Origin of the sequence: Paenibacillus glucanolyticus NBRC 15330 (assembly GCF_004000885.1) — a bacterium.
GTDB classification, from domain to species: Bacteria; Bacillota; Bacilli; order Paenibacillales; family Paenibacillaceae; genus Paenibacillus_AQ; species Paenibacillus_AQ glucanolyticus.
The window spans coordinates 749731-859330 of the sequence record NZ_BIMC01000001.1; the positions used below are offsets into that span (position 1 = coordinate 749731).

The 109600-nt window shown below is 48.6% G+C and carries 105 protein-coding genes and 2 pseudogenes (1 of these 107 cut by a window edge); 4 read left to right on the plus strand and 103 right to left on the minus strand.

The window, feature by feature from the left end; genetic code table 11:
• The 21 genes from PGL02S_RS03240 to uxaC all read right to left on the minus strand — a co-directional run.
• Positions 1-268, minus strand: the start of a protein-coding gene (locus PGL02S_RS03240; protein WP_036642119.1) for a dipeptidase. The gene continues 692 nt to the left of window position 1, outside the view; 268 of the gene's 960 nt are visible here — the first part of the coding sequence; its start codon is at positions 266-268; its stop codon lies beyond the left edge, outside the window.
• A gap of 82 nt (positions 269-350) precedes the next feature.
• The gene (locus PGL02S_RS03245) at positions 351-611 is read right to left on the minus strand and encodes a stage V sporulation protein S (protein WP_006211249.1); all 261 of its coding nucleotides are present in this window, start codon (positions 609-611) and stop codon (positions 351-353) included.
• Between the two features lie 129 nt (positions 612-740).
• Entirely contained in the window at positions 741-1544 is an 804-nt protein-coding gene (locus tag PGL02S_RS03250; RefSeq protein WP_036642117.1) for a TIGR00282 family metallophosphoesterase, read from the minus strand.
• 131 nt (positions 1545-1675) lie between these two features.
• Entirely contained in the window at positions 1676-3217 is a 1542-nt protein-coding gene (rny, locus tag PGL02S_RS03255) for a ribonuclease Y (protein ID WP_036642458.1), read from the minus strand.
• A 363-nt stretch (positions 3218-3580) separates the two neighbouring features.
• The gene (locus PGL02S_RS03260; protein WP_006211252.1) at positions 3581-4318 is read right to left on the minus strand and encodes a regulatory protein RecX; all 738 of its coding nucleotides are present in this window, start codon (positions 4316-4318) and stop codon (positions 3581-3583) included.
• Positions 4319-4457: 139 nt separating this feature from the next.
• Positions 4458-5519: a recombinase RecA gene (recA, locus tag PGL02S_RS03265; RefSeq protein ID WP_006211253.1), complete on the minus strand. Its 1062-nt coding sequence runs from the start codon at positions 5517-5519 to the stop codon at positions 4458-4460.
• 290 nt (positions 5520-5809) lie between these two features.
• Positions 5810-7072: a competence/damage-inducible protein A gene (locus PGL02S_RS03270; RefSeq protein WP_036642115.1), complete on the minus strand. Its 1263-nt coding sequence runs from the start codon at positions 7070-7072 to the stop codon at positions 5810-5812.
• Between the two features lie 123 nt (positions 7073-7195).
• On the minus strand, positions 7196-7783 hold the full coding sequence (pgsA, locus tag PGL02S_RS03275) for a CDP-diacylglycerol--glycerol-3-phosphate 3-phosphatidyltransferase (RefSeq protein ID WP_006211255.1): 588 nt from the start codon (positions 7781-7783) through the stop codon (positions 7196-7198).
• 270 nt (positions 7784-8053) lie between these two features.
• The gene (locus PGL02S_RS03280; RefSeq protein WP_006211256.1) at positions 8054-8545 is read right to left on the minus strand and encodes a YajQ family cyclic di-GMP-binding protein; all 492 of its coding nucleotides are present in this window, start codon (positions 8543-8545) and stop codon (positions 8054-8056) included.
• A 151-nt stretch (positions 8546-8696) separates the two neighbouring features.
• The gene (locus tag PGL02S_RS03285; protein WP_138917807.1) at positions 8697-8870 is read right to left on the minus strand and encodes a DUF4175 domain-containing protein; all 174 of its coding nucleotides are present in this window, start codon (positions 8868-8870) and stop codon (positions 8697-8699) included.
• 77 nt (positions 8871-8947) lie between these two features.
• Positions 8948-9907 (minus strand): helix-turn-helix domain-containing protein, encoded by a 960-nt coding sequence (locus tag PGL02S_RS03290; protein ID WP_006211258.1) that lies wholly within the window; start codon positions 9905-9907, stop codon positions 8948-8950.
• A 41-nt stretch (positions 9908-9948) separates the two neighbouring features.
• Complete coding sequence (locus PGL02S_RS03295; protein ID WP_006211259.1) at positions 9949-10716, minus strand: DUF3388 domain-containing protein; 768 nt, start codon at positions 10714-10716, stop codon at positions 9949-9951.
• Between the two features lie 204 nt (positions 10717-10920).
• The gene (locus PGL02S_RS03300; RefSeq protein ID WP_006211260.1) at positions 10921-11175 is read right to left on the minus strand and encodes a DUF3243 domain-containing protein; all 255 of its coding nucleotides are present in this window, start codon (positions 11173-11175) and stop codon (positions 10921-10923) included.
• 107 nt (positions 11176-11282) lie between these two features.
• The gene (ymfI, locus tag PGL02S_RS03305; protein ID WP_036642113.1) at positions 11283-12053 is read right to left on the minus strand and encodes an elongation factor P 5-aminopentanone reductase; all 771 of its coding nucleotides are present in this window, start codon (positions 12051-12053) and stop codon (positions 11283-11285) included.
• The gene (gene yfmH / locus PGL02S_RS03310) at positions 12053-13333 is read right to left on the minus strand and encodes an EF-P 5-aminopentanol modification-associated protein YfmH (RefSeq protein WP_006211262.1); all 1281 of its coding nucleotides are present in this window, start codon (positions 13331-13333) and stop codon (positions 12053-12055) included. Before yfmH ends, ymfI begins: the two co-directional genes overlap by 1 nt.
• Before the next feature lie 3 nt (positions 13334-13336).
• Positions 13337-14617, minus strand: coding sequence for an EF-P 5-aminopentanol modification-associated protein YfmF (gene yfmF / locus PGL02S_RS03315; protein WP_036642112.1), 1281 nt, complete (start codon positions 14615-14617; stop codon positions 13337-13339).
• 125 nt (positions 14618-14742) lie between these two features.
• Complete coding sequence (gene sleB / locus PGL02S_RS03320) at positions 14743-15558, minus strand: spore cortex-lytic enzyme (RefSeq protein ID WP_006211264.1); 816 nt, start codon at positions 15556-15558, stop codon at positions 14743-14745.
• Between the two features lie 180 nt (positions 15559-15738).
• Positions 15739-16851, minus strand: a complete 1113-nt coding sequence (locus PGL02S_RS03325) for a glycoside hydrolase family 88/105 protein (protein WP_036642111.1) — start codon at positions 16849-16851, stop codon at positions 15739-15741.
• Positions 16852-16894: 43 nt separating this feature from the next.
• Positions 16895-18409, minus strand: a complete 1515-nt coding sequence (locus PGL02S_RS03330) for a UxaA family hydrolase (RefSeq protein WP_036642110.1) — start codon at positions 18407-18409, stop codon at positions 16895-16897.
• The gene (locus PGL02S_RS03335; protein ID WP_036642108.1) at positions 18406-19923 is read right to left on the minus strand and encodes a tagaturonate reductase; all 1518 of its coding nucleotides are present in this window, start codon (positions 19921-19923) and stop codon (positions 18406-18408) included. The genes PGL02S_RS03330 and PGL02S_RS03335 overlap by 4 nt, the downstream gene beginning before the upstream one ends.
• A 4-nt stretch (positions 19924-19927) precedes the next feature.
• On the minus strand, positions 19928-21352 hold the full coding sequence (gene uxaC, locus PGL02S_RS03340) for a glucuronate isomerase (protein WP_036642455.1): 1425 nt from the start codon (positions 21350-21352) through the stop codon (positions 19928-19930).
• Between the two features lie 200 nt (positions 21353-21552).
• On the opposite strand from uxaC, the gene PGL02S_RS03345 reads away from it, so the two are divergent.
• Positions 21553-22410, plus strand: a complete 858-nt coding sequence (locus PGL02S_RS03345) for a helix-turn-helix transcriptional regulator (RefSeq protein WP_006211268.1) — start codon at positions 21553-21555, stop codon at positions 22408-22410.
• Between the two features lie 85 nt (positions 22411-22495).
• Here the strand turns inward: PGL02S_RS03345 and PGL02S_RS03350 are convergent, their stop codons facing one another.
• The 79 genes and pseudogenes from PGL02S_RS03350 to PGL02S_RS03740 form a co-directional block, all read right to left on the minus strand.
• Positions 22496-25162 (minus strand): FtsK/SpoIIIE family DNA translocase, encoded by a 2667-nt coding sequence (locus PGL02S_RS03350; protein WP_174806170.1) that lies wholly within the window; start codon positions 25160-25162, stop codon positions 22496-22498.
• 40 nt (positions 25163-25202) lie between these two features.
• The gene (locus PGL02S_RS03355; protein ID WP_006211269.1) at positions 25203-25445 is read right to left on the minus strand and encodes a YlzJ-like family protein; all 243 of its coding nucleotides are present in this window, start codon (positions 25443-25445) and stop codon (positions 25203-25205) included.
• Entirely contained in the window at positions 25442-26218 is a 777-nt protein-coding gene (locus PGL02S_RS03360) for a ClpP family protease (RefSeq protein WP_006211270.1), read from the minus strand. The genes PGL02S_RS03355 and PGL02S_RS03360 overlap by 4 nt, the downstream gene beginning before the upstream one ends.
• A gap of 275 nt (positions 26219-26493) precedes the next feature.
• A complete protein-coding gene (locus PGL02S_RS03365) occupies positions 26494-28173 on the minus strand; it encodes a ribonuclease J (RefSeq protein WP_036642106.1) in 1680 nt (559 codons plus the stop codon).
• 222 nt (positions 28174-28395) lie between these two features.
• Entirely contained in the window at positions 28396-29277 is an 882-nt protein-coding gene (gene dapA, locus PGL02S_RS03370) for a 4-hydroxy-tetrahydrodipicolinate synthase (protein ID WP_036642103.1), read from the minus strand.
• 110 nt (positions 29278-29387) lie between these two features.
• Complete coding sequence (dapG, locus tag PGL02S_RS03375) at positions 29388-30602, minus strand: aspartate kinase (protein ID WP_006211273.1); 1215 nt, start codon at positions 30600-30602, stop codon at positions 29388-29390.
• A gap of 70 nt (positions 30603-30672) precedes the next feature.
• Positions 30673-31195: pseudogene (locus PGL02S_RS03380) on the minus strand (Asd/ArgC dimerization domain-containing protein); the annotation flags it as partial.
• Positions 31196-31298: 103 nt separating this feature from the next.
• Positions 31299-31886, minus strand: a complete 588-nt coding sequence (locus tag PGL02S_RS03385; RefSeq protein ID WP_006211276.1) for a dipicolinate synthase subunit B — start codon at positions 31884-31886, stop codon at positions 31299-31301.
• On the minus strand, positions 31887-32783 hold the full coding sequence (dpsA, locus tag PGL02S_RS03390) for a dipicolinate synthase subunit DpsA (RefSeq protein WP_006211277.1): 897 nt from the start codon (positions 32781-32783) through the stop codon (positions 31887-31889).
• Between the two features lie 250 nt (positions 32784-33033).
• Positions 33034-33480 carry a dUTP diphosphatase gene (gene dut / locus PGL02S_RS03395; RefSeq protein ID WP_172963931.1) on the minus strand — a complete coding sequence of 149 codons (447 nt, stop codon included), beginning with the start codon at positions 33478-33480 and terminating at the stop codon, positions 33034-33036.
• Positions 33455-34723 carry a M16 family metallopeptidase gene (locus tag PGL02S_RS03400; RefSeq protein WP_036642101.1) on the minus strand — a complete coding sequence of 423 codons (1269 nt, stop codon included), beginning with the start codon at positions 34721-34723 and terminating at the stop codon, positions 33455-33457. The genes dut and PGL02S_RS03400 overlap by 26 nt, the downstream gene beginning before the upstream one ends.
• Before the next feature lie 91 nt (positions 34724-34814).
• The gene (locus PGL02S_RS03405) at positions 34815-35801 is read right to left on the minus strand and encodes a polysaccharide deacetylase family protein (protein WP_228030026.1); all 987 of its coding nucleotides are present in this window, start codon (positions 35799-35801) and stop codon (positions 34815-34817) included.
• A 283-nt stretch (positions 35802-36084) separates the two neighbouring features.
• Positions 36085-38190, minus strand: a complete 2106-nt coding sequence (pnp, locus tag PGL02S_RS03410; RefSeq protein ID WP_081742812.1) for a polyribonucleotide nucleotidyltransferase — start codon at positions 38188-38190, stop codon at positions 36085-36087.
• A gap of 405 nt (positions 38191-38595) precedes the next feature.
• Positions 38596-38865, minus strand: a complete 270-nt coding sequence (rpsO, locus tag PGL02S_RS03415; protein WP_006211281.1) for a 30S ribosomal protein S15 — start codon at positions 38863-38865, stop codon at positions 38596-38598.
• 164 nt (positions 38866-39029) lie between these two features.
• The gene (locus PGL02S_RS03420) at positions 39030-39983 is read right to left on the minus strand and encodes a bifunctional riboflavin kinase/FAD synthetase (protein ID WP_006211282.1); all 954 of its coding nucleotides are present in this window, start codon (positions 39981-39983) and stop codon (positions 39030-39032) included.
• 35 nt (positions 39984-40018) lie between these two features.
• On the minus strand, positions 40019-40930 hold the full coding sequence (gene truB, locus PGL02S_RS03425) for a tRNA pseudouridine(55) synthase TruB (protein WP_036642098.1): 912 nt from the start codon (positions 40928-40930) through the stop codon (positions 40019-40021).
• Positions 40927-41904, minus strand: a complete 978-nt coding sequence (locus PGL02S_RS03430) for a DHH family phosphoesterase (protein WP_036642095.1) — start codon at positions 41902-41904, stop codon at positions 40927-40929. Before PGL02S_RS03430 ends, truB begins: the two co-directional genes overlap by 4 nt.
• Before the next feature lie 83 nt (positions 41905-41987).
• Positions 41988-42341, minus strand: a complete 354-nt coding sequence (gene rbfA / locus PGL02S_RS03435; RefSeq protein WP_006211285.1) for a 30S ribosome-binding factor RbfA — start codon at positions 42339-42341, stop codon at positions 41988-41990.
• An 18-nt stretch (positions 42342-42359) separates the two neighbouring features.
• On the minus strand, positions 42360-45026 hold the full coding sequence (infB, locus tag PGL02S_RS03440; protein ID WP_036642094.1) for a translation initiation factor IF-2: 2667 nt from the start codon (positions 45024-45026) through the stop codon (positions 42360-42362).
• The gene (locus PGL02S_RS03445) at positions 45019-45342 is read right to left on the minus strand and encodes a L7Ae/L30e/S12e/Gadd45 family ribosomal protein (RefSeq protein WP_172964039.1); all 324 of its coding nucleotides are present in this window, start codon (positions 45340-45342) and stop codon (positions 45019-45021) included. Before PGL02S_RS03445 ends, infB begins: the two co-directional genes overlap by 8 nt.
• Positions 45335-45646, minus strand: a complete 312-nt coding sequence (gene rnpM / locus PGL02S_RS03450; RefSeq protein ID WP_006211289.1) for an RNase P modulator RnpM — start codon at positions 45644-45646, stop codon at positions 45335-45337. Before rnpM ends, PGL02S_RS03445 begins: the two co-directional genes overlap by 8 nt.
• Positions 45647-45671: 25 nt before the next feature.
• Positions 45672-46769, minus strand: coding sequence for a transcription termination factor NusA (gene nusA, locus PGL02S_RS03455; protein ID WP_006211290.1), 1098 nt, complete (start codon positions 46767-46769; stop codon positions 45672-45674).
• Between the two features lie 32 nt (positions 46770-46801).
• A complete protein-coding gene (gene rimP / locus PGL02S_RS03460) occupies positions 46802-47263 on the minus strand; it encodes a ribosome maturation factor RimP (protein WP_006211291.1) in 462 nt (153 codons plus the stop codon).
• Positions 47264-47442: 179 nt separating this feature from the next.
• Entirely contained in the window at positions 47443-51759 is a 4317-nt protein-coding gene (locus tag PGL02S_RS03465) for a PolC-type DNA polymerase III (RefSeq protein ID WP_036642443.1), read from the minus strand.
• Between the two features lie 231 nt (positions 51760-51990).
• Positions 51991-53448, minus strand: a complete 1458-nt coding sequence (gene proS, locus PGL02S_RS03470; protein ID WP_036642090.1) for a proline--tRNA ligase — start codon at positions 53446-53448, stop codon at positions 51991-51993.
• Positions 53449-53658: 210 nt separating this feature from the next.
• Positions 53659-54927 (minus strand): RIP metalloprotease RseP, encoded by a 1269-nt coding sequence (gene rseP, locus PGL02S_RS03475; RefSeq protein WP_370511098.1) that lies wholly within the window; start codon positions 54925-54927, stop codon positions 53659-53661.
• Between the two features lie 137 nt (positions 54928-55064).
• On the minus strand, positions 55065-56204 hold the full coding sequence (locus tag PGL02S_RS03480) for a 1-deoxy-D-xylulose-5-phosphate reductoisomerase (protein ID WP_036642087.1): 1140 nt from the start codon (positions 56202-56204) through the stop codon (positions 55065-55067).
• 17 nt (positions 56205-56221) lie between these two features.
• Positions 56222-57022, minus strand: coding sequence for a phosphatidate cytidylyltransferase (locus tag PGL02S_RS03485; RefSeq protein WP_036642084.1), 801 nt, complete (start codon positions 57020-57022; stop codon positions 56222-56224).
• A 20-nt stretch (positions 57023-57042) separates the two neighbouring features.
• Positions 57043-57810 (minus strand): isoprenyl transferase, encoded by a 768-nt coding sequence (locus tag PGL02S_RS03490; RefSeq protein WP_036642083.1) that lies wholly within the window; start codon positions 57808-57810, stop codon positions 57043-57045.
• 73 nt (positions 57811-57883) lie between these two features.
• Complete coding sequence (gene frr, locus PGL02S_RS03495; RefSeq protein ID WP_006211296.1) at positions 57884-58438, minus strand: ribosome recycling factor; 555 nt, start codon at positions 58436-58438, stop codon at positions 57884-57886.
• Positions 58438-59166 (minus strand): UMP kinase, encoded by a 729-nt coding sequence (gene pyrH, locus PGL02S_RS03500; protein WP_006211297.1) that lies wholly within the window; start codon positions 59164-59166, stop codon positions 58438-58440. Before pyrH ends, frr begins: the two co-directional genes overlap by 1 nt.
• A gap of 297 nt (positions 59167-59463) precedes the next feature.
• Entirely contained in the window at positions 59464-60114 is a 651-nt protein-coding gene (gene tsf, locus PGL02S_RS03505) for a translation elongation factor Ts (RefSeq protein ID WP_006211298.1), read from the minus strand.
• Positions 60115-60348: 234 nt separating this feature from the next.
• Complete coding sequence (gene rpsB, locus PGL02S_RS03510; protein ID WP_036642081.1) at positions 60349-61047, minus strand: 30S ribosomal protein S2; 699 nt, start codon at positions 61045-61047, stop codon at positions 60349-60351.
• Positions 61048-61285: 238 nt separating this feature from the next.
• Positions 61286-61885: an endolytic transglycosylase MltG gene (locus PGL02S_RS03515; RefSeq protein ID WP_036642080.1), complete on the minus strand. Its 600-nt coding sequence runs from the start codon at positions 61883-61885 to the stop codon at positions 61286-61288.
• Complete coding sequence (locus PGL02S_RS03520) at positions 61882-62418, minus strand: hypothetical protein (RefSeq protein WP_036642079.1); 537 nt, start codon at positions 62416-62418, stop codon at positions 61882-61884. The genes PGL02S_RS03515 and PGL02S_RS03520 overlap by 4 nt, the downstream gene beginning before the upstream one ends.
• A 25-nt stretch (positions 62419-62443) precedes the next feature.
• Entirely contained in the window at positions 62444-62752 is a 309-nt protein-coding gene (locus PGL02S_RS03525; RefSeq protein ID WP_006211301.1) for a hypothetical protein, read from the minus strand.
• 57 nt (positions 62753-62809) lie between these two features.
• Positions 62810-64219 carry a DUF342 domain-containing protein gene (locus PGL02S_RS03530; RefSeq protein WP_063456012.1) on the minus strand — a complete coding sequence of 470 codons (1410 nt, stop codon included), beginning with the start codon at positions 64217-64219 and terminating at the stop codon, positions 62810-62812.
• A gap of 30 nt (positions 64220-64249) precedes the next feature.
• Complete coding sequence (locus PGL02S_RS03535; RefSeq protein WP_006211303.1) at positions 64250-65038, minus strand: FliA/WhiG family RNA polymerase sigma factor; 789 nt, start codon at positions 65036-65038, stop codon at positions 64250-64252.
• 15 nt (positions 65039-65053) lie between these two features.
• Positions 65054-65464 (minus strand): hypothetical protein, encoded by a 411-nt coding sequence (locus tag PGL02S_RS03540; protein WP_036642078.1) that lies wholly within the window; start codon positions 65462-65464, stop codon positions 65054-65056.
• Positions 65465-65466: 2 nt separating this feature from the next.
• Positions 65467-65964, minus strand: a complete 498-nt coding sequence (locus PGL02S_RS03545) for a chemotaxis protein CheD (RefSeq protein ID WP_006211305.1) — start codon at positions 65962-65964, stop codon at positions 65467-65469.
• Entirely contained in the window at positions 65957-66550 is a 594-nt protein-coding gene (locus PGL02S_RS03550; protein WP_152826462.1) for a chemotaxis protein CheC, read from the minus strand. The genes PGL02S_RS03545 and PGL02S_RS03550 overlap by 8 nt, the downstream gene beginning before the upstream one ends.
• Positions 66551-66586: 36 nt before the next feature.
• Entirely contained in the window at positions 66587-67048 is a 462-nt protein-coding gene (locus PGL02S_RS03555; protein WP_006211307.1) for a chemotaxis protein CheW, read from the minus strand.
• A 51-nt stretch (positions 67049-67099) separates the two neighbouring features.
• Positions 67100-69169, minus strand: a complete 2070-nt coding sequence (locus PGL02S_RS03560; RefSeq protein ID WP_036642077.1) for a chemotaxis protein CheA — start codon at positions 69167-69169, stop codon at positions 67100-67102.
• A 23-nt stretch (positions 69170-69192) separates the two neighbouring features.
• Entirely contained in the window at positions 69193-70527 is a 1335-nt protein-coding gene (locus PGL02S_RS03565) for a protein-glutamate methylesterase/protein-glutamine glutaminase (protein WP_036642076.1), read from the minus strand.
• 37 nt (positions 70528-70564) lie between these two features.
• Positions 70565-71455 carry a MinD/ParA family protein gene (locus tag PGL02S_RS03570; RefSeq protein WP_036642074.1) on the minus strand — a complete coding sequence of 297 codons (891 nt, stop codon included), beginning with the start codon at positions 71453-71455 and terminating at the stop codon, positions 70565-70567.
• Positions 71452-72891: a flagellar biosynthesis protein FlhF gene (flhF, locus tag PGL02S_RS03575; RefSeq protein ID WP_036642072.1), complete on the minus strand. Its 1440-nt coding sequence runs from the start codon at positions 72889-72891 to the stop codon at positions 71452-71454. Before flhF ends, PGL02S_RS03570 begins: the two co-directional genes overlap by 4 nt.
• Positions 72888-74921, minus strand: a complete 2034-nt coding sequence (gene flhA / locus PGL02S_RS03580; protein ID WP_036642070.1) for a flagellar biosynthesis protein FlhA — start codon at positions 74919-74921, stop codon at positions 72888-72890. Before flhA ends, flhF begins: the two co-directional genes overlap by 4 nt.
• A 24-nt stretch (positions 74922-74945) precedes the next feature.
• Positions 74946-76034 (minus strand): flagellar biosynthesis protein FlhB, encoded by a 1089-nt coding sequence (gene flhB, locus PGL02S_RS03585; RefSeq protein ID WP_036642441.1) that lies wholly within the window; start codon positions 76032-76034, stop codon positions 74946-74948.
• A gap of 20 nt (positions 76035-76054) precedes the next feature.
• Positions 76055-76843, minus strand: a complete 789-nt coding sequence (fliR, locus tag PGL02S_RS03590; protein ID WP_006211313.1) for a flagellar biosynthetic protein FliR — start codon at positions 76841-76843, stop codon at positions 76055-76057.
• Positions 76844-76854: 11 nt separating this feature from the next.
• Positions 76855-77124: a flagellar biosynthesis protein FliQ gene (gene fliQ / locus PGL02S_RS03595; protein WP_006211314.1), complete on the minus strand. Its 270-nt coding sequence runs from the start codon at positions 77122-77124 to the stop codon at positions 76855-76857.
• A gap of 40 nt (positions 77125-77164) precedes the next feature.
• Positions 77165-77917, minus strand: coding sequence for a flagellar type III secretion system pore protein FliP (fliP, locus tag PGL02S_RS03600; protein WP_036642068.1), 753 nt, complete (start codon positions 77915-77917; stop codon positions 77165-77167).
• The gene (locus PGL02S_RS03605) at positions 77914-78438 is read right to left on the minus strand and encodes a FliO/MopB family protein (protein WP_006211316.1); all 525 of its coding nucleotides are present in this window, start codon (positions 78436-78438) and stop codon (positions 77914-77916) included. Before PGL02S_RS03605 ends, fliP begins: the two co-directional genes overlap by 4 nt.
• 11 nt (positions 78439-78449) lie before the next feature.
• On the minus strand, positions 78450-78815 hold the full coding sequence (locus tag PGL02S_RS03610; protein ID WP_006211317.1) for a response regulator: 366 nt from the start codon (positions 78813-78815) through the stop codon (positions 78450-78452).
• Positions 78816-78844: 29 nt separating this feature from the next.
• Positions 78845-80104: a flagellar motor switch phosphatase FliY gene (gene fliY / locus PGL02S_RS03615; protein WP_036642067.1), complete on the minus strand. Its 1260-nt coding sequence runs from the start codon at positions 80102-80104 to the stop codon at positions 78845-78847.
• Positions 80094-81092, minus strand: a complete 999-nt coding sequence (gene fliM / locus PGL02S_RS03620) for a flagellar motor switch protein FliM (protein ID WP_036642066.1) — start codon at positions 81090-81092, stop codon at positions 80094-80096. The genes fliY and fliM overlap by 11 nt, the downstream gene beginning before the upstream one ends.
• Before the next feature lie 35 nt (positions 81093-81127).
• Positions 81128-81592 (minus strand): flagellar basal body-associated FliL family protein, encoded by a 465-nt coding sequence (locus PGL02S_RS03625; RefSeq protein ID WP_006211319.1) that lies wholly within the window; start codon positions 81590-81592, stop codon positions 81128-81130.
• Complete coding sequence (locus PGL02S_RS03630) at positions 81589-81813, minus strand: flagellar FlbD family protein (RefSeq protein WP_006211320.1); 225 nt, start codon at positions 81811-81813, stop codon at positions 81589-81591. The genes PGL02S_RS03625 and PGL02S_RS03630 overlap by 4 nt, the downstream gene beginning before the upstream one ends.
• A 51-nt stretch (positions 81814-81864) precedes the next feature.
• Entirely contained in the window at positions 81865-82689 is an 825-nt protein-coding gene (locus PGL02S_RS03635; RefSeq protein ID WP_006211321.1) for a flagellar hook-basal body complex protein, read from the minus strand.
• 79 nt (positions 82690-82768) lie between these two features.
• Positions 82769-83158 (minus strand): TIGR02530 family flagellar biosynthesis protein, encoded by a 390-nt coding sequence (locus PGL02S_RS03640; protein ID WP_006211322.1) that lies wholly within the window; start codon positions 83156-83158, stop codon positions 82769-82771.
• On the minus strand, positions 83155-83721 hold the full coding sequence (locus PGL02S_RS03645) for a flagellar hook capping FlgD N-terminal domain-containing protein (protein ID WP_006211323.1): 567 nt from the start codon (positions 83719-83721) through the stop codon (positions 83155-83157). Before PGL02S_RS03645 ends, PGL02S_RS03640 begins: the two co-directional genes overlap by 4 nt.
• A gap of 20 nt (positions 83722-83741) precedes the next feature.
• Positions 83742-85085 carry a flagellar hook-length control protein FliK gene (locus PGL02S_RS03650; protein WP_036642065.1) on the minus strand — a complete coding sequence of 448 codons (1344 nt, stop codon included), beginning with the start codon at positions 85083-85085 and terminating at the stop codon, positions 83742-83744.
• A gap of 47 nt (positions 85086-85132) precedes the next feature.
• Positions 85133-86065: a MotE family protein gene (locus tag PGL02S_RS03655; RefSeq protein WP_036642064.1), complete on the minus strand. Its 933-nt coding sequence runs from the start codon at positions 86063-86065 to the stop codon at positions 85133-85135.
• Between the two features lie 39 nt (positions 86066-86104).
• Positions 86105-86548, minus strand: coding sequence for a flagellar export protein FliJ (gene fliJ, locus PGL02S_RS03660; protein WP_006211326.1), 444 nt, complete (start codon positions 86546-86548; stop codon positions 86105-86107).
• 9 nt (positions 86549-86557) lie between these two features.
• The gene (fliI, locus tag PGL02S_RS03665; RefSeq protein WP_006211327.1) at positions 86558-87877 is read right to left on the minus strand and encodes a flagellar protein export ATPase FliI; all 1320 of its coding nucleotides are present in this window, start codon (positions 87875-87877) and stop codon (positions 86558-86560) included.
• The gene (locus tag PGL02S_RS03670; protein ID WP_036642062.1) at positions 87861-88715 is read right to left on the minus strand and encodes a FliH/SctL family protein; all 855 of its coding nucleotides are present in this window, start codon (positions 88713-88715) and stop codon (positions 87861-87863) included. The genes fliI and PGL02S_RS03670 overlap by 17 nt, the downstream gene beginning before the upstream one ends.
• On the minus strand, positions 88708-89724 hold the full coding sequence (gene fliG, locus PGL02S_RS03675; protein WP_036642439.1) for a flagellar motor switch protein FliG: 1017 nt from the start codon (positions 89722-89724) through the stop codon (positions 88708-88710). The genes PGL02S_RS03670 and fliG overlap by 8 nt, the downstream gene beginning before the upstream one ends.
• 11 nt (positions 89725-89735) lie before the next feature.
• On the minus strand, positions 89736-91316 hold the full coding sequence (fliF, locus tag PGL02S_RS03680) for a flagellar basal-body MS-ring/collar protein FliF (RefSeq protein WP_036642061.1): 1581 nt from the start codon (positions 91314-91316) through the stop codon (positions 89736-89738).
• A gap of 34 nt (positions 91317-91350) precedes the next feature.
• Entirely contained in the window at positions 91351-91659 is a 309-nt protein-coding gene (gene fliE / locus PGL02S_RS03685) for a flagellar hook-basal body complex protein FliE (protein ID WP_006211330.1), read from the minus strand.
• 42 nt (positions 91660-91701) lie between these two features.
• Positions 91702-92151: a flagellar basal body rod protein FlgC gene (gene flgC, locus PGL02S_RS03690; protein ID WP_006211331.1), complete on the minus strand. Its 450-nt coding sequence runs from the start codon at positions 92149-92151 to the stop codon at positions 91702-91704.
• Positions 92152-92156: 5 nt separating this feature from the next.
• Positions 92157-92564 carry a flagellar basal body rod protein FlgB gene (gene flgB, locus PGL02S_RS03695; protein WP_036642060.1) on the minus strand — a complete coding sequence of 136 codons (408 nt, stop codon included), beginning with the start codon at positions 92562-92564 and terminating at the stop codon, positions 92157-92159.
• A 458-nt stretch (positions 92565-93022) separates the two neighbouring features.
• The gene (hslU, locus tag PGL02S_RS03700; RefSeq protein ID WP_036642058.1) at positions 93023-94429 is read right to left on the minus strand and encodes an ATP-dependent protease ATPase subunit HslU; all 1407 of its coding nucleotides are present in this window, start codon (positions 94427-94429) and stop codon (positions 93023-93025) included.
• A 48-nt stretch (positions 94430-94477) separates the two neighbouring features.
• Positions 94478-95020, minus strand: a complete 543-nt coding sequence (gene hslV, locus PGL02S_RS03705) for an ATP-dependent protease subunit HslV (protein ID WP_006211334.1) — start codon at positions 95018-95020, stop codon at positions 94478-94480.
• A gap of 27 nt (positions 95021-95047) precedes the next feature.
• Positions 95048-96382, minus strand: coding sequence for an FADH(2)-oxidizing methylenetetrahydrofolate--tRNA-(uracil(54)-C(5))-methyltransferase TrmFO (gene trmFO / locus PGL02S_RS03710; protein ID WP_376165180.1), 1335 nt, complete (start codon positions 96380-96382; stop codon positions 95048-95050).
• Positions 96383-96397: 15 nt separating this feature from the next.
• A complete protein-coding gene (gene topA / locus PGL02S_RS03715) occupies positions 96398-98497 on the minus strand; it encodes a type I DNA topoisomerase (protein WP_036642054.1) in 2100 nt (699 codons plus the stop codon).
• 36 nt (positions 98498-98533) lie between these two features.
• Positions 98534-99709 (minus strand): DNA-processing protein DprA, encoded by a 1176-nt coding sequence (dprA, locus tag PGL02S_RS03720; RefSeq protein ID WP_036642053.1) that lies wholly within the window; start codon positions 99707-99709, stop codon positions 98534-98536.
• 130 nt (positions 99710-99839) lie between these two features.
• A complete protein-coding gene (sucD, locus tag PGL02S_RS03725; protein ID WP_006211338.1) occupies positions 99840-100769 on the minus strand; it encodes a succinate--CoA ligase subunit alpha in 930 nt (309 codons plus the stop codon).
• Between the two features lie 96 nt (positions 100770-100865).
• Positions 100866-102026, minus strand: a complete 1161-nt coding sequence (gene sucC / locus PGL02S_RS03730; RefSeq protein WP_006211339.1) for an ADP-forming succinate--CoA ligase subunit beta — start codon at positions 102024-102026, stop codon at positions 100866-100868.
• A 1343-nt stretch (positions 102027-103369) separates the two neighbouring features.
• On the minus strand, positions 103370-103876 hold the full coding sequence (locus PGL02S_RS03735; RefSeq protein ID WP_036642051.1) for an SMI1/KNR4 family protein: 507 nt from the start codon (positions 103874-103876) through the stop codon (positions 103370-103372).
• Between the two features lie 7 nt (positions 103877-103883).
• On the minus strand, positions 103884-104699 hold the full coding sequence (locus PGL02S_RS03740; RefSeq protein WP_051449270.1) for an HNH endonuclease signature motif containing protein: 816 nt from the start codon (positions 104697-104699) through the stop codon (positions 103884-103886).
• A gap of 765 nt (positions 104700-105464) precedes the next feature.
• On the opposite strand from PGL02S_RS03740, the gene PGL02S_RS03745 reads away from it, so the two are divergent.
• From PGL02S_RS03745 to PGL02S_RS03755, 3 genes are read left to right on the plus strand one after another with little or no spacing between them, the layout of a single operon-like run.
• Positions 105465-107063, plus strand: a complete 1599-nt coding sequence (locus tag PGL02S_RS03745; protein WP_036642049.1) for a YifB family Mg chelatase-like AAA ATPase — start codon at positions 105465-105467, stop codon at positions 107061-107063.
• A 26-nt stretch (positions 107064-107089) separates the two neighbouring features.
• On the plus strand, positions 107090-107524 hold the full coding sequence (locus tag PGL02S_RS03750) for a GNAT family N-acetyltransferase (protein ID WP_036642047.1): 435 nt from the start codon (positions 107090-107092) through the stop codon (positions 107522-107524).
• A 17-nt stretch (positions 107525-107541) separates the two neighbouring features.
• The gene (locus PGL02S_RS03755) at positions 107542-107898 is read left to right on the plus strand and encodes a VOC family protein (RefSeq protein WP_006211347.1); all 357 of its coding nucleotides are present in this window, start codon (positions 107542-107544) and stop codon (positions 107896-107898) included.
• Positions 107899-107997: 99 nt separating this feature from the next.
• Here the strand turns inward: PGL02S_RS03755 and PGL02S_RS03760 are convergent, their stop codons facing one another.
• The 3 genes and pseudogenes from PGL02S_RS03760 to PGL02S_RS03770 form a co-directional block, all read right to left on the minus strand.
• A complete protein-coding gene (locus PGL02S_RS03760; RefSeq protein ID WP_036642045.1) occupies positions 107998-108381 on the minus strand; it encodes a YraN family protein in 384 nt (127 codons plus the stop codon).
• A complete protein-coding gene (locus PGL02S_RS03765) occupies positions 108381-108692 on the minus strand; it encodes an EscU/YscU/HrcU family type III secretion system export apparatus switch protein (RefSeq protein ID WP_006211349.1) in 312 nt (103 codons plus the stop codon). Before PGL02S_RS03765 ends, PGL02S_RS03760 begins: the two co-directional genes overlap by 1 nt.
• Positions 108689-109600, minus strand: a pseudogene (locus PGL02S_RS03770) (hypothetical protein); the annotation flags it as partial. The gene PGL02S_RS03765 and the pseudogene PGL02S_RS03770, both read right to left, overlap by 4 nt.

Consider the following 109600-nt stretch of genomic DNA (forward strand, 5'->3'; position numbering starts at 1 on the left):
TCTCCTGGACCTGTTCTTGCCAGAGCAGCGGTTTGAGATGACCTGGCTTCACAATGCGGCTGCGATACGTATCGATTTGCGCCAGTACCCGCTCAAATGAAGGACGTCCGTATTTTTCCGATAAAAAAACAGCGAATACCTGAAGCGCAAGATCCCCTTCCTCCATACGCTGCAGCGTAACATCCAAATGCCGATCATCAACAAAGGAAGCTTTGGGATCTTCCCACATTTTACTCAGGGCATCACAGTGAAAATCAACTGTCCGCATCGCGGGCTCATCTCCTTCCAATGTGTCACAGCAAAAAGCCTGTTTACGCAAAAGAGAGTAAACAGGCTAATACCTCCGAAATTTATCTAGGTTCTACGATCAATTTAATCGCCGTCCGGTCTTCGCCATCAATCACAATATCCGTAAAAGCAGGGATGCAAATCAGATCCACCCCGCTCGGTGCTACAAATCCCCGGGCAATCGCTACCGCTTTAATGGCCTGGTTCAGTGCTCCCGCCCCAATCGCTTGCAGTTCCGCTCCGCCCCGCTCCCGAAGAACTCCAGCGAGCGCCCCTGCAACTGAATTAGGATTGGATTTTGCTGAAACTTTTAATACTTCCATGGTAAGTACCTCCCCTGGGAATGTTGAGTGATGGTTTGCTTCCGCTTACTAGATGTTATTCGTGAGAGGGGAAAAAATTCCTGCTTTTTGCCATTCGTACCTAATTTAATTAAACGAATTTTACGGTTTTTAATCCATCCGCCATTCGTCTTCGTACATACGTATTTTTTGTATCTTGTGGGCTTTCCCTGTTTCTTCATCCATATCCACGCATACAGCATGGAACTGCCACTTGCCTTCATCGACCTGGAAACGAGCAGGAAGCTGGGTTTTGAACTTGTACATCACCGCATCGCGCTGCATGCCGAGTACCCCTTCCTTGGAGCCTACCATGCCGGTATCCGTAATGTAGGCAGTTCCACCCGGCAGTATCGTATCGTCATTGCTTTGCACATGCGTGTGCGTTCCAACCACCATGGAAGCCCGCCCTTCCAAATGCCAACCCATGGCAATTTTCTCAGAGGTCGCCTCGGCATGGAAGTCCACAAGAATGCATTTGTTCTTCTGGCGCAACTCATCTACAATTTCATCGGCTGCACGGAATGGACAATCGATGGCTGGCAGGAATGTTCTTCCCTGCAGGTTCACAATGGCCAATTGTTTGCCGTTTGCTTTAATAACCGTATATCCCCGTCCAGGTGTTCCAGGCGGAAAATTCGCCGGGCGAATCAAACGCGGTTCATCGTCGATAAACTCAAAAATATCCTTGTTATCCCACGTGTGATTTCCCAAGGTGATGCCATGGATGCCCCAATTGAAAAACTCATTGGCAATGGCCGAGGTAATGCCGCGTCCCGAAGCCGCGTTCTCGCCATTGGCAATGATGATGTGAGGATTATATTTGGACTTCAGCTCTGGCAGCGATTCTTTCAGCGCTTTGCGCCCTGTACTGCCGACAATATCACCGATGAATAGTACTTTGATGTCATTCACTCCTTAACGAGGGAAGCCTGTCCTGCTCCAGCAGGAGCGTTCCCGGTTTTATGGATATCAGCCACTTTCCGATCTGATATCTTCAAAGATAAAAAGTGGCCGAATTGCGGCCACTTTTTAAGGTCCAAACTCTATTTTGCGTAATCCACCGCACGGGTCTCCCGGATAACGGTGACTTTGATATGACCTGGATAATCCAGTTCATTCTCAATGGTTTTGGTAATGTCGCGTGCCAAGCGGAATGCTTCGGCATCATCGATCTTCTCAGGCTGTACCATAACGCGAACTTCACGTCCCGCTTGAATGGCGTACGATTTCTCAACGCCTTCAAAGGATTCGGAAATTTCTTCGAGCTTCTCAAGGCGTCGGATATACGTCTCAAGTGTCTCTCTGCGGGCTCCCGGTCTGGCTGCGGACAATGCGTCAGCTGCGCCAACCAGCATGGCAATAACCGAGGTTGCTTCACAATCACCGTGGTGAGAGGCAATGCTGTTGATAACCACCGGATGTTCCTTGTATTTCTTCGCCAGCTCCACGCCGATTTCAACGTGCGATCCTTCCACTTCATGATCCAGCGCTTTACCGATGTCATGCAACAGTCCTGCCCGTTTCGCAAGCACGATGTCTTCGCCCAATTCGCCGGCCATTAGGCCAGTCAAGTAGGCCACTTCCATGGAATGTTTCAACACATTTTGTCCATAGCTTGTACGGAACTTCAGTCGGCCCAGAATTTTGATCAAATCTGGATGCAAACCGTGCACGCCAACTTCGAATGTGGCTTGTTCTCCATACTCGCGAATGCGTTCGTCCACTTCCTTGCGGGATTTCTCCACCATTTCTTCGATACGAGCCGGATGAATCCGTCCGTCCGCCACGAGCTTTTCCAAAGCTGTACGGGCAATTTCACGGCGAATCGGATCAAACCCGGAGAGAATAACAGCTTCCGGAGTATCATCGATAATAAGGTCAATCCCTGTAAGGGTTTCAAGCGCACGGATATTCCGGCCTTCACGTCCGATGATCCGGCCCTTCATTTCTTCGTTCGGCAAGGTGACAACAGAAACCGTTGTCTCTGCCACATGATCAGCCGCACAGCGTTGGATAGCCAGCGTGATGATCTCCCGTGATTTTTTGTCAGCCTCTTCTTTCGCCTGCTGCTCAATTTCTTTAATCATTTGAGCGGTTTCATGACGAACCTCTTGCTCGACATTGCTGAGAATGATACTGCGGGCATCCTCCATCGTAAGGTTGGAGATACGCTCCAGTTCTGTAGTTTGTTTCTTGTAAATAGCGTCGATTTGCTGCTGGGTCTCTTCTATTCGTTTCTCTTTGTTCGCCACTTGTTCTTCTTTACGTTCCAAAGATTCTATTTTTTTATCCAGCGACTCTTCCTTTTGCAACAATCTGCGTTCCTGCCGTTGAATTTCATTACGGCGCTCACGAGTGTCTTTTTCAGCTTCGGCTCTGATTTTATGAACTTCATCTTTTGCTTCAAGAACCGTTTCTTTCTTCAATGCCTCTGCTTCCTTCTTCGCACTCTCAACGATCTGCAAAGCGGCATGCTCGGCACTGGAAATTTTAGCTTCTGCAAGGGATTTGCGAATAAAATAACCGAACCCAAAGAATATAGCGGCTACAGCGAGAACGATTATGATCCAGATCCATGTATCCAGCATCTGTTTCACCTCCTCGTTGTTTCCTCCAAGGCATTCCTTGGGAAATGTTCAATTGTCAGTTTACTCATTCATACATAAAATTTTCCGGCAGAACCTGCCGTCCATACTGCGCACGTCCCATTAACGTTCGCAAATTCCACCATGAACAGCGGAATACATTTCACTATGAATTGGCGTTATAAGAATCTTTCACAAAGTAGTCACTTTTTTGGAAGGAAAAAGGTTTCTAATTTATGATAAAAGATTCATATTTATTTTAGTATTTATAAAAAGATATTGTCAAGGGAAAGCAATGGGTAAACGTCAGTTTCATCCAGTGGAACCAAATTCTTTTGCGAAGTTCTGCATTATGGCTGCCTTTTATTCGAAGTCATCCAGCTCTTCGTCCCACTCGCCTTGTTGCTGATCCTCTTCAATCAGAAGTTTAAGTACCTGCCGTACCTGTTCTCCACCAAACCCACGCCGCATTAAATAGGCGCCCGTTTTACGTTTGCGATCCAGCAGCTCGCCATGGGTTTGCTGCCATTTTTTCCTCCCGACCGTCAGCGCACTCTCAAGTTCCGCATCCGCGCTAATCTCGCCCAACGCCTCTGATATAAGCTCAGTGCCTATTCCCTTTTGCCTCAGTTCCTGCTTAACCCACAATCTTCCCTTCTTATGGCTCGTCATTCGCTGTTCCGCCCACATCTTGGCATAGAGCGCATCATCTACGAGGTTATCCTTCTCCAAGCGCTCCAAGGTTGTCTCTACACTATTCTGCTCAAAGCCTTTTTGCTGCAGACGCTGTGAAATTTCCTTAGCCGTTCTGGGTTTTCGGGACAGATGATTCAGCGCCTCTACGTAAGCGCGCTGCCGTTCATCTGCAACAATAATTTCCTGCAGTTCCTCCTTGCGAAAAACATTGCCCTTCAACAAGCGATATTTCAGCATAACGTCCTCATGAACGGTCATCTGATAAGGCCCAAATGCGATCTGATAGCGGTGTTTGGGCTTTCTCAGCATCTCGACCGAAGTTACGATCAGATCCTCATTATCGGGAAAATGTCCAATACCTGAAGTTTCCTCCTCCTCAGACACTCCCATATTCTCTTCTTTCATAAACGCTCCTCTCACTTCAGCATCAATATCCCGGCAAAAATATCCGAGCGATTCCTCGATTAAGTTAAATGCAAAGAAGACCGTCAGGCGTTACAAACACCGGACAGTCCTCAACACTCTAAAAGCTAAACCGTTATTACTACTCTACCTTAAACAATTCCTGCTCTTCTATTTCATCTTGTTCCTTATCCTCTGCGGAAGGCTCAGGAACAGCCGTGGTCAGGTTGCTTGCTTCACGGATTTTATTCTCGATTACACTCGCGATTTCCGGGTGCTCCTTCAAGAATTGCTTCGCATTCTCACGTCCTTGACCCAGACGGTCACCAGAATAAGAATACCAAGCACCACTCTTGTCTACGATATCCAGTTCCGTTCCGATATCAATCAGGCTTCCCTCTCTAGAGATGCCCTCACCGTACATAATATCTAGCTCAGCCTGTTTGAAAGGCGGCGCTACCTTGTTCTTAACAACCTTAATCCGTGTGCGGTTACCCACCACATCGTTACCCATCTTGATGCTCTCAATCCGGCGCACGTCCAAACGAACCGTGGAATAGAACTTCAGAGCACGTCCGCCCGGAGTAGTCTCAGGGTTACCGAACATAACACCAACCTTCTCACGAAGCTGGTTGATAAAGATAGTAATCGTTTTCGACTTATTGATGGCACCCGACAATTTACGAAGAGCTTGAGACATCAGACGAGCTTGCAGACCCACGTGGGAATCACCCATATCGCCTTCAATTTCAGCTTTCGGCACAAGCGCAGCAACCGAGTCAATAACAATAATATCTACGGCACCACTGCGTACCAATGCTTCCGCAATTTCAAGCCCCTGTTCACCCGTATCCGGTTGGGAGAGCAGCAATTCATCAATATTAACACCCAGTTTGCTTGCATACGATGGATCCAAGGCATGCTCGGCATCGATAAATGCAGCTTGTCCGCCAGCCTTCTGAACTTCAGCAATAGCATGGAGGGCTACTGTTGTTTTACCGGAGGATTCCGGTCCATATACTTCAATAATCCGGCCTTTAGGCAAACCGCCGGTTCCTAAAGCTATATCCAACGCCAACGATCCACTTGGCACAATCTCTACCTGCATATGGGTGGACTCACCCAGTTTCATGATGGAACCTTTACCGAACTGTTTCTCTATCTGACGAAGCGCCATCTCCAGCGCAGCACGACGATCTGACAATTGTTCCACAACCCTTCACTGTTGATAGTCATATCATACCTTGTTTTGACACGTTTGCCAAGCTTTTTTTCGAACATACATTCGTTTTTTTATTCGGCGCTCCTTCCCTCCCATGCTCTGAACCCTATGTAAAAAAGAAGAAGAACCGCAGCAATATCATTCGATATGCCACGGTTCTTCCGTACTTCACATTATACTCGGAACCATTCTTCAATTCAAGAACAGCTACCAAGACAGGTGTAAATAATTTACTTTTTATCAAAAGCGGCTTCCTTCGGCTTAGGGGGAAGCTAGGCCTGCTTGGAGGCAACGAGACGCTGCCAAAGCCGATACAGCAGCGCCTTGGTTGCACGGAGCCGGATCGTCTCACGGTTGCCCTGCAGGTGCAGCTCATGCACTTCCGTTTCTTTTCCCCGTTCGGACAATCCAATGTACACAAGGCCAACGGGCTTGCGTTCGGCGTAACCTGGACCTGCTACACCTGTTACCGACAAACCAAAATCACTGTCGGTCACCATCCGGACATGATCCGCAAGCGCCTCGGCAACCTCCGCACTGACAGCGCCCGGCGCATCATCACCTTCAAGCAGCGCATGCGGGATATGTACAAGCTTCTCTTTGATCTGATTGGTATAACAGATGATTCCGCCCAGAAACATCGAAGCACTGCCGGGAATGGATGTCAGCGCCTCTGCCACGAGCCCTCCGGTACAACTCTCGGCCGCGCTCAGCGTCCAGCTTCGATCTGCCATAAGGTCTACAATGACCTTCTCAATCGGCACGTCCTCGTTGGCATACATAAACTCAGGACCTCTCTCCTGAATTCTGGTCTCCAGCTCATTCAGCCGGACCATAGCCTCAGACTCACTCGCTGCCTTCGTGGAGATCCGGACCGTAACCTCCCCTTCCTTGGCATACAAGGCGATGGTCGGATCCGTCTGTGCGGTTATCAGGTCCTCCAGTCGCTGATCAAGTGCGGATTCCCCAATGCCTGCGAACTTGAGCATCTTCGAGTAGATGGGGAGCTCGCCGGTCAGGACGTGCTGAAGAAGCCAGGGCTTGGCCTCCTGCTCAAACATCGGGATCAGTTCTTTTGGCGGCCCGGGCAAAACAATATAATGAGTGCCTTCAAAAGAAATAGCATTTCCCACGGCAAGCCCCGTCTCGTTAGGCAGCGGTGTACCTCCCTCGATGGCCAGAGCCTGACGCCGATTATTCTCCGTCATCACATATCCCCGGTCATGGAAGAAACGTTCGACCCGGTCCATGGCCATCCGGTCAATATGCAACGACCGGTTCATATAGGAAGCTAAGGCATCCTTCGTCAGATCATCCTGTGTAGGTCCGAGGCCGCCGGACAGAAGCACGATATCAGCTCTGCCGCTGGACAGCCTGAGGGCCTCCTTGAGCCTCTCCATGTTATCCCCGACAACCGTTTGATAGTACACATCGATTCCCATTGAAGCAAGCTCTCTGGACAAGTACTGGGCATTGGTATTGACGATCTGTCCCAGCAGAAGTTCTGTACCAACTGCAATGATTTCTGCTTTCATGATTAGTCGATCCTCCTGTATCTGCTGTATCTGCTGTCTCTACTGTATCTGCACATTCTATTCAACTTCATTATGTTCTTACGCTCACGGAAGAAAAAAGCAATAGGATTGCTCCTATTGCTATTATGCCCCGGTACCTTTGAGAAGGTGCCTGTTCTGGACAAAATATTCGATTCCCGAATATAGCGTAATAATCGCAGCTGCCCAGATGGCAATGACATCAAACGGAATCCCCATAAACACAAACGGGAAATTGTTGATAAGAAGCGCAACAATTGCCACAATCTGAATCACCGTTTTAATTTTTCCCGATTGGCCTGCTGCAACAACGGAACCCTCCAGAAGCGCAATCTGCCGCAAGCCGGTAACCGCGAATTCCCTGCTGATGATGACAACAGCAATCCACGATTCGCATTTTCCCATCTCTACGAGCGATATGAGTACGGCGGCCACCAGCAGTTTGTCAGCCAGCGGATCAAGAAGTTTTCCCAGGTTAGTCACCATATTGTTTTTTCGGGCCAAATAGCCGTCAATCCCATCCGTGCTCGCAGCAAGTATAAAGATCAATGCCGCAATCAATTGGTTATATGGCAGGACAAAATCATTCCACACAATGGGGGCCGGGTAAAAATCAAAATCCACCAGTAGAAAAATCATCATGACAGGAATCAAGCAAATCCGGGCCAACGTAATACGATTGGGTAAATTCATGGGGCAACCTCCCTTGCAACGGGTTGTCTAGCTAACTTGGCAGACCCCGCAGCAGTTAAACTGCCGCAATTCAACAGGGTCGCTCTTCCCAAGAGCCTAAAGGGTTTGAAGCGTGAATCGCTGTCTGTCATATTCATCCCCCAGTAATCTATGTATACGTTAATCCTTATATATCGTGTTTTAGTATAATATTTCAGTTGACACCCTGTCAAAAGAAACAAACCTGCCATTTAATTCGCATTCAAGCCTTTACCCTATTAAGGTGCGCGCTTATTTAAAATTGGTAAATTGGAGGTCCAGCGTAAGATCTGCTTTACGAAGCAGCTGCATGATCTGCTGAAGATCGTCCTTGTTTTTTCCGGTTACCCGAATTTGATCCCCTTGAATCTGGCTCTTTACTTTCAGTTTGGAATCACGGATCAAAATGTTGATTTTTTTAGAGTTTTCCTGATCTATTCCCTGTTTCAAGGTCAAGCGCTGTCTAACGGTACCCATAGAGGCCGGCTCAATCTTCCCGTACTCCACATTTTTAAGCGACAATCCGCGTTTAACCATCTTGGTTTGCAAAATATCAATTACTGCGTTGAGTTTATACTCATCGTCAGATGCAATGACCAGTGCTTCCTTGTCAATCTTCAAGCTGCTCTTGCTGCCCTTGAAGTCAAACCGGTTCTCAATCTCCCGCTCCGTCTGATTAACCGCGTTTGTAAGTTCCTGCATATCCATCTTGGATACGATATCAAATGAATTTTCTGAAGCCATGGTGAATCCTTCCTTTCATCAATCATATTGCTTCTATTATAGGTAAAACTCCGAGCCAAGTCTAATCATGTACAATGTATGTCTTATGTATACAGGAACGAAAAAGACTCCGTTCATCACCAACCATCTGGTGACAACGAAGCCTGCTCCGTCAATTGCTAGCTTGCTCATCACGCACCGGACGGCGGAACATACTCAGGATGCCGAGTAATATATGAGCCAATCCAAAGCCTAATATGCCATATCCCCAGTCACTCGGAATTAGATAGTAACCCAAGAGGCTGACAATAACGCCTAATCCGAATACAATCCAGTTGACCGTCAAGATGGCCTCACCTCTTTCAGGAAGTGAAATAACAGCATGCAGCTGCATGCTGTTATGATCTCCTGGAGTAAAGGGAATTATTCCCCGCCTGTGGTGTCAGCGGAACCATCCGCGGACTCCAGCACGATGCGGGAAGTCGTTTTTCCATCCGTTACAGGCTGACCGCCAACCGTGATGGTGGTTGCAGCGGAATTGCCCGATTTCACGTACAACCCCTGGCTGTCCAGTTCGAAGCTGAGCGCAGCTCCGTTCTCAAGCATCTGGAAAGCCAATTTCTCGCCGGAGGCGTTGTTGCCGCGGTATACCTCTACCCAGCTCTTTCCGTCACTGGTGGCCGTAATGTCCACCTTAACCGCAGAGCCTGTTACTTTGAATACGGTGTTCTTGCCTTCCGTCCGGTCCTGCGTCACCGTCGTTTCCCCAGGCGTTGTATTCCCCGGTACATCTGTATCCGTACCATCCGTACCCTCAGTGCCGTCCGTTTCCGTTCCTTCACCGTCCGTACCCTCGCCAGGCGTATCGCCCGGGTTGTTCTCTCCGCCTTGTGCTCCATCACCTGGCGTCGTGGTATCCGGGTTTTGCGAATTCTGCCCTGGATCGGTCTGAGATTGGTCGTTGTTGCTTACCGGCGGGTTTTCATCTTTGGGCTCATTCGAATTGATCGCTACCAAATAAATGACAACAACGATCAGAATCGGAAACGTCCACATCAGCAGCGTCGGCAGCCATTTCATGTTCCGTTCGGCTGAAGGTCTGCTGGCACGCTTTTGAATAACCGGCTCCATTGTCGCTTCCGGTTCTGATTTGGGAACGTCCTGTTTATGTCCTTCAAGCAGTTCGTCCGGGTCAATCCCCACCGCTTCTGCATAGGTTTTGATGAATGCCCGCACGTAAAAACTGCCGGGAAGTACTTTGTAATCCCCTGCCTCGATGGCTTCCAAGTATCGCTTGCGTATTTTTGTCATTTCCTGCACGTCATCAAGGCTCATTCCTTTTTGTAGACGCGCCTCCCTTAATTGCTGTCCCAGTTCGGACATGCCATCACCTCCTACTTTAGAATTTCGTGGTCAAAAAAATATTATAAATCGTCACTATAAGAACCCGTGAACGTATCATAAACGATTTCCTCATCCGGATTGTTTCGCAATTCGATTATAATATCGAAATCCTCATAGGAATATTCGGATTCACGAACAAAAATGTCCGGATGCTCAATCACCTTCGTGCTATCCATCCCCATAATATCCTGTAAGAGCTGATAATGGCGCTCGTTCGAACGGATAGTGCTGACAATCCCGTCAATGATAAAAATATTGTTTGAATTCATCTCATCCTCGGACAGCTGACTGCGAATCGTTTGCCGAAGCAGCGTAGAGGAAACAAACGTCCAGCGTTTCATCGCACAGACACTGCCTGCAATAATGGACTCCGTTTTGCCGACGCGGGGCATCCCGCGAAGACCGATGACCTGATTTCCTTCCCTTTTGAACAATTCACCCAAAAAGTCAACAAGTAAACCGAGCTCATCGCGTGTAAAACGGAAAGTTTTACGATCATCCGAGTCCCGGTCAATATATCGTCCATGTCGGACAGCCAAAATATCGACCAGTTTAGGGGGTCTCAAGGCTGTTACCGTAATATTTTTCATCTTGTTCAGCATTTTGCCCATCAGAATGATTTTCTCTTCATCATCCGTCTCAAGGAGCATACCTCGGGTTTGGCCTTCGACGCCGTTAATTGTCAGGATGTTCACTTCAAGCATACCGAGCACAGATGCAATATCACCGAGCAAACCTGGCCGGTTCTTATGTATCTTGTATTCCATGTACCATTGATTCGATTCCACAAAGACACCTCTTTGCACTTCTTTTCCATCAATATTCGACAAATTCCAGCTAAAAATGCACGCAAAAACAGGTCAAATTAAAAATGGATCACGTTAATGATATATAAAATAAAAATGAAAGGCAAGTATTAACGGTAACATGAAAATTACATTCTTTTTTCTTGACAAAAAGCCCCCGTTATCGGGGGGCTTTTTGGATGTGGGTTATGCGTTGTTCTTGGCCAATCTCACCATCAGACGGGCGATAACGTGGCGTTCTTCCTCGTTACCTACGTCCCACAATTCTTTCAGTGCCCGGTTGGATGAGTTTTGCGGGTCTACCTTCTCATCCAGGAAGTCGCCGATCTCAAAAGCCAGCTGAGAAATCGTGTCTTCGCTCATACCTGCTTTTTCGGCTTGAACGACGCGCTCTCCCAGAAATTTCTTCCAGGAATCAAAGTTTTTGATTACGGATGACATGAATTAAATCCTCCTTTTGCATGGTGGCAATCAGATTTAAAGTAACAATAGTAATATGTCCCCGTAACCAGAACCTTATGAGTGGTGAATTGCACCACGAACGAATATCAAGTCACCCAGCCGCCGTTCGGACTAATCACTTGGCCGGTGATGTATCCCGACTCAGGCAGCGCCAAAAAATATACCAACGAGGAAATCTCATCAGGCTGTGCCAGCCTGCCGATTGGAATCTCCTCTTCCAGCATGCGGATTTCATCCGAATCCAGATGTCCCAGCATCGATGTATCCACCGCACCGGGCGCAACGGCATTCACCGTAACGCCGGAAGGAGCAAGCTCCTTCGCCAGCGCCTTCGTGAAGGCATTTACGCCGCCTTTGCTTGTGGAATACAACACCTCGCAAGATGCACCCGACAGCCCCCAGATCGAGGATACATTAATGATCCTGCCGAACCGCTGGGAAATCATGCGTCCCATGAACGCCTGAGAGCACAGAAACATCCCCCTCAGGTTAATCGACATCAAGGTGTCCCACTGTTCTTCCGTGGCGTCAGACAGCAGCCCGTAATGGGATACACCGGCATTATTGACCAGGATATCCGGCTCCATGTTATGACTCTGAAGTTTCTCCTTCATCCGGAGTATTTGCTCTTTGTCCCGAAGATCGGCCGATACGGTCAACACCTTCGCTCCGTAAGACATACAGCGGCGGGCCACTTCATTCGCCGCCTCATGCGAATTCATGTAGTGAATAACCACGTTCATGCGAACCGAGGCAAAGCGCTCCGCAACGGCTGCCCCAATGCCTCTGCTCGCCCCCGTAATCAGTACCGTCATTTCCCCGATCGGCTTCAATTCTCTTCCCATGTCTTGCTTCATTACGGACTCACGACAATGGATACAGCCAGTTGATCCCAGTCGACATGCTCTTGCAGCCGACGGTTAACATCGTCTACCGTAATGGACTCATAAACCGGCAGAACCTTGAAGAGATCCGCTCCACGGAACTGATAGCGTGTAAATTCATGGGCGATGTTCTCCGGGGAATTGAGCATCCGTAAATAACCGCCCATTTTCTTTTTGCGGGCCCGTTCAAAATCCGATTTCTGGAATCCGCTTGCTTTCAGTTTATCCACCTCTGTGCGAATGCGCGCGAGCAGCTGATCCGGATCCTTGGTATCACCGCCAACTGCAGAGAATGCATATTGCGGCGCACTGTTGTATTCATGGCCAAAACTGTCCGAAATCAAATCCTCATCATACAGCTTCTGATACAACTCGGTGCTGGAGCCAAACAAGAGATCCATCATCAGCTTCGTGGTCAAATCGCGGTGCAGCTGCTCTTCAGCTGGTAATCCGACCTGCTTCTCCTTAAAGCCAAACAGGCATTTCGGCAGTGATACGGCCAGGCGGCTCTCTCTGCGCTTCTCTTCGACACCCTGCGGCTCCGGATCAAAAATACGCTCAATGGAGCCTTGCTTGTCATACGATTTTCCCGCCTGATTCGATCGGACAAGGTTCATCGTTTCCTCAGGATCCACGCCCCCAACCACAAACAACAGCATGTTGCTCGGGTGATAGAAAGCATTGTAGCACGTATACAGGTCTTCCTTCGTAATCGTTCCGATGGATTCCACCGTACCGGCGATATCAATGTGCACCGGATGCACCTTGTACATCGCTTCAATTAAGCCGAAATACACACGCCAATCGGGATTGTCCTGGTACATGTTGATTTCCTGCCCGATGATGCCTTTTTCCTTCTCCACGTTCTGATCCGTAAAATAAGGATTCTGAACGAAATCGATCAAGGTCTCCAAATTTTCATGGATGTTCTCCGTTGCAGAGAAGAGATATACCGTCTGGTCAAAACTTGTGAAAGCGTTCGCGGAAGCGCCGTTGGACGCAAACTTGGCAAAAATATCACCCTCCGGCTCCTCGAACATTTTGTGCTCAAGGAAATGCGCTATGCCGTCCGGCACCTGCGTCTCAGACTCGCCTTCGACCTTGAAATGGTTATCCACGGAACCGTATTTGGTTGCAAAAGTCGCATAGGTCTTCTGAAAGCCGGGTTTAGGCAGCACATACACATGCAGACCATTATCCATCACTTCGTAATACAGCGTCTCCTGCAGGTTGTCATAATGAATGCTCTCCACCGGCTACTCCTCCTTTTGGCCTTTCAGGAAATAGATCGTATCCAGGGAAAATGCCGAAGCTGCCTGCTTCACATCTTCCACTGAAATGCCCTCCACCTGATTCAGCAGCTCATCCGGCGTACGTTCACGGCCCGACAGCGTGCGGTTGAAATCATAGGCGATCATCTCAAAGGCCGAATCCTGCATTTCTTTAATGACATTCCGAATCATCGCCTTGGTCTGCGACATCTCGATATCGGTGATGGCACCCTTGGCCATGTCATCGAGCTGCTTGCGAATAATCTCTACAGCCTTCTCGAAATTCTGAACCTCGATCCCGGACTGAATGGTAGCAATCCCTTTATGACCGTCATAGCGGGAAGAGGCATAATAGGCCAGGCTCTCCTTCTCCCTCACGTTGACAAACAGCTTCGAATGCGGGTATCCGCCCAAGATTCCGTTATACAACAGCGCGGCTGCGTACTCGTCATCTCCGTAAGTAATGGTGCTTCTAAGCCCCATATTGAGTTTGCCCTGATTTATCTCAAGCTTCTCTACAACCGTCTGCGTCCCGCTCGCGGCGGTCCGCGTGGAAGAAGGAACATAGTCCTTGCTTCCCGTGCGGTTGAGTTTAAAATGCTCTTCTACGAGCTTTTTGACCTCATCAAGACTCGTATCTCCGACCACATACAGATCCAGAACGGATTCATTGAGCCAATTCTGATAGGACTCATACAGTCCTTCCGGGGTTATTCCGTCCAGATCCTTCCGTTCGCCCAGCGGATGCAGCCGATACGGCTCATTCTTGCACATCACCTCAATACAGCGCTCCGCAGCATAACGAATTTTATCATTAACGATAGATTCCAGCTTTTTGCGAACCGTGTCACGCTCGGTTTGTACATAGGATTTGCGAAATACGCCGTTCTCCAGCACGGGCTCGGTAAAGGCTTCTCCCAGGAAGGCAAATGAGGAGCGCAGCAGACTCTCGGGACTTTTTACAAAAGAATCATTAATCGTATCCATACGGAAGTGCACGATTTGATAATCGCCCCGCTTATATACATCAAAACCAAATCCGGCGCCGTACAGCTGCTCCAGCTGCTCGCGGAAAGCCCTTGTTTCCGGGTAGGAAACCGTTCCTCTTCGCAGTACAAAAGGAGTGAGCGCCGTGGATGTCACCGTATCTTCTGCTAACGGACTTCCGGCGTAAAGCGATATCGCAAATGTCTTGAATCGGTTCGTCGGGAGAACGTGAATCCGTATCCCTCCGGCTGTTCCGTGTTCAAATTCCGTTTTCGTCAAGGTCCATATCCCCTTACATCATGGATTGTCGTTGCCATAATTTACTTCATAATTAACTTTCATTCTAACCCATCGCAAAGTGAAGAAGCAACCGAAGACAGGCCCCGGTTGCTCTAATTAACGGCTTACATACAGAAGATATGCTGGCCAATGGTTTTGACTTGAGGACGCGTCCAGATCCATTCCGAGGTAGCTGTTTTCGGGTTGAAGTAGTAGAGACAGCCCCCTGTCGGATCCCAGCCGTTCAGTGCCTGCTCTACAGCTTTTCGAGCTTGCTCGTTCGGCTCAAGCCATATTTGACCGTCAGCCACCGCGGTAAATGCTCTCGGTTCAAATATAACCCCATGAGGGGAGTTTGGAAAACTTGGCGATTTCACCCGGTTGATAATGACAGCCGCTACCGCAACCTGACCTTCAAACGGCTCTCCGCGAGCTTCGCCATATACGGCATTCGCCATAATTCTCAAATCATTCTCGGAAAGCCCCATTGTATTCGAAGAGGCTAGGTTGTTATTGGTGCCCCCGTTGTTCGCTGAACCGCCGTTGCCGCCTGCACCAGCAGCTGCTCCGCCTTCGTGAAGCTTGGGAGCGGTTGGACGGAAATCCTTGGTTGCATTGTACAGTTTAAGCTTGACCTTCGGACCGACAACGCCATCCACCTTCATACCGAACTCCGATTGGAACCATTTGACGGCCCCTTGAGTCTTGGAACCAAATACACTGTCAATCTTCCCGTGATAAAAGCCCAGGTACTTAAGACGCCCTTGCAGCTCATACACATCTTCGCCAGTCGAGCCGAATTTAATGGTCTGCTGACTGAAGGTTGGTAAAGCTTCCTGAAGATTCGTGTTGTCATCAGCTTTTAGCCTTCCCTGTGCGAAGACTGCCGCAGATAACAGAATCGCAATGCTTATCAGAATCCAGATTCTTGAGTTTTTCATGCTGTGCTCTACCTTTCTCTTGTGGTTTAACAAGCCTCGCTAACGTTATTATGACAAGCCTGCCAGTTTCCTATGCACCTATTCCCCAATGCCAACCGAAGGCAGCGTCTCATTTCAACACAAATAGAGCCATTCCTAAGTCGGAACGGCTCTTGGCGATAGAATATGATTCAGCGATAACTACCCCTGGCTTCTGCTAAGTTCTACACACGCCATGACAAGCGCACCCACGCCGTGAAGATCATTCTCGCATTGCTGCCTCTCCACATAATGCCGGTAATCTCCAACCCCGGTGCCTATGCAGATCCTGGGCATAACCAGATGCCCCAGCTCATTGTAATATACGGAATGAACGAGGCCGTTATAACCTTGGCGTGCATGCGACAGCATGGAGGGGTCGAGATAACCGAGACGTACTCCCTTGGCTAATGTATAAATGAACAAACTGGAGCAGGAAGTTTCCAGCCAATTATCCGGCTCATTCCCTTTATCCAGCACTTGATGCCATAATCCCGTTACCGGATCCTGATAGCGCACAAGCGCTGCACACAAATCGCGAAGTACTGGTCCCAGGTCCTCACGCCCTGAGTGGTCCTCAGGCAATAAATCGAGGAACTCCACAAGGGATAGCGCATACCATCCCAGAGCGCGTCCCCAAATTTCCGGTGACTGTCCGCTAACCGGATCTGCCCATGGCATCGTTCGGCTCTCATCCCAAGCATGATAGTATAATCCCGTTATCTCATCCTTTGTATGGGAACGCATCAACCGCTCCTGAAACAGCACATCGTCAAATAATGGCGGCACTTTATACTGCTCCGCGTATTTCATGGTGAATACCCCGCCCATATACAACCCGTCCAACCACATCTGATAGGCATAACGATCCTTATGCCAATATCCGCCCTCCGTGGTCCGATTCAGTGTAGACAGCAGACGCAGCAGCTTATCGGCTGCTGCCCTATAGCGAGTCTCTGGGAATACCGAGTCAAGCTCCATCAGAAGCAATCCCGCTTGAACGGAATCGAGCTCCCCCCGCTCCAGCAGCAGATTGCCGCTCGCATCAACCAGATGATCTACATATCCTTTGATATATTTCAGATACTTCTGCTCGCAGCTAAGCTTCCATAATTGCGACATTCCAACCAGAAACACACCTTGATGATAATGCCACCGCCCTGCAGGGGGAAGCATCTCCGGCGAATACGTTTCCATGATGGATTGGCAAGCCCTGATGCCGAGTTCCAGCGGAGACAAGCTGGACTGAGCCTGATGCTGTACGGGATTTGACATACGTGCTCCTCCTTTTTTTGCTATACATAATCAAACGCTAGGGTTACAAAATAACGCCATCCTTAAAAATTGAAATCTCCCGAAAGCCGTTGCGTTCGTTTCGCGTCTGTTCAGCGCCCGATGCCAATTGAATCAACTCGTTCATTAATTCGCCATGAAGCTCATCCATGCTTTTCCCTTCCAGCAAAGCTCCTGCGTTAAAATCGATCCAATGCTTTTTACGGGCAGCTAGCTCGGAATTGGTGGCGATTTTTACCGTTGGGACAGGACCGCCAAACGGTGTGCCCCTGCCCGTCGTAAACAGCACAAGATGAGCACCGGCCGCTGCAAGCGCCGTAACCGAAACGAGGTCATTGCCGGGTGCTTCAATCAGGTTCAAACCCGGCTTGCTTGACCTGACACCATAGTGAAGCACATCGGATACTATAGCCGTTCCGCCTTTTTGCGTACAACCGAGAGATTTCTCTTCCAGGGTCGTGATGCCCCCTTCTTTATTCCCGGGTGAAGGATTTTCATAGATTTCCTGTCCATGCGATACAAAATATTGCTTGAAATTGTTAATAAGTTTCGTCATTTCGTGAAATACCTGTTCGTTGGCCGCCCGTTCCATCAGGATTGTTTCCGCCCCGAACATTTCCGGCACCTCCGTAAGCAGCGCGGTTCCGCCATGGTCCGTAATGGTGTCCGCGATGCGTCCTGCGAGCGGATTGGCGGTGATACCCGAAAGACCGTCCGATCCCCCGCATTTCAGTCCGACTTTCAGCTTGGATAGCGGAACTTCCGTCCGCTTGAAGCCTTCGGCATAATCCACAAGCTCCGATATGAGGGAAAGGCCTTCCTCCAATTCGTCCTCCATATCCTGAGCCCGCATATATTTAATGCGATCCCTATTCTTATCCCCAATCATGGCCTGCATCTGATCGATCTGATTGTTCTCGCAGCCAAGTCCTATAACAAGCACGCCTGCCGCATTGCCATGCTGTGCCAGCGATGAGAGCAGGCGCTGAGTGTGGTTCAAGTCGTCTCCCAGCTGCGAGCAGCCGTAAGGGTGCGGGAAGTGGTACACCCCATCAATGCCTCTTCCTTGAAACTGCTGATCTGCCAGACGCGCCAACAGCTCGCAGGTTTTGTTAATGCAACCGACGGTATTGATAATCCAGATTTCGTTACGAATCCCAACCTCGCCATTTGCTCTGATATAACCTTGAAATGTTGGTGAATCAAGCACGGCGGAAGAAACTTCCGCCGAAGATTTAGCGTTGGGTTTATATTCATACTGGACTTCACCGGCAAGACCCGTCTTTAAGTTGTGGGTATGAATCCATGTCCCCGGCAAAATAACTTTCTTGGCAACCCCGATCGAATACCCGAATTTGTATACATGGCTGCCCGGCTCAATCATGCGAAGAGCAACCTTATGGCCTTTGGGCACATCCTCAGTCAACTCAATTGCGTGTTCCTTCCCGTTCAGCAGGCCGATAGCATGTTCCCCAGCCGTCAGAGGACGAAGCGCGATACCGACATCATCCTTGGTGTGAAGTATAACGATATCGCTCATGTCACTTTCAACTCCATTTCCTCTATATATCTGCTCACTGATTCATGAAGATTTGGCACCTCGTTCAAGTCAGCTTCCCATAATGCCGTGTTACCAAGTATGGAGGTTACAAGGTCAGGTATCGTCCATTCCTTGCCATCCACCTTACGCCATGCCTGGTGGAACAGCTCAAGGCTGGCAGGATCATCTCTTAACACAACCTGCTCGCCGTGAAGTCGCTTTCCATACCACTGACCGTTTATTTTCTCAGCATCATACAGCATGATTAAGGAAGCCAATCCCACTGTCATGACTTCGGGCAGTTGGTTGTACGTGCGAACGTATCCCATTAAACTCGGTAGAAGTCTTACCTTAAACTTGGAAATACTGTTCATGGCAATATCCTGGAGCTTGTGCTGAATATAAGGATTGCGGAATCGCTCCCACACCGTTTCCGCATACGCACCGACTTCCTCTAGCGGGAGAGGCACCAGGGGGACGATCTCCTGCAGCATGGCGCTGTGGATTCGCTCTCCCCATTCCTTGCTCTCTGCCATCTCCCTGACTTCATGAAAGCCCTGCAGCAGACCTATTGAAGCCATCAAGGTATGCGTACCATTCAGAATCCGTACTTTTCTTACCTGATACGGGGTCAGATCGGGGACCCAGCTTACCTGAAGTCCCGCCTTCTGCAATGGCAGCCTGGACTCCAATGCCGGATCCCCCTCGATGGCCCAGAAGTAATAGGGCTCTGCCGTGTTCAGCAATCGATCCTCGCAGCCCCATTTGTCAAAATACGTCTGTGCCTCGGCCGGATATCCGGTTACGATACGATCCACAAGCGAGTTCAGGAACACATTATGCTCCACGACCCAGCTGCGAAAAGCCGACGGCAGCCCCCAGTCCTGCGCATGTCGGAGGACAATGGACTTCAATATGTCCCCGTTGCGCTCCAGAAGCTCACAAGGCAGCAACATCAATCCCTTGTCCGGCGAGCCGTCAAAATGCGCATAGCGGCGATATAACAGCATAGTCAACTTACCGGGATAGGACATGACAGGTTCGAACGGATTCCAGTCACTCTGCTGGTAGTCGAGACCTGCTTCCGTTGTGTTGGAGACTACGATATCCAGGGAATCCAGCTCCGCTATTTTCAGAAAATCCGCCCATTCGGTATAGGGGTCAATCAGTTCCGAGAATACCGGAATCCATTGTTCCTTCTCGATCTTCCGGCCATTCTGCAAACCTCGGGTCAGCAATCCGTAGATGCCTTCCTGTTCACGAAGCTGCTCCAGCTTGTGCCGCCCTCCCGGTCTTGGCTGACTCACGGCAATACTCCCCTGGAACAAGCCCTGGCGATTGCACTCATATATCATCCAGTCGAAAAAACCGCGCAGAAAGTTGCCTTCCCCGATCTGAAGCACTTTCACAGGATAGTTCATCATCGCCATATCTTGATGTACCCTTTCTTGATGTTTGAAGGAATCCCGTCCAATCCGTTTCCAAGAACGGTTTTCTCCTGTTTTTGTTTCCATCGCTCTAGCCCCCTCCCGGCTGCTCAAATCGGAAATAACTCTCTGCGTTGTTATAGCAAATATCCTGAACAATGCTTCCGAGCCAAGGAATATCCTGCGGTGCTTCGCCCCGCGTAACCCAATCGCCAAGAAGATTACAGAGAATCCGCCGGAAATACTCATGACGGGTGTAGGACAGGAAGCTTCGGGAATCGGTCAACATGCCGACAAATCGACTTAACAGGCCCATATTGGCGAGTTTGCTCATCTGATCCATCATGCCGTCTTTGGTATCATTGAACCACCATGCCGAACCAAACTGGATTTTTCCAGGGATACCGTCACCTTGAAAGCTGCCGATCAGAGCGGCAAGAATGTCGTTATCTCGCGGATTGAGCGAATACAGAATCGTTCGGGGAAGCGACCGCTCCTGGTCAAGCCGATCCAGCAGCTTCACGAGAGGTACAGCAATAAGACTGTCATGAATCGAATCATATCCGGTATCCGGACCCAACTCACGGAACATCCGGGTATTGTTATTGCGATGGGCATTGATGTGAAATTGCATTACCCAGCCCAGTCTGGAATAGATGCGTCCCAGATGCAGCAGCGTGTACGTCTTGAATTGTTCTTCTTCTGCACGAGAGACACCGTCTCCCTTAAGCGCTTTCAGGAATATTTCGGATGCATCGGATTCCGTAACCTCATGATAAGGCACATAATCCAGCGCGTGATCGGATACCCGTCCGCCAACCGAATGGAAGAATTCTGCACGCTGCTCAAGCGCAGCCAGGAATGCCGAATAATCTTCAATCTCCATCCCGCTTCGCTCGGCCAATAATCTCACCCAAGGCACAAACGTCTCTCGATTGATCTCCAGTCCCTTATCCGGCCGGAAGGATGGCAGCATTTGAAATCCCGTATTCTCTTCCTCTGCCAGCTTGATATGATATTCCAGCGTATCGACCGGATCATCGGTGGTACAAACGACCTTAACCTGGCTACCCGTTATCAATCCCCGGGTTGTAAAATCAGGCTCCAGCAAACGCTTATTCGCCGCCTCCCAGATGCGTGGTGCATTCGTTTCATTAATCATGTCATGGATGCCGAACAATCTTTGAAGCTCCAGGTGAGACCAATGGTATAACGGATTGCCAATTGTCATCGGAACCGTGCGCGACCAAGCCAAGAAGCGGTCATAGTCTTTAACACCCTGGGCTCCCGTAATGTAAGCCTCTTCCACCCCACCGGCACGCATAGCCCGCCATTTATAGTGATCTCCGTTAATCCAGGCTTCAGTCAAGTTCTCAAACCGATGATTGTCGTATATCATTTGTGGACTCAAATGACAGTGATAGTCAATGATTGGCATGTCTTTTGCATAGTCGTGATATAAAGCACGAGCCGTCTCGTTATGAAGCAAAAAGTGTTCATCCATAAAAGCTCTCATGATCTCACCGTCCATTTCTGTATATTCATCTACTATGTTACGGCATCATCAGTTGGATTTCTTCACTTTTATTGCGCTGTTAACAGATAATTCAACATATCTTGCTTTGTTTTCTGAAGGAGAAGTTGATACAATATAAGCTGATCCATTCGAGGATTGTTTCATCCTATATGATATGAACGAAGCGGGGGCAAATGATGATGTCCAGTGATACCCGTACCGTCGCCTACGGAGAAGAAGAAGGGGAATTTTACTACCACCGCATTCATCGCACCAAACCCTTTGAACGAAATAACCATTACCATGGAACCTACGAAATTTACTATTTGGTATCAGGCGAACGCCATTATTTTATAAAAGAAAAGCTGTACTCCATTCGAGCCGGCGATTTAATTCTCATCAACAAATTTGACGTACATAAAACCTCCGGGCAAGGAGACCCGGAGCATGAACGTATCGTCATTAATTTTAGCGATTCTTTTCTGGGAAAAGGCCATCCGTTGCTGGCATCCGGATTGCTTGGCATGTTCAGCCAGGATACACCTTTGCTGCGGTTAACCATTCCAGAGCAGGACACCGTTCTGCAAATTTTGAACAAAATGGCTGATGAAATTACAGAACGCTCGGATTCCTATGAGTACATGCTTCGTGTATTGCTCATGGAATTATTGATCAAGACCCATCGGCTAATCCGATCAGCTTCCTTGCCTGCACCCGCCTCCATGAACCCGCTCCATCAGAAAATCACCGACGTGGTAAAACATATCCACGCCCATCATGCTGAAAAAATAACGCTGCAGCAATTATCCGAGACCTTCTTCATCAGTCCGTTCTATCTGTCCCGGATATTCAAAGAAATCACGGGTTTTACCATCATCAACTACCTGAATCTCACCCGCATTCGCGAAGCGCAGCGACTTCTGACGGATACGGATCTGAAGATCGTGGATATCGCTGAAGCGATTGGATTTGAGAGTTTAACCCATTTTGATCGGACCTTTAAGAAAATTATGAAAATGACCGCAAGCAAATACCGTAAATTCAACAGCATCTCTTGAAAAATCCAAAAAGGAAACGAGCCAGACCAAGCACCTCTTGGTTCGACTCGTTTCCTTTTATTCTAGCGTGATGAATTCATTCAGCTCAACTGATACGATTCTGCTGCTGTTGGTACTGCTCCATCGACATGAGTACTTCCCGTGGCTTGCTGCCCTCATAAGGACCGATCACGCCTCGAGCTTCCATCGAGTCAATGAGACGGGCTGCACGGGTGTAGCCCACTCGCATTCTCCGTTGAAGCAGCGATACCGATGCCTGTTTCGCTTCCAGCACAATCGTCACCGCCTGCTCATACAGCTCATCCAATTCTTCATCATCGGAATTCGAAGATTCATCAATTTCAGGAACCAACGATTCGTCATACTCTGCCTGTGCTTGATCACGGACAAAATCCACAATGTTCTCTACTTCCTGATCAGTCATAAAAGCACCCTGCACCCGAATTGGCTTGGAAGAGCCCATCGGCATAAACAGCATATCCCCGCGGCCAAGCAGCTTCTCAGCCCCCGCCATATCCAGAATGGTCCGGGAATCGACTTGAGAAGATACTCCAAAGGCAATACGGGACGGAATATTCGCTTTAATGACCCCGGTAATCACGTCCACCGATGGACGCTGGGTGGCGATAATCAGATGAATTCCGGCAGCACGTGCCATCTGGGCAAGACGGGTAATCGCGTCTTCTACGTCGTTTGCGGCAACCATCATCAGATCGGCCAACTCGTCCACAATCACGACGATGTAGGGCAGTACCGCGGGCAAATTATCCTTCATCAGATTATTGTAACCCTCAATATTCCGTGTTCCGGACTTTGAGAATAACTCGTAACGCTTCTCCATCTCAACAACGATTTTCTTAAGCGCCAGCGAAGCCCGCTTCGGATCGGTTACGACCGGTGCCATCAAATGCGGAATCCCGTTGTAAACGTTAAGCTCAACCATTTTCGGATCGACCATCAGGAATTTAACCTCATCCGGCTTCGCTTTATACAGAATGCTGGTAATAATGCCGTTGATACATACCGACTTCCCTGAGCCGGTTGCACCTGCTACCAGAAGATGGGGCATTCGCGCCAGATTCCCAACAATCGTCTGACCGGATATATCGCGACCGAACGCGATCGACAGCTTCGATTCCGCTTCTTGGAAGGTCGGTGTCTCCATAACCTCCCTCATCGTAACGAGAGAGACTTCATTGTTCGGCACCTCAATGCCGATGGCCGATTTGCCTGGAATCGGTGCCTCCATGCGGATATCCTTGGCTGCAAGCGCCAATGCAATATCATCGGTCAGATTTACGATGCGGCTTACCTTGACCCCGATGTCAGGCTGAATTTCGTAACGGGTGACAGAGGGTCCTCTTACAACCTCCAACACCTTAGCCCGTACGCCGAAGCTTTCCAAGGTTGCCTCCAGCTTGCGAGCCGTTTGCATATAATCATTCTGGTCGCCACCCTTACCGCCATTGTTCGGTTTGGATAGCAGGCGGAATGGCGGCAGCTTGTACGGCTTGGGTGGTGGTGCAGGAGGTGCTGACGGTGCCTTACCAGCTTGGACGCCATCCCCCGCAACAGCTGTTGCATCCAGATCACCGCCGCCCGGCAGCTCATTGGCATCAATCGAGTTGGGACCGGCCGCTTTCCCTCCCGGCTCATCCTGAGCCAGAGGAGGCATCACGGCTTCCTGATCATCGTACTCGTCATCCAATCGTTCTTCTTGTTTCACCTGCTCGAAGAAATCACGAATAATCGGAGATGACGGAACCGAATCGACAGGAGGAGTCGCAGCATCCATAACTCCTTCAGGCTGATCCGAACTGTTAAACAGGACAACCTCGCCTTTCTCGTTAGTACCGTGCCCATTCCCCACTGTAAATACCGGCGCACTGTCATCAACAGCTTCCACTGCCTCTTCCGGTACTTCATTCCGCTTGTTGCCTTTGGAACTAAACAGCTGGAAGAACTGCGGCGCTTTGCGGCGCGGCAGCCTCATGCTCTCCATATCATCCAGATCATCATCATCCAGATCTTCCGGAAGCTGCATCCGTTGTTCCTTGGCATTTGATTTCGCTGCTGCTCTCGATTTCGTCTGCTGGCTGTTCACTTTCTTCTGAATCCGTTCTCCAGCTTTCACTACCCTCACACGGAACATGCGCATCAGATCAACATAGGACAAATTCGTTATCAGCATGAAGCTGATAAATAACATGACAATCATAATAAGTCTTGCCCCTATGCTGCCAAACAGCATCAACAAAAAAGCAAACTGCAGGGCTCCAACGTAGCCCCCGCTGATATCTCTGCCCATCACGGGATGATGTCCATCATCGACCCCGCCATCAAGCAGTTCGCCTTGCAAATCACTATGTATCTGGCTCATCGCATTCGATGCATTCAATTGTCCGATTGGGGCCAACTTGGACTCCAAGCCTGCGATGCTGCTCATTAAAGTGAGCGACAATATCAGAAGAAGGACACCGGTACGTCTGCTGTTCCACCGCTTGGGCCATTTCCGGTGAATCATTACCATTAACCCGTAATAAATGCCGATCAAGGGGATGATAAAGTAGTACTTGCCCAGCAAATATCCCGACATCTTGGATAGGGAGCGCCCGACCGGTGCTTCTCCGGATAAAGCGATGACCGAGAGTGTCATCAATACAATTCCATATATTTCATATTTCAATACTGCTGCAAAGGCTGCCTTCTTCTTCCTTTTCCGTTTTGCCAAAAGTGTCACCCCCGAATCCATATTATAGCATAATATTCGGTGGCGTACCTATGTTCTGTTTTTAGCCTTTTGCCTCATTTTTTACCGTCGGAATATAGCGAATGATAGACCCCGGAGTGTAGCGAGGGTTCAGATAATCCTGAAGTCCGCATTCCAGTAAACGGACAATCTTCGCTTGATCCTCCGCCAGAGGTTCAACTTCCATCAGTATTCCCTCAACACGGATCTCCCTGGATGTGACAGCAGTCTGATCCTCTTGGAACATTCCGATCGGGTCGAACGGCATTACACTGTACCATATCATTGCGTAATCCCCCCGGGACTGATCGGTTTACGCTCTGCGATCATGCTGTTTAAACGACTCAATGCCTGTCCGATCCCGCCTACTTCGTCCATTAACCCGTATTTGACCGCATCAACTCCCGACACTGCGGTTCCGATATCCCGGTTCAGCTCACCTGTTGCAAACATGAGATTCTTAAACCGCTCCTCCGTGATGCCGGAATGGCTCGTCACGAAGCGCACAACGCGTTCCTGCATCTTTTCCATGTATTCAAAAGTTTGCGGGACACCAATGACCAGCCCACTCATGCGAATCGGGTGAATGGTCATGGTTGCACTCTCCGCAATAATGGAATGGTCCGCTGCTACGGCAATCGGTACGCCGATACTGTGTCCTCCCCCTATAACCACCGTTACCGTCGGCTTGCTTAGCGAAGCAATCATCTCTGCAATGGCAAGACCTGCTTCAACATCTCCTCCTACTGTATTTAGGATGATCAAGAGTCCTTCGATCCGGGGATTTTGCTCAGCGGCGACAAGCTGTGGAATCATATGCTCGTATTTCGTTGTCTTGTTCTGTGGGGGAAGCACGAGATGGCCCTCGATTTGACCAATAATGGTCATGCAAAATACGTTGGATTCCCCACCATTCGGAAGTCCTGTCTGCCCCAGCTGCTGTATGGCTTCCGTAACAGCCGCCTTCTTGCCATCCTCCGTGGGAATGGTCGGAGGAGCTTCTGTCTCACCGGTTAAACCTGTTCTTCTCTTGCCCGTGGTCCATTGATCCTTGTCCATCGTGCATCCCTGCCTTTATCTTAATGTCTAGCTGCAGCAGCAATCACACAGCTAACGTTTAGTATGGCAAATGACGGGACTCTTTTATGCTTGCAGTGACAAAAGGACATCCTCATTACTCATACAGGCCAAGTCGAATAAACTCCTATCGAATTGCAAGTCCGAAAGCAGTTTCAAGGAAAAGAATATAAAAAGCCCCTCTTTCGCGGGAACCGTCCAATTATTACCTGCGAAAGAGGGGCGACTGTGTGCCTGATTTATTTTATTGTCTTGTATCAGACTTCCATAATGATCGGCAAGATCATCGGTCTGCGACGTGTTTGCTCATACAAGAAGCGTCCCAAAGCGTCTTTTACGCTGGTCTTAAGTGACGCCCATTCATTCACGTTTTCACTCATCAGCTTCTGAAGGGTGCTGGAAACGATACGGTTGGCTTCATCCAGAAGCCCTTCGGACTCCCGAACGTATACGAATCCACGCGAAATAATATCAGGACCGGATACGATGGAACCGTTTTGCTTGCTCAAGGTAACAACGACGACCAAGATACCGTCCTGAGACAGCAGCTTGCGATCACGCAGTACGATGTTACCCACGTCACCGACACCAAGTCCATCAATCAGAACGTTGCCTGCTGTCACTTTGCCGGCCTTGCGGGCCGAGCCACCTTGAATTTCAACAATTTCACCGATATCGGTAATAAAAATGTTGTCCGGATCGACACCGACGGACTCTGCAAGCAGAGCATGACGGCGCTGCATCCGATACTCGCCATGGACAGGGATGAAATATTGCGGTTTCATCAGATTCAGCATAAGCTTGAGCTCTTCCTGACTGCCGTGTCCCGAAACGTGGACACCGGAATTGGATCCGCTATAGATAACGTCTGCTCCAAGACGGAACAACTCGTCAATCGTACGTCCTACATATTTTTCATTCCCTGGTACCGGAGTTGCTGCGATGATGACCGTATCTCCCGGCAGGATGTCCACCTTACGATGAGTAGACCGGGCCATACGTGTCAGCGCTGACATCGGTTCACCCTGACTGCCTGTACACAGAACAACTACACGGTCCGCTGCCATTTTGTTTACCTCTTCAGGCTCAATCAGCATACCCTCGGGAATGTGCAGATATCCAAGCTCTGCTGCAATGGATACCACATTCACCATACTTCTGCCGATTACGGTTATTTTACGGCCTGTGGATTCAGCTGCGTTGACCACCTGCTGAATACGATGCACATTGGATGCAAACGTTGCAACAACTACGCGCTGCTCCGCTTTACGGAAGATATCTTCCAGAACGATGCCCACATTTTTCTCAGAAGGCGTGAAGCCTGGTCTTTCTGCGTTCGTACTGTCCGACAGCAGAGCCAAAACTCCCTTGCTTCCGATCTCAGCCATACGCTGCAGATCTGCATATTGGTCATTTACCGGAGTATGGTCAAACTTAAAGTCCCCCGTATGCACGACATTGCCTTCAGGTGTTTCAATGGAGATTCCCACGGAATCCGGAATGCTGTGATTCGTCTTGAAGAAGGTTGCTTTCAACGTGTTTCCGAGTTGAACTTCAGAATCTGCGTTGATCAGAATCCGTTTCGTCTCACCAAGCAAATTCGCTTCTCTGAGCTTGTTCTCAACCAATCCGAGCGTCAATTTCGTTCCATATACTGGAACATTCAAGTGTTTCAATACGTAAGGGAGGCCGCCGATATGGTCCTCGTGACCGTGAGTCAGCAAAATCCCTCTCACTTTGTCGCGATTTTCCGTTAAATAGCTAATATCAGGAATAACAATATCAATCCCAAGCATATCTTCTTCTGGGAACTTCAATCCCGCATCCACGACAACGATGTCATTGGCATACTGGATGACATACATGTTTTTCCCGATCTCACCGACGCCGCCCAAGGCAAAAATCGATAGTTTATCGCTGCTTATTTTCTTAGACAAATGTATCTAACCCTCCTATAGTTTTGGACGTCGTACCATTGTTATATTAAATTTCAAAAAAATACCGCACCCAGTCACTTGAATTCATTATACATGATGAAAAAGTGAAAACACAAGTCAACCACCTTCGTGAGCCTTAGGATGCCCCGAAACAGAGGGGTTTAAAACGAAGAAGCCACTGCCTTCAATGAAGGCAGTGGCTGTTCTGTATCAGCAATTATGTTACAGGGAAGAGAGTATACGGCGGATAAAAGCAGCCTCATTCTCGCTTGGAGAAACAAGCGGCAGACGAACATCGCCGACCTGATATCCGCGCTCCGTCAAGGCGAATTTGACCGCCGAGGGATTCGGAAGCGGCTCAGGGCATTCAAAGAGACCTTTAAACAGCGGGAACAGTGATTGATGAAGCTTTGCGGCTTCCTTCACATCGCCCTCCACATAAGCATGAATCATATCCTTCATCTGGGCTCCGGCAATATGGCTGGCCACACTTACGATCCCGTAGGCACCAACCGACAGCGCAGGCAGCGCAGCAGAGTCGTCACCGGAATATACAATAAACCCGTCCGGAGCTCCTGCCACAATGCTGGTGACCTGGTCGATCGAAGCACATTCCTTGGTTGCCACGATGTTCGGAAGTTGAGCCAGGCGCAAGGTCGTAGCCGTACTCAGGCTAATGCCCGTGCGTCCAGGCACATTGTACAGCATGACAGGCAGTGATGTCGCCGCGGCAATGGCCTCGAAGTGCCTGTAGAGTCCTTCCTGGTTCGGCTTATTATAGTACGGAGCGACAAGTAAAATGCCGTCGACACCGCAGTCCTCTGCTTTTTTCGTCAATTCTGCAGAATGTGCCGTATCATTGCTGCCGGTACCCGCGATAATCTTGCTTCTTCCAGCTGCCTGCTTCACAGCAAAAGAAAACAGCTCGAGCTTCTCGGTTTCACTTAGCGTAGGTGATTCACCCGTTGTTCCTGCGATGACTAACGAGTCCGACTTCTGATCAACAATCAGATGCTCAATAAGCCTCGCAGTCTCGTCCCAATTGATCTGACCATTCCGATCAAAAGGGGTAACCATGGCAGTAATCAATCTTCCGAAATCCACAATGACTCCTCCTTAAAGCTCTCTCGAGCGGAGAGCTTCCTTCGTAAGTAATCTATATTTGATGTTTCATTTCAACTTACCTCTGGCCTGCGTGCGCTCTGAAATACAGCTTATACATGTAGTTCGAATTTATGATGCAGTGCGCGCAGCGCTTGAGCCATATCTTCCTTCTTCACGAGTACCCATATCGTTGTGTTCGAATCGGCCGATTGCAGAATCGATATATCATGCTCACTTAAGGATTCTACGATTTTGGCCATAATGCCCGGGACGCCATTTATACCGCCGCCGATAACGGATACCTTCGCACAGCCGGACAAGCTTTTGGGTTTCAAATCCAGACCCTGCAGCACTTCGATCGCTTTCTCCGAATCGCTGTCAAATACGGTATAAAGCACTCCCGTAGGGGTAACATTAATAAAGTCTACACTGATGGAATGTTCAGCCATCGATTTGAACACCTTCAGTTGAAGACCTTCCGTACGGTCACATTCCACTGAAATTTGCGTGATATTACTTACATATGCAACTCCCGTCACAAAGCGGTCTACAATGCCAGACTGAATATCTCTGAAACCTTCCGGCTGGGTAACCAGCGTTCCCTCATTATCCGAGAAGGTTGACCGCACTCTGACCGGAATTTGGGATTGCATGGCAATCTCAACCGCTCTGGGATGTATGACCTTAGCACCCTGATGAGCCATATTACAGATCTCTGTATAACTCACATAACTGAGCGGCTTCGCATCCTCAACAATTCGGGGATCCGCTGTAAGGATACCGTTAACATCCGTATAGATGTCCACCATCTCCGCACGAAGTGCCGCACCCAGTGCAGTAGCCGAAGTATCACTGCCTCCCCTGCCCAGCGTTGTAAAGTCTCCAGAATCCGTCTGGCCCTGGAAGCCTGTCACAATAACCACTTGATGATACTCCAATTCCTTTAATACTCGTTCAGGTTTTACGTCCTTAATGCGTGCATTTCCGAAGTGATCGTCTGTAAGAAATCCGGCTTGAGCACCTGTCAGCACCGTTGCGGTTATCCCTTCATGCTGAAGCAGACTGCACAGTGTCGTTGCTGAGATAATCTCTCCGCAGCAGAGAAGCAAATCCCGCTCTCTGCTAGGCAGGGCGTTGCCGTTATGCCCGATCCAATCCAGAAGGGTATCTGTAGCATAAGGCTCTCCGCGGCGTCCCATAGCCGATACAACCACCACTAATTGGTATTGGTTGGCCAGTTCGCGCTGAATGTGCCCGATAACATGGGTTCTTGCTTGCGGTGTAGACAATGATGTTCCGCCGAATTTTTGAACTAAGATGCGCATTGAATATTCCTCCGTTTATATATGCCCAGGAGACGTAAATTGCGGGCCTACCGACTGAAACGGCCGGCTGTTAAGCCTGGCCGTTCCGTTTGTTCACAATGAGTTCTGCGATTTCCACGGCATTCCATGCCGCACCCTTTAGAAGGTTATCTGAAACGATCCACATGTTGGCCTACGCTTATGCGCCAGACCGCGGCGAAGCCGACCTACGAAAACATCCGGTTTCCCTTGGCATCCGTATCCAGCGGGTCCGATTGAAAGCTTGGATCCTCAACCAGCGTAACTCCGGGTGCATTCGACAGAAGCCGTTGAACATCTTCCAGATCATCGTCATTCTTGAATTCCCACATACACGGATTCAGAATGCCTCTCACAACCGGGATACGTACACAGATAGCCGTCACTTCGATGGATTCGTCGCCCATAATTTTTCTGGTCTCGTGGACCATCTTCATTTCTTCTAATGGATAACCATTCTCTGTACATTTATCGATCTGCGGAATCGCATTAAAGGCAGTTTGATGTTTCACGGGCAGCGATCCGACAGGTAAAATGTCAAGCCTCATCTCTTGACCAGCAAGAACTTCTGGGCTCTAGCACAGTATGCTTGCTGATCTGCCTGATCTCTCCGTCAAGAATAAAACGATGGCTGCAGTTGTTTCTAGAATGCGTATCGGGCTACAAGACCTTAACGCATTAAGAATATTCCACAATCATCGGCTGCAGCTGTTTCCCTTCAAGAGCCGCATAACACGCTTCCGGAATGAGATTCATTTTGGCGACAAGCGAGTTTGGTTTCTGCTGGGGATTATCCTGCCCATACGGAACAAAATAGATGTTCTTCGTAATCAGCAGTTTAGCGATATTCGCCGCATTTAGCCCAAGGCCATCGTTTGTTGAGATCGCCAGCACAAGCGGCCTTCCATTTCTCATCTGCGCCTTGGCTGCCATTAAGACAGGACTGTCAGTCATCGCATTGGCCAGCTTGCTGGTCGTATTTCCCGTGCAAGGAGCAATGACCAAAACGTCAAGAAGCTTCGATGGGCCTAGTGGTTCCGCGTCAACAATTGTAGAAATAATATCATTACCCGTAATATCTTTCAACTGTTTCTGCCAATTTTCCGACGTGCCGAATCGGGTATCCGTTGTCATGATCGTGCTGGATACAATCGGCACCACGTTGGCTCCCCCGTCCTTAAACCGCTGGATCTGCGGCATCACTTCTTCAAGCGTGCAGTGTGATCCTGTCAGGGCATAACCCACTGTCTTTCCATTCCAATTCATCTACGCATCCCCCCGAATCTTGATTTCTTCAGAAATCAGCTCCACCAGCGTATTGGCCATAATGATGCCAGCTGTTTTTGGAGCCACGATTCCGGGTAGTCCGGGTGCGAGCATGGCTTTGATACCCCGTTTCTCGGCATAGCGAAAATCGCATCCGCCGGGTGCGGAGGCGAGATCAATGATAACTGCCTCCCGAGGCATTTTCGAGATGATTTGTGCTGTGACTATCATAGTTGGAATCGTGTTAAAAAGCAAGTCAATAGAAGGCACATAAGACCCTAAATCCCTTACCAGGAAAGGTTTCCAGCCCATTTCCTCAGCTCTGGCATAATGCTCCGATTTGCGTACGCCCATCAGAATTTTGGCACCCAAACCTTGCAAGCTGCGAGCCATTGTAAAGCCTGTTCGTCCCATGCCAAGCACCATGCTGGTTGAACCGTGAATCGTAAAATCCGTATTCTGGATCGCCATCATCAGCGCACCTTCCGCTGTCGGAATTGAATTATAGATGGCAACATCGTCCCTCTCCAATATCTCTACCAGCTTGATCTTATATTTGTCACATAGCGAGCGCAAATACGGTTTCGCCATGCCTGTATAGATCACTCCATGACCGGGCATTGCTGCGATATGCTCCTCCTGCAGTCGCAATGGCCCTTCTGAGAACAGCGCACTGACACGTCCCTCATCATCACATCCAACCACAGGCAGGATCAGAGCATCTGCGTCCGATAACAGCTCCGGTGTGAACTGCTCACGAGTCACTCCCTGAAACGAATCCTGCAGCTTCTCAAACCCGGCGATCATGACGGAGGCATCCATCTCAGCGCATTTGCGAATCACTTCAATTTGCCTTGCGTCTCCTCCAACAAAGACGGTCCGGACTCCTGTCAGCATGGAAGGCCTCGCTCCTTTCTTCAAACCAACGTATAAACCATCTTATGCTGCCGCCTATGGGGTGGTGAGCGCATTTCAATTAAACTACCGCCTTAACGCATTAAATAAAGCCGCAAACCCGACATGGCCCGTTCAGGTCGTTTGCTGCAGTACATCAGCAAATTGAAAAAACACCGCCCGGTACAAACCGTGGCGGTGTTTAGCGTGTGCTGTATGATGTTGATGATATCAGAAGCTTTCTTGCTTGAATTTACTTGCCGGTATGTCCGAATCCACCCGCACCCCGTACGGTGTCGGACAATTCCTCTACCTCTATGAATTCCACGGCAGGGACGGTTTTAAACACCATTTGAGCGATGCGCTCATGACGTTCTATCGCAAAAGGCTCCTGCCCCAGATTGACCAGCAGCACCTTAACCTCCCCGCGATAATCGGCATCAATGGTGCCGGGGGAGTTCAGGCAGGTGATGCCGTGTTTGAATGCAAGCCCACTGCGAGGGCGGATCTGCGCTTCAAGCTCAGCCGGCATCGCGATTGCAAAGCCGGTCGGGATTAATTTGCGCTCGCCCGGATTTAAAACCACGGGCTCCGCAACCGCTGCATGCAGGTCGAAGCCTGCAGCAAGCTCGGACATTTTCACGGGCAGTTTAACATCTTCATTACCAGGCAATCTATTGATTTGAACGTAGTGCAACAAATTCATTCCTCCTAAGTACATTCAATGCTTTATCTGAAGTTCCTACCATCGCTAGTGCATATGGAGTCCCAAACATGCGGTCAAGAACCGCATCCACATCCTTCATGCTGACCTGCTCGATCCGCTTAATGATTTCGTCGAGGCTGAAATGATGGCCCAGCATCAATTCGTTCTTGCCCAAGCGATTCATGCGGCTGCTCGTGCTCTCCAGACCAAGAATGAGGCTGCCCTTAAGTTGTTCCTTCCCCTTGCGCAGCTCCTCCTCGGTCATCCCATTGGTCGCCACATCATGCAGCATTTCCGTGGTCAGTTGAAGTACTTCCTTCGTCTGCTTGGGAGCTGTACCCGCATAAATGGTAAACATGCCATTGTCGGCGTGGGAACTGTGGTAGGAATATACCGAATACGCCAATCCACGCTTTTCCCTGATCTCCTGGAACAGCCGTGAACTCATGCCGCCACCTATAGCATTATTAAGCAGCACCATCGCGTACTGAAGCTCGTCGCCGATGGAGCAGCCTGGAAACGACAGGCAGATATGATTTTGCTCTGTTTTTTTCTTGCGGAATTGCACGCCGTCCAGAAAAGCAGGCACAGCCAGCGGCTCGGCAGTTCCATGGTTTGTAAAACCGCCAAAATGGCGCTCCAACAGCTCGATCACTTCATCATTGATGTTGCCTGCAAGGGCAATCACCGTATTCTCAATCGTATAGTGTGTGTCCATGTAGGATTTAAGCACCTGTGAATCCATCGATTCAAGCCGTTCCTTCGTGCCGAGAATCGGATAGGCGAGCGGATGATCCCCATAAACGGATAACGACATCAGATCATGAACCAAGTCATCGGGCGTATCCTCATACATCGCGATTTCTTCCAAAATCACATTTTTCTCTTTCGCCAGCTCACCCGCATCCAGCTTCGAGTTGAAGAACATGTCGGACAATACATCAACCGCAATCGGAAAATGCTCATCCAGCACCTTGGCGTAATAACACGTGTATTCCTTGGAAGTGAAGGCATTAACGTTGCCGCCTATAGCATCAAATTCCTCTGCGATAGCACGGGCGTCAAAACGCTCCGTCCCTTTGAACATCATATGCTCTATAAAATGCGTAATCCCGTTGATCTCAAGCGATTCATTGCGGGATCCAGTCTTTACCCAAATGCCGAATGAAACCGAGCGACTCGTCGGGATTTGCTCCATTACCACTCTCAGGCCGTTAGACAATTGTATTTTTTTCACGATAGGGCCCCCTAACTGTTCCATCCAGGTTCACTTTAGCTGATCAACAGCCTCATGCCATCCATCATTCTATCAAACTTTACCATCCGGCTCAACTTCCCTTAGGCATGATTCGTTCAGGGGAAAGCGTCTGACTGACCGTCCCAATCTCCAGCCCTTTGGCCCTTATTCCGTCAATCATTCCTTTTAACGCTTGTGACGAGGAATCCGTAGGGTGCATCAGAATCAGGAAGCCCGGCTCCACCTTCGTGGATATCTTTTGAACGACCGCTTCCGGTGCAGGATGCTTCCAATCGATCGTATCGAGTGTCCACAGTACTGTTTTTAGCCCCCGTGCATGGGCGATGGATACAGTCTGCTGATTAAAGTCGCCGGAAGGCGGGGCAAACCATTTGTTCTCCACACCCAAACTTTCTTTCAGCAGATCCTGTGTTTTCGCGATTTCCATCTCTGCCCGCTCCCTGCTGAGACGACTCATGTTAGGATGCGTATACGCATGATTTTCCACCTCATGACCTCTCTTCAAAATTTCGCCGGCCAGCTCCGGGTTCTTCTTCAGCCAGCTCCCATCCAGAAAAAAGGTCGTCTTCACGTTTTCCTTATCCAGCGTATTCAGCATCGGCACCAGGAATTCATTCCCCCACGCCACATTAATCATGAGCGACACCATCGGCTTATTCGGGTTCCCTCGATAGATCGGCTGTTCACCCAGATCATTAAGAGTTACTTTAGCCGGTATTTGCCGGTAAACGTAAGGTATGGCCTCCCCGGGTTTTCGCTTTTTGGAAGATGCCGCTTTATATGTAGCTTCTACGTCAATCTCGATCCCGTTATAACCGGGAACCGCTTTCCATACCGAGTCAACCCTTGCATCAACGGGCTCGATTCGTGATTTCGCTGATGCGGCTTCAATCTGATTCAATAGATCCAGATCCACTGCCGTCTGTGTTCCATTTACGAAGTGCGCTTCCGGTTTCACCTGCAGCCCCGACACATATTCCCAAGCCCCGCTGAACACAGCGACAGCCGACACCATCGCGGCACCGGTTAGCAGCACGGCCATTTTTTTACCATTCATGGGCAATCCACCCTCCCCTTGAGAAGCTTTGTCCCATTTTATGAGAGGATAGGCGGAATTATGTGCTGCTAGAAACGACACCGCATATTCAAGGCAGGATACGCCTGCGTATCTATTCATAAAACAACCCCACAACGTGGGGCATATGCTGCGAAGCTTATCTAATATAGGTACGGGACCGAGAGAAACCGTGTTTCTTATGATCAAAAAAGAGCCAGAATGATAGGTTCTGCCTCTTTTTTCTTCATCCATATCCTGTTCACAAACCAACAAGCGCGAAAGCTTAAGAGCCGCTCTTGCTCGCTTCTGTAGTTAAAACCGCTTTGCGAGACAGGTTAATCCGTCCCTGCTGGTCGATTTCGGTAACCTTCACCGTAATGACATCACCAATCGCAACCACGTCCTCCACCTTCGCTACGCGCTCTGTAGAGAGCTGCGAGATGTGAACAAGCCCGTCTTTGTTCGGCAGAATTTCAACAAAAGCACCGAATTTCTCGATCCGTTTTACCGTACCTGTGTAAATTTCACCTACAGCTACTTCACGCACAATGCCTTCGATAATCGAAAGTGCTTTTTTGTTCATCTCATCATTGGCAGAAGCGATAAACACACGACCGTCTTGCTCGATATCGATCTTTACGCCGGTTTCCTCAATGATTTTGTTGATGATTTTGCCGCCAGCACCGATTACATCGCGAATTTTGTCCGGATTGATCTGCATGGTAATAATTTTAGGCGCATATTGGGACAAGCTCGTTCTTGGCTGCTGAATGGCTTCTGCCATTTTCCCAAGAATGTGCATGCGTCCTTCTTTTGCCTGCTGCAGAGCTTCCTGCAAAATCGCACGGTCGATTCCATCGATTTTGATATCCATTTGAATGGCGGTAACCCCTTCAGGCGTACCTGCAACTTTAAAGTCCATATCGCCAAGATGGTCTTCCATGCCTTGAATATCCGTTAGAATGGAGACATGATCCCCGTCCTTGATCAAGCCCATCGCTACGCCGGCTACAGGAGCTTTGATGGGTACCCCTGCATCCATCATAGCCAGTGTGCTTGCGCATATGCTGGCTTGGGAAGTCGAACCGTTCGATTCAATAACTTCTGACACCAGGCGAATCGTGTACGGGAACTCAACTTCGTTCGGAATGACTTTGGACAAGGCACGCTCGCCGAGCGCTCCATGCCCGATTTCACGACGGCCTGGAGCACGAAGTGGACGAGCTTCCCCTACGCTGAATGGCGGGAAGTTGTAGTGATGCATGAAACGCTTAGTCTCTTCCAGATCGATACCATCGAGAATCTGCACATCGCCAAGGGCACCTAGAGTACATACGCTGAGAGCTTGGGTTTGTCCACGCGTAAACAGACCGGAACCATGCGTTCTAGGAAGCAGGCTAGTATCACAATCGATAGGACGGATCTCAGACAGACCACGGCCATCCGGACGAACCTTGTCATGCGTAATCAGACGTCGGACTTCTTCCTTCACGATATCGTGAAGCACCTCTTTAACATCCTTCAACAATTCAGGAGTCTCGATATACTTCTCTTCAAACACGGTATACGCTTCTTCGTTGATGGCGTCAATTGCATCCTGGCGGGCATGTTTCTCCTCGATGCGAACGGCTTCAACCAGACGAGCTGCGGCGAAATCACGCACTTCACGATTCACCGCTTCATTGACAGCATGGAGCTTAACTGCCATTTTCTCTTTACCGCAAGCAGCCACGAGCTCTTCGATCTTAGCTACGATTTTCTTGATTTCCTCATGTCCGAACATGATGGCTTCCAGCATGACTTCCTCAGGAACTTCGTTCGCTTCAGCTTCAACCATCATGATGGCGTCTTTAGTACCTGATACAACTAGATAGATATCACTTGCTTCCTGCTGTGCAATATCCGGATTCACGACAAAATTGCCATCCACACGCCCTACGGCTACGCCGCCAATCGGACCGTTGAAAGGCACATCCGAGATACTCAGAGCTGCGGAAGTACCGATCATAGCCGCGATTTCCGGCTCACAATCCTGATCCACACTCATAACCAGGTTCAGAACCTGAACATCATTACGGAATCCTTCCGGGAACAGCGGACGAATCGGACGGTCTGTCAGACGGCTGGCAAGAATCGCTTTCTCGCTCGGTCTGCCTTCCCGTTTAATAAATCCACCCGGAATTTTACCGACTGCGTACAATCTCTCCTCGTAGTTGACCGTTAATGGAAAGAAATCCAAATCCTTCGGTTCACTGGAAGCTGTCACTGTACACAGGACTGCTGTTTCGCCGTAACGAATCATAACAGCCGCATTTGCCTGCTTCGCAAGGCGCCCTGTTTCGAACACGAGGGGTCTTCCGCCAAGCTGCATTTCAACACGTGTTTCCATATATTCCCTCCTCATGGGGATAAATTTTTTGAAATCTTCTAACATCAATGTTTTTTTGCAAAACGCTGTCCACATTTCCAAACCAGAGCCATCCATCGGTCCAACATCACTAACCTATGTACAGGAACAACCCGAACCGTATAGAACATTCTCCGCATAGACCATCCCTGGTTATAACCGTCAAACGAAACTCAAGCGAACAGACACGCCTACAATCTAAAAAAAGAATATATATTAAGATAACCCCACAAAGTGGAGTTTAGGCTATGAAGCGTACGCAGTACTTTGTGGGGGAGCACGAAAACAGTAAATTGTACAATACTTAGAAAAGAGCCCGGCTGCGCCGCTGTCGTTCCAAGAAGGACAGTGGACAACCAGGCTGTTTTCGGCACATCTTATGGATGATTAGCGACGCAATCCAAGCTTCTCGATCAAAGCACTGTAACGTTTAACATCCTTGTTTTTCAAGTATGCAAGCAACTTACGGCGTTGGCCGACCATTTTCAACAATCCACGACGGGAATGATGATCCTTCTTGTGCGTACGCAAGTGGTCAGTCAAGTTCGTAATGTTTTCCGTTAGGATAGCGATTTGCACTTCTGGGGATCCTGTATCGGACTCATGAGTTTTGTGCTCGTCAATCAGTTGTTGTTTACGTTCTTGAGTCAATGCCATCCTGTTCACCTCCCTCATTATAATCGCCATTGGCCCAGGTACCGACGGTGAGATCGAACATCCAAGCCAAGGTTAATATTGCCCACACTCCGGGCAACCTCTAAGAGTATAGCATACTTTACCTGAAAAAGAAAATCAGTTCAGTACAATTTGTCCCAAATCGTTTATTCGCTGACATTCAATATTCTTCGGGCTTCAACCGCATCCCTCTGAATCCATTCTACAAGCTCTTGAACCGATTCGAATTTATGCTCCTTGCGGATATATTGAACAATATCCACCGTCATGATTTGATCATATAGATCCCCTTCAAAATCAAACAGATGCACCTCGAAGATGGGCTCCGTGATTCCTTCATGGAAGGTTGGCTTCACACCGATGTTCATCACGCCCGGAATCCAGTTGTCATGCTTATTGGTCCGCGCCCGGACTGCGTAAACGCCTAACGCCGGTACAACGTAAGGATCCGTCAATTCCAGGTTAGCAGTTGGAAAACCGATCTTTCTTCCCCGCTTTTCCCCATGAATGACACTGCCCCGGATCCGGTAATTCCGTCCGAACCAACGGTTAGCATCCGACAGCTGTCCCGTTTTCAGTGCGATCCGAATAGATGAACTTCCGACCTTCTCCCCATCGACCAAAAATGGCGGAACCGTAACGACAGTCATTCTGCCTTCACCAAGCTCCTGAAGTTTGACTGCGTCGCCAGCGCCTTTATGACCAAAACGGAAATCAAATCCGACAACCGCCGTTTGAAGATTTAAGGGCAATAACATCTCTTCAACAAAGGTTTCCGGACTCACTTGGGAAAATTCTTTATTGAACTCAACAATGTACAGAATATCAATGCCCATCTCTTCAAGCAGCTGCTGCTTATCGGGCTGGGGCGTAAGATACCCCTCGTAGCTCCCTTTACCAATCACGTCTTTTGGATGAGGGTAAAAGGTAATGAGTGCAGCTGGTACTCCATTGTCCCGCGCAATATTCACAGCGGTTGAAAGCACGCTGGCATGCCCCAGATGAAGACCGTCAAACTGACCAATTGCGGCAACCTTCGGCTCGGCTGCTTCATGCGCTATTTCAGCAGATACAGGATAAGATAAAGAAACAATTCTCATGATTTCTCACCTCCACTCACTAAATCCAGTCATACTTAGGAAAATACTTTCACCGGAACGATAGCCCCTGTTTCCTCCTGGCGCTTATAGATTCCCAGAAAGTTTCCCTTTATATCGTACAAGCGAATAGGCTCCGAACTGTCGACAGCCGGCTCCACCGCTCTCGAAGACAATCGTTGTCCCTGCAATGCAGCTTCCGTTTTCTCTTCAGACACGGTATGCTCCGGCAGATTGTGAATCGCTTGGTCCACGGGAATAAGCCTCGTATGCAGCGTTCCTTCCTTCATGAACTGCTCAATCTGCTCCAGAGTCAAGCACTGCTGCTCCGTGATTCCTGCCGACACCGTACGTTCCAGCTTGACCATGACCGAAGGCAGGCCGAGCTTTCGTCCAATATCTACGCAAAGCGTACGGATGTATGTACCTTTGGAGCACAGCACTCGAAATGAAATGTCCGTGTACTCGCCCTCAGCATCAAAATCCGTCATTTCGATTTCATGAATCGTTACGGTACGACTCTTGCGTTCCACGGTCTTTCCTTCTCTGGCAAGTTCGTATAACCGTTTGCCATTGATCTTGACAGCCGAATACATAGGGGGGACTTGAGAGATTGGGCCCATAAAAGATTGCAGCGCTTCAATGGCTTCATTCTTCGTTACATGAACTTCATCTGCCGTTTCTGTCACACTTCCGGTAATATCCTCTGTGTCCGTCGAATATCCCAGCCGGAGAACCGCATGGTACTCCTTAGGCAGTTCCTGCAAGTATTCCACAACCCGTGTTGCTCTGCCAAGACATAACGGAAGCACCCCCGTTACTTCGGGGTCCAGCGTACCTGTATGTCCAATCCGCTTCATCCGGAGGATTCCCCGGACTTTGGCTACCACATCATGAGATGTCCAACCTGCGGGTTTATGAACGGCCAAAATGCCTTCTAATTGCATCATAACTTTAATTTCACCTGCTCTACCACTCTTGGAATGATGTCATGAAGTTCGCCCTCGACGCTGCAGCCTGCTGCCCGTACGTGGCCGCCTCCGCCGAAAACCTGCGCCAATGCAGCTACATCAACTTTTCCGGCTGAACGCAAGCTTACCTTGACCACTCCGGACTTCAGAGATTTAAACAGGATTCCAACTTCGACTCCCTGAATGTTTCGGGGATAATTGACGATGCCCTCAAGGTCTTCGCTGACAGCACCGCATATTTCCATATGCTCAGGGGTTACGTTTACCCATGCTATTTTGCCATCATCCGATAAACTTAACGTATTTAACGCCTGAACCAAAACCTTCATCTGCGGAAGCGTCATTTCTTCCAATAAAGTTTCCGCAATTTCCGGTCCATTCACCCCATAGGACAACAGATCAGACGCAATACTCATTACCTTGGGCGATGTATTGGAATAACGGAACCCGCCTGTATCCGTCAACAAACCCGTATAAATGGCCGTTGCAATCTCGGCATCCCAATTCACATCAAACAAATTCAGCAGATCATACAGGATTTCCGCGGTTGCAGCAGCCTCTGGCACCACAAGGTTGATTGCCCCATACCGATCATTGGTTGGATGATGGTCGATATTTACGATGCTTGCATGATCCGCAAATACCTTTTGAGTATAGCCTACTCTAGCAAAATCCGCACAGTCCACACAAATGACATGCGAGAATGTTCTTCCTGGCTGTTGTTCGGACAGATTCAGGATGTCTTCCGCGTGCCACAGGGCTCTCATGCGCTTCGGAATGGGTCCCTCGTTGATCATGGTGAATTTCTTGCCCAGACATGAGAGAAGCCAGCCCACCGCAAGGGTGGAACTGACTGCATCTCCGTCGGGCTGAACATGCGACACAACCAAATAATCATCGTGCTCCAACAGGTATGACTTCACCTGCTGCAGCTCTTGTTCATAGGTCTGCATTCGCCCTCTCCTTTATAAAAACCACGTGTATCGACGAACTTTCCATAACCAGACCGCGATTAGTGATCGTAAATCAAATCACTCTATTTCTCTTCACGATCAACAATTTCGGTAAGCAGCTTCTCAATGTGGCTGCCATACGCGATGGAATCATCGAATTTGAAGATCAGCTCTGGCACATGCCGGAGACGAATTCGCTTGCCTAGCTCTGAACGGAGAAAGCCGCTTGCCTTCTCCAGACCTTTCAAGGAAGCTGCCTTCTGTTCATCGTCGCCGAGTACGCTCAGGTAGATCTTCGCTTGAGACAGGTCATTTGTTACATCAACACCGGTCACTGTGATAAAACCGATTCTTGGGTCTTTCATTTCCGTTTGGATCAGTTGGCTGAGCTCTTTTTTAATCTGCTCGCCTACGCGCCCAGTTCTGATTTTTGCCATCTCTGATCACCTCATTCGTTAGCGCTCTACCGTCTCCATGATGAAGGCTTCGATGATGTCCCCTTCTTTGACGTCGCTATAGCTTACCAAGGTAATACCACACTCATAACCCTGTGCCACTTCTTTAGCGTCATCTTTAAAACGCTTGAGGGAATCGATCTTGCCTTCATGAACGACAATACCGTCACGGATCAAGCGAGCTTCTGCATTACGTGCAATTTTACCGGATGTCACCATACATCCAGCAATCGTACCCACTTTACTCACTTTAAAGGTGCTGCGGACTTCCGCATGACCGATCACGGCTTCTTTGTACTCCGGATCGAGCATCCCCTTCATAGCTTGCTCAATTTCCTCGATTACATTATATATTACACGGTGCAGACGAATATCAACCTTCTCCTGCTCTGCGGTTTGCTTCGCTTGAACGTCCGGACGAACGTTGAAGCCGATAACAATCGCGTTGGAGGCAGCTGCCAAAATAATATCGGATTCCGTGATCGCACCGGCACCGCTGTGGAGGATTTTGACGCGAACGCCTTCCACTTCGATTTTGTTCAAGGAACCTTTCAGTGCCTCAACAGAGCCTTGTACGTCACCTTTGATGATCACGTTAAGATCTTTGATCTCGCCGTCTTTAATGTGCTGGAATAGATCATCCAGCGTAACGCGGGTGTTCGTGTTCAGCTCGGATTGACGATGGGTAATCGAACGTTTATCAGCGATGTTACGAGCTTTACGCTCATCTTCAAACACCATAAACGGATCGCCGGCACCCGGAACTTCAGTCAAACCGGTAATTTCAACCGGCGTTGAAGGACCCGCTTCTTTTAAGCGACGGCCTTTGTCATTAACCATTGCACGAATACGTCCGAAGCAGTTGCCCGCTACAAACGCGTCTCCCACTTTAAGCGTACCATGCTGAACGAGAATACGTGCTACCGGGCCTCTGCCTTTATCCAGCTCAGCTTCAATAACGGTACCGCGCGCACGCTTGTCAGGATTTGCTTTGTATTCATTGACTTCCGCTACCAGAAGGATCATTTCAAGCAAGTCTTCCATACCCATGCGCTGTTTCGCCGAGACGTTAACAAAGATGGTATCTCCGCCCCACTCTTCAGGCACTAACTCATATTCCGTCAGCTCTTGTTTCACTTTATCCGGGTTGGCATCCGGCTTATCAATTTTGTTCACGGCAACGATGATTGGCAGTCCAGCTGCTTTCGCATGGTTAATAGCTTCCACCGTTTGAGGCATTACGCCGTCGTCCGCTGCCACCACAATAATGGTCATATCCGTTACTTGCGCACCACGTGCACGCATAGCTGTAAAGGCTTCGTGACCCGGTGTATCCAGGAACGTAATCTTCTTGTTGTTAATTTCAACTTGATAAGCACCGATATGCTGGGTAATGCCGCCAGCTTCGCCACCCGTTACGTTAGTTGAGCGGATTGCATCAAGCAGCGTTGTTTTACCGTGATCGACGTGACCCATGATCGTAACGACCGGTGGACGCTCTTTCAATTCTTCAGGAGTATCATTTTCTTCAACGGTCTCAAAACGATCTTCCTCAACCGGAATTTTCACTTCGACTTCAACACCAAACTCCCCAGCAAGCAGCAGAATGGTATCGATATCCAGCTCCTGGTTGATGGTGGCCATCACGCCGAGGAAAATCAGCTTCTTGATGACTTCGGAAGCGTCCTTATGAAGCAGCTTCGCCGTTTCACCGACGGTCATGTTGCCACGGACGATAATTTTCTTCGGCGTGTTGTCGATTTTCTCACGAGGCGGCTGCTGATTATACTGATTCCGGCCACGGTTGTTCTTCCCACCGCGATTGTTGCCACGGAATCCTCCCTGACGATTGTTGTCATCAAATCGCTTGGAATCTTGACGGTTGTTATTGTTGTTGTTGGTTCTGGAACCGCGGTTCTGGCTGTTATTGCTATTGTTGTTGGAGCTGGAAAAACCGCCACCGGTTCCACCCGGTTTGCTCTGTGGACGTGCTCCGCCTTGGTTGTTGCTTCCCTGCGGACGCGATCCAGTCTGATTACTGCCTTGCGGACGTGCACCCCCTTGACCTCCGCCCTGTGGACGTGAACCGGTCTGCGTGCTGCCTGCCGGTCTGGATGCTTGGCTACGATTGTTTTGCTGGACTCCTTGAGTGGAGCCAGACTGACTTCTTCGGGTATCCTGTCCTCCTTGGGGACGCTGGGAACCTGAAGCACTCTGGTTGTTTTGATTAGTTCTACTATTCATACCTACCTGCTTTTCCTGTTGTTTTTTGGGCTGGCTTTGACCTTGTTGTCCTGGTGCTCGCTGTCCTGAATTACGCATACCGTCCTGCCCATTACGGCTGCCTTCGGTACTTACATTAGAGGTGGTACCCTCTGATTTAATATTGGATACCGCTGCAGCCGGACTGGCTCCGGAAACCGAAGGTTTACGGTTCTCGTTTCGGGAAGATTCTGAACTATCCCGCTTGGCAGCAGCGTTGGATTTGATATCTTTGAAGAATTGTTCAACCTTGGACACCGTATCGTTCTCCATTACGCTCATATGATTATTGACCGGAATGTTTAAACGCTTAAGTATCGTAATAATTTCTTTACTGCTCATGTTCAACGATTTAGCATATTCGTACACTCGAAGTTTATTGTCTTTGTTTTCTTGTTTACTCAATATACTCCACCTCCGACATTGTCTCCATTTTCTTGGAGATCATTTCTGCGAATCCTTGATCCGTAACTGCCAGCACAACCCGCTCGGGTTTACCTACACTTGTGCCCAGACTTTCCCGGTCAAATCCGATTACCAGAGGGATTTTATAAGAACCGCATTTATCGCGGAACTTCTTTTTTGTATTATCTGAGGCGTCACCCGCCAGAATAACCAATTTTGCTTCAGAAGACCGGATGCCTTTGAGCACGATCTCATCTCCGGTAACCACCTTACCTGCCCTCATGGCCAGGCCGAGCTGAGAAAGCGCCCTATTCATCATCGGCAGCACTCTCTTTTGCAGCCAGGAATTCATCTTCAACCTTGATAAAATCCTGTGCCAACTGTTCATAGATCTCAGGTTTCACATGCTGTTTCAACGCTCGATCTAACGACTTATTTTTGTGTGCCAGCTTGAAGCAGGAAACTTTACCGCATAAATAAGCTCCCCGTCCCGACTTTTTGCCGGTGAGATCGATCAGGACGGCATCCTCAGGTGTCCTTACAATCCGGATAAGCTCTTTCTTCGGCATCATTTCCTGGCACGCTACACATTTGCGCAGTGGTATCTTTCTCTGTTTCAAGACGACAACCCCCCGTCACTTGGAATTAATCGACAGAGACGGAATCCTGGTGCATTTCACCAGATTGGGATTTCGGTCTGCCAAATTCCTGTTCCGCTTGACTTTCGCTCTTAATGTCAATCTTCCAGCCTGTCAGTTTCGCCGCAAGACGAGCATTCTGACCTTTGATTCCAATTGCAAGCGAAAGCTGATAATCCGGAACGATTACGCGTGCCATCTTCTCATCTTCAAATACCTGGACTTCAAGTACTTTGGATGGGCTGAGTGCATTGGCCACGTACTCTTCAACTTCTTCGGAATAGCGTACGATGTCAATTTTTTCGCCGCGAAGCTCATTAACAATCGTCTGTACGCGCATACCTTTCGGTCCTACGCATGAGCCTACCGGATCGACTTCGTCGTTACGGGAATACACCGCAATTTTGGATCGGAATCCAGCTTCACGTGCAACCGAGCGAATTTCAACCACGCCATCAAAGATTTCAGGCACTTCAAGCTCAAACAGGCGCTTCAACAGACCTGGATGCGTACGGGACAGCATAATCTGCGGACCCTTCGTTGTGTTCTCAACCTTGGTAATGTACGCCTTGATCCGGTCGCCATGCTTAAACTTCTCGTTCGGCATGAGCTCGGTCAGCGGCAGCGCAGCTTCAATCTTGCCAAGATCAATGTAGATGTTGCGCATATCCTGACGCTGCAGCGTACCGGTTACAATGTCGTCTTCCTTGTCAATAAAAGCGCTGTAGATCAGGCCGCGTTCGGCTTCTCTAATGCGCTGGGTGACAACTTGCTTTGCCGTTTGAGCTGCGATCCGTCCGAAATCGCGAGGCGTAACCTCGATTTCCGCTATATCTTCAATCTGAAAATGCGGATTGATTTCCCGGGCTGCATGCAGTGAAATTTCTGTCCGCGGATCCAGAACCTCGTCCACAATCAGCTTCCGTGCAAACACCTTGATGACGCCCGTGTTACGATTCATGTCAACGCGGACATTCTGTGCTGTGTTGAAATTGCGTTTGTAACTTGAGATCAGTGCCGCTTCAATGGCTTCAAACAGCACATCTTTGCTGATGCCCTTTTCTCTCTCCAACTCGTTCATCGCTTCAATAAAATCCATACTCATTGAAAATCGGTTCCCCCTTTCAAAACTTCCGTTTAAAAAATGATGGCCAATCTGGCACTGGCTACTTTTGCATATGGAATGACGTACTGCTTCTTGACGGTTTGAATGACAAGCTCCTCGTTATCAAAGGATTCCAGTTTGCCTTCAAACTCTTTCAATCCGTTAATCGGCTCGTATACGGTAACAAACACGTTCTTGCCAACAGACTTCGCAACATCCTCTTTCTTCTTCAGAGGACGTTCCGCGCCAGGAGAAGAGACTTCAAGAAAATAAGCTGTCGGAATCGGATCGTTCTCGTCCAGCTTCTGGCTCAAGTATTCACTGATCAAACCGCAATCGTCAATGTCAATGCCGCCGTCTTTGTCAACAAACACGCGCAGGAACCAGTTGCTTCCTTCCTTAACGTATTCCACATCTACCAGTTCAAAGCCGTGTTCATTCAAATACGGCTGCACCATTTCTTCCACAGTCGTTTTAATCTTTGATGTGCTCAAAGAACATAACCTCCAACTTCATTTCCTATATACCAAAGAGTAAAGAGTGGGTTGCCCCACTCTTTACACAACGGTTTTATCTCCATGATTACCAAAAAAATTATAACATAGTCTGGTAATAGTGACAAGTATGACTCCTTGACTGTCAAGGCGTCATGGCAATTAAAGAATGACAAGAATTAGAACAATGATAACTGATTACTCTCCGGCAGACCACGGAAGCAGCCCATCTGGGTTAACAGCTCCACCGCGGTTTTACTCGCCTTCGATTTTTGCTGGAAATCCTCAATGGAGAGGAACTCGCCGAATTCCCTCGCGGCGGCAATGTTGCGGGCCGCGTTATCCCCGATCCCCTGCAAGGCCGAGAATGGCGGAATGAGTGAATTTCCATCCACCTTGAATCTTAGCGCATCCGACTGATAGAGGTCGATATTCTTAAAGCTGAATCCCCTTGCGGTCATTTCCAGCGCCATCTCCAAAATCGGCAGCATTCCTTTTTCCTTCGGACTCGCTCCAAAACCCAGCTGCTCGATCTCTTCAATGCGCCGGTATATCGCTTCATAGCCCTGACAGCATAATTCAATGTCAAAATCCTCGGCACGTACCGAGAAGTACGTTGCGTAATATTCAATCGGATAATACAGCTTGAAGTAAGCCGTTCGCACCGCTGAAATAACATATGCGGCGGCGTGGGCTTTGGGGAACATGTACTGGATTTTAAGACAGGAATCAATGTACCACTGCGGCACTTTGCATCTCTTCATCTCGTCGATCCATTCCTGCGACAGCCCCCGGCCTTTACGCACGCTTTCCGTGATCTTAAATGCGAGGCTTGCGTCCATACCGGCCTTATAGATCAGAAATAACATGATATCGTCACGACAGCCGATTACGGTTTTGATGTTGCATGTGCCATTCTTGATTAACTCCTGGGCATTGCCAAGCCAAACGCCGGTCCCGTGGGACAGGCCCGAAATTTGCAATAAGTCGGCAAAACTCGATGGCTGGGATTCAACCAGCATCTGGCGAACGAATTTTGTCCCCATCTCCGGAACACCGAATGTAGCCACAGGCGAGCGTATTTGCTCTGGCCTTACACCCAGGGATTCCGTGGAGTTGAACATACTCATGACCTTCGGATCATTCATCGGAATGGTGGTTGGATCCACCCCGGTCAAATCCTGAAGCATTCTCATCATGGTCGGATCATCGTGACCGAGTATATCCAGCTTGAGAAGATTCGCCTCAAAGGCATGATAGTCAAAATGCGTTGTTTTCCACTCGGCGTTGACGTCGTCCGCCGGAAACTGCACAGGCGTTATCTCTTCCACCTCGATATAATCCGGTACAACAACAATCCCGCCGGGATGCTGACCCGTGCTCCGTTTAACGCCGGTACAGCCTGACGCAAGCCGGTTCAATTCCGCACCGCGCCAGCGCTTGTTGTTGTGCTCCTCATACTTCTTGGCAAAACCAAAAGCCGTCTTTTCTGCCACGGTACCGATGGTGCCGGCACGGAAGACGTTCTTCTCACCAAACATCTCCTTGGTGAAATTATGGGCAAGCGGCTGATATTCACCGGAGAAGTTCAAGTCAATATCGGGAACCTTGTCCCCTTTGAAACCGAGGAACGTTTCGAAAGGTATATCCTGTCCCTCGCCTTTCATCATGTTTCCGCACTCCGGACATGCTTTGTCGGGCAAATCGAAACCGCTCGGAACGCTGCCGTCCAGGAACCATTCGCTATGCTTGCAATCACTATTGATGCAAATATAATGAGCGGGGAGCGGGTTAACCTCGGATATGCCAAGGAATGTGGCAACAACGGAAGAGCCTACCGATCCCCGCGAGCCTACCAAATAGCCGTCCCGGTTCGATTTTTTAACCAGTTTCTCGGAAATCAGATAGTTCGCTGAGAAACCGTATTTGATAATCGGCTCCAGTTCTTTCTCCAGCCGCGCGACCACGACTTCAGGCAAGTTCTCCCCATAGATCGACTTGGCCGTATCGTAGCAAGTGTTACGAATCTCTTCATCCGCACCCTCAAGGATTGGAGTAAACAGTTTATCCGGGAATAACTCTAATTCTTCAAAGCGGTCCGCGAGCTCGTTCGTGTTAGTCACAACAACCTCATAACATTTGCTCTGACCCAAGAACTCGAATTCCTCCAGCATCTCTTCCGTGGTCCGGAAATGGGCATCCGGCTTGCGCAAATCCTTGAGCGGGCTGAAACCGGTAATGCCATGAATGGTAATATCCCGAAACAGCTTGTCCCGTGGTTCGAGATAATGCACATTCCCTGTAGCAATGACCGGCTTGTTCAGCTTCTCCCCGATGCGTACGATTTTGGAAATCGCCGTTTTAATCTCTTCGGGGCTGCCGACCAGTCCCTTATCCACGAGGTGCATGTACATCGTCAAAGGCTGAATCTCCAGAACATCGTAGAAATCTGCGATTTCTTCGGCCTCCTCCTCCGTCTTGTTCAGCACCGTTTCGAAGAACTCTCCCTTTTCACAGCCGGACAGCACGAGCAACCCATCCCGCATCTCTTGAAGTTTGGATTTAGGGATGCAGGGCACGCGCTTGAAATATTGGGTATGGGACATGGAGACCAGCTTGTACAGGTTTTTCTTGCCAGTCATGTTCAGTGCATAAATACCGCAGTGGAATGGACGCGTGTTGGACAGATCTGTCCCAACATAATCGTTAAGGCGGTCCAGGATTTTGACGCCTTTTGTTTTTTCCACATCGCCAAGCAGTCCGTTCAGAATCCCTGCCAGCGCAACTGTATCATCAATCGCACGGTGATGGCTCTCCAGTAGAACCTTATACTTGTCAGCCATGGTGTTAAGACGGTGATTCTTGAGTCCCGGATGCACAAGACGGGCCAGCTCCAGCGTATCCAGATACGGATTGTCCAGGGTATCCATGCCTGCATTCTTCAATGCTGCCTGAATGAAGCCCATATCAAATCGCGCATTATGCGCCACGAGCACGGCATCGCCTACGAAATCCACAAACTCTTTGAGCACCGGCTCCAGCTCGGGGGCATTCTTAACCATATCGTCATTGATGTTGGTCAATTGCTGGATGTGATACGGAATTCTCTCGTGCGGGTTCACAAAGGTAGCGTACCGGTCAATCTCTTTACCTTCGTTCATTTTAACGGCTGCAAGCTCGATGATTTTATTTGCGGTGATGGACAAACCAGTAGTCTCAATATCAAACACCACATAAGTCGCACTGCTGAGTTCAATCGGCTGTGCCTGTTCCACGATGTTGACGGCATCATTCACGACATTGGCCTCGATGCCGTACATCATTTTGATCCCGTGTTTCTTGGCATTCTTGGCTGCATCGGGATAACACTGAACACCGCCGTGATCGCTTACGGCAATGGCTTTATGGCCCCAACTGGCCGCTGTCTTGATATACCGGTCGATCGGCGTGACGGCATCCATGGTGCTCATCGTTGTGTGAAGGTGGAATTCCACCCGCTTCTCGGCTGCATTATCCTTCCGGCTCGGGGGAGAAGGCACCTCTCCCAGATCCGACGGAATCATAACAAGTTCCGGTACCTGCATGAAGCGGTCATATTCCACACGTCCGCGCGCCTTCACCCACTTGCCGTTTTCAAGCAGGCTCAATACCTTAAGTTCATCCTTCGTCTTGCCAAACATTTTCATTTGCAAGGAATCACTGAAATCTGTCAGATAGAATGTGAATAACGTACTGCCGTTGCGAAGCTCCTTACGATCCAATCCGAAGATGGTCCCCTGAATCGTAATTTTCTTCTCTTCGTCTTGGATATCCTGGAGCGGAACCGGCTGATCCTTGATATCATACCCGACCTGCAGCCGAACCGCGCCCTCTTCCTCATCCTCCGCATCCAGCTCAGCTTCCATGCTGCTCATGATCTGCTCGATGACCTCGCGCTCTTCCTCGCGCTTCTTCTGCTCGAACTCCTCATAAGCCGCCTGACCGTTATCTCCAACCTGCATTTTCACACGCAGCGTCAGATCAAAGTATTGTCCGAAGAAACGGGTAATGGCTGCATCGATCTGCTTCTTGCGGGCAAGCTCAAGTGACATGCCGTCCGACATGGAGAGAAGGACTTGTCCATCCTCCACCTCATGTTTGGCCCTTGTCATCCACCCATTCACCGAAGGAATTTCCCGATGGGCCCATTCCAAAAACAAACTCCAGTACTCTTGCACGATATCTGCTTCAGGAACGCTGCTCCCATACCGGAATACAAATTTGATCTTGGCGATATGGCTCATCTTCTCCTGAATCCTCAGACAGAATGTACGGTAGACCTCGGACGGAACCAAGGTGTCCTTAAGAACGGTTATTCTCCAGTCCTTGCTCGCCCGGCTTGTCTCTACTTGCTCAATCACGCCATCCAAAAAATAGGGTTCCACCAGATTGGCCGGAACTTCTCCCTGCTTCATCAGCAGTTCAAATCGCTTCCTTTTATCTTCTGTTGTGCCCATGGTTCCCTCCCCCTGCAATGCACAAAAACTATAAAAATTCTTCTCCCAGCATACATTCTCAGAAAAAAACAGAATAAAGCCTCCGCCGGCAGCACCCATTCGTCCTGCTCCAATAAAGAGAGCGTCCGCCATACTGCCATCCGGAAGCTTACTCCAGATGATGAACTCCGGGACTTGACGAAGGCCCTGCCTTCGCCGAACCTATCCCGCTGAATTCATAATATCGATATACTAGTACGCTCTGGCGAACAAAACAGTATGCTTCGCAGCTTCACCACATACGAGGCAATTGGTTTTCTTCTCAGCCGGTTCAAAAGGAATATTTCGGCTTGTAGCACCGGTTTCTTGTTTCACCGTATCTTCACAAGCTTCCGATCCGCACCAACCTGCCAATGTAAAGCCGCGTTTCTCTTCCATGCTGTCTTTCATTTCATCCAGTGTCTCTACCGAATAGAAATGGTCTTCACGGAACTGCTTCGCACGCTCAAACATTTCTTGGTGCACCTGCTCCAGCATGTACTGCACTTCCTGTGTCAGGTTTGCCTGCTCTACTATTTTCTTCTCACCCGTAATGCGTGAGACCAGCACGCAGACGCCATTCTCCATGTCACGCGGTCCAATCTCCAGACGTACCGGTACTCCGCGCATTTCATATTCATTAAATTTCCAGCCTGGACGCACATCCGGATTGTCATCAACCCGCACACGAATACCGGCGGACTTCAGTTCACGGAACAGCTCGTCCGTACGTCCTACAACAGCCTCTCTTGTCTTCGGAGGACCAATCGGGATCATGATTACTTGAGTCGGTGCGACTTTAGGAGGAAGCACCAAGCCCCGGTCATCCCCATGGACCATAATGAGGGAACCGATCAGACGTGTGCTGACACCCCAGGAAGTGGTATGTGCATATTCCAATGTATTTTCACGGTTCAAATATTGAATTTCAAAGGCTTGCGAGAAATTGGTGCCCATGTAGTGAGAGGTACCCGCTTGAACAGCCCGTCCGTCCTTCATCATCGCTTCGATGGAGAACGTATCAACAGCTCCTGCAAATTTCTCCGAAGGAGTCTTCTGCCCTTTAATGACCGGAATCGCAAGATAATCCTCCACAAACTGCTGGTAGATATCGAGCATTTGCATAGTTTCCCCTCTAGCTTCCACTTCCGTCTCGTGAGCGGTGTGGCCTTCCTGCCATAAAAACTCACTTGTACGCAGGAACGGCAATGTGCGTTTTTCCCAGCGTACCACGTTCGCCCACTGGTTAATCAGCACAGGGAGATCACGATAGGATTGAATCCATTTGGAGTACATATGCCCAAACATCGTCTCCGAAGTCGGACGGATAGCCAGACGTTCTTCAAGCTTCTCGCCAGCTGCTTCCGTTACCCAAGGCAGCTCAGGGTTAAAGCCTTCGACATGCTCCTTTTCCTTCTGGAAAAAGCTCTCGGGAATAAAAAGAGGGAAGTAGGCGTTCCGGTGTCCCGTTGCCTTAAAGCGACGGTCCAACTCTGCTTGAATATGCTCCCAAATTTCATAACCGTCCGGTTTGAAAACGATACATCCTCTGACTGGAGAATAATCCATCAAGTCGGCTTTTTTGATGACATCAATATACCAGCGCGAGAAATCTTCCCCTTGCGGCGTGATCTCTGTCACGAATTGTTTATCCTTCGATTCCTTAGACATATAAATCGTGTTCCTCCCATTAATAAAAACGCGTGGTCTTTCGCTCCTGATTCAGGGGCTTGACTTACGTTATTTTGGCAATATGTGTGAGCAAGCCGACATTGAAGTCAGCCTTGTTTAATTGTAAAAATATGTCCTGCACTAGGATTCTCCCCGAAATAGAAAAGGTACGGCTCTGATGCGGCTGGCGCACCGAGCCGTACCTGGGGTCTATCCGTTAATCAATCGTAGTATATCGTTATAGGTTACTGCAATCATGAGCAGGAACAGCATTGCAAACCCGACAAAGTGAACCATGCCTTCCCTATTCGGATCAACAGGTTTACCTCGTAAAGCTTCGATGCCTAAGAATACAAGCCGGCTTCCATCCAGTGCCGGAATCGGCAGCAGGTTGAATATACCTAGATACAAGCTTAATATTGCCGCCCAGTAGGTCAGCTGTTCAATGCCCTGTTTTGCAATTTGGCCTGTGACCTCAAACGTTCGTACAGGACCGCCAAGGTCGTCCATCGAGAACTTCTGAATCAACTGCCTGAATCCTTGGAAGATGATATTGGTTGTGTCTACCATCGCTGTCCCGGAGCCGGTAATCGTCTCACCTAGACCGGCGGATCGAGTAGGAAGTTCAGGAACAATCCCGACCTTACCGCCTTCCTGTCCCTCCATCGTGCGAGGGGTTAACGTCAGATCGAAGGATTCCTCTCCCCGTCGTACCGTCCATTCCATCGGCTTGTCCTGGGAAGCCGCAATCAATTCGATCATCTTCTGATAATCGGCACCAATGGCGGTTCCGTTAATACTCTCGATGATGTCGCCTTCCTTGAGGTCGGCTTCGTCTGCAGGCATGCCTTTGGTGATCTCACCAATCTGCACATAAGTTGGATTATCCACCGGAATTCCGGCCATTTGAATGTGCAGGGCAAAGAGGATGAAGGCCAGGATGAAGTTCATGACAGGGCCTGCAAATATCGCAAGCGCTCTTTGACCAACGGTCTTGCTGCCGAACTGACGGTCTCTTGGTGCGATCTGCGTCTCAACACCTTTGGCAACCGTCAGCGCCTGTGGATGGATTTCATATTGCTGGAATTCACCATCCACATCAAGCCTTACCGATAAACGATCGACCATATCCATGAACTGAACTTCACCGCGAATGACATTTTTGCGGTTGTCAAGTTGATCCAGGTAAATCTTCTTCACTTGATTCTCTGCATTCAATCGAACCGCAATCGTCTGACCAGCCTGAATCTCGACAAGTTCCGGATCTTCTCCCGCCATGCGGGCATATCCCCCGAATGGAAGAAGACGAAGCGTGAACTGGGTTTCATGGCGTTTATATGAGAACAGCTTTGGACCAAATCCAATCGCGAACTCCCGAACCAATATTCCGGCACGCCGGGCAAAATAATAGTGCCCCCATTCGTGCACGGTAACAATAACAAAAAACATGAGCACCGTTAAAAAAACGACCCGAACCATTTCCAATTCTTTACATCCCCCTTTTCCTCTGAGAACGCAGTATGTCCCTATAGATTATCATTATTCTCCTATCGTCCACAAGAGAATCACAAATCGTCAGCTTTTTTCAAGGGAGATTTCAAAAACAGCTTCAATTCCTATAGTCGGGAAGCTAATTCACGTGCTAGCCGATCACTCTCTTCAATCGTCTCCAGTGCCGGCTCCGGTGTGTTGTCATGACCATGCAGCACTTCTTCTATAATCTCTTCGATCCGCAGAAAAGAGATTTCACTGCGCAGAAACCGGGCAACGGCGATTTCATTGGCTGCATTAAATACCGTTGGTGCTGTCCCACCCATTTTACCACATTCATAAGCAAGCCTTAAACAAGGAAAACGTTCAAGGTCCATTTCCCGGAAGTGAAGCTTGCCCGCCTCCGCCAGAGATAGCCTTGGAGCAGGCGAAGACCAACGTTCCGGATAGGTCAGCGCGTATTGAATCGGTACCCGCATATCCGGATTGCCAAGCTGTGCGATGATGCTGGAATCGCGGAATTCTACAAAGGAATGGATAATGCTCTCCGGATGAAGAAGAACGGAAATGTTGTCATAAGGAATCTGATAAAGCCAATGGGCTTCCATCACCTCTAACCCCTTGTTCACCATGGTGGCTGAATCTATCGTGATTTTCGCCCCCATAGACCAGTTGGGATGTTTAAGCGCGTCCTCCACTGTGACATGGACCAGCTGCTCACGCGTATAATCCCGAAAAGAGCCTCCGGATGCCGTCAAGGTAATCCTTTCAATATCCTCCTGCCGTTCTCCATTCAAGCATTGGAAGATAGCGGAATGCTCACTGTCGATAGGCAGGAGTTTTACCCCTTTGGCCGCCGCACGAGCAGTAACCAGGTGACCTGCAGTCACCAGGGTTTCCTTATTGGCGAGTCCGATCGTTTTCCCCTCTTCAATCGCTGCAAGCGTAGAAGGGAGGCCCATGCTTCCAACAACGGCTGTAACGACCAACTCCGCGTCCGTCCCTGCCGCTATCTCTACCAGCCCTTCACGGCCATAGTAGATTTCTGTTCCAGCGGGAAGGTCATGTCTGATTTTGTCGGCAAGCTCTTTCGAAGCAACCGACACTTTTCGCGGAGCAAATTCCTTAACCTGCTGAAGCAGCAAGTCCGAATTGTTCCCTGCAGCCAGACCCTCCACCTGAAATTGTTCCCGATGCATCCTCACCACGTCCAAGGTCTGCGTACCAATGGAACCGGTGGAGCCGAGTATGCTGATTTTCTTCATGCACATCTTTCCTTTCATCAGTAAGGCAGGAGACTCAATATATGTACGAACGGAAATACAACGATCCAACTGTCACATCGGTCCAGTATTCCTCCATGTCCGGGCAGCAATTTGCCTGAATCCTTGATGCCATACACCCGTTTATATGCGGATTGTACCAAATCCCCAAGCTGACCGATTACCGCGCAGGACAACCCGATTAGAATCGCTTGTCCAGCTGCCAGGAATCCGTCAGAGAAGAATGAAAAGAGCAAAGAAGTGAACACGGCGATGACAACTCCGCCTACCGCACCTTCAATGGTTTTGTTCGGACTGATGGAAGGCCATAATTTGTGGCGGCCCATTGCACGGCCGACAAAATAGGCTCCTGCATCACTTGCCCAGATAGAGGCCAACAGCAGGAAAGTCCAGAATATTCCATGACCGTCAGGAGCATGTCGCGATTCGGCAATGAAGGAAAAACCGATGCCGATATAAGCTGACGCCAAAAACAATAATGAGACCCGCTTAATATCAATCACATTTTTTGTGAACACTGTCGCCAGCAGAAACAAGAGCAGCAGGAGCCACAGAACATGCTCCCACGGGATCTGAAAATCCAACTGAAGCGGACCCCATGGGAATACAAACAACAGCACCCCCGCGTACCCTATCCATGCCGTTCCTCCGAACGGTGCCGTATTGGTCATGCGCAGAAACTCATAATAACCGATTAGTGCCATCGCCAGAATAAGAAGATGGTACCACAGACCGCCTATGAAACATAATCCTAAAAAGACCGCTCCCGCTATAATTCCGGTAATCAATCGCTGTTTCAAAACGTTCCATCCTCCATCGGCTACGACAGTCCACCGTAGCGTCTTGTTCTTTGTTGGTATTCGGCTATTGCCTCCACCAAGTGATCCTTGGTGAATTCCGGCCAATATGCGTCAGTAAACCATAACTCACTATACGCCAGCTGCCATAACATAAAATTGCTCAGACGCAGCTCGCCGCTTGTACGGATCAGTAAATCCGGATCCGGCAATTCGCCTGTGAGGAGCCGCCTGCCAATCAGTTCCTCTGTAATATCCTCAGGACGAAGGATTCCGTCACTTATTTCTTGTCCAAGTGCTTTAAAACTTTCCGTGATCTCTTTACGGCTGCCGTAATTGAGCGCAAAGTTAAGCACAAGACCGTTATTGCCGGCTGTCTTCGCAACAGCTTCTTCCATCGCGGACACGGTATGGGACGGAAGTTCTTCCGGATGCCCCATCATTCTGACCTGAACATTTTTCTCAATCAGCTCTTCAAGCTCAATAGCCAGGAACTCTTGCGGAAGCTTCATAAGAAAATCGACCTCATCCTTCGGACGTGTCCAGTTTTCTGTAGAAAAAGCATACATCGTCAATATTTTAATTCCCAAATCATCAGCAGCAATGGCTGCTCTTTTAACAGCCTTCATGCCGTTCTGATGGCCAACGATCCGCGGCATACCGCGCCGTTTCGCCCAACGTCCATTACCATCCATGATGATAGCTACATGATGAGGGATGTTGTCCGGAGAGAGCTGATGCGTCTGCTGACTGTCCTCCTGATTCAACCACGATCGAACCCGTTTGATCATTCCATTTCCTCCAGGCATCTTTCTGCAAAAAAAGAGACAAACCCCACCATAAACCGGAGGGGCCACAAGTCTCTTAAACTTCCATGATTTCTTTTTCTTTGGCAACGAGGACTTTGTCGACTTCTGCGATAAATTTATCCGTCGCTTTTTGGATATCTTCCTGATGTCTCCGGGACTCGTCCTCGGAAATATCCGTTTTCTCCAATTTTTTGATGTCATCGTTGGCATCGCGGCGAATGTTGCGGATGGCCACTTTCGCTTCTTCGCCGAATTTCTTCGTCATTTTTACCAGTTCGGTTCTGCGCTCTTCCGTCAGAGCAGGAACGACGAGACGAATTTGATTGCCATCGTTCGCCGGTGTCAATCCAATATCCGATTTCATGATCGCTTTCTCGATATCGGCCAAGGACGACTTGTCCCAGGGCTGAATCATAAGCGTTCTGGAATCCGGCGTACTGATGTTCGCCAACTGATTGAGCGGAGTTGGTGCTCCGTAGTATTCAACCGTGATCCGGTCCAGCAGCGCCGGCGCTGCCCGCCCTGCGCGCAGAGTTGCCAGGTCACGTTTCAAAGACAGGATCGCTTTTTCCATGCGTTCTTCTGCATTCTTTTTCACCGATTGCGGCATTAATCTACACTCCCTTTAACGATCGTTCCGATCTTCTCGCCCAGAACGACGCGCTTGATATTACCTTGCTCCGTGATAGCGAAGACGATGAGCGGGATGTTGTTGTCCATACATAACGATGAAGCTGTAGAGTCCATTACCCCAAGGTTTTTGTTCAATACGTCTAGATACGTCAGCTGCTCGTACTTCTCGGCAGTTTCATCCTTAAATGGATCAGCAGAGTACACTCCGTCCACCTTATTCTTCGCCATGAGAATCACTTCTGCTTCGATTTCCGCTGCGCGAAGCGCTGCAGTCGTATCGGTGGAGAAGTAAGGGTTACCTGTTCCTGCCGCAAAAATGACGACACGGCCTTTTTCCAAATGCCGAATGGCTCTGCGGCGGATATATGGCTCGGCAATTTGCTGCATTGAGATAGAGGTTTGTACCCGAGTCGGCACATCGATCTGCTCCAGGGCATCCTGAAGAGCCAAAGAGTTCATCACCGTGGCGAGCATTCCCATATAATCCGCCGTTGCACGGTCAATTCCGTTCGCGCTGCCGGCGATACCGCGCCAGATGTTTCCGCCGCCGCATACGATAGCGACCTCAACACCAAGCTCGACCACCTCTCGAACCTGCTCAGCGATCGATGAGATCGTCTCAGCATCAATACCATATCCATTCTGCCCTGAAAGGGATTCCCCACTGACTTTCAATATCACTCGTTTATATACAGGCTGTTCCAAATGATAACCCTCCACTTTAAGACGGCGCCTAAGAATACGACGCCCGTTTGAAAAACGACAGACAGACACACCGGCACTGCTTGACGGTTTATAAAAATCGGGTAAAAACATCCGTCTCAAGTAGAAACTTCTGGTCGTCTAATTAAGACTTGATTCCATTCTTTCTAGTGAGATAAGGGTAGCCTTCACTCCGAGTTTATAACAATCTTATCTCTCTTTATGCCTTTTATATCTCTTAAAAAAGAAGGAACACAGGTGTGTTCCACTCTTTTCTATACTTATATTAGCCTATTCGGCTTATTTATTCACCTGGGCCATAACTTCCTCAACGAAGTTGTCTTGTTTCTTCTCCAGGCCCTCGCCCAGCTCAAAGCGAGCAAAACGACGAATGGAGATGTTCTCACCGATCGTGCTGATTTTTTCGTTAAGCAGCGTGTTGATCGTTTTGTCCGGATCCTTGATGAAGGATTGCTCAAGCAAGCAATACTCTTCATAGTACTTGTTGATACGGCCTTCAACCATTTTTTCAACGATTTTCTCAGGCTTGCCTTCGTTCAAAGCTTGGTTCTTCAAGATTTCTTTTTCTTTCTCAAGCTCTTCCGTTGGAACTTCTTCACGACGAACAAATTTAGGATTTGCAGCAGCAATATGCATTGCGATATCGCGAGCAAACTCTTTAAATTGATCTGTTTTGCCTACGAAGTCGGTTTCACAGTTGATTTCAACGAGAACGCCAATACGTCCGCCGCCGTGAATATAGGATTCTACAACGCCTTCAGTTGCAACGCGTCCAGCTTTGTTAGCTGCTGCTGACAAGCCTTTCTCACGAAGTACCGCGATCGCTTTGTCGATATCACCATTTGTTTCATCCAGCGCTTTTTTACAATCCAGCATGCCTGCGCCTGTTCTTTCGCGAAGTTCTTTTACCGCACTAGCTGATACTGCCATTAGAATTCCCTCCAAATTGGTATGATGAAGTGTGCTTTCTGACCTGAAGACAAAATGTCTGCACACCTGCTCTTCAAGAAGCCAGACTGCTTTAAGTATTCGTTTCCTTGCGAAATCAGGAGCGCAACTGATGAGCGTTATTGGCTCTGACATCTTAAAAAAAGGGCAGTGAGAGGTTATCCACCTACCAACCACCCTTTTCATTTAATTCATTCTTTATACGTTTAATCCCGATTAAGCTGTTGTTTCTTCACCTTGGTGAGCTTCAACAACGGCATCAGCCATCTTACCAGTCAACAATTTAACCGCGCGAATCGCGTCATCGTTACCTGGGATTACATAGTCGATTTCATCCGGATCACAGTTCGTATCAACGATACCTACGATTGGGATACCCAATTTGCGAGCTTCCGCTACTGCGATGCGCTCTTTACGAGGATCGATAACGAACAATGCGCTTGGAAGACCCTTCATGTTCTTGATACCGCCCAGGAATTTCTCAAGACGATCTTTCTCTTTGCGGAGAAGGATGACTTCTTTCTTAGGCAATACTTGGAACGTGCCGTCTTCTTCCCAAGCTTCGAGTTGCTTCAAGCGATTGATACGCTTTTGGATCGTTTCGAAGTTGGTCAAAGTTCCGCCGAGCCAACGTTGGTTGATGTAGTACATACCGCAACGCTCTGCTTCTTCTTTCACGGAATCTTGAGCTTGTTTTTTCGTGCCGACGAACAGGATTGTCCCGTTCTCTCCAGCTACGTTTTTCACGAAGTTGAATGCTTCTTCAACTTTCTTGACCGTTTTTTGCAGGTCAATAATGTAGATACCGTTTCTTTCAGTGAAGATAAATTTATCCATTTTCGGGTTCCAGCGACGAGTCTGGTGACCGAAGTGAACGCCAGCTTCCAAAAGCTGTTTCATGGAGATTACTGCCATCTTCACGCACCTCCTAAGTTTGGTTTTTGTGTGTCCCTCCGCCAAGATCATTTTTCATTAAGACTCCCAATCCTGGAAGCACCCTCAACGAAATCACTCTGGCGTGTGTTTTAACACCGTCAATTACTATAACATAACCATGGGCAGGTTGCAATTCTTTTGTATTCTAAACGAGGTTCAGACGATCAACGGTCGGGCAGGGCCCTATAAAGAAAAAAACCACTCTCAACCAGGAATGCTAGTTGGAGGGTTTTGCTGTGATTTTTGTAATAATCGAATTGTAACTCTCGCCTGCTGTAAACGAATAAGTCCCGCTCTGGATCGATGTGTTGATTTTTTTCTCCGTTGCTTTATTGATGAATGCCTGTTTGTTGTCAATCACTCCGGCGCTCAAAAGGTGACTTGCCACATCACTTAGGTTATTTCCAGCTCGAATATTGACTTTGATGGGGGCATTAGCCTTAACAGGTGTCTTCGGCTCCGCCGGCTTGTTCACCTCTTTGGGTTTCTGCTCTTTGCCATCCGCCTCAGGTTTCTCCGGCTGTTCCGGTAGATCCGGCTGCTTCGTTCCTATTTCCTTGGCCTTATCCGATCCTTCGGTCTCTGAAGAACGCTCACTGAGCTTTTTCTCTTCCCACTGGTCCGCGGTCAACAGCTCTTCCGAGTGTTCAATCACTTGCATGTCCAGAGCTTCCGCAGCAGCCATCAGCTGCTCCTTCGTTAAATCCTTTGCATCCGATGCGGTTGATCCTTGACCGATCCACATCAGCTGGAGCAGTATCGCGCCGACAACAAGACCGCTGCCAAGGCCCATCATAAATGTACGGTTCTTGATCACGCGGACTCCTCCTGTTTGGCTAATTGAATAATAAGCTGAACCTCGCCTCGCTGAAGCCCCGTCGCCTTGGCAATCATATCGATAGATTTCCCTTGCCCATGCAGATCAAACAGCTCCGCGTACCTGGATTTGATGGAGTCGACCGGAGGAGACACCTCTGCCTCTGAAGAAGCGGCAGCCCGATCTGCAGACAAGGAAGTGGCATGAACCAACTTGTCCTCCGTCGTTCGAAGACGGGTTTCGGATTCAATCATTTTCTGCTCCATTACAAGCATGCGTTGACGCAAATCACTCACCTGCTCTTGCTGTTCCTGTTGCTTTGCACGAAGCTCTTGCTTCATTTGACTTACCAGCTCTACAAGCTGCTCGTTCTCGTTCTGGATTTCCGCCATGTACCCTTCAAGCGTGTTCTCCACTTCTTTTACAACCCGCTCGCTGGATACACTCTCTTCACGGCGTTTCGGCAGCATAAAAGCATACAGCACCGCCGCTACGCCAAGCAGCACGATATATATCCACGGTCCCAAATCCATTAACTCCTTTGTGCCAATAAATTATCTAGAGAGAAACATCAAAATTCCTGCCTTTATAGGGATGCTCCGCCGGCTGCTCCACAGATTCGCCCGACTCGGATGATCCCCGTTCTTGCTGTCCTGGAGACTGACGGCTCCCGTCATCACGAACAGCTGTCTCCGCTGTCTCGCTAACTTCCGTGCTTCGCTGTGCTTCCGCGCGGCTGTTCTTGATCTGTTCCCCGGCAAGCAATGTCTGATCGTTCATGGGGCGCTGCTGGAACTCATTATGGATTTTGCCCGCTTCGTTGGTTCTTGGTACTGCGATTTGCATTTCTACCGATTTTAAACTCAATGGAATCACCTCATAGCCAGGATCATATCCACAAGCATTTAATATGTCTGTTCTACCCTACAATAACGGCACCATGGTGATATCTCCTTCATGATAGTAAAAAGAAACCCGCTGTGTGGGGTCCTTAACAAATCGGGTATACCTCCCGATGACAATTTTGGCGCCGCCGTAGATCGTCTTTACCACATTAACTCTCGCTTTGCCAGTATCCTCAAGCATCTTCTCGATTTCGAGCATACGGTCTTTAATATCCGCTTGTTCGGCCACATTCGATTTCTTGGTAGCATTCAGCTTAATGCGCAGCGCGAGTTTGTCTGGCGACAACTGGCCTGACGAAGCCAACTGATTCAGTAGATAAAGTGCTTTATCCGTTTTATCCATACTCTCAATCGACAGCTTCAGCTGCGCTCTCAGATCCGCCAGTTCATTCCGCAGTTCGGGAAGAACCCAAACCTCGATGACGGTAGCAGTCGACATGGTATTTCCGATCGTCCGGGCTACTACTTTCTCCCCGGCCTGCAGGACGCCGCCTACGACGAGACCCTTCATGCCGTTGCACTCGATGTTCTGAACCGCACGGATATTGGAGTGCATAATGCTCTGCGAGACAAATACGCTAGCACCGGCTATAACATTTCCATCCTGGATAAACGAGCTCTTGACATCCTGTCCAGCCTTTACAAACCCCTTATTATATCCGATTATTCCCCCGGAAATATCGATGGAGCCCTCTGCGTCGAGCTCTGCGCCTTCCACAAAGCCGGTAACACGAATGTCCCCTGCTGCCTTGATTCTGAATCCGGTAAGAACGTTCCCGCGAATGACCACCGTACCGACAAAGTCAATGTTGCCAATACTGTAGTCAACATCGCCATTGATTTCATATACCGGAAACACATTGATTTTTCCCTTTTCCGTTTTGGTCAGCAGCCCGTCCAGCGCCGCATACATTGCGCTTTTCTCAGCATTGACCACAACGTTCTTCCCCACTTTGAAATGAGCTTCCTTGCCTGGTTTACTCGGAATTTCCTCACCGGTAACCGCGGTGCCAGGAACTCCTTTCGTTGGCGGGATTCGGGTTGCAATCAATTGGCCCTTCTTCACATTATTTAAACGAATCACTTCTTTATAATCGACTTTGCCATCTTCGATCTCCAGCGGCTTCAGATTCGTCTGATTCCCCAAATTAACGGTGAACTCTATTTTGCCGTTCTGTCCGTGCATAGGCTCCGTTCCCATTGCAATCGGCGTTCTACTATATTGATATTCCTCCGAATGATCTGCGATTCGTCGCAACGTATCATGTTGAAGTCCATATCGTACCTGGTGGCTTCTCAGAAATTGTTCAAGAGCTTCTACAGAGCAGGAGAAATCCTTCTCCCAGTTGGTGAACTGTATATAGGCGACGACTTTGTCATCCGATAGCGTAACGCTAAAGTACTGATCCAATGCATAATCTACAGACAATCCAGGAACCCCCTTCATAAATGGCAAGCGTCAGTCGTTTTGCATCAGCAAATCCCGATCTTTATCGAGCGCGCCCCGAAGTCTCAAAATCGCCTTGGAATGAAGCTGTGATATTCGTGAAGGTGATAGCGACATCACTTCAGCAATTTCACTGAGTGATAAATCCTCATAATATAATAAGGAAACTACAGTCCGCTCTTTCGGGGTCAATTTACCGATTCCCTTCATCAGGGCTTCTCGCAGATAAAATTCATGGACCTTGTGATCCGGATTCTTCGCTTTCTCATCAACCAGGAGCGACATTCGGGTCTCAGACTCCTCCTCGCGGATCGGATCCTCCAAAGATGTCAGTGTCATGACCGCCACTTCCTGCAGCATGTGCCGGAACTCCTTCTCGGTCACGTCAAGGTAATCACTCATCTCAGAGTCACTGACGCTGCGTAAATACTTCTGTTCCAACTGCTGATATGCAGTTTCAATTCTCTTCGCCTTCTCACGAACCGAACGCGGCACCCAGTCCCCTTGGCGCAGCGAATCCAGAATAGCACCTCGCACACGCCAGGAGGCATAGGTTTCGAATTGCAAGCCTCGTTTATAATCAAACTTCTCAATGGCGTCTATCAAACCCATTACCCCATTGCTGGCCAAATCTCCCTTGGAAACGTTCTTCGGAAGACCGATGGCCAAACGGCTTGAAACATAATCAACGATGTGCAGATGATATTCGATAAGTTTCTTCTTCGCTTCATGGTCTCCGTCTTCCTTCCATGCGCTCCATAATTCCATATGGTTCAGCACAGAAGCTTTTCGTTCGTCCAATTGCCTTCACCCTCCTTATTTATCCGTAAGGTGACGAACGGCCTTGGCCAGTTCTTCAGGATCTTTCGTTGAAACCAGCTTGGGAGGATTCAGCGGAACAAAGTCACCGTTCTCTTTGCTGCCGGATTCGGAATGAATAAGATCCATCAATTCCCGATCCTCATCAGGTGTGGATAAATCAAGAACGGTTCCTCTCTCCTGCTCGCTCTGCGCCTTTGAGTTCCCAGATCCATTCTTATCAGCTCTCGGTGCAATGATGGCAGCAAATATCCATTTCAGCGCGAACGCCAGAAGAAACCAGATCGCAAATGCAAGGAGAGCCCGATACATGCTGGTCATCCACAGATTGTTACGTATGGTAAAAATAAAAGTAAACACAAAACCGGCAATTCCAGTCATTATATAAAAACCGAGTTTTCCCATCATGGCTACAATTCCTTTATGCCCTTTTGTACACTGCGTATTGTAAATTTACCCGTTGCACAGTCCAATTCAACGGTTCTTCCATAATTCCCTCCGGTATCCTCCGCGATCAGCGTAATGCCCATCTGCTCCAGGCCTGCTTTGCACGACTCCACATTGCGAGGTCCGATGCGCATGGTATCACCGGAACCGGCAAAAGCAAACATCTGGGCTCCGCCGGCCATTTTGGCTACCATGCGTGCTGGCGAAGCTCCCAAATTCCTCATCTTGTTCAGCAGAATAGGAAGAGCCGTATCCGCGTACTTCGCCAGGTTTAGCTGCCCTTCTCTGGCAATCGCTGAAGAGGGGAGCATCACATGCGCCATGCCACCGATCTTCGTCACCGGATCATACAACGTAAGTCCGACACATGACCCCAGACCGGTTGTACGCAAAATACCGTTTGGACCTGCGACGTTCAGATCCGCCATCGCTACTTTCACTATGCTTTGTTCTTCAATCATGCTCTAAAGGCACTCCTAAAGCTTCGAATATTTGAGCAAATGATTGTGGATCGGGAATCAGGAAGAATTGACCTTCCACCTCGTTCTGCCCTTCTAGAAACGTCGTGTTGATTAAGAGGGCATCGTCTCCCATCTCACCAAACTGTATCAATCCATAACTTAAGATCGCACCCGCCATGTCCATCGCTAACGCAGGAACGGTGGGCGTCATGGACAGATTGGTGAAATCGGCCAGCGAGGATAAATACGATCCCGACAAAATATTTCCGATCTCGCACAGCGCAGACTGCTCCATCTCAGAGAATTGTTCCTCCTCCGACACTTCGATGCCTGCCAGATTCTGCAGCAGGTTCTTCCCCGCTTCCGGACTCATGATAAAAAAGAGATTTCCCGGCGCGCTTCCCTCCACCCGCAAGAATACGGCAAGAACAAGTTGTTCACTACCGCCTACACTTTCCGCGATCTGTTCAAACGGCAGCAGCTGAACTTGGGGAACTGCCATATCAATAGGTTTGTTAAGCAAGCGGGAGAGGGCAGTTGCCGCATTGCCCGCTCCGATGTTTCCGACTTCCTTCAGAACATCCATTTTAATTTCCTTGCTATGCTTAAACAGCTCCACTGTCTATTCCTCAAGACCTTCCAGCTGAATGATCTCCGTTTTGTTTAACACTTCGGACAAATTCAGCATAACGAGAAGGCGCTCCTCTCCTACCTTCGCGACACCCCGAAGATATTTCGCTTTGATTCCGCCCACAACCTCAGGCGGCGAATCAATGCTGTCCGTATTCAGATCGATAACATCGCTTGCCGAATCTACAATAAAACCGACCTGCATGTCATTGACCGCTACGATAATAACCCGTGTCTGATCGGTAGCCTCGATTTCCCCCAGACCAAATCTGCCACGCAGATTGATAACCGGAATGACGACGCCGCGCAGATTGATAACCCCTTTTACAAAAGCATAGGTTTTGGGAACACGCGTAATCGGCATCATGCGTTCAATGGTCTGAACCTTGTCCACCTCAATGCCGTATTCTTCCTCGCCAAGTTTAAAGACGATAACCTTGATTTCTTCTCCCATGAGTAAGTCCTCCTTCAAAATGTGTGGCCTGCCGAGTTAGATGACATCCCGTTATTTGATAAATGCATTTGCATCAATGATGAGCGCGACTTGTCCATCTCCAAGGATGGTTGCGCCGGATATCCCTTGAATGGCGGGAAGATATTTGCCCAGATTTTTAATGACGATTTCGCTCTGACCGATAAAGTCATCAATGGTGAGTGCTGCCAGTCGGTCTCCTTTGCGAATCACCACAATTTCAGTTTCTTCTTCCAGCACTTCATCAAAATCCGGAACTTCAAACAATCGGCTGAGCGAGATGACCGGAATCAGCGATTCGCGGAACTGGATCATCCGGCTGCCGTGTACTTGCTTGATCTGCCCTCGTTTGATAATGGCCGTTTCAACTATTGAGGATAACGGAATCGCATATTTTTCGGATCCCATCCGAATCAGCATGGCGGCGATGATCGACAGCGTTAATGGAAGCTGCACGGAAAAATTAGTGCCTTTTCCTGGGGTCGAATAGATTGTGACGTTTCCGCCCAAGGCAACGATTTTGGATTTAACGACATCCAATCCTACCCCTCGGCCGGATACATCGGATATTTTCTCAGCCGTACTGAATCCTGGTGCGAACAGCAGCTGATTGACCTCATCATCCGACATGGACGCAGCTTCGGCTTCGGTGACAACCCCTTTTTTCAGCGCGTTCTTCAGAATGTTCTCCCGATAGATTCCGCGACCATCATCCTCGATCTCGATGAAGACATTGTTGCCGCTATGGAATGCTCGCAGATGAACGGTACCGGTTTCCGGCTTGCCCGCCGCGATGCGGTCTGCTACAGGTTCGACACCATGGTCAGCCGAGTTGCGCAGCAAATGAACCAGTGGATCTCCGATTTCATCAATGACCGTTCGATCCAGCTCCGTGTCGGCTCCCGTAATAATCAGGTCAATCTTCTTATCCAATGTTTTGGCAAGGTCGCGAACCATCCTTGGAAAACGGTTGAACACCGTATCTACGGGTACCATGCGAAGTTTCAGAACGATATTCTGCAAGTCGCTGCTGACTCGGCTCATATGCTCAACCGTATCCGTCAACTCCTGATTCTTCGATTCGATGGCCAGCTGTTCCAGCCGCACCCGGTCGATAAGGAGTTCGCTGAACAGGTTCATTAATACGTCCAGCCGCTCGATATCAACCCTTATCGTTCTGGACGGGTTGCCCCCCCCAGCATTTCGGGCGGATGCCTTGGACTCTTTGGCCGGAGACGGGGCACTCTTGGTTTCCGCTAGCTTTGTTGCCGCTGGAGCCGTCTCCGCATCTACGGATTTAACAGCTTCCGCTGTAGCGGCACTTTCCTGAACCATCTGCTGCAAGGTTTCATGATCCAGCGCAACAACGGAGGTTATCTCAATCTCTGAAACGCCCAGAATCTGGCTTTCAATTTCTTCTGTATCTCTTTGCGTTATGTAATACAACGAAAATACGCGATCGAATTCACCCTGTTCAATCTCTTGAACATCCGGATAGGTCTTAACGATTTCCCCGGATCTTTCAAGCGTTTCGAATACCATATAGGCCCGAACCGCCTTGAGCTGGCAATCCTCTCGCAATGTCACTTGTATATAGAGAACCTTATGTCCTTCTGAAATCGACTGATCGAGAACGGAAAATTGAAACTCATCCAATTCAATCCCCTGCACAGCTGCTGCGGAATGGCTCTCATCAGCAATTCCACCGTTAGGCAATGCTCCTTCTCCACGTACAATCGATTGCAAGGAAGCCACAATAGCGGATACGTCCGCCTTGCCGTCTCCGCCTTCTGTAATATCCTGCACCATCGATTCCAGGGCGTCCAAGCTTTTGAAGAGCGTGTCAAAGATAAAATCCTGCATTTTCAACTTTTCGTTCCGGACAAGATCCAGCACATTTTCCATCTGATGGGTGAGGGAAGCCAGATCTTCGTATCCCATCGTTGCCGCCATGCCCTTCAACGTATGCGCTGATCGGAAAATAATCTGTACGATCCCGATATCGTCCGGGTTACTTTCTAATTGAAGCATGTTTTCATTTAATGATTGCAGATGATCATTTGACTCATCAATAAACATTGTCAAATATTGATTCATGTCCATTGAGAGACACCTCCTCCTCAAGTTCACTTTCCGTTATTTACAGCTCGAACCAATCTAGGTGCAATATCATGGAGTGGCAGTACATGGTTTACGCATCCAAGCTCAACAGCCGATCTCGGCATACCGTATACGACACAGGTTTGCTCACTCTCTGCAAAGGTGGAATTCACCCCCGTATCGTACAGTTTCTTCATCATTCTCGCTCCATCGCTCCCCATACCGGTCATCAGCACCGCATGACGCTTAACCATGGTGAGCGGCAGCAGAGATTCGAACAACACATCAACGGATGGACGATGACCATTGCGGGTTTCATCCTGACTTACCCTGATCTGGAACGCACCGCTTTCCGAGCGAAACACCCTCATGTGGCTGCCACCCGGGGCAATATAGGCTTTGCCGGGTTCCAGTACCATGCCTTGTTCTGCTTCCATCACCTCCAGCGGACTGAATGAATTCAGACGCTGCGCAAGCGACTTGGTAAAATTCGGCGGCATATGTTGAACGATGACAATCGGAGCGCAGAAGTCACCGGGAATTTGCTCGAGAAATGCTTTTAATGCCCTCGGACCGCCCGTTGAGCAGCCAACCGCAACCAGATCCGTCAGTTCGTTGGACGGCTGAAGCTTCACTTCGCGCGGTGGGTGAATCTCGTGTTCCGGCAGTGCTGCTGAAGAACTGTCCGCCACAGGTTTACGATCAACCTTTTTGCGTCTCGGTTTGGAAGCATCCGATGCCTCCGCACGTGCCAGTTTATCCTCCTCAGGGCGAGGAACCCGGGTTCGGGGCAGCTCCGCAAGCTTAACGCGCTCCTCGGCTCCGCCGATCGTTCGTCTCGTTTCCTTCATCTGCGGCTTCTTATTCAGCGTTTTGTCAGAAGGCTTTGGCGAAAGAGGAACCGATATGTCCGCACCCTGTCGTCTCTGCTCTTCTTCTTCCCACAATGCCCTCCGCTGTTTTGCCTGCATCGCCGCATTCAGTTGCTTCATTAATTCTGAACGCACCTGTTCAATGTCAAGCGCATTAGAAATGGAAGGCTTTCGTATAAAATCAAATGCACCCGCCTCAAGGGCAAGAATGGTTTCCCTCATGCCTTGCTCATTAATGCCGGATAGCATGATTACCGGACGAGGACCTGTCTCCATAATCAGCCTCAAAGCATCAAGCCCGTTCATTTCCGGCATTTCTACATCCAGCGTGATGACATCCGGATCCAATGCCTTTACTTTCTCAACGGCATCCCGCCCATTGTCGGCTGTTCCGACAACCTGAAAGGATGGGTCTCGTTCGATGAAATCGGAGAAGATTCTCCTCATAAATGCGGAATCGTCCACCACCAGCACACGAAAGGGCTTCATAGATGTCCACCTCAGTTTCCATTATTCCAAATAAGAATCATTTCGTACGTTTGAGCCAACGATGCATAAATCCTTTGATTCCCTTCGGAGCTTCAGGCTCCGTGGCAGCAGGAGCGGTCATGTAACGAAGTGCGATGCGCCTGATATCACTGGAGGCGTTGCATCGTGGATATGCTGCTGTAAAAGGGATCTGCCGCTTAACAGCCTGCACAACATGCGTGTCGTCTGCTATCGAACCAAGCAGCTTGATATCCAGATCCAGAAATCGCTGGGCAGTCAAAATGATTTTGCCCGCTGCTTCACGAGCCTCAATCTCATCCCCCGCCCGATTGACTATCAGGCTGAACGGAACCTTGGATTCCGTTCCGTGCACCACCTTGATCAGCGCGTAAGCATCGGTGATTGAAGTAGGTTCCGGCGTTGTTACGACGAGGCATTGATCCGCCGAGGTTATAAATTTCATATTTTCCTTCGACAATCCGGCTCCGGTATCAAAGATGATGTAATCCATCTCTGATGAAATACGCTCAATCTGGGAAATAAAATAATCCATTTCCTCTTCGGACAGCGAGAGCATGTCCGCAAGACCGGATCCGCCCGCTATGTAAGGAAGTTTGTTCGGACCGTACTGAATCACTTCCTCGATGCTCTTCTCCCGGCGTATGAGATGATACAGACTATACCGCGAGCTGACACCCATCAGAACATCGATATTCGCCATCCCGATATCGGCATCAAACACCAATACTTTTTTGCCCATGGATTGCAAAGTCAGAGCGAAATTCAACGTGAAATTGGATTTTCCTACCCCGCCTTTACCACTGCTGACCGTAATAATCTTGGCGGTTCTTGTTGATGGTACCTTGGAGCTGTCCCCCGGCTGCTGGGCCGAAACGAGCTGTCTAAGCGAATGAGCCTGATCCGTCATGTACGAATCTCTCCCAGCAGGAGATTGCATAATCGTTCACTGTCGGCCATAAGCAGATCGTCCGGTACGTTTTGACCATTGGTCATATAGGACAATCGAAGGTCATGAGCATCGATGAGATTAAACATGGAACCATAACTTCCGGTTTCATCCATCTTCGTGAAGATCACCTTATCCAGTGCATATTTGTTGAAATGATCCGCAATTTCAATCATATCGCTGCTCTTGGAGGTCAAGCTGAGAACAAGATAGGTTTCACTTTGATCGGAATGGGAGAACAGGCTCTGAAGCTCCGAGACGAGTAATTCATTCCGATAGTTACGGCCGGCTGTATCCATTAATATCAAATCGCAGTCCTGCAGCTTCTGAAGCGCACGCTGCATGTCCCCGGGAGATTGCACAACTTCCATCGGCACATTAAGAATCGATGCGTAAGTTCGGAGCTGTTCAACGGCAGAGATTCGATACGTATCCGAAGTAATGAAGCCAACCTTGCGCTGATGACGAAACAGCTGCTCCGCTGCAATCTTCGCAATCGTTGTAGTCTTGCCAACACCGGTCGGGCCGGCAATGTATACAATCCTGGTCTCAGGCTGCACGCCGCCGCCGATGCGTCCCTCAATGAACGCCGCCGCCTGCTTGTAGATCACATCCTGGAGCTCGGCATCACTTAACTGCATATGGTTCGCTGTCCATGCCTCTTCTGCAGCCATAAGCCACTCTTCCGTCAGCTTGGCCGAGAGATCCTGCTTCAGCAGCAGATCGCGTAAGGAATGCAGAGGTTCCGGGAGATGCTGCGCCTCGAGATTTTGCCTCGACAATCTCGCAATCCATTCTTTCATTTCCTTAAGCTCCTCAAGGACTCTTTGCTCCGATTCGCTTATACCGAGGCGGGAGCTTAAGGATTCCTTCTGCTCTGGGCGGGATGAATCAGTGCTCTGAACAGAGTCAGCGATTATCACCGTATCTTCGTTTCGAACGCTCACCGGTGCAGCTGTCAGCTGCTGCCCCAAACTGTCCTCGCTCTTTGGCTGAGCGGCAATTTCCTGTGAAGCCGCAGCTTGGCTTAGCAATTCGGCGAAACGATTAGAGTCAGCCTGTTGTGATACAACGGAATCTACGGTCGTATTGTTCACCTGAAGAGATTCAGTCTGCGAACCGGATCTCGAAATTTCGGCTGTTCGCTGATAGGCCTTAGGTACAGCTGCTGTCGGTAGAGAATGCTTCATTTTGTATTCGGCCGGGGCAGAGCCTTTGGATTTCTCCGCCTGCTCTACCGCAGCGATAACCTCAATTTTCTTTCGGGTAAACATTCCCAGGAATCCGCCTACTTTTGTCTCTTTGGTGCTCAGTATGACGGCATCCGCACCCAAATCAGTGCGAATATGCTGCATCGCCTCAGGCATCGTGTCGACGATATACCTTTTTACTCTCATAAGTTCACCACTCCGACACTTTGAATTTCGACGTTTGGCTCGAGCTCACTGTAGGACAATACCGGGATATCCTGCATGCTGCGTTCAATGACCTGACGCAAATACATCCTTATGGCTGGAGATGTAAGCAGCACAGGCTGCTGTCCCATCTGGATGATCCGGTTCACCTGTTCACTGAGCTTCTGAAATACGCTCTGCGTTGATACCGGGTCCATCGCGAGATAACTCCCCTGGTCGCTTTGCTGAACGCTTTCGGCAATCTTCTTCTCCAGCTGAGGTCCAACCGTAATGACCCGCATGGCCTCGCCTTCCTGAGCGTACTGCTGGGTAATCTGCCGCGAGAGGGCCTGCCTTACATATTCAGTCAGAACATCAGGATCTTTGGAATAATGACCGTAATCCGCAAGGGTTTCGAGAATTGTGACCATGTCCCGGATTGAAATTTTCTCGCGAAGGAGTTTCGCCAATACTTTCTGCACTTCCCCAATCGTCAGAACGGAAGGAATGAGCTCGTCCACAAGCACCGGATAGCTTTCTCGGATGTTGTCCACCAGCGCCTTGGTTTCCTGGCGTCCAATCAGCTCATGGGCATGTCTCTTAATCAATTCGGTAAGGTGTGTTGCAACAACGGAAGGTGGATCCACTACGGTGTAGCCAGCGAGATCCGCCCGTTCTTTCACGGCCTCGTCTATCCAGAGTGCAGGCAGTCCAAATGCCGGTTCCGTTGTTTCGATTCCCGTCACAGAATCGTCTTCGTATCCAGGACTCATCGCGAGATAGTGATTTAATAATAATTCACCGCCGCCGACAGCATTCCCTTTTATTTTTATGACATATTCGTTCGGTTTTAGTTGAATATTGTCGCGAATTCGGATAACCGGCACCACAAGACCCAGCTCCAGTGCGCATTGTCTCCGAATCATAATGATTCGATCCAGTAAATCCCCGCCCTGCTGCGCATCGGCGAGCGGGATCAATCCATAACCGAATTCGAATTCGATCGGATCGACCTGAAGCAGGTTGATCACACTTTCCGGACTTCGAACTTCTTCGATCTGCTGTTCCTCCTCAAGTTGCTCCACTTCGACCTGCTTGCGGTCCAGATTGTTTTGCATCGTTCTGGCTGCAATAAACAATATAATGGCGATCGGAGCGGTTGTAATCAGATGAATCGGAGTGAAGAGCCCCAGAAACATCACGGTTCCCGCTACGATATATAGCAGATGTGGATAGGAGAAGAGCTGTCCTGTGAGATCCTCGGCCAAATTCCCTTCCGATGATGCTCTTGTTACAATCAGACCGGCTGCAGTCGAAATGAGAAGAGCCGGAATCTGACTGACCAGTCCATCCCCAATCGTCAGGATCGAGTAAGTACTCATCGCATCACCGAAGGACATGCCGTGAATCGAGATCCCGATGATAAAGCCACCAATCAGGTTGATCAGCATGATGACAATCGTTGCAATCGCATCACCTTTGACGAATTTGCTCGCACCATCCATGGCTCCGTAGAAATCCGCCTCGCGCTCGATTTTACTTCTTCGCTCCCTGGCTTGCTGCTCATTGATTAAACCTGCATTCAGATCCGCGTCAATGCTCATCTGTTTACCTGGCATCGCATCGAGTGTAAACCTTGCCGCAACCTCAGCCACCCGCTCCGAACCTTTGGTAATGACGATGAACTGTACAACTACGAGGATCAGGAAGACGATAAATCCAATCGCGATTTCGCCGTTTGCTATCCATTTACCGAATGTGGCAACAACTTCCCCTGCATTTGCTTCCGACAGAATCAGCTTGGTTGTCGAAATGTTCAGCGCTACTCGGAAGAGTGTCGTGATGAGCAATAAGGAAGGAAAAATCGAAAAGTCCAGTGCTTCCTTGGTATTCATGGCCACCAGCAAAATAATAAGCGCCAGCGAAATATTGATGATAAGCAGTACATCGAGCAGCCATATCGGGATCGGAAGAATCATCATGAGTACGATGCCAATGACACCCGCAAGGACAGATAGATCTTTTATTTTCACTGCACTGACGCCTCCGGTCCCTAGTTATTTCGCTTTACCTTTTAGTTTATATACATAGGCCAGCACTTCAGCTACGGCCTGGAACAGGTCTCCCGGAATCGAATCCCCGATTTCCGACCGTTGGTACAAAGCTCGTGCCAGCGGCTTATTTTCCATCGTTATAATTCCGTGTTCCTTCGCTATCTCTTTAATCCGCAAGGCCATGAAATCCTGGCCCTTCGCAATGATCTGCGGAGCTTCCATCATGGAACCGTCATACTTGATAGCCACTGCAAAGTGGGTCGGGTTCGTGATGATAACGTCGGCATTCGGAACTTCCTGCATCATCCGCTGAAGTGCCATCCGACGCTGGCGCTCCCTGATCTTTCCTTTAATGAGCGGATCGCCTTCCATTTTTTTGTACTCATCTTTAATATCTTGCTTGGACATTCGAATGTTTTTTTCATAATCATACCTTTGGTACATGTAATCCAGAACGGCCAGGATTATGAGGCCAATCGCAATCTTAAATCCCAGAGACATGGTGATATCCGCAACGAAATGAAATATGGCATCGGGACCCATGGTTGACAAGGAGGATAATCCCTCTCTGGCAGCCCATAAGGTGCTGTAAACCAGATAACCGATGATGGTCAATTTAATGACCGACTTCAAAAATTCAACCAAAGAACGCATGGAGAATATGTTTTTGAAGCCTTTGATTGGGTCTAATTTTTCAAACTTCATTTTCAGAGGCTCACCGGTCAACATAAATCCGACTTGCAAATAATTGGAGATCAGCGCAATCACAAAAATCGAAATAAATAATGGAGCCAGCAGAAGCAAGATTTGAATGCCATATTCTCCAAACAGCTGCATCACATTGTCTTTTGTAACGTCCATGGAGAGCCGATTAATATAGACATCGGTGAATAATCGAACGGTATGGTCTCTCATATAACCGCCGAAGATTAACAGGCAAAAAAAAGCCGCAAGCAAAACCGATGCACCCGATACCTCCATGCTCTTGGCAACTTGGCCTTTCTTACGCGTATCCTGACGTTTCTTCGGTGTCGCTTTCTCCGTCTTTTCGCCAGCGAACAATTGTAAGTCGACCGGATACCGGTATGACATCCGCTTCATCTCCATCCTCCTTATGTCGGCCCGTCGCCAACAACACCGAGCAGCTGCCGGAGCGCTTCAAACATTTTGGCAAACAGATGATCAAACAGTGATACAAGCATGGGCATGAGCAGCATCAACAGCACGAGTCCAACGATGATTTTGATAATGATGCCGATAACAAAAACATTGAACTGCGGAGCCGTTCTTGCCAGAAAGCCAAGTCCTACATCGGTCAGGAACAGGGCTGCTACCAGCGGAGCTGCCATTTGAAGTGCCAGCACAAAAGAGTGCGAGAACGTTCGAACGAGAAAATCCGTTACATTGCCGTCATGAATCTTTCCAAACACATCGCCTGTAATCGGAATCCAGTCATAACTGTACATGATGGCGTCGAGCAGATAATGGTGGCCGTTCATGCTTAAGAACACCAATAAAGCCAGATAGTACTTGAAGTTACCGATCAAAGGTGTTGAGGCACCTGTGAATGGATCAATGACATTCGCCATACTGAATCCGATCTGAATATCAATTAATGCCCCAGCTGTCTGAACAACGGCCATAATTAGATAAGCAGTAAAACCAAGAAGCAGTCCCACCAATACTTCCTGGACAATCAATATGACGTAGGACAGATCCTGCGGAACCACTTCGCCAAGCCCGAATGAAAAATAGACGATCAGGGCGATGATAGCCGAAAGGGCTATCTTGTACGAAGTAGGAACACTCCGAGAAGTAAACACAGGCGAAATTACAAAAAAAGATGTTATTCGACAAAAAATAAGCATAAAAACAGGTAAACTTTGCTGCAACCATTCCATGGACACTCAGCCTATCCGATATATTTGTAGAGATTGTCCAAAATACCGTGGGTAAAATCCACTAACGTCGTTAATATCCAAGGACCAAACAGCAATAATGATACGAGAACGATAACAATTTTCGGCACAAAAGCCAGCGTCTGTTCCTGGATTTGCGTTGTTGCTTGAAAAATACTGATGATAAGTCCGACAACAAGTGCGAGAACCATCATCGGTGCGCTCACCTGGAGCACAATATAGACCGCTTGTCCTGCCAGACCGATAATAAATTCAGAGCTCACGGCTTAGTCCCCCTGTATTCGAATTACTTGCCGCTTATTGCTATGGGTTAAAGCTCATCAGCATGGATTTAACCACCAGATACCAGCCGTCTACCAGAACAAAGAGCAAAATCTTGAATGGCAGCGAGATCATGACCGGCGGCAGCATCATCATCCCCATCGCCATCAGCACGCTGGCAACAACGATATCGATGACCAAAAAAGGGATAAATATCATAAAGCCCATTTGAAAGCCTGTCTTCAGCTCACTAATGGCAAATGCCGGTACCAAAACCGTTAATGGGATATCCTCGTAGGTTTCGGGCTTCTCCGCACCTGTGTAATTCATAAACAAGAGAAGATCCTTTTCCCGTGTATGGGAGAACATAAACTTCTTCATTGGATCCTGAGCCTTATCCAGTGCCTCCGTCTGGCTAATCTCACCTTTGAGATATGGCTGCAGCGCAACGTCATTTATGGATGACAACGTCGGTGCCATAACAAATAAGGTAAGGAAGAGTGCCAGGCCGATCAACACCTGGTTCGGCGGGGTTTGCATGGTTCCGAGTGAAGTACGGACAAAACCAAGCACGATCACAATCCGTGTGAAACTTGTCATCAGAACCAGAATTGCTGGTGCAATACTAAGAATCGTGATCAGGAGTATCAAAGACAAGGAGCTTGTCCCCGGCGTGTCTCCTTCATTGCCGATTTGAATATCGATGTTCGGAATGGGATCCGCAAATGCCGTATGAGAAAACAAAAATCCAAACAATATGAAAATCGCGATAGCGTAAGAGATCTTTTTATTCATGAATCCTTATGATCCTCCCGCAGCAATTCTTCGACCTTTTCTTTCCGGTTCGGTACGCTGCGCAGCTTGGATTCAAACACTTCATGGAATGAAGATGTATCGTCCAATTCAATTTCTTCCGGTGGTTTTTCTTTACGGAGTTTTGCCGCCAGTTTCGAAATAAAAGGCGGCAGCGCCCCATTATGTATTCCAGAATCCTGTTCAAATGCTGCTAGGATAAGAGCAACCTCTGCTGGATCAGAAATTTTGTCCACCAACCGGACGTCTTCGCCAACTCCGATCACATAGATGCTGCCCCCAATCTCAACGATCTGAAGGGATTTGTTAGGGCCCATCCCAACCGCACCCAATGTGCGAATAGAACGGCCCTGCATCCAGCTCTGATTCTTTTTGCTCAGAAAGCGAATCAGGAACACGATCAACGCAACGATGATGGCAAGAACGATAAAGACATAAAACAACTGTAAATAATACCCGGTAGTACTACTAGAGCTTAATCCATCAGAAGCTGCCATCATCATAAGAGATATCCTTATACGCCAAGCGTCTTATTGATGGCTTCAATTACTCTATCCGATTGGAACGGTTTAACGATAAAGTCTTTCGCTCCTGCCTGAATCGCATCAATCACCATTGCCTGCTGACCCATGGCGGAGCACATAATCACTTTTGCGTTCGCATCAACTTTTTTAATTTCTTTAAGTGCCGCGATACCATCCATTTCAGGCATCGTAATATCCATCGTGATCAGATCTGGACGGAGTTCTTTAAATTTCTCGATTGCTTGTGCACCGTCCTGTGCTTCCCCCACAACCTCGAATCCGTTCTTGACCAATATGTCACGGATCATCATTCTCATAAATGCAGCGTCGTCCACAATCAGAATTCGGTTAGCCATTGATAAAAATCCTCCCTAAAATGTTTGTGCTATTGTAATTTTTGAATCCGGTCCCATTGGCTTACGATATCCGTCACACGCACACCAAAGTTCTCATCGATAACGACGACCTCACCTTTGGCAATCAATTTATGATTGACAAGGATGTCTACAGGCTCACCGGCCAGCTTGTCCAGCTCGATAATCGAACCTTGCGACATTTCCAAGATATCCTTAATTTGCTTTTGAGTCCTTCCTAATTCTACGGTGACTTTAAGGGGAATGTCCATCAGTAAGTTCAGATTGTTTTCATCCACCTGGGTGTACGGTGCAGATTGCAGGTTAGCGAACTGCACAGGCTGCACATTTACATTACGATTTGGCATTCCGCCATACTGCTGTGGATGCCCTTGATAAGGCATCTGAGGCTGGCCATACGGCATGGATTGCGGAATGGGTCCTCCATGGCCTTGTGCAGGCTGCTGGTAGCCTTGTCCATAATCATATCCGTGCCCCGTTTCATTCGCATACCCTGGATCGACTGGTGATTGAGCCGGTTCCTGCGTGTTAACCGGTGCTTCCACTGTTGGTGCGGCTTCTTGCTTCGCAGGCTGAGGCTCTTCTGTTCCGTTGATGAGCATATGGACCATGTCCTTGGAAAAATTAACGGGAAGCAGCTGCATGATGGTTGAATCAATAAGTTCACCGATAATTAATCGGAATGAAATCTTAATCAGTGTTTCATCCTGCGGAAGGTTATTTACTCCTTCCCCATTCGCCATATCCAGAATGTCAATGCCCGGTGGAGATATATTGACAAACCGGTTGAAAATCGTCGACATGCTCGTTGCGGAAGACCCCATCATCTGGTTCATGGCTTCCTGAACGGCACTGATATGAATTTCGTTCAGTTCCTCTTCCACGGGGTTTCCTTCCCCACCTAGCATCAGGTCTGCAATGACTTGAGCATCGCGTGTTTTAATGACAAGGGAATTAATCCCTTCGAATCCATCTACATAAGTAACATGTACTGCTACATGTGGCTTCGGAAATTCTTCTTCGAACTGGCTTCGTTTAATGATCGACACTTTAGGTGTCGTGATATCTACTTTTTTGCCCAGCAGGGTGGACAGAGCCGTTGCAGCACTGCCGAAGGTAATATTGCCTATCTCACCCAGTGCATCCTGCTCTAGAGGTGTTAATACATCATCGACAGTCGCCGCCGAAGGAATTGATGCTGGTGATGCCATTTCCGACTGTTTTAACAAAGCGTCGATTTCTTCCTGGGATAAATAATCTTTACTCGTCAAATTCTTCAGCTCCTTCGATGACAATTTCATCGATTTGTACAGCAACCCGATCTTTTATCGTTCCGGGACTGCCAATATACTTTAATTTGTCGCCAACCTTTATGGATAGTCCATCATGCATCGGTTTGTTCAATGAAATGACATCTCCGACACTCAGACCCAAAAATTCGGATACCGTCAGCTGTGACACGCCAAGCTCGGCAACAATGGAAAGCTGGGCTTTGCTTACACGCTGTTTGAGAGCATCCACTTCCTCCGGCACACTCGCCTTTTTCTCCGAGATGAACCATTGGTGCGCGGATAACTTCGACATAATCGGCTCCAGTACAACATGCGGAATACACAGATTAATCATTCCTGTGGTGTCGCCGATTTTGGTACTAAGCGATATCAGTGCAATGGTTTCGTTCGGAGAAACGATCTGCATAAACTGCGGGTTCGTTTCCAGCGCTTCAAGACGCGGCGATATGTCCAGCACCGTTTTCCATGCTTCTTGCAGGCTGTCAAATGCCCGGCTGAATATCCGCTCCATAATAATCGTTTCGATCTCGGTCATCGAGCTGATCGAAGACGGAGCAATTCCCGTTCCTCCCAGCAAGCGGTCCAACATCGCGTAGGCAATGTTCGGATGTACTTCGAGCACCATGCGGCCTACCAGAGGTTCTGCCTCAAATATATTAAGAACTGTCATTTTAGGTATAGAACGGATAAATTCATCATATGGTAGCTGTTCAACCTGTACCACATTGATTTGCACAAAAGTACGTAACTGCGCCGAGAAGTAGGTTGTTAAATATCGTGCAAAATTCTCGTGAATCCGGGTCAAACTTCGAATATGATCCTTCGAAAACCGGAGAGCCCTCTTAAAGTCATAAGAGCGAATCTTCTTCTGTGTTTCCTCTTTTTTCAGTTCTTCAGCATCCATTTCCCCTGATGAGAGAGCGGCCAATAAGGCATCGATCTCATTCTGCGATAAAACATCAACCATCTACTCACCCCCTTACAGGTTGTCCGACGAACCGATTAGATTTCAACGATCATTACATCTGTCATTTCGATTTGAATTAAGCGCCCGGATGTTAACGACTTATTGATCAGATTCTGCAGCTTAGCGATAAACTGCTCTCGTCCCTTGGAATCGTTAAGCAATTCGGGTTTCGTGTCGACTAACGTCTTGATAATAATCGGTTTGATCTTGATTTCCTTGATTTTGTCGAATTCTTCCTTTGCTTTCTTGTCACTCAGCTGAAAAGCAAAGGCCATCTGAGCAATATATCCAGGATCAGCGATATTTGTCTTGATGCCGGTAATTTCCGATGTCATCTTCACGATCTCATCAGCCGACATTTTCGACAGGGCAGATCCGTTCCCGGAGGCAGTATCCTTTTCGTTATCTCCAACCAGCTTGTTCGACAACAAGAATATCGCCAGAACAATCAACGTGATGGACAACAGAATCGTAATTAACCAGGGGAGCATCTTTTTCATGAAGGTTCCTCCAATTGCTGCACTTTAATGGTGGCTTGGTGAATGCCTACCTCGTGATGGTACGCTTTAATGGAAGAGATGATTTCATTTGCACTTTCAAGCACAATCATTCGCTTTCCATTAATTAATGTAATGTAGGTGTCCGGAGTCTCCTCAACCATTTCTATCAACAGAGCGTTAAGCCACAACTGCGAACCGTTTAACCTCGTTACCGATATCATGGACAGCCTCCTTGTTTAATTAGGGAGGGGGTTGCCCCTCCCTACCCATCCTTATCGTTTCAGATTGACAACCTCTTGAAGCACTTCATCCGAGGTTGTAATAATCCGGGAGTTGGCTTGGAAACCACGCTGAGCGACAATCATTTCTGAGAATTCGCTTGTCAGATCAACGTTTGACATTTCAAGCTGGCCGGCAATAATCGCACCCGTTCCTTCTTCAGCGTCGTTCCCTTCAAACATAACGGCAGCCACATCGCCATCAGGTACTGCATTCAGGGTCACGCGATACATATTGCCTCCGATTTTCTCCAGACCTTCCGGATTCGGAATTTTTGCAACGCCGATAATAGCTCCCGCTTCAGTAGTCCCGTCACTCAGCTTCTGTATAATAGCGCCATTCTGAGCAATCGTGAATGCCGTAACGTCATCACCCAGCTGAATAGGATCACCCGCTGAATCGAGAACGAGCATTCCGTCTGAAGTAACCAGGTTACGCGCTACATCGACATGGAAGTCGCCTGCACGAGTCAAGAAAGGTACTTCTTGATCCTCGCTAAGCTTCACCATGAAAAATCCGTCTCCGTCAATTCTCAGGTCCGTCGGGTTATGGGTTGTCATGGCACTGCCTGGCGTATGCATGGTATCGATCGATCCGATCGACACACCAAGACCGATCTGCTTCGCATTTACACCACCGGATGGATCGTCGGTTCCCGGTGTAACACCGGACATCGTTTGGCTAAGGATATCTTTAAACATTACACGTCCCGCTTTAAACCCAACCGTGTTTACGTTGGCAATGTTATTACCAATGACATCAAGCTTGGTTTGGAAACCTCTCATTCCGGAAATGCCGGAATACATGGATCTTAACATCGATTTTCCTCCTTCTGTTGTGGACCGCCTCTGTCGATCAGCGGCCGCCTGGCTTCCTCTACGGGCCAGCCAGATTTATTTATGAAATAATGACCGCGCTATCGATTTTCGTGAACACATTATCCTTCATCGCCTTACCATCCATCGCAGTGACCACGGTCCGATTCGGAATATTTACAATAAGTGCCATATCCTTCATGAGGATGAGTGATTCCTTGCTCCCCTTGGCTGCAGCTTTTTCCACTGCGCTCTGGATCTGTTCGAGCTGATCTCCTTTTAATTCAATTCCGCGCTGCTCAAGCCTCTTGGCAGCATGGTTACTGATTTTAAGAAGATTCTCATTCAGCAGCTCCTGAAACGTACCCGCTGGTGGACTGGACTGAGCCTGCACTTGCTTTCGATCATTATGAAGCGCGGCGGGATGTATCTTCCCAGGATATAGCTGTCCAATCATCATACGGTCGCTCATGGCGTTGTCCCCCCGGACTCAATCTCATCTTGTGCGGGTGACTCGGCTTCAGGTTCTGTCGGATCAGGATTGCTTGTTCCCGGTTCCGATGGACCTGGATTCGGCATTTCCGGATCATTCCCGGCTGGAGCGTTCTCGATTTTCAAAATCTGATCAAGGGCTACTTCGCTTTCCCCGATCTTCGCATAATGAATGCCGTCACGAACAATGATCGAATCAACGATACCGCTCTTCATGACCGTATTCTCCGATCCATCCTCCGGTTTAAACATCCAGCTGATCTGTTTGCCGATCAAACTTGAAGCTGCGCCCAAAGACTGGCTCATTGCGGTCAATTGCGTATTGATATTCATCAATTGCTCCAGGGAAGTAAACTGGGCCATTTGGGCGATAAACTCCCGGTCCTGCATCGGTTGAAGCGGGTCCTGATGCCGCAGCTGTGTAATCAAAATGCTCAAGAACTGATCTTTTCCAAGCTCCTGACCATTTCCGTTTTTGTTACTGACATTCCCTTTGGCGTAGTTAGGCCACATATTTTTAGTAGATACCGGCTCTGTTGCCATCCAAGCTCACCTCCTCACTGTTAGGCTTTAGCGGTAAATGTTCCAGTTTGCACGCCTTCTACTTCCGCTTGATGCTCTGCTATCCATTCGTTCAGTTCTTCCGTCAGGTTTGCTGCTAATACGGCATCATCGGAAGGCCCGTCCTTCTCCTTCGAGCGATGCTGCGACTGCTGCTGTCCTGATCCAGGCTGGCGGCCGTCCTGATAAAGATTCGACGTCGAAGGCTGGCTGCTCTGTGTGACTTCTATTTTTTCTACCTGAAGTCCCTGTGCCAGCAATGCGCTCCGAAGCTGTGCCATTTGCTGGTCAATCAGCTCTTTCGCATCCGTTGACTTGGTCATGAACTGTGCAATCAATTGCCCGTTCTGCATCGTAAGCTTAATATCGACTTGTCCCAGATGCTCTGGATTCAAGGAGATCCTTGCTTCCGTGAACCCGGTTTGCTTCACGATTTCCATCTTATTAATGATGAAGGAGGTCATTTCGCTCGAGAAATGCTCTACAGGCACCGGCGGTGCCGCAGGTTTCACTGCAACTTGTGTTCCGGAACGCAGGGCTAGTTGACCCGCAGTAACCGGTCCTTGCTCCAACAGTGAATCTCCTTCGGTCATAACGAACTCCGTTGCTGCGCCGTCAGAGCTGGCCTTGGTTGTCAAGGAAGCCCAATTGGCATTAGCTGACCCTGTCGTTTGGGACAAAGTCGACTGACCGGCTGTGTTCGTGGATGCATTAGGTAAAATCGCATCCGGCTGCTTCTGGTTTAAAATGCTGTTAAAATTCCCGTTGGCCTTGCTCTCTGCCGTTCCCGTTCCTTGACCCAGTAGACTATGGAAGGATTGGACCAGCTGTTTTACGGCTACCTCGGTGTTCAAATCCAGCTTGCCGGATTTAGAGAGCATGGATGCCAGCTGGCTAATCGTATCCTGTACAACAAATCGAATCGTATCCGGACTGGAAGCCAATGGGGACATTTCATTTCCATCCGTGTTTCCTTGTGCTTGAGAAGCAGCTCCGCTTAACAACTGATTAGCTTGTGTCAGCCAGTTCTGAAGCTCCTGGAGCAAGGAAGGATCCTCGTTTAATGCCTGGTCCATGGAGTCAAGCTCCTGAAGCAGGCCTTGAAGCAGTTCCATCAAGCCTTCCAGCGATTCATCCGTTTCCGATGAATAATTCGCGAGCAGGGATTCCAGCTTTGCAGCAACTTCAGTTGAAGCGGTCGAAGCGCTGTTACCACTGCTGTTCATCTGGTAAGCCAGGGTTGAATCGAAGGAAACGCCCGCTGCCGCTTGGCCAGCCGCACTTGCCTTCCCGCTGCCAGAAGAGCTGCTTACGGATGTAGACATGTTCTGTACCATGATTGTCATCGTCTTATTTCACCTCCTTTCCCAAGGATGGAGATTCATTTCAGAGCTTATTTAGAGCCCATCAGGCGATTCAATATCTTAGCTGCCAGCTCCGCGTCTTTTGAAGACATTGCATTTAAAATTTGTGAACGTGTAGCATCATCCACCGTATTCAGAATGGTCATTGTCTTGGCGGGGCTGATCTTGTACGTTTGCATCAACAGCTCGGCAGCATTGGCAGGTGTCATTCCGGCAAACGTCTGATTCAACTGGTTTTTGTCCAGATTATCGGATGTCTTCTTCTGCGCAGCTTCCGTTTCATTCTTCTTGACCCTGGATTGCAGAGCCGCAATGGCCATATCCTCGGATGTCTCCGCGTCTTTGAGCATCATGGTTGCATCCGCTGCTGTTTTTGGATCCATCTTTTGAAGAATAGCGACCCGGTTGCTGCTCTTCATCTGGCTGAGCATCAGCACCATTTCTTCCAGCGTTAAGTTCTGCATGATCGGTGCCGCTTTGCTCGGGCTCATATCGGCGTAAAGCTTGGACAACTCGCGAATCTGCATCGTGTACGCATCTTCCTCTGGCGCCTCGCCGCTAGCCGCCGTGCTTTGCATTGAATCAATCTGGGTTTCCAGCTCTTTTACCTTGTTTTCCTGTGTTGCTTTTTGCTCGGTTACTTCATTTAATGTCTCTTCGCGTTCAGCAAGCTGCTTCTTAAGCTCTACAATCGTTGCTTCCGCACTTTCTTCCTGCTGCTTCGCTTCCTTAAGTTTCTGTTCTTCCGGAGTAAGTACCGGATCAGGAACCCAATTCTTCACAATTGGAATTTTGTTAGCTACATCAATGAGTCCATCCCGGACATCGGCTCTGAAAAATACCGCAAGAGCCCCCAGCAGGACGATTGTGAATATAGCTGGCACTAAAATCAATAATATCCGTTCAAATCCTCCACTTGATTCTTCTTTGTCAAGCGGCATATCTTTTCGTGACACTCTCATTCCTCCTTCGCGGTCATTACCCAGCGGTATTTGCAGACCTTAACGGGCTTTGATCGCAAAACGTACCGTCGCCATTTCGTCCAGCTCGTTTTGTTCCCGAAGGAGACTTTCATGCCGGAACTTTTCTTGGGATTTGTCTCTTGCCTTCAGCCACACTTTCTCATCAAGCATCTTGTCGGATAACACCTTCTGTTTCTTCGTTACATTGACATGAGCGAGCCGTATATCATCCCGTTTCCGCTCAATGCATTCTTCCAGATGCTCTGCATAAACCTGAATATTTCGAATTTCAGCTACAGGTACGCAGCGCGATGCTGCTTCTTGTTGAGCGTGATACATTTGATCCCGCATCGCATACAGCTCATTCAGACTATTCTCTTCCGCCTGAAGTTTTCCGATGGCACTTGACAGCATCCATTCGGCTTGTGTTTTCTCGTTGCTTTTCAGGTCTACGATTTTCTGGAATGCATAATGAAATTTCATTCTTCAAAGTCATCTCCTTGAAAACTCGGAAATCAAACGTTCCTGAACCTCATTCAATGTTGTTTTCTCATTCACTTTTTGCTTCGTAAAATCCCATATTCGCCCGATATATTCGATGGACTCATCGATATCGGCATTCGAGCCTTCTTGATAGGCTCCGATATTGATCAAATCCTCGGAATCCTTGTACACCGCCATCAGTCGTTTTACATTCTCGGAAGCGTCAATTTGCTCCTCAGGCGAGATATCTTTCATCACCCGGCTGATACTTGCCAACACGTCGATAGCCGGAAAATGTCCTTTATTTGCTATATTCCGGTTTAACACGATATGGCCGTCCAATATACCCCTAACCGCATCAGCAATCGGTTCGTTCATATCGTCGCCATCTACAAGCACCGTGTAAAAGGCAGTAATGGAGCCTGTCGGCCCAGTTCCTGCACGTTCCAGCAGCTTAGGCAGACTTGCAAATACCGAGGGAGTGTAACCACGCATCGCGGGCGGTTCCCCTACGGCAAGCCCCACTTCGCGCTGTGCCATTGCATACCGGGTAACGGAATCCATCATCAGCATCACATTCAGCCCACGATCCCTGAAATATTCGGCAATCGTTGTGGCGATTAAAGCTCCTTTAATGCGGATGAGGGCTGGCTGATCTGAAGTCGCAACAATCACGACGGATCGCTTTAGCCCCTCAGGTCCCAGGTCCCGCTCGATGAAGTCAAGCACCTCTCGACCGCGTTCTCCGATCAAGGCAATGACATTAACATCGGCAGAGGTGTTTCTTGCAATCATCCCCATCAAGGTACTCTTCCCGACACCCGACCCGGCAAAAATACCGACCCGCTGCCCTTTGCCGATGGAGAGCAGTCCGTCAATCGCTCGAACACCGATGCTGATCGGTTCCTGAACTCTCGGCCGATTGAGCGGATTCTGTGGAACGTTATGGGTTGAATAATGAGGCATGCGAGCTGGAATGATGGAACCGTCCAGCGGCTGACCTAATCCATCCAGCACCTTGCCAAGCAGTTCAGAGCCTACCTGCACACTCAGTGGCTTCCCGGTGCCGACCACATCACAGCCAGGGCCGATGGAATGAAGCTCGCCCAGCGGCATCAGCAGCACTTTATTATCCCTGAAGCCAACGACCTCAGCCTTGAGCGGCTTGGATTGCTTCGTGGGATAGATGTAGCACACATCGCCAATGCTTGCGTCCGGGCCTTCGGATTCCACCATCAGTCCGATAACCTGAGTTACTTTGCCGTTGATTCGAACGGGATCTAAATGCCTTAAATGATCCATATATCGTGCGCTATTCAGCTTCTTCATCTTGATTTCTCCGTTCCTCGTCATCAAGAGCGAACCGCACCAGTTCTTTTTTAATCTCGGACAGCTGCGTATCGATGCGGGCATCCACACTTCCGAATGAGGAGCGGATCACACAGCCGCGATCCTTCACCGTAGAATCCGGCAGAATTTGAAGCTCTGCCTGGGAATCGATTGATAATCCGAGTTCTTCCCGTGCCGCATAGACAAATTCAAACTGTTCGGGAGCCACACAGAGCGAGATGATTCCTTTTTCCCGTTTGCGGGCCAGATTCTTCCGAATGAGCTCCAGGGTAAAGTCAGGCTCGATTGTTAACTGATGATCCAGCACCTTCTCGGCAATGCTGCAGCTGAGCTCCACCAGGAACGGCTCCGCCTCCTGAATTAAATCGTCCTTGGCCTGGTGAGCCAGTTGGAGCAATTCGCTAGCTTGAACCGTCGCCTGCTCCATCAGTTCCTTCATCTCAAGCTCTGCCTTGGCGGAGCCCTCAGCATATCCCTGATTAAAGCCTTCCATCTTCAGCGTCTCAGACAAATCATCATCCTGAAGCCTGCGTCCAGTCCACCATGCTTCAATCTGCTGCTGCGCTTCGGTCAATAACCGTTCCGCTTCTTCCGAAGCCTCCCGTATTTGCCTTTCGGCAAACTCTTGGGCATCCTTCAGCATCTCATGCTTCAAACGTTCGGCTTCAGCCAGCGTCTGCACAACTGCCGGCTCGGCAGTCGGAGGAGCATACTCCTCGACCGTTTCCTCGGTTGGTGAAGCGTAACGACGAGCAAGATCCAACTCTTTCAACACATCCATCGGTTTATAGTGGGACGATTTGATCAAGTTAGACAATGATGTCATCTCCTCCGCCACGGGCTATAATGACCTCGCCCGCCTCTTCGAGTCTTCGGATCGTGCTTACAATCCGAGTTTGAGCTTCCTCAACATCACGCAGCCGCACCGGACCCATGTATTCCATTTCTTCGCGGAAGGTTTCGGCCATACGCTTGGACATGTTCCGGAAAATAACATCGCGCACCTCTTCGCTTGCCACCTTGAGCGCAAGCTGCAAATCCGCATTCTCGACATCGCGGATAATACGCTGTATAGAGCGATTGTCCACATTGACGATATCCTCGAAAACAAACATCCGCTTCTTGATTTCTTCTGCAAGCTCGGGATCCTGGATTTCCAAGGAATCGAGGATCGTTCTTTCCGTTCCGCGGTCAACCCCGTTCAGGATTTGAACGATGGACTCAATGCCGCCGGCACTTGTATAATCCTGAGTCACCGTCGCTGAAAGTTTCTGTTCAAGCACACGCTCGACCTGGGAGATGACTTCAGGAGAAGTACTGTCCATCACAGCTACCCTGCGGGCAACTTCTGCCTGCTTCTCTTGCGGAAGCGAGGACAAAATCGCAGAGGCCTGCTCGTACTGGAGATAAGACAATACGAGAGCAATCGTTTGTGCATTTTCGTTCTGGATAAAGTTCAGGATTTGGCTTGGGTCCGCTTTGCGGGCGAAGTCAAACGGTCTTACCTGAAGCGTTGCGGTCAACCTGTTGATCACTTCCATCGCTTTTTGTTGACCAAGCGCCTTCTCCAAAATTTCTTTAGCGTAATTAATGCCGCCTTGGGAAATGTACTCCTGGGCCAAACAAATCTGATGGAATTCTTGAATGATGCTATCTTTCTCGACACTGTCGACTTTGCGAACGTTCGCGATCTCTAGTGTTAATTGTTCAATTTCATCATCTCGAAGATGCTTAAATATTTGAGCAGACACTTCCGGGCCAAGTGTAATGAGCAGTATAGCTGCTTTTTGACGTCCGCTTAACATTTGGTTATTTCCCTTAGCCAATGCTTCCACCTCTATTCCTCAGCTAGCCATGTGCGAAGTAAATTCACGAATTCATCTGGCTTCTTCTTCGCCAAGGTTTCGAGCTGCTTACGAACCTGGCTTTCATTGGTTATACTTTCGAGATTTATTGATGGGAATTCTGTAACTGGCGGAAGCTGAATGTCATCTTCAAGCTCTTCCTGCTGTTGTCTGCGTCGGCGGATAAAGAAGTAGGCTCCCCCCGCAATCAATGCTAACGCAGCAATACCAATTCCCCATAATACAGGCTGAGAAAAAACAGTTTTCGTATTTTCATCCGGATTTACATTAAATACCTGTGAATTAACCGAAACTTTTTTGGACAGATCAGCGTCTGTATAAGTAGAACCCGAATCTGCAAGCGATGCTCTTACAATGTTGACCAGAATGTTTTGAATAGCCGTTCTTGTAGGATCGTCTAAAGCTTGTTGTCCCGCAGGTGGTTCAACCGAGACATTAATGGTTAAATCTTTAACAGTATATGGGCTTGCAATGATATCCTTGGTAATCCGGTTAACTTCGTAGTTAACCGTTTTGGAGAGCTCTTCCGAGTTCGTTTCACCGCTTCCAGAGTCGCTTGGATATCCTGGAACAGCCTCTTGGCCTACACCGGCCACTCCGCCGGTCGGACTGCTGGTTCCCGAATAGTTCTTCTGGATTTCCTGAACACTGAGCTCAATCCCCTTCATTTCTTCTTCATCCACAGGGGTTACGATGTTTTCCTTGCTCTGCACCTGATCGAAATTCAGTTTGGAAGCGACGAGAACATTCACTTTATTCGAACCCATGTACTGCGATAGAAATTGCTGGACATTTTGCCTAACTTCGCTTTCGAATTTTTTCTGAAGAGCAAAGTTCTCTTCCACCTTGCCAATCAATCCGCCTTGACCGCCCTTAGCTGTTGCGAGCAGCTCGACTTCGTCATTGGTGATTGTAATATTCTCAACCGGCAAGTTTGGAATCGCAGTCTTCACGAGGTTGTAATAGCCGTCGATGACTTCCTGATTAGGACGATAGCCCGGCTTAAATTGCACAACTACGGAAGCACTGGCTTTATCTTCGTTCCCGTTTTTCGCAAATACACTTTCCTTGGGAAGGTTTAATAGCACGGTTGCATCTTGAACGCCCTGCATCTTCTCAAGCAACCGTTCTACTTCGCCGTTCAGTGCATTTACATATTTCACTTCGAACTCGTTATCGGTCATTCCGATGGCTGACGCATTCTTCTCGAAGGTTTCGAATCCGATCGTACCATTCTGCACAAGTCCTTGTGAGCCTACATCAATCTGGACTTTAGCTGCACTCGTGCTAGGTACCAGGATGCTTCTGCCATCCTCACTCAGCTTATAAGAAATTCCTTGGGTCTCCAGGTGGCTGATGATTCCCGCAGCATCGCTGGAATTCAAATCCCGGAATGCTACTTCGTATTTCGTCTTAGAGAACTGCATCGTTAGTACGATCAGAGCAATCAGAACAAATGCTATTGTAGCGATTAACATTATTTTTTGTTTGTTGCTGAATTGGTTCCAATATTGGGTCATTCTTTCCCGATACTGGGCGATTCTCTCGTTCACATTGTCACCCCATCCGAAACTTTGCTAGAAACATTTAGATTTGCGTGCGCATGATCTCTTGATAGGCTTCTACCACTTTGTTTCGGACCTGTGTTGTGAGCTGAATGCTCAACAGAGCCTGTTGGGCGGATATCATCGCCTGATCTACGTTTACTTGTCCAATCATTAATTTATCGGTCATCATATGTGCATTCTGTTCCTGTGCTGACACAGAGTTCAGTGCTTCATTCAGGTAAGAACCAAAATCGCGGATCGATTCAGAAGGAGTCGCTCCATTTTTCACTTGCTCTTGTAGTTGAAGTGGCTGTACGCCCTGAACACTGAACATTGCGTTTTGAATCATAATTCTGTCCTCCTACTATGTGTGCTTATGTATTTTATCTTCTTATCTTCCAATCTCTAATGCCTTCATGATCATGGCTTTCGAAGCATTTATCGCTGTTACGTTAGCTTCGTAAGAACGGGTGGCTGCAAGCATATCCACCATCTCCTTCGTTATATCCACGTTAGGCATAAAGACATAACCTTCTGTATTTGCATCGGGATGAGTAGGGTTATATACCCGTTTCAGCGGCGCTTGATCTTCCTGCACTGCCGCAACCTTTACTCCTTGTCCCGCGTCCTGACCACTCATCTGAGCTCTGAGAAGTCCTTCAAACGATTCTTGCTGCGGCTGAAACACAACAGTCTTTCGGCGATACGGAACGGCTTGTCCATTCTCGATTCGCGCGCGAGTGGTTTCCGCATTGGCTATGTTGGAGGAGATGACATCCATTCGAAGCCGTTGTGCTGTAAGAGCTGATGCATTAATCCCAAAGCTATTGCTAATATTCATGAACCCTATCTCCCTTCAATAGCTGTACGCATCATTCGAATCTGCTCATTTACAGCTTGTATGTATGAATTATAACGAAGCTGATTCTCTGCAAGCAGCGACATTTCTCTGTCTGCATCGACATTATTCTGGTTGTTGTTCATAGAGCTGCTTCCATCCTTCATGACTGAAGCGTCGGGAATCCCCCCTGTAGGACCAATAACAAAATGTCGGGGATCCGTTCTTCTGCCCTGAAGCGATAAATCGGCTCCATCCATTTCCTTTTTCAGAAGACTCTCAAAGGATACCTCGGATCGCTTAAAATGAGGAGTATCCACGTTCGCGATGTTGTTCGCAATCACATTGTTTCTGAGATTTGCCGCATCCAAACCGCTTTGAAGCCGTTGAAAAGAACTATTGTTCAACAGATTCACTAGCTCATTCCTCCTGACTGGACTTTGCAAGAAGATATTCCACTCTTCCCAGCTAAATCCTCTTTTTTCGACAAAGAATATAATCCGTACGCACTAACCTAGGTCTTAAGTAGAAAAAGACAACATGATGTCACATAAACTAAGTTTCTTAAAGATTGGGACTTTTTACAATAAGAAAAAAGCCCTGTCTTTTACCAAAAAGAAGGGCTTTGTATTCATTTTTATTCGGTTTTTTTCTATATTATTGCAAATCGTACCACTAATTCTGTAAATTTTAATCGTTTTTCCCCAAACGATAGGTCCCGGAACATTTAGAGAAATTCACAAAAAATTGCGAAAACCGTCCCGGCACCTTCCAACATGCGAAAGCTCTTCGACAACTTGCTGCGAGGTTTCACGATGAATATCGACAATTATCTCCGTGCGTTTACTCGGCTAATAGGCCTATATGGCTGCAACTACAGGATATATTGGCTTAAATCCCGATCCTGGGCGATACCTGCGAGCTTTTCCCGGACATATTCCGGCGTAATCACCATACGGTCCAGCGTAAGCTCAGGTGCCTCAAACGAGAGGTCTTCAAGCAGTTTCTCCAATATGGTATGAAGTCTGCGTGCACCGATATTCTCCGTGTTCTGATTCACTGATGCAGCAATCTGGGCAATTTCCCGAATCGCCTCAGGAGAAAACTCCACTTCAAGATCCTCCGTTCGCAGCAGATTGACATATTGTTTCGTTAACGCATTTTTCGGTTCTGTCAAAATCGACACAAAATCGTCCAAAGTCAAACTGCTCAGCTCTACCCGGATCGGAAAACGTCCCTGTAGCTCCGGAATCAAATCCGATGGTTTGGCAATGTGAAATGCGCCTGCAGCGATAAACAGCACGAAATCCGTTTTTACCGGACCGTACTTCGTCATGATCGTTGAACCCTCTACAATCGGCAAAATATCGCGCTGAACGCCTTCTCTGGAGACATCCGGTCCCGATTGTCTGCCTTGACTCGCAACCTTATCGATCTCATCAATAAAGATAATACCCGATTGTTCAGCCCGGCGTATTGATTCCTGGATGACGTCATCCATATCAATCAATTTACCTGCTTCCTCTTGTGTGAGTACTTTCCTTGCTTCCTTGACGGATAGTTTGCGTCGCTTGGTCCGCTTCGGCATGAGGTTGCCAAACATCTCCTGCATGTTCATGCCCATCTGGTCATTCCCTTGACCGGCAAACATATCAAACATGTTGGGAGCAGCATCCTCCACATCAATCTCTACCGTGTCATCCTCAAGTTTGCCCGACAGGAGATTAAACCGGATCTGCCTGCGTTTCTCCTTGAGACTTACGTCCTTATCTGCCGAATCCTCTTCTTCCGCCTGTGTATCATTATTGTTTCCGCCAAACAGCATTTCGAATGGATTACGCTGACTCTTCTGCCCCTTGGTTGATGGCGCCAGCAGCTGTACGATCCGCTCATTTGCCAATTCTTCGGCTTTGTCCTTCACCTGCTCCGTGCGCTCCAGCTTCACCATGCGTATAGCAGTTTCCACAAGGTCCCGTACCATTGACTCCACGTCACGGCCAACATAGCCAACCTCCGTGAACTTTGTGGCCTCGACCTTCACAAAAGGCGCATGGACGAGCTTCGCGAGTCTTCTCGCAATCTCCGTTTTACCCACGCCGGTAGGTCCGATCATCAGAATGTTTTTCGGTACGATCTCATCCCGCTCGTCATCGGTAAGCAAACTGCGGCGATAACGATTGCGAAGTGCAACGGCGACTGATTTTTTAGCTTCCTTCTGGCCTACGATGTATTTATCCAGTTCGGATACAATCTGTCTAGGCGTCATCGATTCTTTACTCATCGCGAATACCTCCACCCTGATATGGCTATTTGTTGCTATATGGCATTCTTACAGCTCTTCGACAATAATATTGCTGTTAGTATAGACGCACACCTCTGAAGCGATTTGAAGCGCTTCTCTGGCTATGTCTTTTGCTTCCATATGCCCCGCATGGCGCTTAAGCGCACGTCCCGCCGACAATGCAAAATTGCCCCCTGAGCCAATGGCCAGCACATCATCGTCAGGCTCGATAATTTCTCCGCCGCCAGAGATCAGCAGCATCCCCGTTTTATCCATAACAATCATCAAAGCTTCAAGCTTGCGAAGCACTCGGTCTTGACGCCAATCCTTCGCAAGTTCGACAGCGGCACGCTGCAAGTTGCCATGATGCTCCTCCAGCTTGCCCTCGAATTTCTCAAACAACGTAATAGCATCCGCCACAGAACCGGCAAAACCGGCGACAACTTGTCCCCGGTAAAGACGGCGCACTTTCTTGGCGGTCTGCTTCATGACTACACTTTCACCGAATGTGACTTGACCATCGCCGGCAATGGCAGCTGTGCCATTATGCCGAACAGCACAAATCGTTGTGGCGTGAAAAGTCATTTCCATGATGGCAGGACCTCCCTTAGAAATAAGTTACATCGTATTTAGTTCTTTAGCATTAATAAACACACGAATTCCGTCAAGAGCACGGTTAGCAAGAGCGTCATTTTTTTCCTTTTTGTTACGTATGCGTTTCTCCAGATTTGGAAGAAGACCGAAGTTCGCATTCATCGGTTGGAAATTATCAGGATCTGCATGGGTTATGTAGTATGCCATGCTGCCGATAGCTGATTCCTGAGGGAAAACGACACCCTCCTGCCCCTGTGCTGCTCTTGCTGCATTAATTCCTGCAATCAAGCCGGATGCTGCTGATTCCACATAGCCCTCAACGCCTGTCATTTGCCCTGCCAGATAGAGATTAGATCTGGTCTTTACCTGATAGGTCTGTTCGAGCAGCTTAGGCGAATTAACAAACGTATTCCGGTGCATAACGCCATATCGTACGATTTCAGCGTTCTCTAGTCCCGGAATCATGGAAATGACCCGCTTCTGCTCGCCCCACTTCAGATGGGTCTGGAAGCCAACAAGATTATACAGAGTTCCCGCTGCATTATCCTGACGCAGCTGCACAACCGCGTGCGGAAGCTCGCCCGTATGCGGGTTTACCAGTCCCACGGGCTTCATCGGGCCGAATAAGGCCGTTTGTTTGCCGCGTTTCATCATAACCTCGATCGGCATACAGCCCTCAAAATAAATCTCCTTCTCAAACTCTTTCAATTGGGCAACCTCGGCATTGATAAGGGCATCATAGAAGGCATCAAACTCTTCTTCCGTCATCGGGCAATTGAGATAAGCTGCCTCACCTTTATCATAGCGGGATGCCAGATACACTTTGCTCATATCGATGGAATCCTTCTCCACAATCGGAGCAGCCGCATCGTAAAAATAGAAATAGTCTTCGCCCATCAGCTCTCGGATTTGCGATGACAGTGCGGGAGAAGTGAGCGGTCCTGTTGCGATAACAACAATGCCTTCTTCAGGTATATGCTGAATTTCTTCATTTACGACCTCAATCAACGGATGGTTATGCAGCGTTTCCGTAATTTCGCCTGAGAATCCATCACGGTCAACGGCCAGTGCGCCGCCTGCCGGTACGGAATTGCGATCTGCCGAGCCGATAACAAGCGAGTTCAGCATCCGCATTTCTTCCTTCAGTACGCCTACCGCATTAGTCAAGCCGTTCGCCCGAAGTGAATTGCTGCACACAAGCTCAGCGAACTTGTCCGTATGATGCGCCGGTGTCTTTACGACCGGCCGCATCTCATATAGTGTAACGGGTACGCCACGGCTCGCGATCTGCCAGGCAGCCTCACTGCCTGCAAGTCCCGCACCGATAACCGTAACCCTCTGTGAATCTGTCAACGTCATTACCCCCTGTATGCCTTACAAATCTGCCGCTTCATCCGGTTCCTCAACCATTTCGGAATAATCACAAGAGGTACACTGAAGCTTGACCCCTTGCTTGCTCTTCTTCTCCACCATTAAACTGCTGCAGCTCGGACACGGCTTCGTTGAAGGTTTATCCCAGGATACAAAATCACATTCAGGATAACGATCACATCCAAAGAAGACGCGCCCCTTCTTGCTTCGCCGTTCCACCACGTGACCTTCCTTGCATTTCGGACACGCCACACCGATATCTTTCACAATCGGTTTGGTGTTACGGCAATCCGGAAAGCCCGAACACGCAAGAAACTTGCCGAAACGGCCAAGCTTATAAACCAGGGGCTTGCCGCACTTCTCGCATATTTCATCGGAAACCTCATCTTCGATTTCGATTTCCTTCATTTCTTCCTCTGCTACTTCAAGACGCTTTTCGAAGGATTCGTAGAACTCAGCCAACACCTTTACCCAGTCCTCGGAACCTTCCTCCACATGGTCAAGGTCCTCTTCCATGTTCGCGGTAAACTCCACATTGAGGATTTCAGGGAAGAACTGCTCCATCTGTTCGATGACAAGCTCACCGAGCTCGGTTGGCATGAATTTTTTCTCTTCGATTGCAACGTAGCCCCTCTTCTGGATCGTCTCCAGTGTCGGCGCATACGTACTAGGACGCCCTATGCCGAGTTCCTCAAGCGTCTTGACCAGCCTTGCCTCTGTATAGCGTGGCGGCGGCTGTGTGAAATGCTGCTTCGGCTCAATATCCTGTTTCTCCAGCACGTCACCCGTGTGAAGCTCCGGCAAATACTTATCTTCCTCTGTCGTCCCGTCGTCGTTACCTTCGACGTAGACCTTCATGAATCCAGGGAAACGAACCTTGGAACCGGTCGCGCGGAAGACCGTATTGTTTGCAGCGATATCTACAGAAAGCGTATCCAGTACTGCTGAAGCCATTTGACTCGCCACAAAACGCTCCCAAACGAGTTTATACAAGCGAAGCTGATCCCGGCTCATAAACGGTTTCATGGATTCCGGATCCCGAAGTATGGAAGTGGGACGTATCGCTTCATGCGCATCCTGAGCGTTGGCTGCTTTTTTCGAATATTGTCTCGGGCTCTCCGGTACGAACGAATCACCATACTTCTCGGTGATATATTCCTTCGCTTCTTCTTGAGCTGTCCCGGAAATACGGGTCGAGTCTGTACGCATATAGGTAATCAAACCGACAGTGCCTTCTTTGCCCAGCTCGACACCCTCGTAAAGCTGCTGGGCAACCGACATCGTCTTGGCAGCCCGGAAACCAAGTTTGCGTGCAGCTTCCTGCTGCAGTGAACTGGTCGTAAATGGTGGTGACGGGTGACGCTGGCGCTCCCGCTCTTTCACTTCACCCACTTGGAAGGAAGCATCCCGAATGGCTTCGAGAATTTCATTCACTTCCTGTTCGTTGGTCAATTCCTTCTTCGCACCGTTAAACTGTGTAAATTTCGCTTCGAATGCAGATCCGTTCACGGCCAGCTTGGCCGTAATGGTCCAGTATTCTTCCGGAACGAATGCACTGATTTCGTTCTCGCGATCCAGGATGATTTTGACGGCTACGGATTGAACACGACCAGCCGAGAGACCCTTTTTCACTTTCTTCCATAGAATAGGGCTGATCTTATAACCAACCAAACGATCCAGGATGCGTCTTGCCTGCTGCGCGTTAACCAAATCCATGTTAATTTTGCGCGGCGTCTTAAAGGCATCCTTCACGGCCGTTTTCGTTATTTCATTAAATACAACCCGCAGGCTTTGGGTATCATCCAGCTCCAATGCATGCGCAAGATGCCATGCAATGGCTTCCCCTTCGCGATCGGGGTCAGCTGCGAGGTATACTTTCTTCACCTTTTTGCTAGCATCCTTAAGTTCCTTTAAGACAGAACCTTTTCCGCGGATCGTAATGTATTTCGGATTGAAGTCATTTTCAACCTCAACCCCGATCTGGCTCTTCGGCAAATCGCGAACATGACCCATTGAAGCCTTAACGATATACTTGCTGCCGAGATATTTGCCAATCGTTTTCGCCTTAGCAGGCGACTCTACGATGACGAGTGAATCCGCCACAGGTTCATCCTCCTCTCCAACATTCAAACTTTCCCATTATATGATCTTATATATAGCACCGGGTAATTGGGTAATCTGCTTTTTTATGATTAAAGATAACAGAACTGAATGCAAATGTCCAAAATCCCACTGGGTTCGCTCGATCATCTCATCCAGCGACCCGGGCCCCTGTTCGAGCATATGGTATATGTGTCGTTCATCATTTGTCAACCCGGCTTGTAAATCCGGCTGCTCCTGACGATGGGCCCGCCGCTCCTTATTGTATGTATCCGAAGCCTCTTTTGGCAACCAGGAATCATATTCTTCTATTATATCCCGGGCATCCGTGACCATCTTGGCCCCTTGCTTGATCAAATCCAGCGTCCCTCTGCTCTTAGATGAAGTAAGAGGTCCCGGAACGGAAAACACATCCCTTCCTGCCTCCAGCGCATAATCTGCCGTAATTAATGACCCGCTGCGAGCATCCGCCTCAACAACCACGGTACCCAGCGTTAATCCGGCGATAATCCGGTTTCTCTGCGGGAAAAATCCTGGTAACGCCTTCGTTCCCGGCGGATATTCAGAAATGACAAGTCCCTTGGCCGCAATCTCTTCGTAAAGCGAACGGTTCTCCGGTGGATAGATGACGTCAATGCCCGCTCCTAGAACCGCCACCGTCATTCCGCCGCTTCTCAATGCGGTTTCGTGGACAACGCTATCGATGCCTCTGGCCATACCGCTAACAACCATTAATCCCGCCCTTGTCAGCTCTTCGGATAGCATCGATGCAATCTTGCGCCCATAGGCTGTCGGCATTCTTGTACCCACCATAGCGATCCCCGGTTTAGACAGCAGACGATAATCACCCATGCAATACAATACCCACGGGGCCTGGGGTGAAGATTTCAATGATTCCGGATAAAAGTCATCAAGGGCTGTTATAATACGTATTTTTGAGCGGTTTGTCAAATTCCATACCTCAGCTTGATTCTGTCGAAATTCGCCGTCGCCAACATTCGACATGTCGCTGCGTTTTCTTTCGACGGTGAGTGGGAATTCCTTAGTCAATTTATTCGCTCTTTCGACAGATAGCCCGCATGCTCTCCAATCGTTTGCATCGTAGGATAGCATCCCTTCATGCAGTTCCCCTCTAGTTATAATCCGGTTAATCGTCTTCCATCCAATACCGTCACTTTCATGCAGGGCGACCAGCAGCACGCTTTCCAGCTTCATTATGTGACCTCCTTAAAATATAAAATCGAAAACAAAAAAGCAACCCTTCATTTCCTGTTCAGGAAATAAAAGGTTGCTTACCTTACATTATGAACACAGACTTAACCTGTTATCTGGAAAAAATCATGCCTTAGTGAGTCTTGCAAGACTCCAAAAGACCTTGCTCCTCAAGAACGCTAACCAGAGTTGAGCCCATTTCGGCAGGCGTTGGAGCTACCTTGACACCACAAGCTTCAAGCACGGCAATTTTCTCCTTAGCCGTTCCTTTACCGCCAGAAATAATCGCGCCAGCATGGCCCATGCGTTTTCCTGGAGGCGCTGTGGCTCCACCGATGAAGCCAACAACAGGTTTGTTCATGTTCGCTTTGATCCATTCAGCCGCTTCTTCTTCAGCTGTACCACCGATCTCACCGATCATAATTACCGCTTTGGTGTTAGGATCTTCATTAAACAGTCTCAAGACATCGATAAACTCAGTTCCTTTAACCGGGTCACCACCGATACCAACGGCTGAGGATTGTCCAATGCCGCGAGCGGTCAGCTGATGAACAGCTTCATAAGTCAGGGTACCACTGCGCGATACAACCCCTACATGTCCCGGCGTGTGGATGTAGCCCGGCATAATACCGATCTTACATTCGCCCGGTGTAATGACACCTGGACAGTTAGGTCCGATCAGACGAGTTTTCTTGCCTTCCAGATAGCGGGATACTTTCACCATATCGAGCACTGGAATACCTTCCGTGATACAGATAACCAGGTCCATCTCAGCATCAACAGCTTCCAGAATGGAATCTGCTGCAAAAGCTGGCGGTACATAGATTACGCTTGCGGTCGCGCCAGTTTTGGCTTTAGCTTCCTCAACGGTGTTGTAAACCGGCAATTTGACAGTTTCACCGTTCTCCAGCGTGATTTCGACTTCAGTTCCACCTTTACCAGGTGAAGTTCCGCCGACCATCTGGGTACCGTAATCCAGGGCACCTTTTGCATGGAAAAGGGCCGTCTTGCCTGTAATCCCTTGTGTGATAACTTTTGTATTTTTATCGATCAAAATACTCACGATTGATTCACATCCCCTATTGTTATTTGAAAATGAAAGCAACCGCACGGCCGAGCCCTAAAGCCCATCGTGCCATGCCCCTTCAGGAATGAATTATTACTGAACGAGGGAGACGATCTTCTGTGCTCCGTCGGCCATGGAATCAGCAGGCACGATGTTCAGACCGGACTCAGCCAAAATTTGCTTGCCGAGGTCAACATTCGTTCCTTCCAAGCGGACAACAAGCGGACGAGTTAAGCCCAGCTGTTTCGCTGCTTCAACAACACCGGTAGCGATAACGTCGCAACGCATAATACCACCGAAAATGTTGACAAAGATTCCTTTTACTTGAGGATCGGACAAAATAATCTTGAAGGCTTCCGTTACCTTCTCCGTTGTTGCACCGCCCCCAACATCAAGGAAGTTAGCAGGGTCGCCGCCATAATACTTGATGATGTCCATAGTAGCCATCGCAAGACCGGCTCCGTTAACCATGCAGCCGATATTGCCATCAAGAGCTATGTAACTCAAGTCGTATTTGGATGCTTCGATTTCCTTCTCGTCTTCTTCGTCCAGGTCGCGCAGTTCAAGAATGTCCTTATGACGGAACAGCGCATTGGAGTCAAAATTGAGTTTGGCATCAAGAGCCATGACGTTTCCGTCACCTGTTACGACAAGCGGATTGATCTCAGCGATAGAGCAATCCTTCTCAACAAATGCCTTATACAGGGCCAGCATGAACTGAACGGCTTTACCAACCAGTTCATTCGGGATATTAATGGAATACGCTAATTTCCGTGCTTGGAACGTTTGAAGTCCGATCGCTGGATCCACGACTTCTTTAAAAATCTTCTCAGGAGTTGCTGCTGCAACCTCTTCGATTTCAGTACCGCCTTCTTCAGACGCCATCAAGACGACACGGCCAGTAGCACGGTCAACTACAACACCGATATAATACTCTTTGCGAATATCGCAGCCCTCTTCAATGAGGAGACGCTTAACTTCCTTGCCTTCTGGACCCGTTTGGTGAGTCACCAACACCTTGCCCAGAATTTCTTCAGCATAAGCACGAACCTCATCCAGGTTCTTCGCCACTTTAACGCCGCCGGCTTTACCCCGGCCACCTGCGTGGATCTGTGCTTTGACAACGGTTACGGGACTGCCCAAAGACTGTGCAGCTTCCACTGCTTCTTCCACCGTAAACGCTACCTTGCCGTTCGGAACAGCTACTCCATATTGCTTCAGTACTTGTTTTCCTTGATATTCATGGATATTCATTCTCGAATCCTCCTATCAACATGACTGGAACAAGGCTGGTTAACATGAGACTAATCTATGAAAGAAAGTTATTCTCGTGTCAACCTTTATATATTAAACCCAAGCTATTGTAACATGTTTTTAAAACGCTTACCTTAAAAAGTTCACCGTTTATCCACTCTATTTAGCATGGGTTTGATTCCTTCCAGATATAAATTGGAAAAGTATGTAAAATAAAATCTACTTTTTCTTCACATAGTGCAGTAATCCGACAATCCCTAAAACCACGACGGCGACTCCGATGAATCCCGCAACGAGCGTAATGATGATATTCCCCCATAATATTGTCATTTCGTCCCCTCCCCAACCTGTTTTAATTAGCATATACTGTAATATTATACCATTAAATCCCTTATTCAATATACTAAACTATGGCATACATTAAAACTTTTTATCCTTTTTATGCTATTCACTAGAATGGTACTGGTTTATTTTCTCATCATGATGTCGTATTATTTTCCTACAATATTAGGGTCGTTCTGCATCAGCATGATGAGTTTGTGGATATCAGCTGGCAGGCGGATGGTATTAGCAAAATGGACGATCGCTTGTTAAAAAAATGACCGGCCGACACCTGTCGAATACCGAAAGACTCACTGGCTCCGGAAATAACAGGTGTGCGGCCTGCCGCATTAACCTTTAATGGAGCCATTCAAGGCTCCTTTTAATCCTACCGAGGATGTAAATCCACATCCCTTTTTCAAATGATCTTTACCTGTATTCAGATAAATCGTAGTAAATTTTACCCACTTTTGATATACTAAAATCATTACTTTAGTCATAGGTGCGTGATCAATCAAATGTGGGAAAAAGAACTGAAGATAGCCATACAGAAGAAGCAAAGCGTGACGATATATCTTATCGATGGCGCAGTATTACAAGGCATCCCTGATGCTTGTACAGATTGCTTAAAGATGCGGAGCGTTTATGGACCCGTTTGGGTACCATTAGAGGAAATAAAGCATGTGAGTCGATTAATACGACTAGACGCAAAAAAGAACCTGCTGGCATATAGCTAGTAGGTTCTTTGCTTAAAGAACTGAAAATCCCATGGGATGAACAACCAAAAATGAATCCACATCCCTTTCCTTTTTATGAGCCTTTAAAAGCCGGAAACAAGTGGCCCATATCTCGACAATTGTGCAAGGTTTGACAAATGAAAAAGCGAGAAAAGGCACGCCGCACTCATGCAGCCGTGCGTGCCTTTCTCCCCTTTTTCATGCTTACATTCTATTACGAGAAAAAATTCTTGAATAATGTAAATAACCCGCAGGAAAATCCCGCGGGTTATTTACTTGGCAATATTAATTTTTCCATTCCCAGAAAGGTGAGCCTTGGGCAATTATTAATCTTTCAAGCCAAGTATTAAAATCAATTTCATATCTGATAGTTGGTGGATCCTCAAAATATTGTTCGTGGTTGTGCCACATCAAATATCCTTTTCCAGTATCCACTCTATCTGAGTCGATGAATAAATAATCTCCAACATAATAACAAATAGGAATCCAGTTTTTAGGCATGTAATTTAAGTGGTATTCATCCATTTGTTTATGGCTTAACAAGTCAAAACCTGTCCCGAACTGGTCTCTAAACAAATAGCATCCGTTACAATACAACAAAAATTCAACATACTGATCTGGAAGTGTCCAGCCTTTTTTCTGGCATAAATTTTGAATGTCACTTAGTGATGCAGGGGAATTAAATGCTGATTTAGTCTCATTCAGATTACCGCTGCTGTAATGTTGAATATATTTATCATTATTTAAACATTTTCTATATGCTTCTAAGTTGTTAACTACATCTGATGCCAATTTTTAATCACCCTTTATTGTAGCTGTTCCACCAAGCTGTTATAAGTTGTTGATGAATTGATCGAGGAACAGGTATTAAATTAGATTTTTCGTTTCCACCACCATATTCACGTGGTTTTATATGATGTATATCGTATGATGCCCAATCCCATCCAGGATTTCCATAAGTATTAATGTAATAAGTAATGTATGCACCTCTATCCTTACTGCTATCCCACGGAGTTGGATTTGGAACATTTTTCCATATTGTATAAGACGGCTCATAATTGACCAATCCAGAGAGTGAATCTACATATTTAAAATAAGGCATTGCCGCGTTGTTATACAGTATTCGATCAGTGTCACCGGTTTGAAGTCCGACCGGTACTCCTTTTTCAAAGACTTTTACTTCATTCGATCCAATCCAATACTTCGTTTGAGATCTTAAAGTTGAAGTAAATGATTGATTTCTTGTTAAGTGTTTTGAATCTCTTCCTTTCTCTGCGTAGTATCCTTTGTTACTGGTTTGTACATCACTGGCAAGAAATTTATTGGTAAAACTTACACTGTCGGGTTTACTTCCTACATAACTAACGTATTTTGTTGTGATTTCGATATTTCTAGTATTTAAATTACCATTAATTGAGTTTACCCAAACAATTCCACCAGTAGCAAGTGGTTTAATCTCTTCGTCATTAAGACTTGTTTTAAAGGAGCCTTGCTCTTCGAGTTCTTCAATATAATTGTCGAGCGATAAAGTCGCTCCACTATCATTGTACAGTAAAACATTTACACTGAAATCACTGATGATTTGCCCATCAGAAAGTTCAGGTTTTTCATTCAAGTATTGTTTTACTTCCTGTAATACTTCATTTTCTGGAAACTTGTTAAGTGTATCTACAATCTCGTTTTTTTTTCGCTTCTAATGAATGTATAAAGGATTCATTATGTTCTGTTATGGCGTCTTGTAACTCAGCAACATTCAAATCACTTGCTTCGGAAGCATAAACTCCAGATACCATGGAAAGTGTCAAAATGGGCGGAGGACATGAGACCCTCACTATTTTTTAAAGACTCGACGCCTGCACTTCTTCCTTCTTTCTTTCGGAGGACAAACCACTTCGGTTTTCTTTTTACGGTTAATTCCATGTTCAAGGCAACTCAATCATGACACCTCCCCATAAAGATGGTTTAGGGTACTTGAGTGTTTTGCTTTAAGGTTGGACTAATATCCAGATTGGGCTAGATTAGAACCCATCTTTATAAAAAATGGGTTCATGCGCTTACTTATTGTCTTGGTTTTACTAATAATGTTCATACTCTTTCAAATGCAGACAACTCATATTTCTCTCGAGCCTCTCCTAATATGATTTGATTTTCTAACCAGTTACGCCGTGGTGGGGTGTGATTAAAATCGAGGGCAACCCATTTGCTGTCGATATCGAGGAAACTGTAAAACAGAGAGAACGCATATGAATTGACATAAGCTGGATAAGCTTTTACAATACGGACTATAATCACCAGCGAAAGGAGGAAGCACCCTTTTCGAAATCACGGATGTTCTATAACGAATACAATCCACTGATATCTGAAAAAGAGGTGCTTTTTTATGTATGGAAAACTTCATAGCGCGTGCTTGCACGGCATTGATGGCGTTGTCATTCAGGTAGAGGTGGACCTTGCCAATGGTCTGCCGCAAACCGCCATTATCGGGCTGCCCGATTCCTCTATCCGGGAATCCGTGGAGCGGGTACGGGCAGCGATCAAAAACTGCGGATTTACCTACCCGCTTAAACGGGTAACCATCAATCTCGCCCCGGCAGATCTTCGCAAGGTGGGATCCTCCTTCGATCTGGCGATCGCTGTTGGCATATTGCTGACAAGCGAGCAATGGACCTTTACGGATGCAGGACGAATGCTAATCGTTGGCGAACTTGCACTGGATGGTGCGCTCAGACCCGTAACGGGTGTTCTGCCCATGGTGGAGCAAGCCAAAAAAGAGGGTTTTACTGGGGTTGTCCTGCCGCTCGAGAATGCTCCTGAAGCAGCATTAATTGGGGGAATCGAGGTTTACGGGCTGCAGCACCTGAAAGAGCTCGTTCAGGATGGGAATGATCCCAATGGAGCCATGGGAAATTTAATGGCTGACGTTTCGCTGTCAAAGCTCCGCTATGATAAATCATCGCAGTCTGGTGGAACACAACATGAAAGCCCGCAGGACACACAGCTTGAAGATTATACAGATGTGATCGGACAGCAGCATATCAAGCGGGCCCTCACGATTGCTGCTGCCGGGATGCACAACATCTTGCTTATCGGCCCTCCCGGTACCGGAAAAACGATGCTCATGAAGCGTCTTCCCACCATCCTTCCGCCGCTGGCAGACCAAGAAGCGTTGACAACTACGAAAATATTCAGCGCTGCCGGCAAATTAAAATCGTCCGACGGCTTGATGACCAAACGCCCCTTCAGGTCTCCGCATCATACCATCTCGGCCGGCGGGCTCATCGGAGGGGGAACCATTCCGAAGCCGGGGGAGGTCAGCCTGGCCCACAAGGGCATTCTGTTCCTTGATGAACTTCCTGAGTTCTCCAGGCATGTGCTTGAGGTGCTGCGCCAGCCCCTGGAGGACCGCGAAGTAACCATCAGCCGGGCACGGGCGGTATTTACCTTCCCGGCGCATTTCATGCTGGCTTGTTCGATGAACCCTTGTCCGTGCGGTTATTACGGCAGCGATCATCCCCATCAGCGATGCACTTGCAGCGTTACTCGAATTGCTCAATACCGCGCTAAGATCTCGGGTCCCTTAATGGACCGGATCGACCTGCAGGTGGACGTGCCCAGGCCTAAGGAATGGCCGGGAAGCTCCACTCCTATATCCTCACAGCAAATGCGGGATCAAGTCTACGCGGCGCAAGCCATTCAGTTAGAGCGCTACCACAGACTTCCATTTTGCTGGAACAGTGAACTCTTTGGAAGCTTCCTGAGGAAACATGTGCTGCTGGACAAGGACTCGGCAGAGCTTCTGCAAGCGACAATCGACACACTTGGTCTTAGCATGCGCGCCTATGACAGGATTCTGAAGCTGGCTAGAACCATTGCAGACTTGGAAGCATCCCGAGAGATTCATAGCCGTCACGTTGCTGAAGCGATTCAATACCGGCAGCTGGATCGACAGCATATCGCGACCGAAGAAACATCCCGCTAAATGACAGCGATTGGAGTGAATACATCATGGAAGTCAGACCGATGGCCCCTGCTGATATGGATGATCTCATCCAAATCTGGCTTGATGCATCCAAGGAAGCCCATCATTTTGTCCCAGCCGAATATTGGGAGTCCCGGCAAGCGGAAATGCGGAATGTCTATCTCCCGATGTCAGAAACCTACTTGATTGAAGACGCAGGAGGCATCCAAGGGTTCGTCTCCATGGTTGAAAATGATCTTGCCGCATTATTTGTTAACACAGGCCAACAAAATCAGGGATACGGAAAAGCACTTCTTCACTGCGCCATGAACCTTAGAGATGTTTTGAAGCTTCGGGTGTATGAGAAGAACCAGAGGGCATTCCGCTTCTATATAAAAAACGGTTTTGAAGTTCTTGATGTTTCGGTGGACAGCGACACGGGGCAAAAAGAACAGGTCTTGATCTGGAGCAGCAGCAAATAAAACCAAGGAGTGATACCATGACTACTTCTATTTTTCAGCATATTGACACTGTCTTTGTACCCACCCGGAATATGAAAGCTGCAAAGGAGTGGTACACAAATGTTTTGGGAGGCCGAGTCGGTTGGGAGAGCGAGCAAGGCGAATACCAATGCATCCTGTTCGGGCAGACATCCCTCACCCTGTTCTCTACAGAAGAGGGTAAGTATTTTGAGCCCCGTCACGCTATGTTTAATTTTTTTGTCTCCAATGCCGAGGAGGCTTATCAACACCTGAAGGACCATGGCGTACGCGTCGATACCATTCTGGAGTACGGCGCAACCTACTTTACCTTCTATGATCTGGATGACAACTGTCTGGAAGTCTGCCAATACTAATGGAAACTCACCGTTTAAGTAAAAGAAGGTGAAGGAGTTTATCACTCCGCCACCTTCTTTTTTTAATTCGTGTTATGCGGGGTAGCATTCACTTTCAATCTAAAATGCATTCTCGATATGCTCCATCGAGACAGCCGTCAGATCAGCGCCAAGAATTATCGAGATGACATCGAAGCGAACCGACCGTTCATGGTGACGTTTCTGATGCACGTACTGCTGTGCCGTATTCCGAACCTGTATCATTTTGCGGGCATTTACGGATTCCGAAGGCGTACCGAAGCTTGTCGTCCCGCTTCGGCTTCTTACTTCAATGATCACGAGGGTCGCCCCGATCTCGGCAACGATATCCAGTTCTCCAAAGCGGCAGCGCCAATTGCGGTCCAGTATGCGGTAACCTTTCTCAACCAAGGCTGCTGCCGCCAATTCCTCAGCAGCCGCACCTTTTTGCTTGCGGCTGTCTTTCTTCCCGAATCGAGAGGGCATTACGGCATCATTCCCTCCTGCTTCGCCTGACCATCCGCGCGATAAACGTATGTCAGCACTTCGGCTACGAGCTGATAAAGCTCTGCAGGGATCTGCTGGTCCAGGTCCAGCTTGGAGAGAATCTCCACCAATGCGGCGTCCTCCTGAACAGGAACCCCATGCTCTTTGGCTTTATCCAGAATAGATTCCGCCAGCTTGCCCTGTCCTTTGGCAACAACCATCGGCGCTTCACTCTCGCCAGGCGTATATTTAAGAGCAACGGCCTTTTTCATGGCCGTCATCGATCCTTGTTCTTGCTCTTGCTTGGTCATATCCGCATATCCACCCCTTTATAGGTCTGAGGGGCGTATTCTGCGGCCGTTCCCTGCACCGACATATCCGAAGACGGCTGTGGATCAACGGGCAGCGGTTCTGTTTTTACGCTTAACAATTGATAACCAATGGACGCAACAGCCGTCGCCAGCTCTTGCTTTTTTCCTTCAAACAGTTCCGCGGCAAAGCTCTGGTCATTCCGGAAGCTGAGGCTGACAATCCGGTCGACGACCTGCACATCAATGAGGGTCGGTCCCAGAAATCTCATATCCAGATCAAACAACAGCCGGCAGTTGGTGGCATCGAGCTCGCCTTTGCGCCCTCTGCGCGACTGAATATGTACGGAGGCGGTCTGTTCTCCGTCCGCGCCATGCAGAGGGATAAACATGGTAACCTGGGCGAACGGTGCTGTTCTATCCGTGTTCAGCAGGAGCTGCTGCCCCGTTAAATGCTGCACGATTTGCTGAGCGGCTTCCTTCAGTGCCGACGGTGTTTCCTGGCTGGACAGAACTTGAAGGAGCACCCCCTTCAAGGTGTCCTGAAGGGCTTGTGACGAGTCGCCTGCCTGCGTTGAGGCGATGACTGACTGCTGCTGCATGCTCTGGACCATACTCTGCTGTGTAGAAGGCACAGAGGGTTGTGCCACGCCCGGCTGATTCGCTGTGCCCGCTTGGGCAACCGGAGCTTGATGATTTATGCTTGCTGCGTTACCAGTCGTAACAGGGGCGCTCGCTACGGCCCCTGAGCCGGTACCGGCAGCATTGGCGGCTGGCGGCTGGGAAGCGGCGACTCCCCCAGCTGCCGCCTGCTGCTGTGCCGCAGCAGGCGGCGATAAAGCAGCACCCACTGTCGATGGAGCGGGTGCTGGAGCAGGAGCAGGTGCGGGGACTGCCGCACTCGCTCCTGC

Bases quoted from the DNA above. Each gene is read 5' to 3' on its own strand.
- PGL02S_RS03245 (WP_006211249.1), bottom strand. From the start codon at position 611: ATGGAAGTATTAAAAGTTTCAGCAAAATCCAATCCTAATTCAGTTGCA.
- PGL02S_RS03260 (WP_006211252.1), bottom strand. From the start codon at position 4,318: ATGAAAGAAGAGAATATGGGAGTGTCTGAGGAGGAGGAAACTTCAGGT.
- PGL02S_RS03270 (WP_036642115.1), bottom strand. From the start codon at position 7,072: ATGAAAGCAGAAATCATTGCAGTTGGTACAGAACTTCTGCTGGGACAG.
- pgsA (WP_006211255.1), bottom strand. From the start codon at position 7,783: ATGAATTTACCCAATCGTATTACGTTGGCCCGGATTTGCTTGATTCCT.
- PGL02S_RS03280 (WP_006211256.1), bottom strand. From the start codon at position 8,545: ATGGCTTCAGAAAATTCATTTGATATCGTATCCAAGATGGATATGCAG.
- PGL02S_RS03290 (WP_006211258.1), bottom strand. From the start codon at position 9,907: ATGTCCGAACTGGGACAGCAATTAAGGGAGGCGCGTCTACAAAAAGGA.
- PGL02S_RS03300 (WP_006211260.1), bottom strand. From the start codon at position 11,175: ATGTCATCCGTAATCAAAAACTTTGATTCCTGGAAGAAATTTCTGGGA.
- ymfI (WP_036642113.1), bottom strand. From the start codon at position 12,053: ATGAAGCAAGACATGGGAAGAGAATTGAAGCCGATCGGGGAAATGACG.
- sleB (WP_006211264.1), bottom strand. From the start codon at position 15,558: ATGAAAAACTCAAGAATCTGGATTCTGATAAGCATTGCGATTCTGTTA.
- PGL02S_RS03325 (WP_036642111.1), bottom strand. From the start codon at position 16,851: ATGTCAAATCCCGTACAGCATCAGGCTCAGTCCAGCTTGTCTCCGCTG.
- PGL02S_RS03330 (WP_036642110.1), bottom strand. From the start codon at position 18,409: ATGAGCGATATCGTTATACTTCACACCAAGGATGATGTCGGTATCGCG.
- PGL02S_RS03335 (WP_036642108.1), bottom strand. From the start codon at position 19,923: ATGGAAACAAAAACAGGAGAAAACCGTTCTTGGAAACGGATTGGACGG.
- uxaC (WP_036642455.1), bottom strand. From the start codon at position 21,352: ATGAGAGCTTTTATGGATGAACACTTTTTGCTTCATAACGAGACGGCT.
- PGL02S_RS03345 (WP_006211268.1), top strand. From the start codon at position 21,553: ATGTCCAGTGATACCCGTACCGTCGCCTACGGAGAAGAAGAAGGGGAA.
- PGL02S_RS03350 (WP_174806170.1), bottom strand. From the start codon at position 25,162: ATGGATTCGGGGGTGACACTTTTGGCAAAACGGAAAAGGAAGAAGAAG.
- PGL02S_RS03355 (WP_006211269.1), bottom strand. From the start codon at position 25,445: ATGATATGGTACAGTGTAATGCCGTTCGACCCGATCGGAATGTTCCAA.
- PGL02S_RS03360 (WP_006211270.1), bottom strand. From the start codon at position 26,218: ATGGACAAGGATCAATGGACCACGGGCAAGAGAAGAACAGGTTTAACC.
- dapG (WP_006211273.1), bottom strand. From the start codon at position 30,602: ATGCGCATCTTAGTTCAAAAATTCGGCGGAACATCATTGTCTACACCG.
- PGL02S_RS03385 (WP_006211276.1), bottom strand. From the start codon at position 31,886: ATGAATTGGAATGGAAAGACAGTGGGTTATGCCCTGACAGGATCACAC.
- dpsA (WP_006211277.1), bottom strand. From the start codon at position 32,783: ATGCTGACAGGAGTCCGGACCGTCTTTGTTGGAGGAGACGCAAGGCAA.
- PGL02S_RS03405 (WP_228030026.1), bottom strand. From the start codon at position 35,801: ATGAATGGTAAAAAAATGGCCGTGCTGCTAACCGGTGCCGCGATGGTG.
- pnp (WP_081742812.1), bottom strand. From the start codon at position 38,190: ATGGAAACACGTGTTGAAATGCAGCTTGGCGGAAGACCCCTCGTGTTC.
- rpsO (WP_006211281.1), bottom strand. From the start codon at position 38,865: ATGGCATTGACTCAAGAACGTAAACAACAACTGATTGACGAGCACAAA.
- PGL02S_RS03420 (WP_006211282.1), bottom strand. From the start codon at position 39,983: ATGAGAATTGTTTCTTTATCTTATCCTGTATCTGCTGAAATAGCGCAT.
- truB (WP_036642098.1), bottom strand. From the start codon at position 40,930: ATGATGCAATTAGAAGGCATTTTGGCCGTTCATAAACCCGCAGGTTGG.
- PGL02S_RS03430 (WP_036642095.1), bottom strand. From the start codon at position 41,904: ATGCAGACCTATGAACAAGAGCTGCAGCAGGTGAAGTCATACCTGTTG.
- rbfA (WP_006211285.1), bottom strand. From the start codon at position 42,341: ATGGCAAAAATCAGAACTGGGCGCGTAGGCGAGCAGATTAAAAAAGAG.
- PGL02S_RS03445 (WP_172964039.1), bottom strand. From the start codon at position 45,342: ATGAATAGGGCGCTTTCTCAGCTCGGCCTGGCCATGAGGGCAGGTAAG.
- nusA (WP_006211290.1), bottom strand. From the start codon at position 46,769: ATGAGTATGGATTTTATTGAAGCGATGAACGAGTTGGAGAGAGAAAAG.
- PGL02S_RS03465 (WP_036642443.1), bottom strand. From the start codon at position 51,759: ATGGGCACAACAGAAGATAAAAGGAAGCGATTTGAACTGCTGATGAAG.
- proS (WP_036642090.1), bottom strand. From the start codon at position 53,448: ATGTCTAAGGAATCGAAGGATAAACAATTCGTGACAGAGATCACGCCG.
- rseP (WP_370511098.1), bottom strand. From the start codon at position 54,927: ATGGTTCGGGTCGTTTTTTTAACGGTGCTCATGTTTTTTGTTATTGTT.
- PGL02S_RS03480 (WP_036642087.1), bottom strand. From the start codon at position 56,204: ATGAAGAAAATCAGCATACTCGGCTCCACCGGTTCCATTGGTACGCAG.
- PGL02S_RS03490 (WP_036642083.1), bottom strand. From the start codon at position 57,810: ATGATCAAACGGGTTCGATCGTGGTTGAATCAGGAGGACAGTCAGCAG.
- frr (WP_006211296.1), bottom strand. From the start codon at position 58,438: ATGCCGCAATCGGTGAAAAAGAATGCAGAAGAACGCATGGAAAAAGCG.
- tsf (WP_006211298.1), bottom strand. From the start codon at position 60,114: ATGGCAGTATCAGCTAGTGCGGTAAAAGAACTTCGCGAAAGAACAGGC.
- rpsB (WP_036642081.1), bottom strand. From the start codon at position 61,047: ATGGCAGTAATCTCCATGAAACAGCTTTTGGAAGCTGGCGTTCACTTC.
- PGL02S_RS03520 (WP_036642079.1), bottom strand. From the start codon at position 62,418: ATGGATTTGGGACCGTGGATATATATCGTGCTGCTTGGCGTAGCGGCG.
- PGL02S_RS03540 (WP_036642078.1), bottom strand. From the start codon at position 65,464: ATGATGGGAAAACTCGGTTTTTATATAATGACTGGAATTGCCGGTTTT.
- PGL02S_RS03545 (WP_006211305.1), bottom strand. From the start codon at position 65,964: ATGATTGAAGAACAAAGCATAGTGAAAGTAGCGATGGCGGATCTGAAC.
- PGL02S_RS03550 (WP_152826462.1), bottom strand. From the start codon at position 66,550: ATGGATGTTCTGAAGGAAGTCGGAAACATCGGAGCGGGCAATGCGGCA.
- PGL02S_RS03555 (WP_006211307.1), bottom strand. From the start codon at position 67,048: ATGGGAGAAGAAATCAAGGTTATCGTCTTTAAACTTGGCGAGGAAGAA.
- PGL02S_RS03560 (WP_036642077.1), bottom strand. From the start codon at position 69,169: ATGGACATGAATCAATATTTGACAATGTTTATTGATGAGTCAAATGAT.
- PGL02S_RS03565 (WP_036642076.1), bottom strand. From the start codon at position 70,527: ATGAAGCCCTTTCGTGTGCTGGTGGTGGACGATTCCGCATTTATGAGG.
- PGL02S_RS03570 (WP_036642074.1), bottom strand. From the start codon at position 71,455: ATGACGGATCAGGCTCATTCGCTTAGACAGCTCGTTTCGGCCCAGCAG.
- flhF (WP_036642072.1), bottom strand. From the start codon at position 72,891: ATGAGAGTAAAAAGGTATATCGTCGACACGATGCCTGAGGCGATGCAG.
- flhB (WP_036642441.1), bottom strand. From the start codon at position 76,034: ATGTCATACCGGTATCCGGTCGACTTACAATTGTTCGCTGGCGAAAAG.
- fliR (WP_006211313.1), bottom strand. From the start codon at position 76,843: ATGGAATGGTTGCAGCAAAGTTTACCTGTTTTTATGCTTATTTTTTGT.
- fliP (WP_036642068.1), bottom strand. From the start codon at position 77,917: ATGAATAAAAAGATCTCTTACGCTATCGCGATTTTCATATTGTTTGGA.
- PGL02S_RS03605 (WP_006211316.1), bottom strand. From the start codon at position 78,438: ATGATGATGGCAGCTTCTGATGGATTAAGCTCTAGTAGTACTACCGGG.
- PGL02S_RS03610 (WP_006211317.1), bottom strand. From the start codon at position 78,815: ATGGCTAACCGAATTCTGATTGTGGACGACGCTGCATTTATGAGAATG.
- fliM (WP_036642066.1), bottom strand. From the start codon at position 81,092: ATGGTTGATGTTTTATCGCAGAATGAGATCGATGCCTTATTGGCCGCT.
- PGL02S_RS03625 (WP_006211319.1), bottom strand. From the start codon at position 81,592: ATGAAAAAGATGCTCCCCTGGTTAATTACGATTCTGTTGTCCATCACG.
- PGL02S_RS03630 (WP_006211320.1), bottom strand. From the start codon at position 81,813: ATGATATCGGTAACGAGGTTAAACGGTTCGCAGTTGTGGCTTAACGCT.
- PGL02S_RS03635 (WP_006211321.1), bottom strand. From the start codon at position 82,689: ATGTTAAGATCCATGTATTCCGGCATTTCCGGAATGAGAGGTTTCCAA.
- PGL02S_RS03640 (WP_006211322.1), bottom strand. From the start codon at position 83,158: ATGAGCGACCGTATGATGATTGGACAGCTATATCCTGGGAAGATACAT.
- PGL02S_RS03645 (WP_006211323.1), bottom strand. From the start codon at position 83,721: ATGGCAACAGAGCCGGTATCTACTAAAAATATGTGGCCTAACTACGCC.
- PGL02S_RS03650 (WP_036642065.1), bottom strand. From the start codon at position 85,085: ATGACAATCATGGTACAGAACATGTCTACATCCGTAAGCAGCTCTTCT.
- PGL02S_RS03655 (WP_036642064.1), bottom strand. From the start codon at position 86,065: ATGAGAGTGTCACGAAAAGATATGCCGCTTGACAAAGAAGAATCAAGT.
- fliJ (WP_006211326.1), bottom strand. From the start codon at position 86,548: ATGAAATTTCATTATGCATTCCAGAAAATCGTAGACCTGAAAAGCAAC.
- fliI (WP_006211327.1), bottom strand. From the start codon at position 87,877: ATGAAGAAGCTGAATAGCGCACGATATATGGATCATTTAAGGCATTTA.
- fliE (WP_006211330.1), bottom strand. From the start codon at position 91,659: ATGATTCAAAACGCAATGTTCAGTGTTCAGGGCGTACAGCCACTTCAA.
- flgC (WP_006211331.1), bottom strand. From the start codon at position 92,151: ATGAATATTAGCAATAGCTTTGGGATTAATGCATCAGCTCTTACAGCA.
- hslU (WP_036642058.1), bottom strand. From the start codon at position 94,429: ATGAGTAAAGAATCGATGACGCCTAGACAGATTGTATCCGAACTGGAT.
- hslV (WP_006211334.1), bottom strand. From the start codon at position 95,020: ATGGAAATGACTTTTCACGCCACAACGATTTGTGCTGTTCGGCATAAT.
- trmFO (WP_376165180.1), bottom strand. From the start codon at position 96,382: ATGACGTTGACAGATTCACAGAGGGTTACGGTTATCGGTGCGGGACTT.
- dprA (WP_036642053.1), bottom strand. From the start codon at position 99,709: ATGAAGCTGGAAAGCGTGCTGCTGGTCGCCCTGCATGAAAGTGACGGT.
- sucC (WP_006211339.1), bottom strand. From the start codon at position 102,026: ATGAATATCCATGAATATCAAGGAAAACAAGTACTGAAGCAATATGGA.
- PGL02S_RS03745 (WP_036642049.1), top strand. From the start codon at position 105,465: ATGTATGGAAAACTTCATAGCGCGTGCTTGCACGGCATTGATGGCGTT.
- PGL02S_RS03750 (WP_036642047.1), top strand. From the start codon at position 107,090: ATGGAAGTCAGACCGATGGCCCCTGCTGATATGGATGATCTCATCCAA.
- PGL02S_RS03755 (WP_006211347.1), top strand. From the start codon at position 107,542: ATGACTACTTCTATTTTTCAGCATATTGACACTGTCTTTGTACCCACC.
- PGL02S_RS03760 (WP_036642045.1), bottom strand. From the start codon at position 108,381: ATGCCCTCTCGATTCGGGAAGAAAGACAGCCGCAAGCAAAAAGGTGCG.
- PGL02S_RS03765 (WP_006211349.1), bottom strand. From the start codon at position 108,692: ATGACCAAGCAAGAGCAAGAACAAGGATCGATGACGGCCATGAAAAAG.